Origin of the sequence: Bacillus sp. EB600, assembly GCF_024494385.1 — a bacterium.
GTDB lineage: Bacteria > Bacillota > Bacilli > Bacillales > Cytobacillaceae > JAEVLT01.
On the sequence record NZ_JAEVLT010000005.1, the window covers coordinates 1 to 115,343 of the forward strand.

General features: G+C 38.9%; 104 protein-coding genes and 2 pseudogenes. 88 read left to right on the forward strand and 18 right to left on the reverse strand.

All coding sequences use genetic code 11. The features are described from left to right. Positions 1-219: 219 nt before the first annotated feature. Together JN080_RS07245 and JN080_RS07250 are read left to right on the forward strand one after the other, a co-directional pair. Positions 220-438, forward strand: coding sequence for a helix-turn-helix domain-containing protein (locus tag JN080_RS07245; protein ID WP_256235270.1), 219 nt, complete (start codon positions 220-222; stop codon positions 436-438). Positions 439-582: 144 nt separating this feature from the next. Beyond that, positions 583-1,077, forward strand: coding sequence for a CarD family transcriptional regulator (locus tag JN080_RS07250; protein ID WP_256235271.1), 495 nt, complete (start codon positions 583-585; stop codon positions 1,075-1,077). Between the two features lie 218 nt (positions 1,078-1,295). Here the strand turns inward: JN080_RS07250 and JN080_RS07255 are convergent, their stop codons facing one another. After that, positions 1,296-1,496: a cold-shock protein gene (locus JN080_RS07255; protein WP_256235272.1), complete on the reverse strand. Its 201-nt coding sequence runs from the start codon at positions 1,494-1,496 to the stop codon at positions 1,296-1,298. Between the two features lie 343 nt (positions 1,497-1,839). Here JN080_RS07255 and ltaS point away from each other — a divergent pair, with 343 nt between their 5' ends. From ltaS to JN080_RS07475, 44 genes and pseudogenes are all read left to right on the forward strand, one after another. Beyond that, on the forward strand, positions 1,840-3,792 hold the full coding sequence (ltaS, locus tag JN080_RS07260; protein WP_256235273.1) for a lipoteichoic acid synthase: 1,953 nt from the start codon (positions 1,840-1,842) through the stop codon (positions 3,790-3,792). Between the two features lie 230 nt (positions 3,793-4,022). Continuing rightward, positions 4,023-5,231 (forward strand): MFS transporter, encoded by a 1,209-nt coding sequence (locus JN080_RS07265; RefSeq protein ID WP_256235274.1) that lies wholly within the window; start codon positions 4,023-4,025, stop codon positions 5,229-5,231. Between the two features lie 16 nt (positions 5,232-5,247). Beyond that, a pseudogene (locus JN080_RS07270) lies at positions 5,248-5,709 on the forward strand (isocitrate/isopropylmalate family dehydrogenase); the annotation flags it as partial. Positions 5,710-5,861: 152 nt separating this feature from the next. Then, positions 5,862-7,283 carry a hypothetical protein gene (locus tag JN080_RS07275; protein ID WP_256235275.1) on the forward strand — a complete coding sequence of 474 codons (1,422 nt, stop codon included), beginning with the start codon at positions 5,862-5,864 and terminating at the stop codon, positions 7,281-7,283. Positions 7,284-7,557: 274 nt separating this feature from the next. Beyond that, positions 7,558-8,334 (forward strand): IclR family transcriptional regulator, encoded by a 777-nt coding sequence (locus JN080_RS07280; protein ID WP_256235276.1) that lies wholly within the window; start codon positions 7,558-7,560, stop codon positions 8,332-8,334. Between the two features lie 75 nt (positions 8,335-8,409). Further along, positions 8,410-9,294, forward strand: coding sequence for an acetaldehyde dehydrogenase (acetylating) (locus JN080_RS07285; protein ID WP_256235277.1), 885 nt, complete (start codon positions 8,410-8,412; stop codon positions 9,292-9,294). 25 nt (positions 9,295-9,319) lie between these two features. After that, positions 9,320-10,348 (forward strand): 4-hydroxy-2-oxovalerate aldolase, encoded by a 1,029-nt coding sequence (gene dmpG / locus JN080_RS07290; RefSeq protein WP_256235278.1) that lies wholly within the window; start codon positions 9,320-9,322, stop codon positions 10,346-10,348. 262 nt (positions 10,349-10,610) lie between these two features. Beyond that, positions 10,611-12,494: a XylR N-terminal domain-containing protein gene (locus JN080_RS07295; protein ID WP_256235279.1), complete on the forward strand. Its 1,884-nt coding sequence runs from the start codon at positions 10,611-10,613 to the stop codon at positions 12,492-12,494. A gap of 400 nt (positions 12,495-12,894) precedes the next feature. After that, positions 12,895-14,097 (forward strand): acyl-CoA dehydrogenase family protein, encoded by a 1,203-nt coding sequence (locus tag JN080_RS07300; protein ID WP_256235280.1) that lies wholly within the window; start codon positions 12,895-12,897, stop codon positions 14,095-14,097. 111 nt (positions 14,098-14,208) lie between these two features. Then, positions 14,209-14,688: a flavin reductase family protein gene (locus JN080_RS07305; RefSeq protein WP_256235281.1), complete on the forward strand. Its 480-nt coding sequence runs from the start codon at positions 14,209-14,211 to the stop codon at positions 14,686-14,688. Positions 14,689-14,707: 19 nt separating this feature from the next. Then, a complete protein-coding gene (locus tag JN080_RS07310) occupies positions 14,708-15,547 on the forward strand; it encodes an FAD synthetase family protein (protein ID WP_256235282.1) in 840 nt (279 codons plus the stop codon). 57 nt (positions 15,548-15,604) lie between these two features. After that, a complete protein-coding gene (locus JN080_RS07315; RefSeq protein ID WP_256235283.1) occupies positions 15,605-16,588 on the forward strand; it encodes a DODA-type extradiol aromatic ring-opening family dioxygenase in 984 nt (327 codons plus the stop codon). Positions 16,589-16,669: 81 nt separating this feature from the next. Beyond that, a complete protein-coding gene (locus JN080_RS07320) occupies positions 16,670-17,539 on the forward strand; it encodes an alpha/beta fold hydrolase (protein ID WP_256235284.1) in 870 nt (289 codons plus the stop codon). 208 nt (positions 17,540-17,747) lie between these two features. Next, the gene (locus tag JN080_RS07325) at positions 17,748-19,061 is read left to right on the forward strand and encodes an MFS transporter (protein WP_256235285.1); all 1,314 of its coding nucleotides are present in this window, start codon (positions 17,748-17,750) and stop codon (positions 19,059-19,061) included. Between the two features lie 134 nt (positions 19,062-19,195). Then, entirely contained in the window at positions 19,196-20,089 is an 894-nt protein-coding gene (locus JN080_RS07330; protein ID WP_256235286.1) for an AEC family transporter, read from the forward strand. Between the two features lie 391 nt (positions 20,090-20,480). Then, a complete protein-coding gene (locus JN080_RS07335) occupies positions 20,481-21,680 on the forward strand; it encodes an MFS transporter (protein ID WP_256235287.1) in 1,200 nt (399 codons plus the stop codon). A 107-nt stretch (positions 21,681-21,787) separates the two neighbouring features. Then, entirely contained in the window at positions 21,788-24,091 is a 2,304-nt protein-coding gene (locus JN080_RS07340; RefSeq protein WP_256235288.1) for an arylsulfatase, read from the forward strand. A 94-nt stretch (positions 24,092-24,185) separates the two neighbouring features. After that, positions 24,186-25,442, forward strand: a complete 1,257-nt coding sequence (locus JN080_RS07345) for an anaerobic sulfatase maturase (protein WP_256235289.1) — start codon at positions 24,186-24,188, stop codon at positions 25,440-25,442. Between the two features lie 425 nt (positions 25,443-25,867). Next, positions 25,868-26,800 carry an alpha/beta fold hydrolase gene (locus tag JN080_RS07350; RefSeq protein WP_256235290.1) on the forward strand — a complete coding sequence of 311 codons (933 nt, stop codon included), beginning with the start codon at positions 25,868-25,870 and terminating at the stop codon, positions 26,798-26,800. A 147-nt stretch (positions 26,801-26,947) separates the two neighbouring features. Next, positions 26,948-27,601, forward strand: coding sequence for a GntR family transcriptional regulator (locus JN080_RS07355; protein ID WP_256235291.1), 654 nt, complete (start codon positions 26,948-26,950; stop codon positions 27,599-27,601). A 59-nt stretch (positions 27,602-27,660) separates the two neighbouring features. Further along, positions 27,661-28,854, forward strand: a complete 1,194-nt coding sequence (locus JN080_RS07360; RefSeq protein WP_256235292.1) for an acyl-CoA dehydrogenase family protein — start codon at positions 27,661-27,663, stop codon at positions 28,852-28,854. Positions 28,855-28,962: 108 nt separating this feature from the next. Beyond that, entirely contained in the window at positions 28,963-29,916 is a 954-nt protein-coding gene (locus tag JN080_RS07365; protein WP_256235293.1) for a VOC family protein, read from the forward strand. Between the two features lie 61 nt (positions 29,917-29,977). Continuing rightward, positions 29,978-30,457 carry a flavin reductase family protein gene (locus tag JN080_RS07370; protein WP_256235294.1) on the forward strand — a complete coding sequence of 160 codons (480 nt, stop codon included), beginning with the start codon at positions 29,978-29,980 and terminating at the stop codon, positions 30,455-30,457. A gap of 80 nt (positions 30,458-30,537) precedes the next feature. Next, complete coding sequence (locus tag JN080_RS07375; protein ID WP_256235295.1) at positions 30,538-32,394, forward strand: V4R domain-containing protein; 1,857 nt, start codon at positions 30,538-30,540, stop codon at positions 32,392-32,394. Positions 32,395-32,737: 343 nt separating this feature from the next. Then, complete coding sequence (locus JN080_RS07380; protein WP_256235296.1) at positions 32,738-33,508, forward strand: electron transfer flavoprotein subunit beta/FixA family protein; 771 nt, start codon at positions 32,738-32,740, stop codon at positions 33,506-33,508. Between the two features lie 15 nt (positions 33,509-33,523). Further along, on the forward strand, positions 33,524-34,501 hold the full coding sequence (locus JN080_RS07385) for an electron transfer flavoprotein subunit alpha/FixB family protein (protein WP_256235297.1): 978 nt from the start codon (positions 33,524-33,526) through the stop codon (positions 34,499-34,501). A gap of 85 nt (positions 34,502-34,586) precedes the next feature. Further along, on the forward strand, positions 34,587-36,665 hold the full coding sequence (locus JN080_RS07390; RefSeq protein ID WP_256235490.1) for a (Fe-S)-binding protein: 2,079 nt from the start codon (positions 34,587-34,589) through the stop codon (positions 36,663-36,665). A 351-nt stretch (positions 36,666-37,016) separates the two neighbouring features. Then, complete coding sequence (locus tag JN080_RS07395; RefSeq protein WP_256235298.1) at positions 37,017-38,339, forward strand: MFS transporter; 1,323 nt, start codon at positions 37,017-37,019, stop codon at positions 38,337-38,339. 180 nt (positions 38,340-38,519) lie between these two features. Then, positions 38,520-39,359: an alpha/beta fold hydrolase gene (locus JN080_RS07400; RefSeq protein WP_256235299.1), complete on the forward strand. Its 840-nt coding sequence runs from the start codon at positions 38,520-38,522 to the stop codon at positions 39,357-39,359. A 109-nt stretch (positions 39,360-39,468) separates the two neighbouring features. Beyond that, the gene (locus tag JN080_RS07405) at positions 39,469-40,452 is read left to right on the forward strand and encodes a DODA-type extradiol aromatic ring-opening family dioxygenase (RefSeq protein ID WP_256235300.1); all 984 of its coding nucleotides are present in this window, start codon (positions 39,469-39,471) and stop codon (positions 40,450-40,452) included. A 93-nt stretch (positions 40,453-40,545) separates the two neighbouring features. Next, a complete protein-coding gene (gene tcuA, locus JN080_RS07410; protein ID WP_305473828.1) occupies positions 40,546-42,036 on the forward strand; it encodes an FAD-dependent tricarballylate dehydrogenase TcuA in 1,491 nt (496 codons plus the stop codon). Between the two features lie 267 nt (positions 42,037-42,303). Continuing rightward, entirely contained in the window at positions 42,304-43,497 is a 1,194-nt protein-coding gene (locus tag JN080_RS07415; RefSeq protein WP_256235301.1) for an acyl-CoA dehydrogenase family protein, read from the forward strand. 359 nt (positions 43,498-43,856) lie between these two features. Further along, entirely contained in the window at positions 43,857-45,056 is a 1,200-nt protein-coding gene (locus JN080_RS07420) for an acyl-CoA dehydrogenase family protein (RefSeq protein ID WP_256235302.1), read from the forward strand. Positions 45,057-45,093: 37 nt separating this feature from the next. Continuing rightward, a complete protein-coding gene (locus tag JN080_RS07425; RefSeq protein ID WP_256235303.1) occupies positions 45,094-45,939 on the forward strand; it encodes an FAD synthetase family protein in 846 nt (281 codons plus the stop codon). A gap of 63 nt (positions 45,940-46,002) precedes the next feature. Then, positions 46,003-46,872: an isocitrate lyase/PEP mutase family protein gene (locus JN080_RS07430; RefSeq protein WP_256235304.1), complete on the forward strand. Its 870-nt coding sequence runs from the start codon at positions 46,003-46,005 to the stop codon at positions 46,870-46,872. A 44-nt stretch (positions 46,873-46,916) separates the two neighbouring features. Further along, on the forward strand, positions 46,917-48,344 hold the full coding sequence (locus JN080_RS07435; protein ID WP_256235305.1) for an FAD-dependent oxidoreductase: 1,428 nt from the start codon (positions 46,917-46,919) through the stop codon (positions 48,342-48,344). 231 nt (positions 48,345-48,575) lie between these two features. Continuing rightward, positions 48,576-49,307 carry an SDR family NAD(P)-dependent oxidoreductase gene (locus JN080_RS07440; protein ID WP_256235306.1) on the forward strand — a complete coding sequence of 244 codons (732 nt, stop codon included), beginning with the start codon at positions 48,576-48,578 and terminating at the stop codon, positions 49,305-49,307. A gap of 30 nt (positions 49,308-49,337) precedes the next feature. Next, positions 49,338-49,787: a GlcG/HbpS family heme-binding protein gene (locus tag JN080_RS07445; protein ID WP_256235307.1), complete on the forward strand. Its 450-nt coding sequence runs from the start codon at positions 49,338-49,340 to the stop codon at positions 49,785-49,787. A gap of 60 nt (positions 49,788-49,847) precedes the next feature. Next, entirely contained in the window at positions 49,848-51,224 is a 1,377-nt protein-coding gene (locus JN080_RS07450; RefSeq protein WP_256235308.1) for an FAD-dependent oxidoreductase, read from the forward strand. Between the two features lie 298 nt (positions 51,225-51,522). Further along, positions 51,523-52,380, forward strand: a complete 858-nt coding sequence (locus JN080_RS07455) for an aspartate/glutamate racemase family protein (RefSeq protein WP_256235309.1) — start codon at positions 51,523-51,525, stop codon at positions 52,378-52,380. A 45-nt stretch (positions 52,381-52,425) separates the two neighbouring features. Beyond that, positions 52,426-53,250, forward strand: a complete 825-nt coding sequence (locus JN080_RS07460) for an electron transfer flavoprotein subunit beta/FixA family protein (protein ID WP_256235310.1) — start codon at positions 52,426-52,428, stop codon at positions 53,248-53,250. 15 nt (positions 53,251-53,265) lie between these two features. After that, complete coding sequence (locus JN080_RS07465; protein WP_256235311.1) at positions 53,266-54,246, forward strand: electron transfer flavoprotein subunit alpha/FixB family protein; 981 nt, start codon at positions 53,266-53,268, stop codon at positions 54,244-54,246. A 122-nt stretch (positions 54,247-54,368) separates the two neighbouring features. After that, a complete protein-coding gene (locus JN080_RS07470) occupies positions 54,369-54,530 on the forward strand; it encodes a hypothetical protein (RefSeq protein WP_256235312.1) in 162 nt (53 codons plus the stop codon). 211 nt (positions 54,531-54,741) lie between these two features. Continuing rightward, positions 54,742-55,683, forward strand: coding sequence for an MBL fold metallo-hydrolase (locus JN080_RS07475; protein WP_256235313.1), 942 nt, complete (start codon positions 54,742-54,744; stop codon positions 55,681-55,683). A gap of 234 nt (positions 55,684-55,917) precedes the next feature. On the opposite strand, the gene JN080_RS07480 is transcribed toward JN080_RS07475, so the two are convergent. Continuing rightward, positions 55,918-56,805 carry a LysR family transcriptional regulator gene (locus JN080_RS07480; protein WP_256235314.1) on the reverse strand — a complete coding sequence of 296 codons (888 nt, stop codon included), beginning with the start codon at positions 56,803-56,805 and terminating at the stop codon, positions 55,918-55,920. 292 nt (positions 56,806-57,097) lie between these two features. On the opposite strand from JN080_RS07480, the gene JN080_RS07485 reads away from it, so the two are divergent. The 8 genes from JN080_RS07485 to JN080_RS07520 all read left to right on the forward strand — a co-directional run bounded on the left by JN080_RS07485 (position 57,098) and on the right by JN080_RS07520 (position 65,815). Then, positions 57,098-58,918 (forward strand): assimilatory sulfite reductase (NADPH) flavoprotein subunit, encoded by a 1,821-nt coding sequence (locus JN080_RS07485; protein WP_256235315.1) that lies wholly within the window; start codon positions 57,098-57,100, stop codon positions 58,916-58,918. A 25-nt stretch (positions 58,919-58,943) separates the two neighbouring features. Further along, on the forward strand, positions 58,944-60,665 hold the full coding sequence (cysI, locus tag JN080_RS07490; RefSeq protein WP_256235316.1) for an assimilatory sulfite reductase (NADPH) hemoprotein subunit: 1,722 nt from the start codon (positions 58,944-58,946) through the stop codon (positions 60,663-60,665). Positions 60,666-61,037: 372 nt separating this feature from the next. Continuing rightward, positions 61,038-61,508 carry an RrF2 family transcriptional regulator gene (locus JN080_RS07495; RefSeq protein ID WP_256235317.1) on the forward strand — a complete coding sequence of 157 codons (471 nt, stop codon included), beginning with the start codon at positions 61,038-61,040 and terminating at the stop codon, positions 61,506-61,508. Beyond that, positions 61,471-61,665, forward strand: a complete 195-nt coding sequence (locus JN080_RS07500) for a YezD family protein (RefSeq protein ID WP_256235318.1) — start codon at positions 61,471-61,473, stop codon at positions 61,663-61,665. Before JN080_RS07495 ends, JN080_RS07500 begins: the two co-directional genes overlap by 38 nt. 190 nt (positions 61,666-61,855) lie before the next feature. After that, a complete protein-coding gene (locus JN080_RS07505; RefSeq protein WP_256235319.1) occupies positions 61,856-62,917 on the forward strand; it encodes a sulfate ABC transporter substrate-binding protein in 1,062 nt (353 codons plus the stop codon). Positions 62,918-62,995: 78 nt separating this feature from the next. Beyond that, on the forward strand, positions 62,996-63,832 hold the full coding sequence (cysT, locus tag JN080_RS07510) for a sulfate ABC transporter permease subunit CysT (RefSeq protein ID WP_256235320.1): 837 nt from the start codon (positions 62,996-62,998) through the stop codon (positions 63,830-63,832). A gap of 16 nt (positions 63,833-63,848) precedes the next feature. Continuing rightward, positions 63,849-64,712: a sulfate ABC transporter permease subunit CysW gene (cysW, locus tag JN080_RS07515; protein ID WP_256235321.1), complete on the forward strand. Its 864-nt coding sequence runs from the start codon at positions 63,849-63,851 to the stop codon at positions 64,710-64,712. Positions 64,713-64,735: 23 nt separating this feature from the next. Then, positions 64,736-65,815 (forward strand): sulfate/molybdate ABC transporter ATP-binding protein, encoded by a 1,080-nt coding sequence (locus tag JN080_RS07520; protein WP_256235322.1) that lies wholly within the window; start codon positions 64,736-64,738, stop codon positions 65,813-65,815. A 49-nt stretch (positions 65,816-65,864) separates the two neighbouring features. Here the strand turns inward: JN080_RS07520 and JN080_RS07525 are convergent, their stop codons facing one another. Then, positions 65,865-66,632, reverse strand: coding sequence for a sulfite exporter TauE/SafE family protein (locus JN080_RS07525; protein WP_256235323.1), 768 nt, complete (start codon positions 66,630-66,632; stop codon positions 65,865-65,867). Between the two features lie 310 nt (positions 66,633-66,942). Here JN080_RS07525 and JN080_RS07530 point away from each other — a divergent pair, with 310 nt between their 5' ends. From JN080_RS07530 to JN080_RS07540, 3 genes are all read left to right on the forward strand, one after another. Continuing rightward, on the forward strand, positions 66,943-67,626 hold the full coding sequence (locus JN080_RS07530) for an NAD(P)H-binding protein (RefSeq protein WP_256235324.1): 684 nt from the start codon (positions 66,943-66,945) through the stop codon (positions 67,624-67,626). A gap of 19 nt (positions 67,627-67,645) precedes the next feature. Beyond that, on the forward strand, positions 67,646-69,466 hold the full coding sequence (gene ftsH / locus JN080_RS07535) for an ATP-dependent zinc metalloprotease FtsH (protein ID WP_256235325.1): 1,821 nt from the start codon (positions 67,646-67,648) through the stop codon (positions 69,464-69,466). A gap of 184 nt (positions 69,467-69,650) precedes the next feature. Further along, entirely contained in the window at positions 69,651-70,451 is an 801-nt protein-coding gene (locus JN080_RS07540) for an enoyl-CoA hydratase/isomerase family protein (protein WP_256235326.1), read from the forward strand. A gap of 16 nt (positions 70,452-70,467) precedes the next feature. Here JN080_RS07540 and JN080_RS07545 read toward each other — a convergent pair whose 3' ends face one another. Beyond that, positions 70,468-71,292 carry a hypothetical protein gene (locus tag JN080_RS07545; protein ID WP_256235327.1) on the reverse strand — a complete coding sequence of 275 codons (825 nt, stop codon included), beginning with the start codon at positions 71,290-71,292 and terminating at the stop codon, positions 70,468-70,470. Positions 71,293-71,473: 181 nt separating this feature from the next. Between JN080_RS07545 and JN080_RS07550 the strand changes: the two genes are divergently transcribed. From JN080_RS07550 to JN080_RS29625, 6 genes are all read left to right on the forward strand, one after another. Next, on the forward strand, positions 71,474-71,623 hold the full coding sequence (locus tag JN080_RS07550) for a hypothetical protein (RefSeq protein ID WP_256235329.1): 150 nt from the start codon (positions 71,474-71,476) through the stop codon (positions 71,621-71,623). A gap of 112 nt (positions 71,624-71,735) precedes the next feature. Next, positions 71,736-72,740 carry an asparaginase gene (locus JN080_RS07555; RefSeq protein WP_256235330.1) on the forward strand — a complete coding sequence of 335 codons (1,005 nt, stop codon included), beginning with the start codon at positions 71,736-71,738 and terminating at the stop codon, positions 72,738-72,740. Between the two features lie 197 nt (positions 72,741-72,937). Next, complete coding sequence (locus JN080_RS07560) at positions 72,938-74,878, forward strand: PhoX family protein (protein WP_256235331.1); 1,941 nt, start codon at positions 72,938-72,940, stop codon at positions 74,876-74,878. Positions 74,879-75,089: 211 nt separating this feature from the next. Next, the gene (locus JN080_RS07565; protein WP_256235332.1) at positions 75,090-77,843 is read left to right on the forward strand and encodes a bifunctional YncE family protein/alkaline phosphatase family protein; all 2,754 of its coding nucleotides are present in this window, start codon (positions 75,090-75,092) and stop codon (positions 77,841-77,843) included. A gap of 236 nt (positions 77,844-78,079) precedes the next feature. After that, positions 78,080-81,190: an efflux RND transporter permease subunit gene (locus tag JN080_RS07570; RefSeq protein WP_256235333.1), complete on the forward strand. Its 3,111-nt coding sequence runs from the start codon at positions 78,080-78,082 to the stop codon at positions 81,188-81,190. Between the two features lie 168 nt (positions 81,191-81,358). Next, positions 81,359-81,721, forward strand: coding sequence for a glycoside hydrolase domain-containing protein (locus JN080_RS29625; RefSeq protein WP_309144665.1), 363 nt, complete (start codon positions 81,359-81,361; stop codon positions 81,719-81,721). Between the two features lie 363 nt (positions 81,722-82,084). On the opposite strand, the gene JN080_RS07580 is transcribed toward JN080_RS29625, so the two are convergent. Genes JN080_RS07580 through JN080_RS07590 form a run of 3 tightly spaced genes read right to left on the reverse strand, consistent with a single transcriptional unit; the run spans position 82,085 to position 85,066 of the window. Beyond that, entirely contained in the window at positions 82,085-82,975 is an 891-nt protein-coding gene (locus JN080_RS07580) for a glycine betaine ABC transporter substrate-binding protein (RefSeq protein WP_256235334.1), read from the reverse strand. Beyond that, on the reverse strand, positions 82,975-83,820 hold the full coding sequence (locus tag JN080_RS07585) for an ABC transporter permease (RefSeq protein WP_256235335.1): 846 nt from the start codon (positions 83,818-83,820) through the stop codon (positions 82,975-82,977). The genes JN080_RS07580 and JN080_RS07585 overlap by 1 nt, the downstream gene beginning before the upstream one ends. A 1-nt stretch (position 83,821) precedes the next feature. Then, complete coding sequence (locus tag JN080_RS07590) at positions 83,822-85,066, reverse strand: quaternary amine ABC transporter ATP-binding protein (protein WP_256235337.1); 1,245 nt, start codon at positions 85,064-85,066, stop codon at positions 83,822-83,824. A gap of 270 nt (positions 85,067-85,336) precedes the next feature. Here JN080_RS07590 and JN080_RS07595 point away from each other — a divergent pair, with 270 nt between their 5' ends. From JN080_RS07595 to JN080_RS07620, 6 genes and pseudogenes are all read left to right on the forward strand, one after another. Next, entirely contained in the window at positions 85,337-85,867 is a 531-nt protein-coding gene (locus JN080_RS07595; RefSeq protein WP_256235492.1) for a GbsR/MarR family transcriptional regulator, read from the forward strand. 177 nt (positions 85,868-86,044) lie between these two features. Then, positions 86,045-87,835 (forward strand): oligoendopeptidase F, encoded by a 1,791-nt coding sequence (gene pepF / locus JN080_RS07600; RefSeq protein WP_256235338.1) that lies wholly within the window; start codon positions 86,045-86,047, stop codon positions 87,833-87,835. A 331-nt stretch (positions 87,836-88,166) separates the two neighbouring features. Then, positions 88,167-88,382, forward strand: a pseudogene (locus tag JN080_RS07605) (ABC transporter ATP-binding protein); the annotation flags it as partial. Between the two features lie 181 nt (positions 88,383-88,563). Then, positions 88,564-88,758: a 4Fe-4S dicluster-binding protein gene (locus JN080_RS07610; RefSeq protein WP_309144668.1), complete on the forward strand. Its 195-nt coding sequence runs from the start codon at positions 88,564-88,566 to the stop codon at positions 88,756-88,758. A gap of 187 nt (positions 88,759-88,945) precedes the next feature. After that, positions 88,946-90,823: a molecular chaperone HtpG gene (htpG, locus tag JN080_RS07615; RefSeq protein WP_256235340.1), complete on the forward strand. Its 1,878-nt coding sequence runs from the start codon at positions 88,946-88,948 to the stop codon at positions 90,821-90,823. A 201-nt stretch (positions 90,824-91,024) separates the two neighbouring features. Next, positions 91,025-91,615: an NADPH-dependent FMN reductase gene (locus tag JN080_RS07620; RefSeq protein ID WP_256235341.1), complete on the forward strand. Its 591-nt coding sequence runs from the start codon at positions 91,025-91,027 to the stop codon at positions 91,613-91,615. A 207-nt stretch (positions 91,616-91,822) separates the two neighbouring features. Here the strand turns inward: JN080_RS07620 and JN080_RS07625 are convergent, their stop codons facing one another. Further along, the gene (locus tag JN080_RS07625; protein ID WP_256235342.1) at positions 91,823-91,963 is read right to left on the reverse strand and encodes a hypothetical protein; all 141 of its coding nucleotides are present in this window, start codon (positions 91,961-91,963) and stop codon (positions 91,823-91,825) included. 183 nt (positions 91,964-92,146) lie between these two features. Between JN080_RS07625 and JN080_RS07630 the strand changes: the two genes are divergently transcribed. The 3 genes from JN080_RS07630 (at position 92,147) to JN080_RS07640 (ending at position 94,133) form a co-directional block, all read left to right on the forward strand. Continuing rightward, positions 92,147-92,578 (forward strand): MarR family winged helix-turn-helix transcriptional regulator, encoded by a 432-nt coding sequence (locus JN080_RS07630; RefSeq protein WP_256235343.1) that lies wholly within the window; start codon positions 92,147-92,149, stop codon positions 92,576-92,578. Beyond that, positions 92,571-93,797, forward strand: a complete 1,227-nt coding sequence (locus tag JN080_RS07635) for an MFS transporter (protein WP_256235344.1) — start codon at positions 92,571-92,573, stop codon at positions 93,795-93,797. Before JN080_RS07630 ends, JN080_RS07635 begins: the two co-directional genes overlap by 8 nt. 159 nt (positions 93,798-93,956) lie before the next feature. Further along, positions 93,957-94,133 (forward strand): hypothetical protein, encoded by a 177-nt coding sequence (locus JN080_RS07640; RefSeq protein ID WP_256235345.1) that lies wholly within the window; start codon positions 93,957-93,959, stop codon positions 94,131-94,133. Positions 94,134-94,300: 167 nt separating this feature from the next. Here the strand turns inward: JN080_RS07640 and JN080_RS07645 are convergent, their stop codons facing one another. Beyond that, entirely contained in the window at positions 94,301-94,624 is a 324-nt protein-coding gene (locus tag JN080_RS07645) for a hypothetical protein (protein ID WP_256235346.1), read from the reverse strand. A gap of 247 nt (positions 94,625-94,871) precedes the next feature. Between JN080_RS07645 and megL the strand changes: the two genes are divergently transcribed. The 5 genes from megL to JN080_RS07670 all read left to right on the forward strand — a co-directional run bounded on the left by megL (position 94,872) and on the right by JN080_RS07670 (position 100,203). Then, positions 94,872-96,056: a methionine gamma-lyase gene (gene megL / locus JN080_RS07650; RefSeq protein WP_256235347.1), complete on the forward strand. Its 1,185-nt coding sequence runs from the start codon at positions 94,872-94,874 to the stop codon at positions 96,054-96,056. Positions 96,057-96,178: 122 nt separating this feature from the next. After that, positions 96,179-97,735 carry a spore germination protein gene (locus tag JN080_RS07655; protein ID WP_256235348.1) on the forward strand — a complete coding sequence of 519 codons (1,557 nt, stop codon included), beginning with the start codon at positions 96,179-96,181 and terminating at the stop codon, positions 97,733-97,735. Beyond that, entirely contained in the window at positions 97,732-98,886 is a 1,155-nt protein-coding gene (locus tag JN080_RS07660; protein ID WP_256235349.1) for a Ger(x)C family spore germination protein, read from the forward strand. Before JN080_RS07655 ends, JN080_RS07660 begins: the two co-directional genes overlap by 4 nt. A 4-nt stretch (positions 98,887-98,890) precedes the next feature. Continuing rightward, positions 98,891-99,115, forward strand: coding sequence for a hypothetical protein (locus JN080_RS07665; RefSeq protein ID WP_256235350.1), 225 nt, complete (start codon positions 98,891-98,893; stop codon positions 99,113-99,115). Further along, positions 99,112-100,203: a GerAB/ArcD/ProY family transporter gene (locus JN080_RS07670; RefSeq protein ID WP_256235351.1), complete on the forward strand. Its 1,092-nt coding sequence runs from the start codon at positions 99,112-99,114 to the stop codon at positions 100,201-100,203. The genes JN080_RS07665 and JN080_RS07670 overlap by 4 nt, the downstream gene beginning before the upstream one ends. A gap of 54 nt (positions 100,204-100,257) precedes the next feature. Here JN080_RS07670 and JN080_RS07675 read toward each other — a convergent pair whose 3' ends face one another. The 4 genes from JN080_RS07675 to JN080_RS07690 form a co-directional block, all read right to left on the reverse strand. Then, positions 100,258-100,533 (reverse strand): DUF2619 domain-containing protein, encoded by a 276-nt coding sequence (locus JN080_RS07675; RefSeq protein WP_256235352.1) that lies wholly within the window; start codon positions 100,531-100,533, stop codon positions 100,258-100,260. 117 nt (positions 100,534-100,650) lie between these two features. Next, positions 100,651-101,415 carry a sulfite exporter TauE/SafE family protein gene (locus JN080_RS07680; RefSeq protein ID WP_256235353.1) on the reverse strand — a complete coding sequence of 255 codons (765 nt, stop codon included), beginning with the start codon at positions 101,413-101,415 and terminating at the stop codon, positions 100,651-100,653. A gap of 137 nt (positions 101,416-101,552) precedes the next feature. Beyond that, positions 101,553-101,840 (reverse strand): hypothetical protein, encoded by a 288-nt coding sequence (locus JN080_RS07685; RefSeq protein ID WP_375141601.1) that lies wholly within the window; start codon positions 101,838-101,840, stop codon positions 101,553-101,555. A gap of 36 nt (positions 101,841-101,876) precedes the next feature. Next, positions 101,877-103,097, reverse strand: a complete 1,221-nt coding sequence (locus JN080_RS07690; protein WP_256235493.1) for an MFS transporter — start codon at positions 103,095-103,097, stop codon at positions 101,877-101,879. A 189-nt stretch (positions 103,098-103,286) separates the two neighbouring features. On the opposite strand from JN080_RS07690, the gene JN080_RS07695 reads away from it, so the two are divergent. Genes JN080_RS07695 through cysC form a run of 5 tightly spaced genes read left to right on the forward strand, consistent with a single transcriptional unit; the run spans position 103,287 to position 107,125 of the window. After that, positions 103,287-104,072 (forward strand): phosphosulfolactate synthase, encoded by a 786-nt coding sequence (locus JN080_RS07695; protein ID WP_256235355.1) that lies wholly within the window; start codon positions 103,287-103,289, stop codon positions 104,070-104,072. Continuing rightward, complete coding sequence (locus JN080_RS07700) at positions 104,038-104,607, forward strand: histidine phosphatase family protein (RefSeq protein WP_256235356.1); 570 nt, start codon at positions 104,038-104,040, stop codon at positions 104,605-104,607. Before JN080_RS07695 ends, JN080_RS07700 begins: the two co-directional genes overlap by 35 nt. 2 nt (positions 104,608-104,609) lie before the next feature. Beyond that, a complete protein-coding gene (locus tag JN080_RS07705) occupies positions 104,610-105,320 on the forward strand; it encodes a phosphoadenylyl-sulfate reductase (protein ID WP_256235357.1) in 711 nt (236 codons plus the stop codon). A 43-nt stretch (positions 105,321-105,363) separates the two neighbouring features. After that, complete coding sequence (gene sat / locus JN080_RS07710) at positions 105,364-106,512, forward strand: sulfate adenylyltransferase (RefSeq protein ID WP_256235358.1); 1,149 nt, start codon at positions 105,364-105,366, stop codon at positions 106,510-106,512. 13 nt (positions 106,513-106,525) lie between these two features. Beyond that, positions 106,526-107,125: an adenylyl-sulfate kinase gene (cysC, locus tag JN080_RS07715; RefSeq protein ID WP_256235359.1), complete on the forward strand. Its 600-nt coding sequence runs from the start codon at positions 106,526-106,528 to the stop codon at positions 107,123-107,125. A gap of 11 nt (positions 107,126-107,136) precedes the next feature. Here the strand turns inward: cysC and JN080_RS07720 are convergent, their stop codons facing one another. Beyond that, positions 107,137-107,754 carry a YitT family protein gene (locus JN080_RS07720; protein ID WP_256235361.1) on the reverse strand — a complete coding sequence of 206 codons (618 nt, stop codon included), beginning with the start codon at positions 107,752-107,754 and terminating at the stop codon, positions 107,137-107,139. 189 nt (positions 107,755-107,943) lie between these two features. On the opposite strand from JN080_RS07720, the gene JN080_RS07725 reads away from it, so the two are divergent. Continuing rightward, entirely contained in the window at positions 107,944-108,189 is a 246-nt protein-coding gene (locus JN080_RS07725; RefSeq protein ID WP_256235362.1) for a hypothetical protein, read from the forward strand. A 91-nt stretch (positions 108,190-108,280) separates the two neighbouring features. On the opposite strand, the gene JN080_RS07730 is transcribed toward JN080_RS07725, so the two are convergent. Beyond that, positions 108,281-108,922: a spore coat protein gene (locus tag JN080_RS07730; protein WP_256235494.1), complete on the reverse strand. Its 642-nt coding sequence runs from the start codon at positions 108,920-108,922 to the stop codon at positions 108,281-108,283. A 136-nt stretch (positions 108,923-109,058) separates the two neighbouring features. Then, positions 109,059-109,877 carry a GDSL-type esterase/lipase family protein gene (locus tag JN080_RS07735; RefSeq protein ID WP_256235363.1) on the reverse strand — a complete coding sequence of 273 codons (819 nt, stop codon included), beginning with the start codon at positions 109,875-109,877 and terminating at the stop codon, positions 109,059-109,061. 212 nt (positions 109,878-110,089) lie between these two features. On the opposite strand from JN080_RS07735, the gene JN080_RS07740 reads away from it, so the two are divergent. Further along, complete coding sequence (locus JN080_RS07740; protein ID WP_256235364.1) at positions 110,090-110,515, forward strand: universal stress protein; 426 nt, start codon at positions 110,090-110,092, stop codon at positions 110,513-110,515. A gap of 145 nt (positions 110,516-110,660) precedes the next feature. On the opposite strand, the gene JN080_RS07745 is transcribed toward JN080_RS07740, so the two are convergent. Beyond that, positions 110,661-110,867, reverse strand: coding sequence for a methionine aminopeptidase (locus JN080_RS07745; RefSeq protein ID WP_256235365.1), 207 nt, complete (start codon positions 110,865-110,867; stop codon positions 110,661-110,663). 329 nt (positions 110,868-111,196) lie between these two features. On the opposite strand from JN080_RS07745, the gene JN080_RS07750 reads away from it, so the two are divergent. From JN080_RS07750 to JN080_RS07765, 4 genes are all read left to right on the forward strand, one after another. Continuing rightward, positions 111,197-111,385, forward strand: a complete 189-nt coding sequence (locus tag JN080_RS07750; RefSeq protein ID WP_256235366.1) for a hypothetical protein — start codon at positions 111,197-111,199, stop codon at positions 111,383-111,385. A gap of 136 nt (positions 111,386-111,521) precedes the next feature. Further along, the gene (locus tag JN080_RS07755; RefSeq protein WP_256235367.1) at positions 111,522-111,869 is read left to right on the forward strand and encodes a PadR family transcriptional regulator; all 348 of its coding nucleotides are present in this window, start codon (positions 111,522-111,524) and stop codon (positions 111,867-111,869) included. Then, complete coding sequence (locus JN080_RS07760; protein ID WP_256235368.1) at positions 111,850-112,485, forward strand: HAAS signaling domain-containing protein; 636 nt, start codon at positions 111,850-111,852, stop codon at positions 112,483-112,485. The genes JN080_RS07755 and JN080_RS07760 overlap by 20 nt, the downstream gene beginning before the upstream one ends. 71 nt (positions 112,486-112,556) lie before the next feature. Then, entirely contained in the window at positions 112,557-114,020 is a 1,464-nt protein-coding gene (locus JN080_RS07765; RefSeq protein WP_256235369.1) for a DUF4153 domain-containing protein, read from the forward strand. 314 nt (positions 114,021-114,334) lie between these two features. On the opposite strand, the gene JN080_RS07770 is transcribed toward JN080_RS07765, so the two are convergent. Beyond that, positions 114,335-115,126, reverse strand: coding sequence for a TIGR00266 family protein (locus JN080_RS07770; RefSeq protein WP_256235370.1), 792 nt, complete (start codon positions 115,124-115,126; stop codon positions 114,335-114,337). Between the last annotated feature and the right edge of the window lie 217 nt (positions 115,127-115,343).

The following is a 115,343-nucleotide window of genomic DNA, read 5'->3' on the forward strand; positions in this document are numbered from 1 at the left end:
GTTTAGAAAACTTTTTAAATAAATCCATTTAAACAGAATAGAATTTGTAGAGGTCATAGATAATGTCGGATTTTTCGGAGGGCAGTTAGTTGGTAAGGAGCTTTTTAAGGGAGAATAATTTAAAGCCAAGAAGGTTAATTTGGTCATACGGAGATTTTAGCTAATTTCTTTCTTTTTCCAGTGGTTTATGATAAGGTAATAGAAAAGCGAGGTGTCACTTTGACAATTTATAAAGCAAAAAGAAGTAATCTTGGTACTATTTTATCAAAAAATAAAACAAAGCTCGATACGTTAGCAGTTAACACGGGGATTCCAAAGTCTACATTAGATGACTACTTAAATAAAAAGGTTATGAGTTTGAATAACGCAATGACGATATCTAGGGAATTAAATTGCAAGATTGAAGATCTATATGAATGGAATGTGAAAGAAGGGTGATGAATTACACCCTTTTTTTATTTGAAAAATAGTGCAAAAATTTCAAAAATAAAGTTAAAAAATCTATTGACATACGTTATTGTAAATGGTATTATAATTAATTTGATAAAAGTTTGAATCTATGTTATCATTAAAATACAATATGTGGAGGTGGATTATTTGTTTGAAATAGGCGATAACATTGTATATCCAATGTATGGAGTTGGCGTAATAGAAGGAATTGAAGAAAAAGAAATCCAGGGCAATAGCCAGAGGTATTATGTTATAAACATACCAACTAATAAACTGCAGGTTTTTATTCCAACAAAAAATATCACAAATTCAAACATACGTTCAGTTGCAGATAAGCAGTCAATGGACGTTGTTTTGGACATCTTTCATTATGGAGAAACGGATCGGTCATTAACTTGGAAACAACGATATAAAATAAATACGGACAAAGTAAAAACGGGTAATTTAAAAGATTGTGCTGAAGTTGTCCGTGATTTAATGCGAATCCAAACCGAAAAAACTCTTAATCCCAGTGAAAAAACACTGCTGGATAAAGCGAAACGGATTTTTGTTGGTGAACTGAGGTTAATCGAAGGAATTACTCAAGTGCAGGCTGATGATTTGTTGGAAACTTGCATTAACGCCTAAACGACCCCCTCAAATTAACTAGTTGGACCACGTCACGTTCCTATCTATATTCTACCTCTCCGTTTCACAAACTTACCTTTTCCCCCTCGTTTAGGTAATCTTCGTTAAAAAAGTCCCTCTAATCATGTCATTTACACACATTCATTTAAAACCAAAAGCTTAAAAATCAAAAAAAAGCAGACCCTTTTAAAGGATCTGCTTTCTATTATTAATCTATATTAGGCTTTTTTAACGTTAGCTGCTTGAGGTCCACGTGCACCTTTTTCAACGTCAAAAGTAACTTTTTGACCTTCATCTAATGATTTGAAACCTTCAGATTGGATAGCAGAAAAATGTACGAATACGTCTTCTCCACCTTCACGTTCGATAAATCCAAAACCTTTTTCTGCATTAAACCATTTAACTGTACCTTGTTCCATTATTTGTTGCCTCCTAGTGCGTTAACACACAGTAATGATACTATCCCTGCCCAAAGTGATCATAGATGAAAAGTCAAACACTTATACTATCCTGTACACCGAACAAAAATAATTCTTTATTATCATAACAGAGATAATAAGGGAAAGCAAACTAAATCTCCCTTTGGAAAGTGATAAATTCATTTTTGTTCATAAATACTGAGCAAAAAAGTATGCTTTGTGCTTTTATTCGGTACGTTAAATTGGTAATATAGTTCTAGAGTATTTTTGACTTCAATATATATATAAATGGACAAAGCTATGTCATAATATAATGGCTAGTAGATAGAAAAGAGGTACAAAAATGAACGTGGTATTACAAAAAGGTCGAAATATTTTGGATAAATATATTGGCTTTTTCTTTGTTGCTGTCCTACTCCTATGGATCAAAACATACATAGCCCAATTAACACAATTCAAATTAGGAATTGAAAGTCCCTATCAACAGTTTCTTCTATTAATTAACCCATTAGGAGCTTCTATACTTTTCTTAGGACTTGCTTTCTTTTTTAAGGGTAGAAAAAAGTATATTTGGCTATTAGTCATTTATTTCATCTTATCCTTACTGTTATATAGCAATATTTTATATTATCGATTCTTTAATGACTTTATTACATTACCTACATTATCTCAGACCCAAAATTTTGGTGATGTAAGCAGCAGTGTTGTCTCCTTATTAAAACCATATGACTTTTTATTCTTTATTGATTTCCTAGTACTGAGTTGTTTGCTTGTTTTTCATTTGGTAAAAATAGAAGTGAAAGATGTGGAACGCGGAAAAGTATCTGCTATCTTTTCATTATCTTTGGCCCTTACTTGCGCAAATATTGGATTAGCGGAAATAGATCGTCCTGAATTGTTAACAAGGGGCTTTGATCGAAATTATATTGTGAAATATTTAGGCGTATACGATTACACAATTTATGATGCTTTGCAAAGTACGAAAGCATCTGCAGAGAGGGTCTTGGCGGATAGCAACGATATTACAGCAGTTCTTAATTATACAAAATCTAATTATGCTGAGCCGAACCCTGCGTACTTTGGTGCTGGAAAAGGAATGAATGTTGTCTATTACCATCTTGAATCATTTCAAAATTTCCTTATTAATTACAAATTACATGGGGAAGAGGTTACACCGTTTTTAAATTCATTGACAAAGGATAATAATACGATTTATTTTGATAACTTTTTCCATCAAACAGCACATGGGAAAACATCTGATGCTGAATTTATGTTAGAAAATTCGTTATATGGATTACCACAGGGTTCGGCTTATATGACAAAAAGTTTAAATACATTCCAGGCAGCTCCAGGTATTCTAGGTGAACAGGGTTATACATCTGCCGTCTTCCATGGTAATACAGGCAGCTTTTGGAATCGTAATGAAGTTTACAAATCATTTGGTTATGATCATTTTTTTGATTCCAGTTACTATAAAATGGACCCTGAAGATCTTGCCCAATATGGGTTGATGGACAAACCGTTCATTGAGCAATCGATTCCACTTTTGGAAACATTGCCGCAGCCATTTTATGCTAAGTTTATAACAGTTACAAATCATTTTCCATTTCCGATTGACAAAAAAGATGCAACTATTGAACCGGATAATACCGGTGTTCAAACAGTGGACAGGTATTTCCAAACAGCCCGTTATGCAGACGAAGCATTAAAGCAGTTCTTTGGATACCTGAAAAAATCTGGATTATCTGATCATACCATTGTTATTATTTACGGTGATCATTATGGAATATCAAAGGATAATGATAGTACAATGAGTCAAGTGCTCGGTAAGGAAGTTACACCTTTTGAAAGTACCGGTTTACAGCGTGTCCCATTATTTATTCGTGTACCTGGAATTAAAGGGGGAGTAAATCACGAATATGGTGGCCAAATTGATGTTCTGCCAACCCTTCTTCACTTATTAGGCGTCGATTCAAAAAAGTACGTACAATTTGGTACCGATCTGTTATCTAAACAGCATGATAATCTTATTCCATTCCGAAATGGTGACTTTGTAAGTCCAACAATCACATCGGTAGACGGGAAATTTTATGATTCGACGACGGGAACAGAATTAGGGGAAGACAAATTAGCTGATGCTAAGAAGGATCAGCAGATAGTAGAACAAAAACTATCTACCTCGGACAAAGTTGTAAATGAGGATTTATTACGCTTCTATACACCTAAAGATTTCATTCCAATAGATCGCAGTAAATATAACTATCATCAGATTCAAAATAATCAATCAAACCGATAATTTAAGGGACTGCCTGAGAAACGTTTCTCAGGCAGTCTTCTATTTTTAATGAACGTTCTTGAAATTAGTTTTAACAGGTAACTGTTCAGTTTTTTGAAAACTATTATACAAAGATACTTCGAGTATGAAAATACATTTAAATTATAGTATTATGGCAACAGTGAAATTTTATTATTAAATATACTGAGGAATATTCTTAATTCCGATGATGCAAATGGAGAGCGAACAATATGGAAACATGGAAGCGTAATTTATGGGTACTATGGATTGGTGTTTTTTTTACTGCAGCAAGTTTTTCGATGGTCGTTCCCTTTTTGCCACTTTTTCTACTGCAAATAGGGGTTCACCAACATACAGAAATGTGGTCAGGGTTGATCTTTAGTTCTGCCTTCTTTGCAGGAGCAATTTCATCACCTTTCTGGGGAAGTGTAGCTGATAAATATGGAAGAAAACCAATGATTATTCGGGCAGGTTTTGTTCTGTTTGTAATCTATACCTTAATGGCATTTGTAACAAATCCTTATGAAATATTAGGATTACGAATTTTGCAAGGCTTATTAAGCGGGTTTATACCTGGGGCAATCGCTTTAATCGGCACCAATACGCCAAAAAGTAAAGTAGGCTATGCGCTTTCCCTGATTTCTTCCGCTGCTGCTTCAGGTCAGATTGTTGGGCCCATTCTAGGCGGGGTAATTGCTCAATTAGTAGGGAATCGATTTGCATTTGCAAGTGCAGGCATAATTGTATTTATTTCCACATTCCTAATCATTTTTTGGGTGACTGAGGAAAATTTCATCCCTAGTAAGGAGAAGGGGTCAATAAAAAATGATTTTAATGTGGCATGGAACAATCGTCCCTTACTGTTAGTCCTTAGCTTAACAGTGGTAACATCTCTTTCGGTCATGACAGTTGAACCGATTTTACCTCTGTATATTGTTAAATTAGGCGGATCTTCTGACAAGGCTTCCCTTTTAGCTGGAATCGTATTCTCACTACCGGGAATCGCAAGTGCGTTATTTGCCCCATTCTGGGGAAAATGGGCAGACAAGGTTGGTTTTTATCGAGTGCTGATCATTGGGTTTCTGGGCGGAGGGATTGGAATGTTGGCGCAAATCCTATTCAACCATATTTGGGGATTTTCGATTATGCGCTTTGTGTTTGGTGTATTCTTCTGTGCGGTATTTCCTGCATTAAATGGTCTCGTCGTTAGGTCTACCGCAGACAATTTCCGGGGCAGAGCGTTCGGATTGAGCCAAACGGCTAATCAAATTGGCGGGATGATTGGTCCAATGATCGGAGGATATATTGGCGGGATTTTTCCAGCGCAAAGTGTCTTTCTTATTACAGGAATCTTACTCTTACTAGCAATGGGATTAGCATATCGAAAGGGTAATGATTTAAACCACAAATTGAAGATAAAAGAATTACCAGGAGAGTAAAGAAGCTTGCTACCATGCAAAAAAAAGAAAAGGACACGTGACATCTGCGACAAAGTCAAATGGTATTGTTCACTCTATGCCATTTTGGGACCAAGTATTTAAGGAAGTTAAGGAAGACTACCCAAATATCCAAACTGCATCCTACTATATTGATGCATTAGCTGCCTTTTTCGTGGCAAGACCACAAATCTTTGACGTAATTGTAGCCAGCAACCTGTTCGGTGATATTTTAACAGATATAGGCGGGGCCATCATGGGAAGTATCGGGATTGCTCCCGCCGCAAACATCAATATAAATGGTAAATATCCGTCCATGTTTGAACCTGTTCACGGTTCTGCTCCAGATATCTTTGGAAAAGGAATTGCAAATCCAATCGGACAAATATGGACAGCTAAAATGATGCTTGATCACTTCGGAGAATTCGAATTAGGACAAAAACTTCTCGATGTTGTAGAAGAAGTAACAAGTGAAGGCGTTTAACAGGCGCCTGCGCTTTTGTTCTTATCTCCATACTATTTTGAGTTTTCAATCCCTGAAGGTTTCCCACGGTTTTCTTTATGTTATAATAGAATCAAACAAAATTACTGCTTTCTTAGCACTTCATCTTTGTAATAGGGGGTTCGTGGAATATGAGTAACGAACTATTGTTGTCAACCGAAATATCAATAAAAGACAAAAAGAAAACGTTCATTGGGAAAGTTGTCCGAACAGCAATCATGGCAAATACTAAAGTCATGCAGGTAAGAACTGCAGATGCTGAGGACTATTATCTCGTTTATTATAGAAAGTCGTTTATCTTTGGGGATAATTTGAACAACGTCACCGAAGGTTCGTTTATTGATAAGGCCTTCCAGGAGGGAATCGTTTTTGAATCAGCCCACCCAATGCTATCAATCTTGATCCCCAAACAAGCCATTACGATTCCAAATCGAAGCAAGTTATTCCCACAGTTGCAAACCCATTTTTCTCCTCAAGAAATAGCCTATATTGCCACAACTCTTGACTCATTCTTCGAAAAAGCTGCTCTTTCAAAGCTAATTGAACAAATATATTTTGACCACAAAAGAAACGGAAAGTTTATGAAGGCTTTTCAAATCCTGCAAATTTTATCAGAGTTTATGCCACAGTTAAAATCTGCAAACGAGCGTATGTCTTCGCTTGAATTCAGTTCTTATCATGATTTTTATCATTCCTCAAATTTACCTGCAATTTTAAAAAAGGATCCTCTTTACGTTCAGCTCTACTGTTTCAAAAATCGAAATAATCCAGATGCCTATATATTTTTAGAAAATATCTTAAAATCCAATGAATCCTACATCGAAATGATTGTGCTTTGGCTGGAAAAAGTCAGACGATTCCAAAAGGCTGAAGAAATTGATTCCTATACAAGGATTGCCCGAAAATTTCTCACCATGAAAGAGTGGATCCTCATTTTAGCAGAGGAGAAAGTAAATCCATTTCAAGTACTGCCAGAGGCAAAGGCAATCATTGAGGAAATCATAATGGCAGGAAATTATGAAGAGGCAGCCACTTTTCTATTGAAATTTATGAACGATCTTCCTGTCACATATGACAGCATCCTGAAAAAACTTTGGGAAAATGTAGATGCTGAATTTGTTGGATCGCATTTAGACCATTTCATATCGATTCTTCAAAGACAAGGCAACGAAGAAAACCACAAACAATCAGAAGCACAGGTTTACCAATTGATTGTGAGCATGTTGAAGGGATATGATCTTAAAACGGTTTATGATAAACTTCAACCACTGCAAAAAGTTTTACCGCATTCCTTGATCTTCCGTAAATTGAGTAAAATGGCAAAAATGCTGGAGGATCCTGATCGAATGATGGAATTGGGTGATTATTTTGCGGAGTTTAAACAATATGATCCTGCCATTGATTGCTATTCCTGGGAAATGGAGCTTAAGCCCCAGGACCCTGATCCGGTATGGAAGATTTTTAAAATGTACCAGCAAAAAGGAATGGCGACTGAAGCTGCTGCTTATCAAAAAGTATTTGCTCAATTAAAAGAAATTCAGGAATCGGTTTAATAGAAAGGTGCGGAGACTTTTTTTGGTCCCGCACTTTTATTTATGTCCAGCTTCAGCGCCTAGCGACTAGTGCACTTTTCGCTAAACAGGCGCTTCCGCTTTTGTTTTTGCCGTGGCAACGCAGCCCTGTCCTAGTTTTTCGGCATAGATACGACAAATGAAAATTATCTAAAAAGTTTGTTGACAAAAAAACGCTTTCTCGTTATTATAATAGCAGAGATCAAAAATTTACGAATGGCATTCGCCAATGTCGAACAGAAAGAGGAATTTACAAATGACTGAGCGTTTGATTCAATCAGTTGAAAGGGCAGCCGATGTCCTGGAATTATTTTTGAACTCTACAGCTGAACTAAGTGTAAAAGAAATTAGTCAAGAACTAGTCTTATCAAAAAGTACCGTTCATGGAATCATCAAAACGTTAGAACATCGGGGCTATCTACAGCAAAATCCTGATGATTTGAAGTACAAGCTGGGGATGAAATTATTCGAACTGGGTATTGCCGTGGAAAATCAACTTGATATTGGAAAAGTTGCCCATCCGATTATTGAAAATCTTGTGGCAGAATTGAATGAAACCGTTCACTTGGTCGTACGCCAGCGGGATGAAGTGATCTACATTGAAAAGGTAGAAGGGCCGCATACTTTACGGATTTACTCACAGGTAGGCAAACGGGCTCCATATCATTGCACAGGAGTTGGTAAGGCTATTCTCGCCTTTCAAGATGATGCGGAAATTGATAGGGTTTTATCTAAGGGTCCTTTGGAACCGTACACGGAATACACTTTAACCGATAAAGTGGAAATTAAAAACCAGTTAACATTGATCCGCAACCAAGGGTATTCAATTGATGATGAAGAGATTGAATTAGGACTCAGATGTGTTGCTGCACCAATTTTCAATCATCAAGGGAAAGCAATTGCATCTGTAAGCTGTGCTGCACCAACAATGCGGCTTGATGAGGAAATGCTTGCTAAAGTGATTAAAGGAATTAAACAAGCGGCCGCTGATATCTCACATTGTATAGGGTATAAAATCAATTCTGCTATATAGCTTTAAGCTGCAGATTGTGATTTCACTAATAAATACTAAAAAGAGTAACAAAAGGGAATAAGGAGGAGAATTATCTTGGCAAAATTAAAAGCAGCTATTATTGGCTCAGGTAATATTGGTACAGACCTTATGGTCAAATTAGGAAGATCAGAATACTTAGAATTAACTGCGGTAATCGGGATTGACCCTAAATCAGACGGTTTACGCCGTGCAAGAGAAGCAGGTTATGCAGGTATTGACACAGGAATCGACGGTTTCCTTGCAGACTCTAATTTAGAAGCAGACATTATTTTTGACGCAACAAGTGCAAAAGCACATATTTACAACGACAAAGTATGTCAAGAGCGTGGAATTAAAATGATCGACTTGACACCTGCTGCAATTGGACCATACGTATCTCCAGCAGTAAACATTGACGAACATTTAGATAAAAACAATATTAACATGATCACTTGTGGTGGACAAGCTACTATTCCAATGATTCATGCAATTAACCGTGTAGCTAATGTTGTATATGGTGAGATCGTTGCTACTATCTCCAGTAAAAGTGCAGGCCCTGGTACTCGTGCTAATATCGATGAATTTACTGAAACAACTTCAAAGGCAATCGAAGTAGTTGGCGGAGCTGATAAAGGTAAAGCAATCATTATCTTAAATCCTGCAGAACCTCCAATCATGATGCGTGATACTGTATATGCACTTGTTGAAGAAGGAAAAATGGACGAACAAGCAATTCGTGAATCAATTGCAGAAATGGAAAAAACAGTTCAATCTTACGTTCCTGGTTATCGTTTACGTACTGAACCAATTTTCGAAGGCAATAAAGTAACTGTTCTTATTGAAGTTCAAGGCGCTGGAGACTACTTACCAGAATATTCAGGTAACCTAGATATTATGACTTCTGCTGCTGTTCGTGTTGCTGAAGAGTTTGCGAAAAATACAACAAAGGAAACAGTTTGAGCTGTAGAAAGGGGATAAAAAAATAATGACAACTGAAAGAGATATTTTAATAACTGAAGTAGCTTTACGTGATGGAAGCCACGCTGTTAGACATTCATATACAGTAGACCAAGTAGTTAGTGTAACAAAAGGATTAGCTGATGCAAATGTTCCTTATATCGAAGTAACACATGGTGATGGTTTAGCCGGATCTTCTTTACAATACGGTTTATCAAAAGTAAACGAAATGGAATTAATTGAAGCAGCAGCATCTGTTGCTGGAGATTCAAAAATCTCTGTTCTTTTATTACCAGGAATCGGGACTTTAACTGAATTAAAAGAAGCAGCAAGCTTAGGTGCAAAAATGGTTCGTGTTGCTACACACGTAACAGAAGCAGACGTAGCACCACAACATATCGCTATGGGAAAAGAATTAGGAATGGAAGTTGTTGGATTCCTTATGATGTCACATATGGCTCCTGTTGAGAAATTAATTGAACAAGCTAAATTAATGGAAAGCTATGGAGCAGATATTGTATATATGACTGACTCTGCAGGTTATTTTCTTCCTGAACAAGTAACTGAGCGTATCAGCGCATTAAGACAAGAACTTCAATGTGAAATTGGTTTCCATGGCCACAATAACTTGTCAATGGCAATGGCTAACTCTGTTGCAGCTATTCAAGCTGGGGCAACTCGCATTGACGGTAGTGTTCGCTGCTTCGGTGCAGGTGCTGGTAATACACAAACAGAAGCTCTTATAGCTGTTTGTGAACGTATGGGAATCAAAACAGGTATTGATTTATACAAAATTGAAGATTTAGCTGAAGAAGTTGTAGCACCACTTCTTCCGGTAACACCAACTATTACAAGAGAAGCAATCACACTTGGCTATGCAGGTGTATACTCAACATTCGCATACCATGCAAAACGTGCAGGTAAACAATTTGGAATCGATGCTCGTGATATCTTAATCGAATTAGGAAAACGTCAAGTTGTCGGCGGTCAAGAAGATATGATTATTGACGTAGCTGCAGAACTTGCAAAAGCAAAAGGTGCAGTAGCTGCAAAATAAGTAAATGAATCTCTCAAAATGGTAATATTATTTCCTTTCACTATAATTTAAGGGGTGAGATCGCTTAGAGCATCTCACCCTTCTTCTATTTTTCATCAATCAATCATCCCTCTTAACTTAAAACTATTAATATGTTTGAAATAATAAAATTCTTTATTTAAAATAGTAATATAAAGGAATAACTGCGCTTACAAATTATTTTAGAAAGTTTTAAACATATTACATAATTATTAAATGAAGAATAATAGGCAGGTGAGTAAGCATGGAAATAAAGATCTCTGAAAATAGTTATAAAGATATTGTTGCAGATACAAATGAGCGTAAAATTTTGGCATCGGCATCAGCTTTTGGAATTCTTCGCCAGCAATTGGTTGAGTATATTGGAATAGATCGAATCAAAGGATTTATGTTTCATTTTGGCTGGGGAATGGGCGTGGCTGATGCCAAAGAGGCTATGAAAACTGATTCCTCGTTGGAATATTTAATTAAGCAAGGACCTATTTTTCATATTACGAATGGCCATATCAGTGGGATGAACCATAACTGTGAGGTCAAACTGGATGAACAGAAAAACATTATGTCTATAAACGGAAAGGGAATTTGGGTTGATTCCTATGAAGCAGCCCAACATGTAAAATTACATGGTATTTCAAAAGTACCAGTTTGTCATACGCTTACTGGTTATGCAAGCGGTTATATGTCTACAGTTAGCGGACAGTCCTTGCTTGCGAAAGAACTAACATGTGTGGGCAAGGGAGATGCAGAGTGCAGCTGGGAAGTTAAGCCACAAAAGGATTGGAAAAGCGGCCTGCAGGATGATTTAGATTCATATAATGAAATGCCGATTGTGAAGGAATTGGAATATACGTATGAGCAATTGCTGGAGCAGCAAAATTTTGTCACTAGATTAGCCAGTTTTCAAAAAAAACTGACGGAAGAGGTATCAAACGGAAGTAACTTGCAAGAGATTGCAAATTTGGTATATGACATCGTTACCATTCCGATTATGATTGAAGATATTGACCACCGGACGATTTCGTATTCAGGTTTGCCGGAAGAAAAATATCTGGAACTAAAAGAAGATATGGAAAACTTTTTTCAAGAAAATGCCTCAAAAGACTTTTTTAATAGAAAGGAAAAGCAAAAATTACCATTCCGTAAAAAAACCATAAAAACATCAATCCAGGAACGTTTAATAACCCCAATTCTAGTCCAAAAGGAGCTAATTGGATACTGCGAATTTATTTATGAAAACGTAGAAACGAATCAGCATGATGATGATTATTTGTTTTTAGATCGTTTCGCTAATGCGGCTTCTCTTATTCTTTTAAATGAGAAAACTAGTTTTAAGTCGTTTGAAAGAATGAAGGGAAATTTCCTTGAGCAAATCCTAGATGGCCAGTTACCCGAAACTGAAATCATCAAGCGGGCGAAATATACAGGATTAGACATGACACAGCCTTTTTATATTACCGTTATGGAGTATATGAAGACGGAAGGTACGATCGAGGAGGAATTTCTCTTACAAGAACAAATTTTTGAAACGACCTTCCACTATTTTAATGCAAAAAAACACAATATCCTTGTCGGCCAACGTGATGGAAACATGATTTTATTCATTACCAACGAGACTTTCAAGAATAGCTCAATCACTCTTCTGATAAATGAATTTCATGATTATATGATGAAAAAATATCCTAAGGGTCATTTTAAGTTTGGCATTAGTAATTTAGGTGAAGCTATTACGAAGGCTTCAAAAAACTACGAGGAAGCGACAATTGCCTTACGATTAACAATTGGGAAGAAAATCGTTCCATTCAATTCATTAGGAATTGTCGGTGTATTGATAGACTCAAAAAATGTGAGCGGGATTAAAATGATTGCGGAGCAGGAGCTCGGACCTTTATATAATACAAGTGATCTAAAAACAGTTGAACTGCTTAAAACATTATACATTTTCTTGTTAAATGGCGGGAAACTTGAACAAACAATGATTGATCTTGCTTTATCGATGAGCGGACTGCGGCACAGAATTAAAAAGATTGAGAGTTTGCTGGAAAAAGATCTGCGCGATCCAAACGAGACACATCAATTAATCTTGATTATTAAATCATTAATTGCCATAGGAGAATTAAATATTGACTAGAACTATGTAGTGGAAACCTCCAGATTTGATATCTGGAGTTTTTTTTGTCGTCTAGGAAATTATAAAAAAATTACTTTTTGATAACTTCGAATGAAGTTGATCAGCTTTTGTTCCGAAACACAGCGATATTTATCACACATAAACGAATAAATTTGAAGGTTGGTTCACAAAATGGACAAAAGTTTGTTATGAATAGATAAAACATGAACAATTTTTGTTCTAGTCTGAATACTCAAAACAAATTACACTATTAATAAGCAATAAGTTATATAAACAAGTGATTTAAATTAGTAATGAAAACGGTATCAATCCCTTCCGTTAGACCGGTCGTAATGATGGTAATTTTTGAACAGAAGCAAGCCATAAAAGAATAACGAAATAATCAAAAGAGGGTGTAATAATGGGAAACTACGCAGTAACAGAAGAAAATGTAACAATTGAACAGTTATTAGCCGGTGCAGAAAAAATTGGACAACTTGCAGAACAGGAAGCACAAGAAGCAGATAAAAATGCAACCATTTCAAAAAATGTCGTCAATCTGATTAAAGAAACAAAAATAGCCAGGATCATGATGCCAAAGGAATATGGCGGTCCACAAATTGATTTGAAAGGATTTGCAAAAATTGTTCGTAAGGTGGCTAATTATAACATTTCAGCAGCTTGGCTGACGTATCTTTATCCACTCCATAATATTCTGCCGGCATACCTGCCAAAAAAAGGAAGAGATGAAATTTTTAATCAAGGCGGATTGATATGCGACGTATTTGCAGCAGTTGGGAAAGCAGAAAGGGATGGTGACGGATACCGTATCAGTGGTACATGGAACTTTGCAAGCGGTGTCTTATACTGTGATTGGATTGGTCTTGGTGTTGCAGTCCAATTTCCGGATTCTGATAAACCAGAGGTTTGCTTACCAATGTTAAAGGCATCTGAAGTTCAAATTGTGAAAAACTGGGATACATTTGGGCTAAGAGGCAGCGGAAGCAACCAGGTTATTGTCGATAATGTCTATGTCCCAATGGAACGGATGCTACGGCTAGTTGCAGCAGATACAACTGGACTGCCGCCAGAGGCAGTAATCGATCCAGATGCAGAATACGATAAACAATATCCTTTCTATCACGTACCATTTTATCCTACGTTCTATCTAGGTTTTCCATGCATGGCAATTGGTGGTGCAGAACGAATTCTTGCCGAATTTAAAAAACTTACCGAAAAACGTGTCCGGTTAATGGATGGTGTTCGCGAAAGTGAATCACCAAGAAGTCAAAGAGTGTTAGCAGAAATGACAGCGGATTTCCATGTTGCTGATGCACTTATGGATAAATATATTACTCTCTTAGAAAACTATGAAAAAGATGGCCAGATTACAAACCGTTCGGAATTCTTTGCAATCCGTACGAAGATTATCAAGATTTGTGTAGATATCGCTGTTAGAGCTTTGTTAACACTTGGAGGAGGAGCACTCTATAAAGGTGGTCCAATGGAATTGTTCTTAAGAGATATTATCGGAGTAGCTACACATAAAACATCTTTATATGAGGATTCCGTTGCAGCATATGGACAGGATTTATTTGGTTTTGCAAGCGGTGTGAGAGGATAATAGCCTTTACTTTAAGGATTCTTCAACAGCAAAGGGGTCAGCGGCTTTTTCGATACCGGAACTGCCCCTTCAAAAAATCTTAGATTACTAGCATATCAGGAGGATGAAACAATGGATGATCGTCGATTTCGCAATGCAATGGGAAAATTCGCTACAGGGGTAACAGTAATTGCAACAGAAGTAGAAGGTGACGTGCATGGAATGACGGCAAATGCGTTCATGTCTGTATCACTGGATCCAAAGTTAGTTGTGATTTCAATTGGGGCAAAAGCAAAAATTCTTACCAAAATTAAAGAAAGTAATCTGTTTTCTGTTAATATTTTGGCAGCTGATCAACAGGAGCTTTCGAACATTTTTGCCGGACAACTGAAGGAACACAAGGAAGTTGTCTTTGAACGTTTAGATGGAAAACCAGTTATTCCCGGCTCAGTTGTCCAGATTGCCTGTGAGGTTTCAGCCGAGCATGTCGAAGGTGATCATACGCTGTTTATTGGAAAAGTAACCGATATTCATATTGAGGACGTTGAACCACTTGTTTTTTACAGTGGCCGCTATCGTTCATTAACTGAAGAACAGGCTGTCACATTGTAGATGACAGAAAGGAGACTGTATGGAAACGATTTATTTGAACCGAGAAAACTTAGGGATTTGGCAGGAAAAAGCAAAACCGAATGTGATGGCTCTTGGCTGTTTCGATGGCCTCCATACTGGGCATTGTAAAGTGATCAATACGGCTTTCGAGAAGGCAAAACAAAAAAATGTAAAATTAGCAGTGATGAGTTTCTTTCCCCATCCCAAAACAGTAGTCACAAACGGAAAAAAACAAGTTCATTATCTAATGCCCTTGTCTGAAAAAGAGGAGAAATTACGTAGCTTAGCTGTTGATACATTTTATATTGTTGAATTTGATCAAGAATTTGCTGCGCTTTCACCAGAACAGTTTGCTGCCCAATACCTAGTTCAACTCGGTGCAGTCCATGCAGTCGCAGGGTTTGATTTTTGTTATGGATGCCGGGGTGCAGGCAATATGGATCGGTTAAACAGCGATTCAGGAGGACTTATCGATGTAACAAAAGTGGCAAAAGTGGGGTACAAGGGTGAGAAAATTAGTTCTACCTGTATTCGTGAAAGATTGTTAACGGGTAATGTCGAGGAACTGCCTCATTTTCTCGGTAACTTTTATGAAGTCCAATGTGATTGGGATGGCGAAAAATTAAAGCCTCTTCCGTACTATACATTGCCTGCACCGGGAAGTTATGCTGTTACATTAAAAAATGAAACACAGTCCATTAAAACAGAAGTGACTATAGAAGAAACGCCTATTGGTCCGTCACTAAAATGTACAACAGCGATTCAACCCTTTATAAAAGGGAAATTATCGATTGTCTGGCAGCGGCACCTCGAAGAAGGAAATGCCAAAACCTATAAAGAGAAAACACTAATATCATAGTGTTACACGATTTTGATATTGGATTTAATGACAACATTATTGAAAGGAAGTGGGAAAATGGCAGAAATTATCGCAGGTGTGGCCATGTCACACAGTCCGATGATCATGACGAACCCGGAGAGTGCCGGAGAAAAAGGACAAAGGTTTATTCAAACCACGGCCGAAATGAAGAAATGGCTTGAGGCTGCTGGCGCTGATATTTTGATATTAGTTTCCGATGACCATTTTAATAGCTATTTCTATGATCATATGCCTTCTTTTACGATTGGTATTGGCGAATGTGAAGGATGGGGAGATTGGCGGCTGCCAAAATACAAAATTCCTGTACAGCAAGACTTAGCCAAACACATCCTTCATACTGGATTAGAAAACAATATTGATTTTGCCTTTACGATGTCGATGAAGGTGGATCACGGCCATACACAAGCTATATATTTTTTAAACTCTGAATTGGAAATACCGGTCGTGCCGATCGCTGTAAATACAGCTGCACCTCCACTGCCTACAATGGACCGCTGCTTCCAATTAGGTGAAGTTTTACAAAAGGCAATTGAGTCATGGGATGCGGATAAAAAGGTAGCACTTGTCGCTTCAGGGGGAATTTCCCACTGGGTGCCAATTCCTAAAATTGAGAGTCAAAAACCAGAAGATCAACAGTTAATTCATGTATTAAAAAATGGCCGCCAAGAAATTGATCAGCTTGACGAGTATTTAAAAACGCGTGAAACGAGGGTAACTTCGTTAGTAACCGGTCCTGTAAATGAAGAAGGGGATCGGGAGTTTTTACGGTTAGTTAAGGAAAAAGACTTTGATTCTCTTAGAAAATGGACTTCCGAATATATTGAAGAAAAATTCGGCAACGGGGGACAGGAAATCCATAACTGGCTTGTCCTGCTTGGTGCTCTCCAAAGTTTTACACCAGATGTGGCCTTTTATGAGCCAATCCCTGAGTGGGTAACAGGTATGGCGGTGGTTCAATTTAGTCAGCCAGTTAAGGGAGAAAATGATAAGAAATCAACAGAGTTTGAAGTAAGCATGTAAGGTATGCGGAGTTTTTAATCCTTCTAGTATGTATAAAAAATGATAAATATTACTTCTATAGAAAATGAGGAGAGATGGAATATGACAATATGGTCAGAATTAGCAGATATGGAACTTAAACTTTATTATCTAAACGCAAACGGGGTAAAAACAAGAGTACTTGAAACAGGTAGCGGTGAGCCTCTCATTTTACTGCATGGTACAGGGGGACATATTGAGGCTTATGCAAGAAATCTAAGAGGCTTAAGTGAAAACTTCCGTGTCATCGTTATTGATATGCTGGGACATGGCTATACTGAAAAACCAGACCAACAATATGGGATCGATAGTTATAGTGATCATTTATTAGCGGTTATTCAAGCATTAGATCTATCAGATGTCTATCTTTCAGGTGAGTCATTAGGAGGCTGGGTGGCAGCATGGTTTGCAGCCTATCATCCTCAATATGTAAAAGCTTTAGTTTTAAACACTCCAGGAAATGTAAATAACAAGCCTGAAGTCATGAAAGGACTAAAGGATTCAACTTTAAAGGCCGTTCTTGAAGCCAACTATGAAAATGTAAAAACAAGACTCGAATGGTTAATGTATGACAAAAGCCAGGTAACCGATGAATTAATTGAAACCCGCTATAAAATTTATACCCAGCCTTCTTATCAAGAAGCTGTATACAATATCGTGTGCCTTCAAAATCTTGAAGTAAGGGAAAAATACTCTTGGGATCCATCTTGGTGTAACAAGATTAATGTTCCTACCCTATTAGCATGGACAGACCATGACCCTACGTCAACTGTAGCGGAAGCCAAACCGATTCAGGATATGATTCCTAATAGTGAATTAGTTGTTATTAAGGACGCAGGTCATTGGCCGCAATGGGAAAAACCAGAAGAATTTAACAGCATCGTTACAAACTTCCTATTAAAAAAAGATGCTAAGGTTTTCTCCAATAAATAAGGGATAGTATTATCTTAAGTTAAGGTACTTTTATATCGATTCTCCTGATAAACATAATGCTGAATCTTTTAAAAGTACCTTTCTTTTTTTTAAAAGTATTTTCAGAATATTACAAACATATGTTCTAGCCAGTTCCATTTTACGGAAAACTCTTGCCTTATGCTCGATATATATTTTTTAAATTTTAAAAAAATCATGGAGGTAATTTATGAATCAAACAAAAGCAAAAAGCAGTAAGATTACAAAAACAGCCTGGATTGTTATTGCACTATTATTTTTCTTAACAGTAATTAGTAATGCAGATAAGGCCATCATCGGCTTTGCATCAGTGCCGATTATGAAAGAATTAGGATTGTCTCCGGAGCAATGGGGATTTGTCGGCAGTGTCTTCTTCTTTCTATATTCGATTTCAGCGATCTTTGTTGGAATCCTTGCAGACAAGATTGGGACAAAAAAGGTAATTGCTGGAATGGCAGCGGTTTGGGCCATTGTTCAGCTATCAACTGTTTTTGTATCGAGCTATAGTTGGTTGCTGGTTACAAGACTTATTTTAGGGGCAGGTGAGGGTCCTTCCTATTCATTAGCCATGACGGCAGCTGCGAAAGCGCTTCCTAAGGAAAAACTTGGGCTGGGGATAACATTAGTATCTGTAGGCGGTCCACTTGGAGTAGCTATTTCGGCCCCAATTTTAATGCATATTATTTTGACGTATGGATGGCGCGCCGGTTTTATCGCGACTGGAATTGTGGGTGTTGTCTGGGTTGTGTTATGGTTATGGTTATTAAAAGAAACGAAAGATGCCCAGGCTGAAAATTCAGCAGTAACAGAGCGTTCAAAAGTAACTGCCCTTGAACCAGAATCAAAATTTACATCAGTATTATTTTCTAAAAACTTTATCTTAGTTGCTTTATGTGGTTTTGCCACTTATTGGTCATTTACGATTGGTTTAAACTGGCTGCCTAACTATTTACAGAACGTTCGTAAATTGAGCCCGGAAATATTAAAAATTGTTGTTGCCTTACCATGGATTCTTATTACCCTTTCACAGATCACATTCTCGTCGATCTCTGACCGCCTTTTTGCCAAAACGCAAAGCGTTGTCAAAGGTCGGGTGTTTGTGCTTGGACCAGTAATGCTGGCCGGTGCTGTCTGCTACTTTTTTGGAACGATGTTTACCTCTAACTTCATGGCGATTGCTTTACTATCGCTTGGCCTAACGTTTGGCTGTATTACTTTAGTGCTTGGACCAGCTATCTTAGTTGAACTTATACCTAAAAAACACAATGGTAAAATTCAAGGTTGGTTTATGGCCATTACTTCATTAGGTGGTATCGTTGGACCGTATGCTACCGGTTATCTGATTCAACACTCCGCCAATCCGGGATTGGGTTTTCAGCATTCGTTCCAGGCTACTGCATTAGTATTACTAGTATTTGGAGGACTTGTATGGGCTGTCGTCCGTCCGAAGAAAGCTACAGATACTTCCAATGTATTACTAGCTAAAGATGCACAAGCGGACTAACATAAGGGATTATTCTAGTAAACTTAGAAAATAGGCTGCTTAAAAGACAGAATGGAATAGTGCGAGACATTTTGATATCACTCATTTATAATAGTAAGAAAGTAGACACAATTTGTTGGGAAATGAGTGGAAAAATGGTTTTCGTTGAAGTAATTTTACCAGTTATTTTGATTTTTCTTAGTGGGTATATTGTTCAAAAAATTTTTAAGGTTGACATCAAGCCTATATCGACCATGTCCATCTATATTCTTATGCCTGCACTTGTCTTTGAAACTTTTTATAAGACGCCATTAAATAGCCAATTGCTTTACATTGTCATCACCTCATTATTGATATTTCTTGCTTTAGTTGTTGTAGTCATTTTTATTAATAGATTATGTAAACAAGATATAGAGCAGGAGAGTGCATTAATCCTTTCTTCTGCCTTTGCCAATAGTGGTAACTACGGGGTACCCATTGTCTTATTTGCATTTGGTAAAGATGGAATGAATTATGCGATCCCAATTATGGTATTTCATTCGATTTTGATGAGTATTTTTGGGGTTTATTTTGCAGCACGCGGTCAAGCGGGTATAAGAGTCGCGATAAAGACAGTTTTGAAACAGCCTACCAACTATGCAATCATTCCAGCCATCCTTCTTCAACAGTTTCAGGTGAAGATTCCGGCTAACTTTTACGAGAGTATACAATTAGTTGGAAATTGTGCAGTTCCTATCGTTATGGTGATTTTGGGTATGCAGCTTGCTGATGTAAACTCGAGAAACATAGATTGGAAGAATATTAGTGTAGCAAGTATCATAAAACTAGTTGCATCGCCGATCCTTGCTTACGTTATTTGTCTTTTATTCCCGATAGATCCGTTATTACAGAAAGTCATTATAATTTTAGCCGCGATGCCAACTGCTGCAACAACAGCAATGTACGCAATCCAATTCAATACGAAGCCTCAATTCGTTTCTAGTGGCACCCTTGTTACAACCGTACTTAGCTTTGCAACACTCACAGTTCTATTAAGTATCTTAACCTAATCCTAAATGGATTAGGTTTTTTTCTGTTTATAGGAACCACCAACAAGCTGATAGAAGAACTATGCATAAGCTTTCGGGTTGCTCCGTTTTATTATATTGTAATAACAAAATAAAAATCATAGTGTTTATAAAATAAAAAATTTTCTGAATATATTGACAAGTACAATGACCCATATTAGAATTACAGTAGTTAATGGAAGCGTTTAATTTGGCGTTAATTTGCAATAAATTTGCAAAAAAAGCCATTTCTAAAATTTTACCTAAACTCAGTTATTCTTTAGGGCCCAAAGACAACTGGGGTGGGAGAGGTATCGAAACAACGAAATATTTAGTTTTTAAAAAGTGAAGGATGGATTACTAACGCGGAAAGCAATTACAAGGAGGAAAATTAATGTCAAAAAGTATTAGTAAAAATCTGCTTAAGTTTTGTGTTGTAATACTTGCATTCCAAGATGTAGCAGCAGGGGTAGCAGGGTCAATAATGGCTGACATTATTAAGGCTTATCCACAAGTTAATCCTACCATCGTTATGTTGGTGGCAACCTTCCCAGGGCTTATGTCCATTATTACTGCACTCTTATATGGGAAACTTACTCATTTTATGAAAAAGAGAACGCTTTTGTTTATTGGATTAATTCTATTCATTGCTGGAGGAACACTGCCAACGTTCATGGATAGTCTTCCATTGATTATTGCAATGAGAGGAATTTTAGGACTTGGTGTCGGAATTACAATGCCGCTATCAATCGATGTCATTAATGATTTCTTTGAGGGCAGAGAAAGAGACTTTTTAATTGGATTTGGAGCCTCCACTGTTGCTTGTATTGGTGCGATATTCTTCCAATTAGTTGGCGGAATTTTAGCAGATGCCTATGGCTGGCACTATGGTTTCCTAACTTATCTATTCCCGTTATGGATATTAATCGTTACAGCTTTGTTCTTACCTGAGCCTGAAAAGAAACAAACGATCGCTACAGGGTCTACTACACATAAAAAGGTTAAAATTCCAGGGGCAGTCTATTGGGTTTGTTTTGCACAGGTAATCTTCTCGGCATTGCTATTCGGATATGTAACAAACATATCTGTCGTTATTCAGGCCGACAAATTGGGGACTGCGACCGAGGCAGGCTTGGCGATCTCTGTATTTACGTTGGGAACGCTGATCGCAGGGTTTGTATTTGGAAAAATAAAACATGCACTTCCAAGATTCAACATGCCGCTAGCTTTTCTATTGTCAGGTCTCGGAATGGTTATTTGTTACTTTTCACCAAGCTTATTGATGATTTTTATCGGTAGTGTAATTGGTGGGTTTGGTATGGGTATTGGTCTTCCAGGAGTATTTGCTAAAGTTTCAGACATTGCTCCTGCAGGCGCAATTTCGGCTAGTGTGGGTTTAGTCGTTGTCGGTCAAGGTTTAGGCGGAGCAGGGGGTCCATTTATCTTTCAAATTATTCAAAACATTTTTCACCAAGGAATTGGCCGGTTCCCATTGGCAATTAGTGCAATCGGACTCCTTCTATTAACGGTTATTTGGGGGATTTTGGTTCTAGCTCCGGCGAAACAGGATGTAGAGGCTACGCTCAATCAGTAAGCTAAAAAACTTTATGAGTGAAGCGAAATAGATTTAGAGATGAGTAGATTTCCATAAAATAGGCCGATTTTTAATATCAGTAAATATCGATCATTGGGAGGCAAACAGTGGATAAAAATCTAAAAGTACTTAATAAGTCACCATTACAGAAACTGACCGTTTTCGCTTCAGCTTTAGCCTTATTATCAGGTTGTTCTTATAAAAACCTTACTGACCAGAAAGTAAAGGCCGAGACCTTAAACCCGCAGACAAATGGCCAGATGGAGAATAGTCAGTACAAGGCTGGAGAAAATTCGCCAAAACCAAATATTGTTTATATTGTTTTAGATGATTCGGGCTTTTCTGATTTAGGAAGTTACGGTTCTGAGATCAAAACTCCCAATCTTGATTGGTTGGCGGAAAATGGACTTCGCTATAACAATTCTCATGTAACACCAGTATGTTCACCGACTCGTGCATCCTTGCTGACAGGAAGAAATCCACATGATGTAGGAATGGGGACGGTAGCGAATTTTGATTTAGGTCCTGATTATCCAAATAAACGTGGACGTATCAAACCGGAAGCTGGGACGATTGCTGAAGTGCTCAAGGAAAATGGGTATAACACCTATGCTTTGGGAAAATGGCACTTATCACCGTCCCATCAGGCTACTCCTGACGGACCCTATGAAAATTGGCCACTTGGAAAAGGCTTTGACCGGTTTTACGGCTTTCTTGAAGATTCCACAGATCAGTATAAGCCAGAACTTTTTCAGGATAACAGTCCTGTAGATGTTCCCAAAAAGGAAAATTACCATTTATCGGCTGATTTAGTGGATCGGGCTAATCAGTATGTAACGAATCATGCATCTGTAAGTCCTACTAATCCGTTCTTTCTCTATTTGGCTTTCGGTGCACAACACCAGCCCGTCCAAGTACCGCAGAAATACATTGATATGTATAAAGGAGTCTACGATAAAGGCTGGGATAAAGTCCGGGAAGATAGGTTTAATAAAGAAAAAGAGCTAGGAGTTATTCCAAAAGACACCAAATTACCTGATCTTAACCCAGGAGTAAAGCATTGGGATGCCCTTTCGGAGGATGAGAAAAAAGCATTTATTCGTTTGGAAGAAGCGTATGCAGGCTTACTAACCTATACTGATGAGCAAATAGGCCGCTTTATCGATAATTTACGTTCCACGGGACAATTGGATAATACGATGATTGTCTTTTTATCGGACAATGGAACGAGTTCTATGGGGAAAAATACCGGTTCAATTAATCATACACTACCATACAATAATATCCCTGAAAAACTAGAGGATATTGTGAAAAATATTGATAATATTGGCACCGATAAAGTTGGGGCTGAATTTCCGACAGGCTGGGCTGAGGTAAGTAATACCCCATTTAAATTTTATAAAGCAACGACATATGAAGGTGGAACTCACACACCGCTTATTGTTTATTACCCAAAAGGTATTAAAGATAAGGGAGCCATCCGCAACCAGTATGTTGATGTAAGTGATATTACCCCGACAGTTTATCAAGAATTGGGGATAGATGTACCAAAAGAAATAAAGGGCGTAAAGCAAATGCCCCTTGAAGGAAAGAGTTTTGCTGGTACATTTGTAAATCCTAAGGGTTCAGCTAGAGAAACGCAATACTTTGAAAACCTTGGGCAGCGGGCCATATATCATGACGGGTGGAAAGCGGTAACCCTTCATAAACAAGGGAATCCATACGAAAATGACCAGTGGGAACTTTATCATATAGCTGTGGATGCCTCTGAAACAAATAACCTGGCAGCTACTTATCCAGAAAAATTAACAGAATTAAAGAAGCTATGGGAGAAGGAAGCAAGGAAGTATGGTGTATATCCAATGTCAGACATAGCTGGGGAGGGGTTTTTATCCATTCCTTCTGATTCATCCCGTGCACGGAATACCTTTACTTTCTACCCAGGAATGTCTCATTTATCGGAAGGTGCCTCGCCATTTATTATCAACCGTTCTTACACCATTACGATTCCAATTGAGCGGAAAAGTACAGCTGATGAAGGCGTCCTTGTCGCTCTTGGAGGGTATGAAAGTGGTTATACGTTATATATAAAAAATAATAAGCTTGTTTATGAATACAATTTGGGGACTGTGGTTTACCGAATTGAATCAACTACAGAAGTGCCGGTTGGCAAATCAACAATTAAGTTTGGGTTTGCGAAAACAGATGCCAATAAAGGACTAGGTTCTCTATACATTAACGACCAGACAGTGGGGCAGGGGATGATTGAAAAAACATTCCCATATAAATTAAGTTTTGAAGGTTTAGACATTGGTAGGGATACCTTATATCCTGTTAGTCCGGCTTATCAAAATAAAGGCACGTTTGAGTTTTCAGGGAAAATAGAAAAAGTAGTCTACAATTTGAATTAGAGCAACTAATTTGTGCCGATTTAAAGAATTAAAGTTGGAAGCCAGTGACAATCAAGGTTACTGGCTTTACTTTTATGAAATGAGGGGAAAAAGAATGACAGTATCTCATGCACAGCCAAAAGGATTCCATATGCTAGCAAAACCATCAGGACCTATTTGTAATTTGAATTGTCATTACTGCTTTTACACCGAAAAAGAGGCCCTTTTTCCTGAAAAAAGTCACTTTAGAATGTCTGACGAGACACTCGAGCAGTTTATTAGCCAATATATAAATGATCAAGATGCACAGGAAATCCCATTTGTTTGGCAAGGGGGAGAACCTACTTTAATGGGCCTTGGTTTTTATAAGCGAGTAATTGAATTGCAAAGGAAATACGGAAAAGGAAAAAGAATCACCAATTCCCTGCAAACGAACGGTACATTATTAAATGAAGAATGGTGTCAATTTTTAGCCAAGCATAATTTTCTTGTTGGGCTTAGCATTGATGGGCCGGAATACATACATGATCGGTACAGAGTTGATCGTGGGGGAGAACCTACTTTTCATAAAGTCTATAAAGCAATGCAATTGTTAAAAAAATATAAGGTAGCCTTTAATGTGTTAGCATGTGTGACAAACTTTTCTTCCAAATATCCGCTTGAAATCTATCACTTTTTAAAAGAGGCGGGAGCCGAGTTTATCCAATTTATTCCTATCATTGAGCGGTTGCCGGATACAGAAGCAAACAAACTCGGACTAAGACATGGTACACCATCATCCATTGGTCAAAGCGAGGTTCCAAAAGTCGTTACCCCATGGACAGTGAAGTCAGAAGAATATGGAGATTTTCTGATTACCATTTTCGATGAATGGGTAAAAAAAGATGTTGGAAAAATCACTGTAATGAACTTTGAACACTCTCTCACCTCTTGGCTGGGACTGCCGTCAACAACTTGTATTTTTGCTGAAACTTGTGGAAGAGCAGCAATTGTGGAACATAATGGTGACGTATTTTCATGTGACCACTTTATGTACCCAGAATATAAACTAGGAAATATTGCCGACCAAACGTTCACAGAGATGATGGATTCTAATCAACAGCGTGCATTTGGGGAAAAGAAAAAATCATCACTTCCTAAATACTGTCAAAGCTGCGAAGTACGTTTCGCTTGTAATGGAGAATGCCCAAAACACCGTTTTCTCCTAGCTCCTGATGGGGAACCAGGATTAAACTATTTGTGTGCTGGGTACAAGAAATATTTCCATCATATCCACAAATATATGAAGGTGATGGTTCAATTGATTGAAAACGGTTTACCTGCTTCAGAAGTCATGGAGGTTATTAAACGACCTCTTGTTATCAAAAAATAGGGAAGGAAAGAAAGGTGAAAGCAATTGGAAACTAGTCTAAAGCGATTGAAAAATAGGGTAGCTATTGTAACAGGCAGTACCTCCGGAGACCACAAGTAAAAAATTTTCAGGGGAAGGTACGATCGTAATCATTGCCGACTATGATTTTGATTCGGCACAAAAAGTTGTCGATCAGATTCATACAGCTAGAGGAACGGCGCGTGCCTATAATAAGGTGGATGTAACCGGTCGTCTATCGAATAGGTAATAGAGAAATAGTAGGAAGTAGTAAACGAAAAGGGGAGGTATGAAGGATACATCTTCTTTTATTTTTTTATGAATAATATGAATTAAAATAATTTTTAGAATTGATTGACAATTATACATAACAGGATGTAAAATTATAGTTAATTAAAGAAAGCGTTTTCCAATAGGTTTTTCACTATATGAATGCAATAAAAAGTAAAACTAGAATTTTAGTGACAGGAAGTAAGAATGCTTTTAATTATTTTGCAAAGCGAGGGATTTCAATAATGTCATCTATTTCGACAAGGAAGATTCAAACGGGAAACTATCAAACATTAATTCTTGAAGGTGGAGAGAAGTCTTCTGAGACGATCATTTTTCTACACGGGAGCGGACCGGGGGTAAGTGCGAAGTCCAATTGGAAGGATGTATTACCTCGTTTTCAGGAACAATTCCATGTTGTTGCTCCGGATATGTTTGGATTTGGAAATACTGATCATCCAGAAACTTACCCAAACAATGGGGTTGAGTGGATGAACATTAGGGTAAAGCAAGTGCTCGACTTGATGGATGCTTTACAGATTGAAAAAGCTCATTTAGTAGGGAATTCATTAGGAGGGGTGGTTTCACTTAATTTACTGATGTACGCTCCAGAACGATTCGATCGTGTGGTTTTGATGGGGGCAGGTGGTGGATTGACAGAACCAACTCCAGAGCTGGCTAAATTAGCAAGCTTCCATAAGGATCCAAATCCAGTTGCCTTTAAAAATCTGCTAAGCTGGTTCTTATTTGATGAGAGTATTCTAGAGGATGAGCTTGAAAATATTGTCGCTGAACGGTTGGAGTTGTTTTTGCGGCCAGAGGTTCGTAAGTCGTATGAGGAAAACTTCTCTAAATCGCAGTTATCCGATATGCTGGTACCGCCATCTGCACTTAAAAAGATGGACGCTCCGATTTTACTGATTCATGGACATGAAGATCGATTTGTTCCACTTGAAAGCAGTCTGTACGTAATGAATTATTTGCCAAATGCACAGCTCCATACCTTTAAACGCTGCGGACATTGGGCGCAGGTGGAGCAAAAAAACAGATTTATCAAACTTTCAACAGATTTCTTCAACGGTGAATTATAAGTTTATTCAATTCAACTCACAGATAATACACCGTTTGATTCCCCTATCTAGGAAAGTGATAAAGATATTAATTTTCTAATAGACTTTCACTTTACTATTACCATAATATAGGGGTAACAAAATTAAAATGGAAATAGGTGTATGAATGTGAAAATAGATAAGGCTTACCGCTATATTAAAAGACAAATGATTGAAGGTGTGTGGGAACCGGAAACGGCTATCAATGTGAATGAAATTTCAGCAAAATTGGAAATAAGCCGGACACCCATTCATAAGGCATTATCGAAGCTCGAGCAGGAAGGATTTATTAAGATTATTCCTCAAGTAGGCGTGTTTGTGAAAAGACCCGATCCGGAGGAGATCATTGAACGATTAGTAGTCTGTGCCAACCTTGATGCGTTAATGACAGAATTCGGCGCCTATAATCTGACGGAAGAAGAATTTACCTATATGGAAAATACCTTGAAAAAAATGGATGATTTGGAAATATCAAGTGATGAGTATTCACTCTTAAATATTGAGTTTCATCGGACAATTTATGAAGCCTCCAGATTAGAATATACGATTAGTTTAACTAAACAGCTTTGGGATTACTTAAATTATGTTGGTAACCCGGATAATTTATTTTCGCAGGAGCGCAGAAAGCAATCACAAACGGAGCATTGGATGATTTACTATACACTCAAAGAGAGGGATGGTAAAACGGCGAAAAAACTTATGGAAAGACATATGCGCCGCGTAGCTGAAGCAGTTGGTGTAGAGTATCAAAATGCAGATTTTTTTCGACACGTGTTTAATTAATATAATAGGGAGAAACGCGGGTCAAGTGGAAAACTTATAAATTTTAGGAGTGATTATTAATGGCACAAAGTGTTCTCGAAACGAAGAAAATGCTGGTAGAAAAAGCGCGGACTCTCATTCCTAAACTACGGGATTTGGGTGAAGACATTGAAAAAAATAATCGACTTCCCGAGACGATTATTGATGAAATGAAAAATGACGGCCTATTAAAGGTCTTACGGCCAGAAATGTTTGGTGGCTATCAAACCAATATGCGCACTTATACGGAAGTGGTCACGGAAATTTCCCGCGGAAACGGTTCGGCAGGTTGGTTTGTATCCCTAAGTAATATTAGAGATTATATGGTCTCGTATGCATTTGGGGAAAAAGCACTTCAGGAAATATATGTTCCTGGTAAAGAAGTTATTTTAGCAGGGAACTTTAAACCGATTAAATGTGATATCAAAAAGGTAGAAGGAGGATATTACATCGAGGAAGCACAATGGCCGTTTGTATCCGGTGGTCCACATGCCGACTGGTGTTACTTTGGGTTTCCTGTTGATGATGGCAATGGTGGAATGGAAATGGCCATTATGGTAGTTCCACAGAAAGAACTGGAGATTCTTGATGACTGGTATGTAATGGGGTTAAAGGGATCTGGCAGTAATAGCGCCAGAATTAAAAATGTGTTTGTTCCGGAACACCGCGTGTCGCTTGACCGTTTAGCCAGCAAAGGGTATTACATGATTGAACCGCTTCACGGTGTACCATTATACAGAACACCTTTTGTTCCATCGCTGACACTTTCTATTGTGGCACCTGCATTAGGTCTTGCCCAAGCAGCCATGGATATCCATATGGAACGTGTCAAGCGGGCTGGAATTGGTAATACCTTCTATACAAAGATGAGCGAAGCTGCAATTACTCATTTCCAAATTGCTCAAGCCCAATTGAAGATTGACTCGGCGGAACTTCATCTCTATCGGGCAGTTGATAAACTTGATGACTTCTCTGAAGCAGACCATACGATGACTACTGAAGAAATTGTTCAAATGAAAGCAGACTTTGGGTATGTCAACCAATTGTGTAAGGAAGCAATTGATCTGCTTATAGCCGGCGCGGGATCCGTTTTTACCTACGACAACAATCCATTACAAAGAGTTTACCGTGATTTTATGACGATGCACTTACATGGTTTCATTACACCTTCTAGCTTAATTGAAACCTACGGCCGAGTTTTGTGCGGTATGGAACCGAATACGTATTTTGTTTAATCGCTGGTTTTATTTTAAAAAAAAGAAGATAGGAGCTTCGTAAATATTCTGATTATTAAAATCTATTAAAATATTCAATAAATAATATTTTGAAGGAGGATATATAAAATGAGTTTACCAGAAATCGCTAAGTTAGGTCACGTTGCATTAGTCTCCTCAGATCTTGAGAAATCCCTGTGGTTTTTCAAAGAAGTTATCGGTTTAGAAGAAACGGAAACAGTTGATGGAACTGTCTATTTACGGGCATGGGGAGATTTTGAACATCACACCCTTTCGATCACTGCCGGTGATAAGCCCCATATTGACCATATCGCCTGGAGAACAAAACGCCCGGAAGATGTTGAAGGGTTTGCGCAATTATTAGAGGAAGCTGGAACACAAGTAAAGTGGATAGAAGCAGGAGTAGAAGCTGGACAAGGAAGAGCGATCCGTTTCCAACTTCCTAGTGAACATCGTTTTGAAATTTATTATGACATTGAAAAACCATTAGCTGAACCGTCAAAACGATCCGTTTTAAAGAATCAGTTATACAAACCGTGGAGTCGAGGAGTTTCACCACGCAGAATTGACCATGTTAATCTTTTGACATCCTTAAAGGCCAATGTCATTTCTGATTATTTATCGGAAAAACTCGGATTTAAAATGCGTGAATACGTCAAAGCTCCTGACGAATCTCTTGTTGGTGCCTGGTTGAGTGTGACACCATTGGTTCACGATATTGCCGTCAGCCATGACCCGTTTTCACCGACGACACATCAAATTCACCATCTTTCTTATTGGCTTGATAATGCCCAGGATCTCCTTCGAGCTGCAGACATTTTAAAGGAACATGGAATTTTCTTTAAAGGCCCTGGTAAGCATGGTATTTCTCAGGCCATGTATATTTATGCCATCGATCCTGGCAGTGGTGTACGCATAGAGCTGTTCACAAATGGATATTTAATCTTTGAACCGGATTGGGAGCCAATCGAGTGGACGATAGATGAAATGGATATTGGATTTACCTTCTGGGGAGACCAAATGGATAATAAACCGGAAAATAATCCAACGATCGAAGCATAAGCTATAGTAACTTACTAGAAAACGATTTTTCTCATAACGAAAAACAGGAAGGGGTCTTAAAATGGAAGATCGTCAATTTCGAAACGCGATGGGTAAATTTGCAACAGGTGTAACTGTTATTTTAACGGATGTGGAGGATGGTGTACATGGGATGACAGCGAATGCTTTCATGTCAGTGTCACTAAGTCCTAAGCTTGTTACTATATCGATTGGTGAAAACGCTCGAATTCTTGAAAAAATTAAACAAAGCAAAACCTTTTCAGTAAATATTTTAGCTGCTGACCAGCAGGAGATGTCTATGATTTTTGCGGGACAACAAAAGGATAATGCTGAAGTAGTGTTTGACCGTCTTGATGGGAAACCGGTTTTGCCCGGGGCTATAGCTCAAATTGCCTGTGAGGTTGCAGCCGAGCATGTTGAAGGTGATCATACCCTGTTTATTGGCAAAGTAACGGATGTTCACCTTGAAGACTCAGAACCACTTATTTTTTACAGTGGAAAATACCGATCCTTGGTAGAAGAGAACACGGTTACATCTTAATTATTCTTAAAAATTTTCAAGACTCCTTGTATTTCAAAAATGTAAGGAGTCTTTATTCATATTTAGAGAAGGTGGAAGGTATGAATAATAATTTAGCCAAAAACAGAGAACAAACCGTAGCAGAAGATGGAAATAAAAAAATTTTAACGACAACGGCTGCGTTCGGGGTGCTGCGGAAGGGTTTAATTAAAAATTTGGGAACAAGAAGAGCGACAGGCTTTCTGCTCCGCTACGGTTGGAACCTAGGTGTCAGTGATGCCGAGGAAGCGATGAAAACAAATACTTCCATCGATTTTCTAATCAAACAGGCTTCTATTCTGCATTTAAGTACAGGACATATTGGCGATATGCAGTCGACTGAAAGATTAATTGAAATGACAGATTCAGACGAGATTAAATCGATTCGCGGGAAGGGGAAATGGATTGATTCATTTGAAGCACATGAGCACCTCAAGCATCATGGACAATCCGATACTCCAGTTTGCCACACACTGACAGGTTACGCAAGTGGTTACATGTCAACAATTTGTCAGAAAGAAATTTTTGTCAAAGAAATCAGCTGCATTGCCAAAGGAGATCCTGAATGCTGCTTTGAGATGAGACTGAAAGAAGACTGGGGAAATGAAATTCACGGGGATCTCCAGCTGTATTATGAATTGAATATCATTGAAGAGTTAGAGGGTACCTACGAGCAGCTGCTTGAACAGCGTAATTATATCGAAAAGGTCTCAACCTTTCATAAGAAACTGACAGAAAGTGTTTCCAACGGCAGCAACCTAAAGGATATAGCCGATTCTACCTATAAATTACTGCGCATCCCAATCGCAATTGAGGATTTGGGCTTTCAAAAAATAGCTATTTCAGGAATAGAAGAGGAAGAATACATTCAATTAAATAAAGATTTACGAAAGAGTTTAATGCAAAAAAACAGAAAAAATAACAATCTCCTGCCGTACTTTAAAGAGACAACCAAATTAAAAACAGGAAATCAAGAGCGGCTGATTACACCGATTATGGTTCAGAAAAAAATTATTGGATATTGTACATTCCTTTATTCAAAAAATGGAGTGAACTTCACAGAGAACGATATTATGTTTATCGAGAGAGTGGCAAATGCAGCTTCGCTCTATCTTTTGAATGAAAAAACGAGCTTTGAAGCAATTGAAAAAATGAAGGGATACTTTTTAGAACAAATTCTCAAAGGCCAATATTCTTCCAAAGAAGAAATTATCAAACGCGGCCGCTATATGGGCTTTGATTTTAAAGCTCCCTATCACATTGCTGCCATCGATTTTTCGGAGAAGGGTAGCAATCAAAAAAATATAGAGTACGCTGAACATCTGTTAGAAACAATTGCGAAGTATTTGGATATCCAGGGGTATAAAGCGTTAATTGGCCTGTATGAGGGGCGGATTATTATGTATATTCCTTCATCAGCTCATCTGTTAGCTGATATGGGCAAAATCCTGAAGCACATCGAAAATACAAATCCTTCCTATGATTATAAAATTGGGATAAGTGATGAATCCGATGATATTGAAATAGTGTTAGAGTATATTGATGAGTCATTTATTGCACTAAGAATGTCCGCAGAAAAGAAAATGATCCACTTTAGTGATTTAGGAATCGTCGGTGTGTTAATCAATTCGAAAAACATCAATGGGATTAAAAAAATTGCCAAACAAGAACTGGGACCATTATATAATTTAAGTGACGCGAAAATGTATGAACTGATCAAAACATTATATGTATTTTTAGCAAATGGCGGGAAGCTGCAAAAGACGATGGATGATCTTTCTTTATCGATGAGTGGTCTGATGTATCGGATTAACAAATTGGAGAAACTCCTAAAAAAGGATTTGCGGGACTCATCTCATAGCTACCAGCTTTTATTAATTCTAGACTCACTGCTCGCTTTAGGCGAACTAAAAATATAAAATCGGTTTGACAAAAGAGCGTCCAAACTTTTGGATCGCTCTATTTATCAATTTAAGGCTATTTTTTATGGTTTGTAAGGCTTATTTTTCGGTTAAGATGTTTTTTTTGATTGTTTTTAAAAAACCAATAAACATTAATGAAAAGTGAATAAGAACTTAGAGGGTTTTTACTCTAGATAAAAGTAATTGAATTTTCTAAAATTTATATATAAGCAACATCTTGTTCCACTACCGGAGGGGAATTTATTTTGTTGATTAATTCAAACACAAAAACAGGATTGTTTTCCTTTCATGAATGTCCAAATACCGGAAATGCCGATAAAACGAACAAGGAGAGAGGCAAATGAAAATCTACGTGATTATGAAACGTACCTTTGATACTGAAGAAAGGATCATAATTGAAAACGGTAACATAAAAAATGAAGGCGTTGAATTTATCATTAATCCATACGACGAGTATGCGATTGAAGAGGCGATCCTTCTCCGTGAGAAGCACGGTGGTGAAGTGACTGTTATAACCTTTGGGGAAGAAGAGACAGAAAAAGAGCTGCGTACTGCTCTAGCGATGGGAGCTGACAAAGCTGTATTGATAGATTGTGAAGATATCGAGGAAATTGATCAATTTTCTACAGCAACAGTACTAGCAGCCTACTTAAAAGACCAAGAAGCGGATATTATCCTGGCTGGAAACGTAGCGGTTGATGGCGGGTCGGGACAGGTAGGGCCGCGTGTAGCTGAAATACTTGGAATACCTCAAGTCACAGCGGTAACAAAGCTGACGGTTGATAGAGAGAAAGCAATAATCGTTCATGATGTTGAAGGTGACGAAGAAACACTCGAAGTATCACTTCCGGTTTTGGTTACCGCACAGCAAGGCTTGAATGAACCCCGCTATCCATCCTTGCCAGGGATCATGAAAGCGAAAAAGAAACCATTAACGACACTTGAGTTAGATGATTTGGATTTAGAAGAGGACGATGTGAAAGTCAAAATCGAAAAGGTTGACAGCTACCTGCCGCCAAAAAAACAACAAGGAAAAATCCTTGTAGGTGAATTAAATAATCAAGTTCAACAGTTAGTCACTATATTAAAGACAGAAGCAAAAGTTATTTAATTAAGGAGGTTTATTATGGCAAAAAAAGTATTAGTATTGGGAGAAATTCGTGACGGTGTTTTGCGAAACGTTTCATTTGAGGCAATTGCGGCCGCAAAGCTCATTGCGGATGGAGGAGAAGTTGTTGCGGCATTATTTGGAGAAACAATCGGTGCTGAAACCTTAACAATGCTGCATTATGGAGCAGACCGTGCTGTTAAAGTAGAACATGCGGATTTAAAAATGTATACAACCGATGCCTATCAACAAGCATTACTACAGGTAATAGAAGAAGAAAAACCAGAGGGTCTTGTCATGGGCCATACGGCACAAGGAAAAGATTTATCACCGAGAATTGCAACAAAATTAAATGCCGGGCTAGTTTCTGATGTTGTAAATGTAGACATGGACAATGGAGATGCAACTTTCACAGTTCCGATTTATTCAGGAAAGGCATTTGAAAAATTAAAAATCGCTGATGGTTTCGTTTTCGCAACCGTTCGCCCAAATAATATTGCACCATTAGAAAAAGATGAATTACGTACCGGAGATGTGAGCGATGTCCAAGTTGTCATTAAGGATCTACGGACAATCATCAAGGAAGTCGTCCGAAAAACAGCAGGCGGGATTGACCTATCCGAAGCAAAAGTTATCATTTCAGGAGGTCGTGGTGTAAAAAGCCAGGATGGATTTAAGATTTTAGATGAACTTGCCAATGTATTAGGTGCTGCCGTTGGAGCTTCCCGTGGTGCATGTGACGCCGGGTATTGCGATTATGCTTTACAAATTGGACAAACAGGTAAAGTTGTCACACCAGATCTTTATATTGCAGTAGGTATATCAGGGGCGATCCAGCATTTAGCTGGTATGTCTAATTCAAAAATAATTGTTGCCATTAATAAGGATCCAGAGGCACCAATTTTTGATGTTGCCGACTATGGAATTGTTGGAGATTTATTTGAGGTAGTGCCATTGTTTACCGAAGCAATGAAAAGTGTCGCCGTAGGGAGCTAAGAAAAAAGTTTCGAGTCAGGTGGAGACCCTTCTGCCTGATTACTCTAGTTTTACTCTTAAATTTTTCGGATGGGAAGAGATTACAATCAGTCCTTTACAAATAGCAAATACCGTACTTTTTCTCCTTATAACGTGTTATGCAATCTATTTATTTATCAAACTCGTAAGAACACGGATTGCTTATATAAAGTTAGGGAAAAAAGCTGAATTTAATAAAACCGTAAATGAACGTATTGAAGCAATTATTGTGAATGTGCTCGGGCAAAAAAAGCTATTAAAGGATAAAAAAAGTGGTACGATGCACGTTATGTATTTCTATGGTTTTCTGCTCGTACAATTTGGGGCAATCGATCTTATTTGGAGGGGGATTCGGTTTGACTCTCATCTGCCATTAGGACCTCTTTATCCATATTTTTCTTTCTTCCAGGAAATTATCGTTTTAATGATCCTGGTGGCAACATTTTGGGGTTTTTACCGCCGCTATATTGAAAAACTTGTCCGACTAAAGCGGAGCTTTGTATCCGGTCTTGTTTACATGTTTCTTGGCGGTCTTATGATTGCAACTCTTTTTGCAAATGGAATGGCAATCATTTGGCATGGTGAGGAATTATCATGGTCTGAACCAATCGCTTCTTTGATTGCTTATTCATTTAGCTGGCTGCCTCAAAACGCGGCTGCAGTCCTTTTCTTTGTTTTTTGGTGGTTGCATCTATTATGTTTACTCGCCTTTTTAGTTTACATTCCGCAAGGAAAACACGCACACTTAATTGCTGGTGTTGCCAATGTCTTTTTAGGAAGAACACAAAAGGTAGGCCAATTATCAACCATTAATTTTGAGGACGAATCAGCAGAAGCTTTTGGTGTTAGCAAAATTGAAGACTTTAATCAAAAGCAGCTGCTTGATCTTTATGCATGTGTAGAATGTGGAAGATGTACAAGCATGTGCCCGGCCACCGGAACAGGAAAAGTGCTGTCGCCGATGGATCTAATTGTGAAACTGCGTAACCATTTAACAGAAAAAGGGGCGGCGGTCACATCGAAAAGCCCGTGGATGCCAGCTTTTGCGTTTAGTCATACAAGAGGCAACCAATTAGCCATGCAAAGTGCTTTAAGCGGGGAGGCAGCTGCTGCATTAGAAAGTGATGTTAGTTTAATAGGCGACGTCATTACAGAAGAAGAAATCTGGGCCTGTACAACCTGCCGCAATTGTGAAGATCAGTGTCCGGTAATGAATGAACACGTGGATAAAATTATTGATTTACGCCGTTACCTTGTTTTAACAGAAGGCAAAATGAAGCCCGATGCTCAGCGTGCGATTACAAATATCGAACGCCAAGGCAATCCATGGGGCCTTAATCGGAAAGAACGTGAAAATTGGCGTGATGGCCGTGAGGATATTCATGTGCCAACTGTTAAAGAAAAGGAAAAGTCCGGTGAAGAGTTTGAATATCTTTTCTTTGTTGGTTCAATGGGTTCTTATGATAACCGCAGCCAAAAGATTGCCCAGTCATTTGCCCGTGTAATGAATCTAGCAGGCGTTACATATGCAATCTTAGGTAATAAAGAGAAAAACTCAGGCGATACACCACGAAGGATCGGAAATGAGTTTTTATTCCAGGAATTAGCCAATGGCAATATTGAAACATTTCAAAAGCACAACGTGAAGAAAATTGTAACGATAGATCCGCATGCCTTTAATACGTTCAAAAATGAGTATCCGGAATTTGGTCTTGAAGCGGAAGTCTATCACCACACAGAATTGCTCTATCAATGGATCAAACAAGGTAAAATTAAACCGACAAAAGAAGTAAATGAAGTGATCACCTACCATGACTCTTGTTATCTAGGGCGCTACAATACCGTCTATGACCCGCCGCGTGAAATTTTAAAAGCGATTCCAGGCGTAAAGCTTGTTGAAGCCGGCCGCAACCGCGAAAGTGCCATGTGCTGCGGGGCTGGAGGCGGTATGATGTGGACAGAAGAGGATACTGGGACTCGGATAAATATTGTAAGAACAGAACAACTTCTTGAAGCAAAACCAACCATGATTGGCAGCGGATGTCCGTACTGCTTAACGATGGTCAGCGATGGTGTAAAGGCAAAAGAAGTTGAAGAAACAGTAGCAACCTTTGATATCGTTGAAATTTTGGAAAAAGCATTGTGATTTATGCAGTAACTAACTTCATTAGAAAAGCAGTGATAATTTATTGTTAAAATTAAAAAGCCATTAAAAAGGATTTACGAGATTCATCTGAGAGTTATCAGCTATTATTAGTTTTAGACTCACTGCTTGCTTTGGGTGAGTTGAAAATATAGGTTTTTACTTGTGAATTATATTAGACAAAAGGGTATTCCGAAAATTGGAAACCCTTTTGTTTTACATGAAAAACCAATAAAAAGTACTTGAAAATAGTAAAAAATTCAATAGTATCCACTCTAGAAATACAATTCTGAATTTTCTAAAATTTAACAATGTAAGGGTTTTTGCTTTTTATGATCTTAAGGAGGGATTTATTTGAATCAAGCTGATTCGATTCAGGAAATTGAAAGAAGTACGGTTAAGAAAACGATGAAAAGAATTTTACCCTTTATTATGCTCTTATACGTTATTGCATTCTTAGATAGGGTAAATATGGGGTATGCAGCCTTAAAAATGAATGCCGATTTGGGATTAACGGCTGAGGCGTTTGGTTTGTTGTCAGGTTTATATTTTCTCAGTTTCTTCTTCTTTGAAGTTCCCAGTAATCTAATCCTGCAAAAAGTCGGGGCGCGATTGTGGATTTTCCGGATCATGATAACATGGGGGATTGTTGTTATATTATGCGGCTTTGTCCAAACACCAACGCACTTATATATTCTCCGCTTTTTACTAGGTGCAGCTGAAGCAGGCTTCGTCCCGGGTATCGTTCTTTACTTAACCTATTGGTTCAGAGTCCAGGATCGAGGAAGAGCAACTGCGGCATTTTTCGTTGCCTTACCATTAAGTGCCTTGTTTGGTGCTCCATTGTCGACTTGGATTATCGCGAATATCACTTGGGGCGGTTTAACTGGCTGGAGATGGATGTTTATTTTAGAAGGGATTCCGGCAATTCTTTTAGGTATTGCGGTTTTGGTTTTCTTGAAAAATCGACCAGCAGATGCAAAATGGTTAACGAAAGAAGAAAAAACATGGCTTGAAGGTGAATTAACCAAAGAGCGGGAATTAAGTGCAAAAGTAAATAAAACCTCAGCCCGTGCAATGTTGAAAGATTCGAAGGTTTGGAAGTTAGCTGTATTTAATTTTGGAATGTATGTAGCCGTGAATGCTCTATCATTCTGGATACCAACGATTCTTAAGTCCTTATCATCTTCTTCCACAACGATTACCCAAGTCGGCTGGTTAACGATGATTCCTGCTATTATTGCGGTTCCGTCTATTCTTTTTGTCGGCTGGAATGCAGATCGAACAAAATCACATAAAAAGCACTTGGCAGTGTGTATCATTATTGCCATGATTGGATTTATTGGTTGTGCAAATGCTTCGAGCGTTACGATGATGGTCATAATGCTTACGATTACTTCAGGTGGATTGTATGGGATATCAGGTTCATTTTATGCATTTTTAACGCTCTTCTTTACAGAATCAACCGCACCTGCAGGTATTGCAATTGTTAACACCATTTCCTCATTAGGGGGCTTTTTAGGACCGATGATTATGGGAATGGTCACCTTAACGCAAGGAATGTTCATCATTGCCGGTTTCATGCTCCTCAGTCTGCTCTGTCTTGCTACCTTAAAATTGCTAGCTAATAAGCGAACAGAGATTGTAGAAGACGGGACCGTAGAGATACCGAATTAACCAGCCTTTTTCAGTTCTAAACAAAAAAACCAATAAAAATTACTTAAAAACCGTGGGAAAATCAAATGGTTTTTCCTCTAGAAATAAATGATGGAATTTTCTAAAATTTAGTTATGTAAAGGGTTTCATTAACATGATTTTAAGATCGTTCCAGATCTAGAAGGAGGAGTATATAAACCTATGGCAAACATTACGCAAAAATTAGTAAAAACGGGAAAATATGAAACATATTTAAATCGCACCGGTGAGGGGAATTCAGAAGTGATTTTATTTCTGCACGGTTCTGGACCAGGTGTTTTTGCTTGGGCCAATTGGCGCTACGCATTAGCTGCCTGCGGCGAACAGTATGATTGTTTGGCCCCAGATTTGTTTGGATTCGGTAATAGCAGTCATCCAGAAACACTTCCGAAAAACAGACAGGGCTGGATGGATCATTGGGTAAACCAAATAATTGAACTTCTCAACGAGCTTGGAATTCAAAAGGCTCACGTCGTTGGGAATTCGTTAGGCTGTTCAGTTGCACTAGAGCTTTTACTAGAACATCCTGAACGATTTGAAAAAGTGGTCCTGATGGGACCGGGGGGAACACCAAATACGAAGATAAGCTTAGAGCTTGGCCGGGCTAAAGGATTTTATGATAATCCTTCCGAAAAGAAAATGCGTCAAATTATGAGCTGGTTTGTCTATGATGATGAGAAGCTTGCACCAGAGATTGATGCACTTGCCGACACTCGGTATGAAACGGCTATGCGCTCTGAAATCCAGGCTTCGAATAATTCAATATTTGCAACAGCAGCTGTACCCGTGCCAGTGACTGCGTTAAGACGAATCCAACAGCCAATTTTGCTCGTCCATGGCCGTGATGACATGGTATGCTCTGTAGAGTCCAGCTATTACCTGCTTTCCCATCTGCCCAATGTCCAAATGCATGTGTACGGACAATGTGGGCATTGGACACAAATTGAGAATCGGGAAAGCTTTAACAATTTAATTCTAAATTATTTTGGAAATTCGATTTAATGAATCCCAAGTTGTGATTTGAAATAACGCACATGTGTTGAAATAAAGGCTTCCAAAGATTTCAAATCACAACTTTGTTTTTATAAGAGTAAAAAGGGAGTGGAATAAAATGGCTGAAATCATTGCTGGTGTTGCGATATCGCATAGTCCTTTAATCATGACAAGTGAGGAAAGGGGAGGTGAAAAAGGGCAGAGGTTTATTCAAAAGTCAAAGGAAATGAAGGAATGGCTGGAAGAGGTTGGGGCAGATGTACTTGTATTGATTTCTGATGACCATTTTAATCATTATTTTTATAATCATATGCCAACCTTTGCCATCGGAATTGGTGAATGTGAGGGCTTGGGGGATTGGCTGCTGCCAAAATACAAGGTTCCGGTCCAACAGGATTTAGCGAAACATATCCTTAATACGGGACTGGAAAATAATATTGATTTTTCGTTTACCATGTCGATGAAAGTGGATCATGGTCATACACAAGGAATTTACTTCTTGAACCCTGACCTGAAAATTCCGGTTGTGCCAATTGCCATTAATACTGTTGCCCCGCCGTTACCGACAATGGAACGTTGTTTTCAATTAGGTAACGTTCTACGTAAGGCGATTCAATCTTGGGATTCTGATAAAAAAGTAGCGATTGCGGCTTCCGGCGGATTATCTCATTGGGTACCGGTTCCTAAAGTTGACAGCCAAAAACCGGAAGACCAAGAAATGATCCATTTGATGAAAAATGGACTTAGTGTTATTACCGTGCCGAGAGAGGAATTTTATAAAGGTCGCATTGAGAGAGTAACCAAAATCGAATCAGGACCTGTAAATGAAAAAAGCGATCGTGAATTTTTACAGCTTATTGCGAACGGTGATTATGAAACAATAAAAAATTGGAGTTATGAAGAAATTGAAGAGAATTTCGGCAATGGGGGACAGGAAATCCGCAACTGGATTGCTCTGCTAGGGGCAGTGCAAAACTTGGAAGCTGACGTTGTTTATTATGAGCCGATTCCAGAGTGGGTAACAGGAATGGGAATTGTTCAATTCAAGCAGCCAATCAATCAGGACATGCAGAAAAAAGCGTCTGAAATTGAAATTAGTTAGCCATCTTTCGGTTAAAAGTTTTTCGAAACAAAATTTTGAAAATTAAAACAATTTTATTCATGACACTCATTTAAATGAAAAGGAGAATTTCCTTTGAACAGTATTTTTGAAACAGATGTCGTCGTCATTGGAGCAGGAAATGCAGCGATGTGTGCTGCCATTGCAGCACGGGAAAATGGCGCCAAAGTCATTGTCCTGGAAAAAGCGCCGGAAGAGGAAAAGGGTGGAAACAGTGCCTATACCCATGGCTCAATTCGGTTTGCCTATAACGGTGTAGAGGATTTAAAGCAAATTATGCCTGAACTTACACTGGAAGAAATCGAGACTTCCGATTTCGGAACCTATCCGGATGAAGATTATTTTGAGGATATGTGCAGGCTTACTGAATACCGGACGAATCCTGAGCTGGCCTCACTTTTAACAGGTAAGAGCTTCGAAACGATGAAATGGCTCAGATCCCATAAGGTAAGGTTTGTGCCAATTTACGGGCGCCAGGCTTTTAAAGTAGATGGAAAATTTAAGTTTTGGGGCGGCATGATTGTAGAATCAGTCGGTGGGGGACAGGGTTTAGTCGGGGCTCTTCATCAGGAAGCTGGCCGTTTGGGGGTTCAGGTATTGTTCAATGCAATGGCGACTGAACTGATCCATGATGATGACGGCGTGCATGGAGTGGTCTTTAAGCATAATGGCAAAAGGTCGGAGATTCACGCGAAAGCTGTTATCCTGGCATCAGGCGGTTTTCATGCGAACACCGAAATGCGGACGCGCTATTTAGGACCGAAATGGGATTTAGCAAGACCAAGAGGGAGCCGTTTTAATACTGGTGAAGGGATTCAAATGGCTCTAAATATCGGCGCCATGTCACATGGACACTGGTCAGGTGCCCACGCTGTCGGCGGCGACCGCTATGCCGAATCATTAGGAGAAGGATTCCAAAAGCTTAGCTATCCATTCGGAATTATCGTAAATGCAGAGGGAAAACGCTTCGTTGATGAAGGGGCTGACTTTCGAAATTACACGTATGCAAAATTAGGAAGGCTGATCCTTGAACAGCCGGACCAGTTTGCCTGGCAGATTTTCGACCAAAAAGTAACACATTTGCTCCGTGACGAGTACAAATTAAGGAAAGTGACGAAGGTAAAAGCCAATACCTTGGAGGAATTGGCTGAAATATTGGAGGGTGTCGACCCTGAGCAGTTTTTGCAGACAGTAAAAGCATACAATGAGGCAGTCCGTCAAGATATTCCATTTAACCCAAATATTAAAGACGGTCGCTGTACAGAAGGGTTAGAGGTACGCAAATCAAACTGGGCCAATCTTCTGGATGAAGGTCCATTTGAGGCTTATGCTGTCACTTGTGGCATTACGTTTACATTCGGCGGCTTAAAAATTAATACACTTACTGAGGTACAGGATCTTATGTCACAATCGATTCCTGGTTTCTATGCAGCAGGCGAGCTTGTTGGCGGGTTATTTTATTTCAACTATCCCGGCGGAGCCGGCTTAATGGCAGGCTCGGTGTTCGGAAAATTAGCCGGAGAGAATGCAGCACAATTTATAAAGCGGCCTCTATTAAATAGATAGTTGGCAGATATGTAGAATCCAATGGAAAACATGTAGAATGACACTAAAAATATGTAGAATCCATTGGAAAACATGTAGAATGACACCAAAAATATGTAGAATCGCACTAAAAATATGTAGAATCCATTGGAAAACATGTATCATCCCAATCAAAGCCTAAAGAATCCTTTTGAATACAAGCAGATTTTTTTACGATATCTTTACATTTTATAATTTATATTCGTTTTTCCGTAGTTTACTAGTTTTTAATAAAAAGGAGATGGAAGTATGAACCAAATTGCCCAAGTAGATACCACATTTACAGAAAAAGCCCGTGCGTTGATTCCAAAACTGCGGGAGCGTGCCGCGGAAACGGAAAAGATTCGGAGAATTCCCGAAGCAACTATGAAAGAATTAAAAGAAAGCGGTCTCATGACAATGCTTCGACCTAAAAGGTATGGCGGACATGAAACCAATATGAGAACCTATTCAGATGCGATTGTTGAAATTTCTAAGGGCTGTGCCTCAACTGGCTGGATATTAGCACTATGCAGCATCCGTGAACTTATGGTAGCTGAATCATTTTCTGAAAAAACCCATGAAGAAATTTTCGGGAAAAATGAAGATGTTGTCTTTGCGGGAGTATATGAACCGAGAAAGTGTATTGCCCGCAAAGTAGACGGCGGCTATCTGATCGAAGAAGGCTTTTGGGGGTTTTGTTCAGGTTCTCTACACGCAAATTGGGGATACTTTGGCATGGCGATTGTTAATGAAAATGGTAATCTCGTTGATCAGGCTTTGATGACGCTGCCATTTCATGAGGTTGAGATTATGGATGACTGGAATACGCTGGGCTTAAGAGGAACAGGCAGTAACAGCATAAAAATGCATAATGTTTTTGTTCCTGAACATCGGGTTGTTTCGTTTGATGATGCATTGAATGGAAATTTCCAATCGAAGCACCTGCGTGATATACCGTTATACAATACTGCACTTTTCCCGGGGTTAATTTTATCTTTAGGTTTGCCGGGTTTGGGGCTAGTGAAGGCAGCATTGGAATTTTTCCAAGAGTTCCTTCCAAACAAAAAAGCTGCGCATATTGGTGTTGAATATTTAAAAGATTCACCAAGTCTGCATGTACAGGTAGCTGAGGCTTCTTTAAAAATTGATAGTGCTGAAATGCATTACTACCGTGTAGCCGACGAAATGGATGCATGGGCAGCAAGTGGAAACTATATGGATCGTCCGGCGAGGGTAAAAGCTTTGGCTGATATTGGCTACGCCAATCAGATGTGTAAAGAAGCGCTTGACATTTTAATGCTTGCGAGCGGTTCGGGATTTGTTTATGATGGTCATCCGCTCCAAAGAATCTTCCGGGATTTCTGGACATTATATTCCCACAGATCGCTCTCACCAACGATCACAAAGGAAAATTACGGTCGGGTTCTATCAGGACTCGAATCCAATGCAATGAGGTATTAAAGTTTAATTAATTAATTAATTAAAGGCTAAGACGGTTGACTGCACAAGAGTACTATCGTGCAAGTAATACCGTCTTTTCTTTTGCCAGTTTATACGAATTAAAGACCTTTTTATGGTTTGAAGACGTTAGTAACCTGTTAAAAGCGTTCTCCCTTCGAACATTTACAAAAAAACCAATAAAAATTACTTAAAAAAGAGCGAAAACTCAAATGGTTTTTACTCTAGATAAAGATGATTGAATTTTCTAAAATCAAACTATAAACAAATTACAAAAACATCTTTTTCTACTACCGGGTCTCGTAAACTTTTTTAGGTAATTAATTTAACGTTTGTAAAAAAATGATTGAAGGGAAGATGCAATGATGATAAGCACAATGGTTGAAACAGAAAACGAGCTAGTTGAAAAAGCCCGGTCGTTCGTTCCGAGATTACGTGCACGGGCAAGCGAAACGGAAGAAATTCGTAGAATACCGGAAACAACGATTAAGGAATTAAAGGAATCAGGACTATTCTATATTCATCGTTCAAAAAGGTTTGGCGGTTACCAAACGGATATGAGAACCTACACGGATATCATTACCGAAATATCGCGCGGCTGTGGTTCAACGGGCTGGGTCGTGGCACTCTGTTGTCTTCGGGAATTAATGATTTCTGAATCATTTTCTGAACAAACGCATGAAGAAATTTATGGATCCAGTGACGATATTGTTTTTTCTGGAGTATTCGAGCCTAGAAAAATTAAAGTTCATAAAGTTGAAGGCGGTTACATGATCGAAGAAGGGTTTTGGCCATTTTGTTCCGGATCACTTCATGCAACATGGGGCTACTTCGGAATGCCTCTCGTAGATAAGAACGGCGAAGTAGTAGACCAAGGCTTGATCACATTACCGATGAGTCAGGTCGAGATTGCTGACGATTGGCACGTCGTTGGCTTGCGTGGAACATGCAGCAATAGCATAACCATCAAAGACGTTTTTATTCCTGATCACCGTGTTGTATCGTTTACAGAAGCAATCGACGGAAAATTCCAATCCGAGCATTTTCGTGATATTCCGCTCTATAATACCGCACTTTTTCCAGCGCTGGCGATGTCAATCGGCGTGCCGGGCTTAGGGATGGCTAAAGCCGCCTTAGACTTATTTATGGAAAAATTACCAAACCGAAGAGCAGCCAATTTAGGGGTGGATTATTTAAATGAGGCCACAACCACCCACCACCAGGCAGCCCAAGCATCGCTGAAAATTGAAACGGCTGCTATGCATTTTTACAAAGCGGCTGATCGAATGGATGCTTGTGCCCAAAGCGGCGAGTACATGGATAAAGCTGAGCGGGTAAAGATGCTGGCCAATATCGGATTTGCCGTTCAAGCATGTAAGGAAGCGATAGATATTCTTATCCTGGCAACCGGATCAGCGTACGTAGGAGAAGGTCATCCAATGCAAAGGATCGCCCGTGATTTCTCAGCACTTTATACGCATAGAACGGTATCCCCGATTACTTCAGTAGAAAACTATGGCCGCGTTCTTTGTGGTTTAAACAGCAATACGAAAAATATTTAATACGATCGAGGCGAAATAAAAGAAGGAGAGGAACTGTATGGAAGTGATTTACTTGAACCCTGAAAATTTGGCATATTGGCAGCAGCATGCAAGACCAAACGTTATGGCCTTAGGCTTTTTTGACGGGGTTCACAAAGGACACCGTGAAGTGATTCAAACGGCTTTGGTGAAAGCGAAGGAAAAGAATCTATTACTCTCTGTGATGAGCTTCTTTCCACATCCAAAAACAATTTTATCCAACGGGAAGAAACAAGTAGATTACTTGATGCCGCTTTCGGCTAAAAGGAAATTGCTGTCACAGTTGGGTGTAGACATCTTTTATATTGTTGAATTCGACCGGGAATTCGCTTCGTTTTCTCCAGAGCAGTTTGCAGCGAAATACTTAATCAACCTTGGTGTCGTCCATGCAGTTGCCGGATTTGATTATACGTACGGATTTCGGGGAGCGGGGAATATGGAGCGGCTAAAAACGGATTCCGGCGGGCTTCTTGAAGTTACCAAAGTAGATAAAGTTGAGTGCCGCGGCGAAAAAATTAGTTCAACTTGTATTCGTGAAAAATTAGCAATCGGAAATGTGGCCGACTTACCGGATTTACTTGGAAGGTCATATGAAGTGGAATGCGAATGGGACGGTATTTCCCTAAGGGTAAAACCATTTTATACATTGCCTGCACCAGGCAGGTATGCCGTTACAATCAGAGGGGGGGTCCATTCACTTCAAACAGAAATAATTGTAACCGGCGAAAAAGAACTGATTTCGCTTTCAGTGTTAACCACACCCTCTCATGGAATCCATTCAATTGTTTGGCATCGGCGGATCAGCAAAGCAAAGAATGTGCCCGCATATGAACATGATTGGATGAGAATTGCTAGCAGCAGTTAACTTAACGATAAATACGCTTTATTTTTTCGAAAAATTTGTTTTGTAAAAAGGGGATTACATGCAATGAAAAAAACAAACGACTTCCAAACGCTGCTCCAGGAACCAGGATCTTTTATCCTGCCAGGCGCTTATGATGCAATGTCAGCTAAATTAATAGAAGAAATCGGCTTTAAAGCGGTTTACGCTACCGGGGCCGGCATTTCGAATGCCCAATTGGGCTGGGCTGATGTAGGTTTAACATCGTTAAAAGAAGTGGTGGATATTGTCACCCGGATGGCCGATGTTACTACCGCCCCAATTGTCGTTGATGCAGATACTGGGTTTGGAAATGCCATTAACGTAATGCGGACTGTCAAAGAATTTGAAAGAGCGGGAGTCGCGGCGATTCAAATGGAGGACCAGGTTTCACCAAAGAAATGCGGCCATTTCAGCGGCAAAGATGTTATTTCCAAAGATGAAATGGTAAATAAAATCAAAGCGGCCTTAGATACACGGATCGATGAAAATTTGGCGATTATTGCCCGAACAGATGCATTAGCCGTTAACGGAATCGAAGATGCCCTGGATCGAGCCCATGCTTATGCCGAGGCCGGAGCTGACGTTATTTTTGTTGAAGCCCCGACGACGATTGAGCAATTAAAGCAAATTACTTATTCATTAAAGGGAATTCCGCAAATCGTCAATTTGGTTGAAGGTGGGAAAACACCACTTGTTTCATTAAATGAAGCCGAGGAATTTGGTTTTAAAATTATGCTTTGTGCAAATACGGTTCTTCGTTCGGCAATTAAAGGAATCACTGACTCTTTAAAAATATTGAAGGAAACAGGATCACAAGAAAATCTATTAAATCATATTTGTACATGGGAAGAAAGACAGTCACTTTTTAAACTAAATCAAATTAAAGAATGGGAAAAGGAATATTTATATTCTTAATATATTTATAGAAAAATCTCTATAACAATTGATACGAGGAGGACATGAAAGTGGGAAGAGAACTAGATTATGACATTGTAGTAATTGGTTGTGGAGTAGCAGGAACGGCAGCGGCATTGTCTGCTGCAGAGAATGCAAAGAAAGCGGGCCAGAATCTTAAAATCGCCATCCTCGAACGCGCTGATTACGATCACAGAGGCGGCAACTCACGCTGGACAGCTTCCTATATGCGAATGAAAAACCTTGATGAACCAGCAGATAATTTTGTCGAAGACATGATGGCTTTTTCAGACAATTATTCGGATCGCAAGTATATCGAAACCCTTGCAGCAAACGCCGGAAGCACACTTCGCTGGGTAGAGGAAAAAGGGGTTGACTTCGACTACCTGCCAACGATGTTTTTAACCGCTTCAAGGCCGCGTTTATTGCCAGTGGGAGGCGGACGTGCCATCGTTGATACGTTATCACGCCGCGCTGCTGGTCTTGGGGTTGAGATTATTTATGAGGCAACTGCCTGGAAACTACTGCTTGATGATGATGGTGTTGTTAATGGTGTCAATGTGCGCGTTAAGGGAGGAACTTCTCTGCAGCTGAAGGTCGGAGCAGTTGTGCTTGCAGCAGGGGGCTTCCAGGGAAATCAAGAGATGATGGCCCAATATGTCGGCAGAGATGCCCACAAAATTCCAACCGTTGCCGAAGGCGGGTTATACAACAAAGGTGAAGGGATTCGCATGGCATTAGCAGTCGGCGCAAAAACGGCCGGACAGTTTGATTCCTTCCATGCTGAGCCGGTTGACCCAAGAAGTAAGCGGGAAGAAGCGGCTGTCATGACATATCCGTATGGGATTTTGGTCGATAAGAATGGCAAGCGGTTTGTTGATGAAGGGATCTCCACTGTAGATGAGCAATATGAACAAGTAGCCAGGACAATTTTTCACAACCTTCCAGGTCATATCGCTTATATGATCAGTGATCAAAAAATGTATGATATCCCTAAATACGAGCAAGCAATCGAAACAGACAAACCAGCGATTGAGGCAGAATCTATCGAAGAACTGGCAGGGAAAATTGGAGTTCCGGCAGATCAATTGAAGGCAACAATCGATGCTTTTAATGCAGCCGTTCAGCCGGGTGAATTTTATTGGGACAAAAAGGATGGTAAACAAGCAGTAGGAACTACTCCTCCAAAATCAAATTGGGCGATCACGATTGATAAGGGTCCATTTATCGCCTATCCAATTGTCTGCTCGAATGTTTTTACGAACGGGGGTCTTGCAACAGATATCAACGGTAGAGTTTTGTCACAAGACGATGATGCCATTCCTGGTTTATATGCTGTGGGTGAAACGGCCGGACTTTACTACGGAAAATATCCCGGCGGAACATCAGTCTTAAGAGGTCTGGTATTTGGCCGCCGTGCCGGTGAGCATGCTGTTACATATGTAACGAATTCAAACGGCATTGAGGTTTAAAAAGTAACTGAAAAATACGTTTGGCGAAAAAAACTTAAAATTGGCGAAATCAGTCCTAGTATTGGCGAAATAAATGAAAAAACGGCGAAATCAATTAGAAATTTGGCGGAATTATTGTAAAAATCGGCGAAATAATCTGGTGCTCCAACGGAATCAGCCTGTTTTTGCTGCCCATTGGTGCACAATCAAATAAAAATAGAAAATTTTAACTATTGTTTTTGCATGGAAAGGGTGGTTTTCTTGGAATTAAAAAATAAAGTAGCTTTTGTAACCGGTGGCAGCCGGGGGATCGGCAGAGAGACCTGCATTCTTTTAGCAAAGCAAGGCGCAAAAGTAGCTGTTTTTTCTCGCAGTGATAGTGAGGAAACAGCAAACTATATTAAAAATGAAATTGGCGGCGAAGCAATTGCCCTCCATGGGGATGTTCGTTTCGAGGATGATGTAAATAGAGCGGTTCAACAAACAGAAGAGCAATTAGGCTCGATCGATATTTTAATTAATAATGCCGGTGTGATGAGCTTAAAACCGTTTCAGGAAACAGCAATCGAGGAGTGGGATTTTATCCAGGATGTTAATGTACGTGGACCATTCTTATTTTCAAAAGCGGTTGTTCCCAAAATGATTGAGAAAAAGGAGGGTGTAATTATTAACATCTCCTCTATTTGGGGGACAAAAGGCGGTCCTGACCGGAGTGCCTATATTACTTCAAAATATGCGGTAATCGGATTTTCAAAAGCACTGGGTGAAGAACTGAAACCATACAGAATTAGAGTGAATGCCGTATGTCCGGGTCCTGTTGATACAAAAATGATGGAGGACATTGCCCCGAATTTTAATAAAGATAATTGGATGCAGCCAATTGATTTAGCAAATGTCATTGTTAATTTGTGCTTACCAAAATCAAAGGCAATTACCGCTACAGCGATTGAAGCGTTTGGCTACGGGCGGCCGGTTGGTATTTAACCATTTTTAGAAAAAGAAAGGTGGATGAACATGGAAAATTTAAAATTAACGGTTGAAGCTAATACGATTAGTCTAGACTTGGCAGATAAAATGATGGAGGCAGCACGTGCAAAAGCAAAAGAAATGGGCATCAATTTTAGTATTGCAATTGTGGACCGGGTTGGAAATTTAAAGGAGTTTGCGGTCATGGATGGAGCACCCGTTTTAAGTGCAGAGGTCGCACAAAATAAAGCATTTTCGGCAGCAGCCTATAACCGTGCCACACATGAGTGGTACGACAGAATCAAGGATGACCCGCCATTGCTGCACGGGATTGTTCATACTCCAAGATTAGTAACGTTTGGAGGCGGATATCCAATTAAGCTTGGTGATGAACTGATAGGCGGTATTGGCGTAAGCGGAGGGCATTACTCCCACGATATGGAGGTTTGTCAAGCAGCTTTATCAGTGCTGGAAAATCTGGAAATAAAGAATGCCTAAATTAGATTATGATTCTATATTATTAGCTGATTGTATGAACAAATAAGGATGTGAACACGAATGGAACACTTCGATTTGATTATTTTGGGCGGAGGCCTTGCAGGTATGTGTGCAGCCGTAGAGGCCGGCGAGCAGGGGGCAAATGTGCTGCTGCTTGAGAAGCAGGATGAGCTTGGCGGAAGCACAGTACTTAGCTCGGGATATATGGCTTTTGCCGGGACTGATATGCAGGAGGAGGCAGGCATAGTCGATTCGACTGAATCACTGTTGAATGACCTGGTTGAAGTCGGTGGAGGGGTAAATGAAAAGTCCCTTGTAGAAATCTATGGCCAGCACCAATTAGAAACCTATAAATGGATGATCAATCACGGAGTTGAATTTCGGACGATTGAGGCAGTAAGCGGTCACAGTGTTCCGCGCGGACACATTATCGACCCGCATCAAGCAATCCAGGTGCTTTATCGAAGGACAAAGGAGCTTCCAAACGTGACAATCTGTATCAAAGCACCTGCCTTAAGACTAATAAAAAATAAAGAGGGCAGGATTGACCGGGTTTTATATAAGGAAGACGGAGAAGAACGTACGGCTGCAGCAGATAAAGGAGTCATCATCGCTTCAGGAGGGTTTGCAAAAAGTGAACAACTGCTTAAGCAGTTTGCACCACATTTGGATGGCGCCCTCAGAATCGGCGGCGCCGGCAACCATGGGGATGGCATTCGAATGGCTTGGGAGCATGGAGCATGGGTTCAAGATTTACCCTATTTAAATGGGACATACGGGTTCCATCCAACAGCAAATGGTGCTGTTAAATCTCAGGGATTGGCTTTTTATAAGGGCGGCATTATCGTGAACCAAAATGGAAAGCGATTTGTCAACGAGTCAATCTCTTATAAGCTTTTAGGAAACGCAGCCTTCCAACAGCCTGAAAAGGTAACTTTCCAGATTTGGGATCAAACGGTGATGGATAAGACTGTGGCAGATGATCCTCTCTACGATTTTGAATTGCTTCAGCGCCGCCGGCTTCTATACAAGGTGGATACTCTAGAAGAGCTTGCCGACTGCATTGACGTGCCACTCGAAATATTGGAAGAGACAATTTCCAGATACAACGAAGGAGTTTCATATGGTGAGGATCCTGACTTTGCCCGAAAGACACTGACTCATCATTTTGGGAAACCTACACCAATTGAGAAGGCACCGTTCTATGCGTTTGAAACCACTGTTGCGATGCTTGCTACGTACGCAGGTTTGGCCGTCAACCCGGAAGCGCAAGTATTGAACCCATATGGTGAAACGATCCCTGGCTTGTATGCAGTCGGAGAAGTAACAGGAGGATTCCACGGGGCTGGGTACATGACGGGAAGCTCATTAGGGAAAGCGGCTGTATTTGGACGGATTGCGGTGCAGAAAGCACTGGCAGAAGTTGAAGTAGGTTGATTTTTCTATCTATCAGTGAGCAAGTTAAGTAAGTTTTTTGCAGAAAATGGAAAAATGTGCAAACAATCTAGAAAATGGTGCATAGGTTGCATAAAATGGTGCAAGATCCGATTAAAATGGTGCAAAACTTACCGAAAATGGTGCATATCCCAAATTTTGATCAGAGGGAGTTATATTTTCCTTCTAAAAAGAGGTAATATTGGCCTTATTTTATAGAAAAATATTTCAATTTAACAAAATTTCTTAATAGAGTAGAAGTTTTAGAGAAAAAACAGCTTAAAATACGAGGAGGTCTTTTATGAAAATCTGGCATCAGAGCTTAACTAGCATTAACAAGGTTCCGCAATACCGGAATGCTATTAGTAATCATATCAGCCGGATCGCCCGTCCGGGTGTCGAGGTTGTTTTACATGGCATGCAGGATGAGACCTATCCAACTCATTATCCAGGCCATTTTATTACCCATTCATATCTGCAAAATTTACACCGGGAGCAGTTCGTCAGGGCTGCATTAATGGCGGAAGCAGCAGGCTATGATGCGATGTTTATCGGGACCATTCCTGACGTGGGACTATTAGAAGCTCGTACGCTGGTAGATATCCCGGTTGTCGGCTACGGTCAAGCCTCTTTTCATATGGCTTCAATGCTTGGTGACTGTATTGGCGTGATTAACTTTTTGGCTCCGCTTGCGGATGAACTGAGACAAAACGCTGCCAGGTACGGACTTGGTGGTAAATTGGGTCCGATTATTCAACCGGAGTTTGGTTTTGACGATGTGCTTGCCGGGTTCAATAATCCTGAACCAGTGATTGCGGCTTTCCAAAAAGTAGCAGAATCAGCAATTGAACAGGGGGCAGACGTTATTGTTCCAGGAGAGGGGCCGATGAATGTATTCTTGGCTACAAACGGAATCTCAAGAATTGGCGATGTGCCAATTATTGACTCCTTTGGAGCAGGGATTAAAATGTGTGAGTCGTTAGTTGATTTAAAACAGGTATCAGGTGTTTATATGACCCGCAAAGGCTATTTTAATTCCAAGCCACCTGCCGAAGCAGTGGCAAGACTTCGTGAATTGTACAGACTAGAACCAGTCCCGGACCCCAAAAATGATCACGGAGTTAGCGTAAAGGCCGCCGAAAAGGTCCAAAACACTTAAACGTTAAGAAGAACATTGTTATGAATGAAATGGCAGAACTAATAAATGAATAAAAAAAAAAGAGGTGAACTAGTGATGCATATTGTCGTGTGCTTAAAGAAAGTATTGGATCCGGAGATTACACCGCGCTATTTTAAAATTGACCCAGAGACTAATCGCCCCGTGAATGAGGACTCCGATATGGTCCTTGATTCCTTTGCCGAAAACGCACTTGAGCTCGCGATCCAGCTTCGGGACAAAACACCTGGAGCAACTGTGACTGCACTTTGTTTAGGTGATGAATCCTCAGAGGATGTGCTGCGCCGGGCGCTAGCATTTACAGCAGATTCCGCTGTACGCGTATGGGATGAAGAGTGGGAAGATCTGGATGGCCAGGCTGTAGGGCATATTCTTGCCCAAACAATCAAGACCATCGGTGGAGCTCAGATAGTCCTGACCGGATACCAGGCAAGTGATATTGAGGAAGGCTTAGTCGGGCCTGTTTTGGCTGAAGAACTTAGCATTCCCTGCGTGACGCTTGTTTCTGACCTCGAGGTCGATGGCGACAGCGTGAAGGCTACCCGTGAAGCAGAAGGCGGCTATTCCGTTGTGAGGGTTCCCATTCCTGCGGTATTTACAGTGATCAGCTCTGAGACAAATGTTCCACGGCTCCCAAAGATCAAGGATATCCGCCTTGCCAGAAGCAAGTCAATTAAGAAGTTGGAGACTGAGGAAATGAATCTGGATACTGAGCGCTGCCAGCCAGGGGTAAAACTGGAGCGGGCCTACATACTTAACAAGGATATAAAGTGTGAGATCTTGCCTGGCAAGGATGGAGCTGAACTGGCAGATGGATTGGCTGGTAAGCTCTTGGCCTTGAAGATACTTTAGGAGGTGATCGTTAACATGTCCAAAATTCTTATATATGCAAATCAACAGGGAGAAAGCCTAAGTCAGGGCGCCCGGGAAGCATTGGCATTTGGTTCAAGGCTTGCAACCTCCACCGGTGGGGAAGTAGGAGCTGTTTTATTAGGACCTAAGGCAATTGTTGGTGCCAAGGAAGCAATTGCCTGTGGAGCACGCAAAAGCTACATCATTCCAGATCCATTGTTGGTAGAGTACGATGTAGACTTATATGTTAATAGTCTTAATACTGTATTTCAACAGTGTGACGCCGAGGTTTTGATCTTACCATTTGACAGAATGGGTAAAGATCTTGTAGGTCGTCTAGCCACCCGTATCGGAGCATCTGCGATTACAGAAGTCGTTGATTTTGTATCGGAGGGCACTAAGCAAAAGTGGATTCGTCCAATTTACGGTGATAAGGCTTTTGGGGAGTATACGACCACTCGTCCAAAGGTTGTTGTGGGCATCCGCCAAAAGAGTCAAGAACCGGCTAACCCTGACGCAGCCCGTTCAGGTGAAATCGTTCCGGTTGATTTTTCCGTTTCCGAAGATATGGTTGTAACCAAGCTGGTTGTAAAGATTCAGTCAGCCTTATCTGATATTCGGCTTGAAGATGCTCGGATTATCATCTCAGGCGGCCGCGGTCTCGAAGGTCCCGATGGTTTTAAACATCTAGAAATCCTCGCAGATCTATTGGGCGGGACGGTCGGGGCATCCCGTGCCGCCTGTGACGCCGGGTGGGTTCCGTCTAATCTGCAGGTCGGTCAAACTGGAGCGGTTGTTGGTCCGGATCTTTATATCGCGGTTGGAATTTCGGGGGCCAGTCAGCATCTGGCGGGCATTACCAATGCGAAAACTGTTGTTGCGATCAACACAGATCCTGAGGCAGCTATTTTTAAACGGGCCAATCTTGGAGTGATTGCTGACTACAAAACTGTCATCCCGGCTCTTACAGAAAAGCTGAAAAAGGTGTTAGTTTAGAAGTAATATATGAAGGAAACTTCAGCACAAAACTAAAATTCGTCACTAAATTAGGTGACGAATTTTAGTCAAAATTTAATGTAAACGCATACATTGTTTATAAGACAATGGAGGTGTTGAAAATGCTTTTTTCCTATAGCTCCGATTATATAAAATATCTAAATGACCCGGATTGTAATGGAATGAATTATGATCAATGGAAGGATAAGAAAATGCGTCAAGAATTGAAAAAAAACAGCAATAAGAAAAAACCTTTCCATGGATATTCAAAATATAACTACTAAGCGCCAATTGGCGCTTTTATTTAATTTCACGTTTTGCTCTAAAGGTATCGACTTTAGGGCTTTTTGTATATAAAAGGAATACATTTGCAACTAAAAATTATATACACTCAATTTCAAGTAGTGGGAAATAATGACAACGAATGTTAAAATAACAAAATAGACAAATACTCAACCATTAACCATTTAACTAAATGAGGGGATTGTAGGAATAATGTTAAAAAAAATAACAGATGACATTTATCAACTTGTTGTCCGTTTTCCTTTTGGTATGCGTGAAGTAAACAGTTATTTATTTAAAGGAGAAAAGGGCTTCACAGTTATCGATACAGGCAGCTATGCCAAAGAGTCAATTGATATCTGGGAACGAACACTTGCATCCGGTGTTAAGGTAGAAAAAGTAGTATTGACTCATGCACATCCAGACCATATTGGTCTTGCCGGCTGGTTTCAGGAGCGTTTTAATGTTCCTGTTTTTATCTCTTCATTGGGTTATAAAGAAATGCAGAGATTAAGACTGCAAAAATACGATAAAAACAAGCTTCATCTCTTATTCCAACAGCATGATGGTCCGGAAATACCTGAAAATATTATGCAGATGGAAGAATCTGCTTATGATTTTGAGCCTGATGGATTATTTGAAAAAAATCAGACCATTCAACTTGGCAGTAGCTTTTATGAAACGATTTGGACTCCAGGACATGCTCCGGACCATATCTGCTTTTATCATCATGATCAGCAAATTATGGTTGTGGGGGATCATGTTTTAAATAACATATCACCAATTATTCTCATTCCATCAGAGGATGATGGGAATCCACTTAAGGACTATTTTTCCTCATTAGAGTCAATTAAAAGATATCCCATTGTATTTGCTCTCCCTGGACATGGTGATTTAATTTACCATTTTAAAAATAGAGTTGAAGAAATTACTGCCAGGCATCATCATCGTTTACAGCAAACATTGGATTTAGTAAAAAGCGTAGAAAAAACAGCTGGGCAGGTTTGCCAAGAGGTTTATGGAAAGCTTAGTATCAGTAAGTTGATCAGCCCATTTATTGCGACAATTACGCGTTTCTTATATCTTGAATCTATAGGAAAAGTTGAAAAAGAGATGAAGAATGGGAAGATCTATTACCGGGCAAGCAGTAAATAACGAAACCATTATTTCTTTCAATCAATCTATTTTTTTCGTCTAGTAAGGTTATTCGTGCCCCTCGACATGAAAAAAGGGGAGGGAAAGCATGAAAAATGCTGGATTACCTAATTATTACCTGTCTTCGTGAATAATGACCACTACTAAAACTAACCAACTAGTTATAAAACTGATTGGCCTTAATGCTAACCAGTTTTTTTGCATTTACATATGATGTAGGTAAATATCCTTTTATTAATTTGGCCATTTGGCATTTAGCGCATCTAGAAACGTTATCACGTTCTTCTTGTCTTGCATAATTGGGGAGTAAATATAGGATAGCGTTCGCGTAAAGGAATGGTTTTTTAACTTTATAATCGAAAGATTGCCATGCTGGACATCTCGCTCAATTACGCTGCGGGATAGGAGCGATAGACCTAACCCGTTCATAAGTGTTTCCTTAATTCCTTGATTACTGCTGATTGTAAGCAGGGATTTTACCTTCAAGCCATTTGAACGAATAACATGGTTTAGGTATTGACCCGTTCCAGAACCAATTTCTCTGGTTACCCATGCTTGATTCTGAAGATCAGCCATTGTAACTTTAGATTTTCTGGCGAGGACATGATCGTTCGATGAGACAATAAATAATTCGTCTTGCATAAAAGCGTGGACAGATACTTCCTTTTCGTTTGTATGTCCCTCAATTAAGCCGACGTCTACTTGGAATAATTTGACGGAATGAACGATTTCTTCGGTATTGCCGATGACCACATGAAGTTCAAGTTCTGGATAGTTTTTTTGAAGATCATAAAGTAAGGAAGGCAGTATGTATTCACCAATCGTAAAGCTGGCACCAATTTTTAATTTCCCTTTTATGGAGTTATGATGTTCTAAAATGTCTTGTTTCGTTTGTTCGTATATCGTGATCATTTGCCGTGCCCGTTTGTATAAAATCTCGCCAGTTGGTGTGATTTTCAAGTATTTTGGTGAACGTTGAAATAACTTCGTCTGGAATTCTTTTTCTAAATTTTTTATGTGTAAACTGACACTTGGTTGCGACATTAGAAGGATTTCGGCCGTTTTGGTAAAGTTTTTTACTTCCGCAAGGGTAACAAGTGTTTTTAACTCTTCATAGTACAAAAGGATCCCGCCCTCTTATTAGTAATTTTAATAGTAATGATAATTTATATGTATTTTACTAATGTTTTGTCTTCGGGTAAAGTACAAGTAGAAAACTTTTTAAGAATCTAAACGGGAATAAATAAAAATTATTTCATTTTTTAATTAATTAAAACCAACTTGACTTATAGGAATAGTAAAACTATTATAATAGTAATAACCTTTTACTGAAAAATGAAAAGATTTGTCGAATCCCGTAAGTTCTAATAAAATAAATAATGGAAAGTTATATTCCTTTGTGAGGTGGAAATCTTTGCAACTTCAAGTATTAAATAGTCCCTTTAATCAGGAACAGGCAGAGCTCCTAAACCGGCTTCTGCCAACATTAACCGAATCGCAAAAAATCTGGCTCAGCGGTTATCTGACTGCTTTCCAGCCAGCATCTGTTCTTGGAAAAACTGAGGCAGTAACAGGAGTGCTTCCTACGGAGAACGCCGGGAAGGTAATTTCAAAAGAAGTAACAATTCTGTTCGGATCACAAACAGGAAATGCAGCTGGACTTGCAAAGAAAGCTGCGAAAACTCTTGAGGGGAACGGTTTTCAAGTAACTGTATCTGCCATGAGTGATTTTAAACCTAATAATTTAAAGAAAGTACAGAACCTGCTCGTAATTGCAAGTACACAAGGAGAAGGCGAGCCGCCTGATAATGCCATTTCATTTCATGAGTTCCTTCATGGTAAACGGGCTCCAAAACTTGATGGACTGAACTTTTCTATTCTGGCGCTTGGCGACAGTTCGTATGAGTTCTTCTGTCAAGTGGGAAAAGACTTTGATAAGCGATTGGAAGAGCTTGGCGGAACCAGGCTTTATCCGCGCTTTGACTGCGACGTTGATTACGATGAACCGGCTGCAGAATGGCTTGAAGGTGTACTTGGCAGCTTGAAGGATGCTCAAGGCGAAAGTGTAGAACCTATAGCAGCAACTGCACCTCAAGCAGTGGAAACTGAGTACTCAAGAACGAATCCGTTTAGAGCTGAAGTGTTAGAAAATATAAATTTAAATGGGCGTGGGTCAAGTAAAGAAACGCATCATCTTGAAATTTCTCTTGAAGGATCCGGTCTTACCTACCAACCGGGGGATGCCCTTGGTATCTATCCTGAAAACGATCCGATACTAGTTGATTTGCTATTAAAGGAATTGAACTTAGATCCACAGGAAACGGTAACCATTAATAAACAGGGAGATGTTCGTGCGCTTAAAGAAGCACTTACTTCTTACTATGAAGTAACAGTCCTAACCAAACCACTTTTAGAAAAGATTGCACAGCTTTCTGCAAATGAGAAATTAAAAGAGCTTCTCTCAGCAGGTAATGAAGATGAAGTGAAAGCTTATATCCATGGACGTGATTTAGTTGATTTAGTTCGTGACTTTGGTCCGTGGGGCAGCTCAGCACAAGAGTTTGTTTCTGTGCTTCGCAAAATTCCAGCCCGTCTTTATTCGATTGCCAGCAGCCTCGCTGCAAATCCAGAGGAAGTTCATTTAACGATCGGTGCGCTTCGCTATGAGGCAAATGGCCGTAAGCGTAAAGGTGTATGTTCGACATTATGTGCAGAACGATTAGAGCCAGGGGATACACTGCCGATTTTCATTCAGCATAACGATAATTTTAAACTTCCAGCCAATCCGGATGCGCCGATCATAATGGTTGGACCGGGAACAGGTGTAGCACCATTCCGCGCCTTTATGCAGGAACGTGAAGAAACTGGGGTATCAGGAAAATCCTGGATGTTCTTTGGCGACCAGCATTTTAGAACTGATTTCCTTTACCAGACTGAATGGCAAAAATGGGTCAAAAATGGTGTGCTGACAAAAATGGATGTGGCATTCTCACGAGATAAAGATGAAAAAGTATATGTACAGCACCGTATGCTTGAGCAAAGCAAAGAATTGTTCGAATGGCTGCAACAAGGTGCATATGTTTACATTTGCGGTGATGAAAAACATATGGCACATGATGTTCATAACACTTTACTTAAGATTATTGAAACTGAAGGCGGCATGAGTCCTGAAGCAGCCGCAGACTATCTTGCTAATATGCAACAGCAAAAACGTTATCAACGTGATGTATACTGATTTATGATTGAAGGGAGTAATTTAAATGGTGAACCCAAATTTAAAAGCGCCGGATGGACCGCCAAGTGATGTGGAGCGGATCAAAAGAGAAAGTAATTATTTGCGCGGTACCCTGAAGGAGGTCATGCTTGATCGCCTTAGCGCAGGAATTCCTGATGATGACAACCGCCTGATGAAGCATCATGGCAGCTACTTGCAGGATGACCGGGATCTTCGGAATGAACGTCAAAAGCAAAAGCTTGAGCCTGCCTATCAATTCATGCTCCGCGTCCGCTTGCCTGGGGGGGTAGCTACACCGGAACAATGGCTTGTTTTGGATGAACTTGCTGATCAAAATGGTAACGGAACCTTAAAAATAACGACACGCCAAACATGGCAAATGCATGGAATTTTAAAATGGAATATGAAAGACACGATTCAAAGAATTCATGCTACTCTTTTAGATACGATTGCTGCCTGCGGCGATGTGAACAGGAACGTCTTGTGTACACCGAATCCATATCAATCGGAGATCCATTCCGAAGTATATGAATATGCAAAGTATTTAAGTGATTATTTATTGCCGCGGACAAGAGCGTACCATCAAGTCTGGCTTGATGAAGAATTAGTTGCTGGGACACCAGAAGTGGAAGAAGAAGTTGAGCCGATGTACGGACCGCTTTATTTACCGCGGAAGTTTAAAATTGGTATTGCTGTACCGCCAACAAATGATATTGATGTCTTTGCGAATGACCTGGCATTGATTGCGATTATTGAAGATGGCAAGCTAATTGGCTTTAACGTAGGAATCGGCGGCGGTATGGGTTCAACTCATGGTGACAAAGCAACATATCCACAGATCGCCAAAGTCATCGGTTTCTGTACACCTGATCAGATTGTTGAATTAGCGGAAAAAACAATTACGATCCAACGTGACTATGGAAATCGTTCTGTCCGTAAAAATGCCCGTTTCAAATATACAGTTGACCGTCTTGGCCTGGAAACAGTAAAAGAAGAACTTGAAAGCCGTCTTGGCTGGAAACTGGGTGAAGCAAAACCGTATCATTTTGAAAGCAACGGAGATCGCTATGGCTGGGTTAAAGGAGTTCAAGGAAAATGGCATTTGACCTTGTTTATCCAAAACGGCCGCGTTGCTGATTTTGAAGATTATAAGCTGAAGACCGCATTGCGTGAAATCGCTAAAGTCCATACTGGTGAATTCCGTTTAACAACAAACCAAAACGTAATCATTGCTAATGTATCAAGCCAGAAAAAGAAAAAGATTAATGAGCTGATCGAGCAATATGGTTTGACTGATGGCAGTCAATATTCCGCACTACGCCGTAGCTCAATGGCCTGTGTGGCATTTCCAACATGCGGTTTGGCAATGGCCGAATCAGAACGTTATTTACCTAAGTTAATTGATAAGATTGATGAGATTATCGACGAAAATGGTCTGCGAAACGAAGAAATTACAATTCGTATGACCGGTTGTCCAAACGGTTGTGCCCGCCCGGGTCTTGGCGAAATTGCCTTTATGGGTAAAGCGGTTGGCAAATACAACATGTATCTAGGTGCCGCTTTCGACGGCAGCCGTCTAAATAAAATGTACCGTGAAAATATTGGCGAAGAAGAAATTTTAAGCGAAATGCATATGCTTCTTTCCCGTTATGCGAAAGAGCGTGAGGATGGCGAACACTTTGGTGACTTTGTTATCCGCGCCGGCATTATTAAAGCAACAACAGACGGTACTAATTTTCACGATTAATTATAATTGGAGGCAGGAATTATTTCCTGCCTCTATTTATTTTGATTAAACTCAAACTACATTAATCCTATAAGAAAGGTATTAATAATTTTCAAAAACTTATTGATTTTAGAGAAAGTCTATATTATGATATTTAAAATAGTATTCCCATCTAGTTAATCGGAATTAATTTTTCTAAAATTGTGGCTGATCAGAAAACCTGAAAGACACTGTTCTTTTTAATTAGGTTAGGAACCCTTTAACCATTTAATTGCATATATTTTATTACTGACCTAAAACATGTTTGAAACTTTTGTCCCAGGAGAATCTGGGATACATTCTTATCAGTGAATCTTGACTGAAATACTCAACATTCAATTTAGGAGGATCACAATGAAGGTATCGAGTAAAGGAGAATATGCATTGCGTGCATTACTCTTACTTGGAAACCACCAAGGAAAAGTACTAGGGATTCAGGAAATTTCTGATAAGACGTTAGTTAGTGTTCATTACTTGGAACAATTACTCCTTCAATTAAAAAAGCTGAGCTATGTTACCAGCAAAAGGGGAGCAAAAGGTGGTTACATGCTTCATATGAATGCTGAAGAAATCATAATTGGTGATGTGATTCGAGAGCTGGAGGGTCCTTTATCACCAATGAGCTGTGCTTCCATCACGAAGTATGAACCTTGTCCTTTAGAGGTGGGATGTCAATTAAAGCCGTTGTGGACTTTGATAAGAGATACAATTGCATTTGTTTTGGAGCGAACAACACTTGAAGATTTATTGCAAAATCGAGTGACAAAGCTAGAAGGAGATGATTTGGTTGTCATTAAAAGGAAGTTTGGACCAACAGGTGATTGAAAAAATAGCAAGCTTATTGGAAGGTTTGGAGTTTGGTACAGTGCAAATAACTGTCCATGATTCCCAAATTACTCAAATTGATCGAGTAGAAAAGTATCGTTTTCCACTACAGAAAAAAACAAGTCCACAAATTGCTAACAAAAAAATTGGAAATTAGCATTCGCTTTAAAACGGTGGATAATCCAATAAATGATACTGCCGATCGGACAGCCGAAGGCCCTTTAGTTTAGTACAGTACATGACCATTGTACGTCTATTAAACTATGGGGCTTTTTATTTTGTAAAAAGCCTCCACAAAAATGGGCCATTTAAAAGCCCTCAAACAAACAAAAAGGGGAGTCAAACCAATGTTGAAAAAAATCTTGATTACAATTTTCTCGTTATCCTTACTAGTATGGGTAGCTGGGTGCTCAAACCAAACGTCTAAATCGCAAGATAACACAACAAAGACCGAAGCTAAGAAAACAACAGCAAAACAGCCTGTTGAGTTATTAAATGTTTCATATGATCCTACAAGAGAATTTTATGCTGATTTTAACAAAAGCTTTTCAGCTAATTGGGAAAAACAAACAGGCCAAAAAGTAACAATTAAGCAATCACATGGTGGTTCCGGAGCACAGTCCCGTTCAGTTATCGATGGGCTTGAGGCTGATGTTGTAACATTGGCGCTTGCCTATGATATTGATGCGATTGCTCAAGCAGGGAACCTCCCAGAAAATTGGCAGCAAAGACTTGCTTCTAATAGTTCACCATACACATCTACGATCGTGTTCCTTGTTCGCAAAGGAAATCCAAAAGGCATAAAGGATTGGAATGACTTGACAAAGCATGGTGTATCGGTGATTACTCCAAACCCGAAAACCTCGGGGGGAGCAAGATGGAACTTCCTGGCGGCATGGGGGTATGCATTAAAGCAAAATAACGGTGATGAACAGAAAGCAAAGGAATTTGTGACAAAACTCTATAAAAACGTGCCGGTGTTGGATTCTGGAGCGCGTGGATCTACAACTACTTTCGTTGAAAAAGGTTTAGGAGATGTGTTGATTGCATGGGAAAATGAGGCATACCTTGCCATCAATCAGTTTGGAAAGGATAAATTCGAAATCGTGAATCCTTCCATTAGTATCCTAGCTGAGCCGCCAGTAGCCGTTGTTGATAAAGTTGCAAAAAAACATGGCACTGAAAAAGTGGCAAAGGCCTATCTTGATTATCTGTATACAAAGGAAGGACAGGAAATTGCTGCACAAAATTATTACCGTCCACGCTCAAAAGAAGTTGCTGAAAAGTACGCTAAACAGTTCCCGGCAATTAACCTATTTACGATTGATGAAGTTTTCGGCGGTTGGACCAAGGCTCAAAAAACTTACTTTGATGATGGAGGAGTATTTGATCAAATTTATAAACCATAATAGAAAAGCGGACGCGCCCGTACAGAGAAGGAAAATAGTCTCCGGGCGCAGTTGCTTGACATAAAGGGGAGCTTGCACGTGTCAACAAAATCAAAACGAAATAGGGTTTTACCAGGGTTTGGACTTTCGATGGGTTATACCGTTATCTACCTTAGCTTAATAATCTTAATTCCGATTGCCGTGCTATTTTTAAAAGCATCGACGCTAAGCATGTCTGAATTTTGGAATACGGTAACCGAAGAGAGAGTAGTAGCCTCCTATAAACTTACCCTCTATACGTCCTTTGTGGCTGCGACCGTAAATGCTGTTTTCGGGACGCTGATCTCATGGGTACTGGTTCGATACAAGTTTTTTGGGAAACGAGTCGTTGATGCCTTTGTCGATCTGCCATTTGCATTACCGACCGCTGTTGCAGGTATCGCTCTTACTTCTATTTATGCCCCTAATGGATGGATCGGACACTATTTTGCAACAGTAGGAATTAAGATTGCCTATACACAGATAGGGATTATGATTGCTTTAACATTTATCGGCCTGCCGTTTGTGGTCAGGTCTGTCCAGCCTGTATTGCAGGAGCTTGATCAACAATATGAGGAGGCAGCCTCAACACTTGGAGCTAATTCTGTTCAGATTTTTTTAAAAATAATCCTTCCAGCAATATTCCCAGCCATTTTGACAGGCTTTGCCCTTGCCTTTGCTCGTGGCTTGGGGGAATATGGATCGGTCGTGTTTATATCAGGTAATATGCCAATGAAAACAGAAATTGTTCCACTACTGATTATCACGAAACTAGAGCAATTTAATTATGCGGGAGCAGCCGCAATTGCTTCCGTCATGCTTCTATTTTCATTTATTCTGCTTTTTTTAATTAACTTTTGGCAGTGGAAAATGGCTAAGAAACATGAAATAGCCTAGAGGGAGATTTAAAAAAATGATTGTCAGAGAACCGACTATAAATGATGTCACCGTCAAAAGCCTGAAATCGAGCTTCGGGCTTGCTCCATTAAGAAAATGGCTCCTTATTGGTATAGCGCTCGTTTTTTTAGGAGTATTTATCCTGCTGCCATTGCTGGTTGTTTTCTCTCAGGCTTTAAGCAAGGGAATTGAGTTATACTTTTTAGCTTTTACAGAGCCAGATGCTCTAGCTGCGATTCAGCTAACCTTAATTACCGCTGTGGTTGCTGTAACGATCAATACTGTTTTTGGGGTGATTGCGGCTTGGGGGATAACAAAATTTGATTTTAAGGGCAAAAATGCACTGATTACCCTAATTGATATTCCATTTGCGGTTTCACCTGTAATTGCCGGACTTGTGTTTGTGCTTTTGTTTGGTTCTCACGGCTTAATGGGACCATTTTTTGAAGCCCATAACATTAAAATTGTCTTTGCGGTTCCAGGGATTATCCTCGCAACGATTTTTGTCACCTTTCCATTTGTGGTTCGCGAATTAATATCGGTCATGCAGGAACAGGGATTCGATGAAGAGCAGGCCGCAATAACCCTCGGAGCGAGCGGGTGGCAAACGTTTCTTCGCGTGACTCTTCCTAACATAAAATGGGGCTTACTGTATGGCGTGATCCTTTGTAATGCAAGAGCTATGGGTGAGTTTGGAGCGGTTTCAGTTGTTTCTGGCCACATCAGAGGGGAAACAAATACGATTCCTCTTCACGTTGAAATATTGTATAACGAATACAACTTTACAGCAGCATTCGCTGTGGCATCCATACTGGCGCTACTTGCTCTAGTCACTTTGATAGTAAAAAGTGTAGTCGAGTGGAAATTAAATAAACGCTAAGAGTAAATAGGGGGGCTTTGGAAATGGGAATCACAATTAATAATGTAACAAAAGTGTTTAGTAATTTCCCCGCAGTCAAAAACGTCAATTTGGAAATACCAACTGGGGATTTTGTCGCACTTTTAGGACCTTCAGGTTCAGGAAAAACAACCCTTCTCCGGTTGATTGCAGGGTTAGAAACTTTAGATTTGGGACAGATCTTTTTCAACAACTTGGATTATTCGAATAAAACTGTAAAAGAACGGAAGGTAGGCTTTGTTTTCCAACATTATGCCTTGTTTAAGCACATGAATATTTTTGAAAATATAGCATTTGGGCTTAAGGTAAGACCCCGTAATGAACGTCCATCCAAAAAGGATATTAAAGAAAAGGTATTTGGATTATTAAAGCTTGTTCAACTGGAGCATCTTGCCGAGCGGTATCCAGCCCAGCTTTCCGGGGGACAAAGGCAAAGGATCGCCTTGGCGAGAGCTCTTGCTGTGGAACCAGAGGTTCTTCTCCTTGACGAACCATTTGGAGCATTGGATGCAAAGGTACGTCAGGAACTACGCCATTGGTTAAGAGAAATTCATCAGAAGCTATATATAACAACGATTTTTGTTACCCATGACCAGGAGGAAGCCCTTGAAATGGCAGATACTGTAGTTGTTATGAATAATGGTCAGATTGAACAAATTGGTTCACCTAAGGAAGTTTATCAATACCCAGCAAATGCATTTGTCTACAGTTTTTTTGGCAGGGTGAATGAAATAAAGGGAAATGCTCTACTGAAGGGCACTCATGATTTACAGGCGACAGAGAATACCGTAAGCTACATCAGGCCACATGAAATTGCACTAAGAAAAATATTTCAGGGGAACAGCATTGCCTCAGAGGTACTGCATGTATATTCGGTTGCTTCTACAGTCAGGATTGAATTAAGACGGCTTGACACAGGAGATCTCTTTGAGGCTGAAATGAGTACAGAAAAATCTCATGAACTTGGCCCCATTAAAAAAGGTGATATCCTCTATGCCGAGTTTAAAAATGTAGTAGTGTTTGGAATGAATCGGGATAGTATCAATACCCATTCTCGAGGGGAACAACTAAAAGTTGTTTATTGAATAGAAAAAAATGGGAGGTGCATTGTGGCACCTCCCAAAATTATTCATTTTACACAATGAGTTTAATTCCACTAAAAATGATGATTGCAGCAATGACGGTACGTAACGGCTTTGTTGGAACTTTAGCTGATAGCGTACTTCCGACGAGCACTCCAGGAATAGATCCTATTAATAGGTTTCCTGCAAGCATGTAATCTACACTTCCAGTACTAGCATGGAGGAGTCCTGCAACTGTTACAAGAAAAAATGCATGGGCAATATCAGTACCAACTAATTCGGACCCGGTCATACGGAAAAGAAACATCATTGCTAGAGCGAATAAAGACCCTGATCCGATCGAGGTTAGCCCGACAATGAAACCGAATAAAGCTCCAAGAAAAATCGTTAATCCGCGCTTTTGTTCGAGAGGTTTTAATTGCCAGCGGTTTGGCTTTAATTTATTATCAAAGAATGTTTTGATCAGGGTTGATATAGCAACAAAAATGAGAATGAATCCAAGAGAGTGCTTTATTATTTGATCTTGATTATGAAAGGTGGAGTTAAAAAGCTGCAAGATGAAGATAGCGGCGGCCGCACTTGGAACACTGCCAATTGCCAAGTATTTCACTAACTTGAAATTAATTGTTTTTTGTCTCCAGTGCTGAATAACCCCAAAAAATTTCGTGAATGAGTTATAAAATAAGTCTGTTCCCACTGCGATAGAAGGATTAACTCCAACCATTATTAGAACAGGTGTTAAAAGGGCTGCACCCCCGACACCTGTAAGCCCGACTAAAAAGCCAACCAACAAACCCATCAATGCTATACCAATACTCATCTGTCTCATTCTCCTTTTAAATCCCAGTAAATATATATGAATTATAAAGTTTTATGCTTTACTTGTAAACAACAATTTTCTGAAAATTATATATTGATTTCATTTAAATAGTTGACATGATTCAAGATCACCCTGAAGAATTGTTTGAATTTTAATACCGTTGCATGGGTAACAATGATATTATTAGAAAATGGCATAAAAGTGGAGGAGCTAAGTGGTAGACCATTAATTATCTGGAATTTGCAAAGGTTATCTGCCGTTTAGTTTTCCCGCCTGATGATAAGTGTAACAGAAAGGATTGGGCATTATTATGGAAGGAAAAACAGCACTTATTGCCGGTTCAAGTGGTTTAGTCGGAAATGAATTGCTGAATCTCTTGCTAGAGGGAAAAGAATATGAACAAATTTATGCAATTGTTCGAAAACCGCTTAATCTATATCACCCAAAACTAACCGAAGTTGTTGTAGACTTTGAAAGGCTTGAAGAATATAAAGATTACTTTGCTGTTACTGATGTTTTTTCTTGCCTAGGAACGACGATTAAGAAAGCCAAAACTCAAAAGGCAATGGACAAAGTTGATCTAGAATATACATTGACCATTGCAAAGCTGGCTAATGAAAAAGGTGCTAAACAATTTACAATAATAAGCTCGATGCATGCTGATCCTAATTCCCAAAATAGCTACCTTAATATGAAGGGAAGATTGGAACAGGAACTTATAAAGATCCCATTTGAAACAATATCTATTTTGCAGCCATCTCTTCTATTGGGAGAACGGAAGGAATTTAGGTTTGGGGAAAAGCTTGGAAGATTTTTTATGAGATTAATCTCCGTTATTTTAGTAGGTCCATTAAAAAAATACAAAGCGATAAAAGGGGAAACCGTGGCTTTAGCGATGTATTGGATAGCCCAAACAGAAAAAAAGGGGTTAACCGTTTATAAATCTGAAGAAATTGAATTCATTGGCAACAATATTTATATAGAAGAAATATAGTCGACATGGAGGAAGCAAATTGAAAGAAATAAAGCCACCGAAAAAACCAATTATTTTTTACTACTTAGTCATACTACTTGTCATTATGCTTTTAAATACATTTATTTTTCCGGCAATTGTTAATCGTTCTGTTAAAGCGGTGGATTATGGAACATTCTTAACAATGGTTGAGCAAGGAAAGGTAAAAGAGGTTGAAATAAAAGATAATTCTATTGTCTTTGTACCTGAGAATAAAAGTGAGGCCAAAATTTATAAAACAGGGGCAGTAGATGATCCTAAATTGGTTGACCGGCTCCATAAGGCCAACGTTAAATTTACGAAAGTAATACCAAAAGAAAATTCCCCGCTGCTAAATTTCTTTTTAACGTGGATTTTTCCATTGCTGATTTTTATTGCGATTGGTCAATGGCTAATGAGAAAGTTACAAAATAAGCTGCCAGGCGGGGGAGGGGCATTATCCTTTGGGAAAAGCAATGCAAAGGTTTATGTAGAGGCCCAAACAGGTATAACATTTGCAGATGTTGCTGGTCAGGATGAAGCAAAAGAAGCGCTCCAAGAAATTGTTGACTTTCTGCATAATCCGAAAAAATATAAGGAAATTGGCGCGAAAATTCCTAAGGGAGCTTTGTTAGTAGGCCCTCCTGGAACAGGTAAAACCCTTCTTGCGAAAGCTGTAGCTGGGGAATCAAAGGTTCCGTTCTTTTCGATCTCAGGATCTGAATTTGTAGAGATGTTTGTTGGTATGGGGGCTGCGAGAGTACGAGACCTATTTAAACAGGCTCAGGAAAAAGCTCCATGTATTGTTTTTATCGATGAAATAGACGCAATTGGGAAAAGCCGTAATTCAGGAATGGCTGGCGGCAATGATGAAAGAGAACAAACATTAAATCAGCTTTTAACGGAAATGGATGGATTTGATGCTGATAAAGGCGTCGTCATCTTGGCAGCAACTAACCGACCTGAAACCCTGGATAAAGCATTGCTCAGACCAGGTAGATTTGACCGTAGGGTACCAGTTGAATTGCCTGACCTTGCAGGCCGTGAGTCCATTTTGAAGGTTCATGCCGTAAAAGTGAAGTTAGCTGATAATATTGATTTTAATGTTATTGCCAGGGCTACATCAGGAGCTTCCGGAGCTGACTTAGCGAATATTATCAATGAAGGCGCCTTAAGAGCGGTAAGACTGGGGCGTAATCAAGTGACCCAAGCAGACTTGGAAGAGTCGGTAGAGGTGGTAATTGCGGGGTATCAAAGGAAGAACGCGGTGATTTCAATGAAAGATAAATTAACAATCGCCTATCACGAAATAGGACATGCTTTGGTTGCTGCAAAACAGAATGATTCAGCACCTGTCCATAAAATAACCATTATACCACGGACCTCTGGCGCTTTAGGCTACACAATGCAGGTGGATGAGCAGGAACAGGTGCTGATGAGCAAAGAGCAGGCATTAGATAAAATATCCACTTTTATGGGAGGCCGCGCTGCCGAAGAGCTTATTTTTAATCGAGTGACCTCTGGCGCCTCCAATGATATTGAACAGGCCACGAAGATTGCCCGATCAATGGTGACTAGATTTGGGATGAGCGAAGAATTCGATATGATGGCATTAGAAACTGTCAATAATCCTTATTTAGGTGGAGATACATCCTTATTGGTGTCCGTGGAAACGGCATCCAAAATAGATGATGAGGTTCTTAGAATCATTAAAACCTGTCACCAAAAAGCAAGAACTATTTTAGAAGAAAATAAAGACAAACTTCATGAACTTACCAAATATCTACTAGAAAAGGAAACAATCTCTGGAGACGAATTCATGGGCATATTGTCAGGAAAATAGTAAAGGCGCAAAAAAAGTGAAGGAATCTGGCACCTTTCACTTTTTTTTGCATATTATTGATGCCCACCCATTTTCACATCAATGCTATAATCATTTTATAAGCATGAAGATTCTGTAATTTCAGTATTTTTTGAACCAATTGTTACCTAATTTGTGATTTATTTATCAGAGGGAGTGGGTAGGAATGAGAGTTGACATTAGTCGAATGGAGGAGGAACAAGCAAAAATTATCCTTCAAGAAACAGGTGGTTTAGCAATTATTACCATTCATCGACCACATAAAAGGAATGCGTTAACAGCTAATATGTGGAATCAGTTAGCTGAAATCGGCGAGAAGGTTTTGGATAATCCCAAAAATAAAGTACTACTATTGAGAGGTCACGGGGAACAGTTTACCGCAGGTTCAGATATTGGGGAATTTCACGAAATGTCACTTGACGAAGCGGAAAATTCGTTTATTTTAATGGAAAAGGCAATATCTACAATTGAAAAATTACCCTTGCCTACGATTGGCGTGATCAATGGCCCTGCAATGGGGGCCGGTCTTGAGCTCGCGCTTGCTTGTGATTTGCGGATTGGGTCGGAAAAAGCAAGACTAGGGATACCTGTTGGGAAATTAGGTATTACCATAAATAATAAATTTGCCAAACGAGTGGTAGATTTAGTGGGGCCAAGTGTAACGAAAGAGTTAGTGTATTTAGGTCGGATTCTAAAAGCAGAGGAAGCTTACTCCTTGGGGATGTTGAATTATTTGGCAAATGAAACGGAACTAGACCGTTATGCCCTGCGAATGGGAAAATTGGTTGCTTCTATGTCTCCTGCATCGCTCCTTGCCGTCAAACAATCTGTTAACGAATGCATAAATAGTACTCCTGCTCTATGGACAGGGTCTACTCCTTTCGTCGACCAACAGGATTTTTCCGAAGGTGTCGCTGCTTTTGTCGAAAAGAGAGCACCAAAATTCAAGCGTAGAACGAATTCCTAAATAAAAAACGGAAAGCTTATTTAACTGGTAAGCTTTCCGTTTTTTTAGACATTTGAATATAAAGATTGATGGAAGAAAATTCAATATTTAAGTGGTTTAAAAAATAGATACGAATATCGCTTTGCAGTCTCTCAGACATCTCAAACAGATTGAAACGGATTGGCTGTTTGATCGTGATACTAACATTAAGAATCGGCAGACCTTGCAACTGAAATTGAGCGGATTTGCAGTCTTCAATTTCTTGATAGCCCTTACAGATAATCTTTACCAAATCTATGTACACCTTTTTATGGATGATAATGCTGCCGCGGTGAAAATCTGGATGAACAATCGTTGTTTCTCCAATTCTTTCCCGCTTTGGAGAGAAAATTTCCCTGCCCTTAAGAATAATTTTTTTAAAGAAATTCGGATCCACTTGTTTATAGGGAATCGGGATAATATGTTTTCCTTCCGTTTTTCGCACAAATTGAGCAATCTTAATTTCACTAGAAGAACGAATATCTTCTACATGAAAATAGTGTTTAATTTCACCTAAATTCAGTCGTAAAGCGATTGTCTTCGTCATCCGTTCTGAAGTTCCAATAATTAAAATTCTTTCGATATAATAGTTGTTGATGGCCATTTGAATTTCTTTGACGTGATCTTCAAAAAAGAATGTTGCCCGTTTCACTGCTGTTAAAGAGTTTTTTTCAAATTTTGCAGAAGTACCAGCTATTTTCTGACCATTAAAAATAAGCAGACCATCATCTATGATCGCTGGTATCTTGTGTTTGTGTGCAAAAGTTAATGCACTTGTACTTTTCCCTGTTCCGCTTGGACCACTTAATGAAAATACTTCCATATCATCACGCCGCCTAACATCCGAATTTTTGCCTAATCAATCGTTATTGACCATTGACATATGTATATTATTGCAAATTTTCAATCTATTATACCACAAAATAATTGGGGATAAGAGGTGTTTATGTCTGAATAGTTAGCAATAGTGGTGAGATACTATAATAAAAAAAGGAGTGCTGATCATGCCGAAAAATACTGACTATGTTGCAGCCGATCTCTCGAATAATTTAGTAAGTGAGCTCAAATTGTTCGAAGAAAAATTAAGTGAGGAATCTCAAAAGAAGTTAATAGTGATTGCTTACGAAAAGGATGATGACAAAATGCAAGGTTAAAAAAAGAAATAGGGAGCTCCCTATTTCTTTTTTTCGTAATATGAATAAAATAATAAGGTATACTAATTTGCGTTTATTTGTAAAGTTACAAAGAATCTAAGGGAGATTGGCAATGAAGAAATTATTGTTACTTGCTACAGGTGGCACCATCGCTTCAGTTGAGGGAAAAGAAGGACTCGTTCCTGGAATGTCAGCTGAGGAACTTCTGAAATATTTTGAGAACCCATCACAGTCTATTGATGTGACTTGTCAAATTCTTATGAACAGGGATAGTACTAATATGCAGCCAGAGCATTGGGTTAAAATGGCGGAAATGATTGCATTGCATTACGATCAATATGATAGCTTTGTCATTACCCATGGGACAGACACATTAGCATATACTTCAGCAGCCTTGTCCTATATGCTGCAGGGATTACAGAAGCCAATTGTTATCACGGGTTCACAGGTTCCCATAAGTTTTAAAAAAACGGATGCGAAAAAAAATCTCTCTGATGCGATACGCTTTGCTTGCGAGGATATAGGGGGTGTATTTGTTGTATTTGACGGCCGCGTGATCATTGGCACAAGGGCAGTAAAAATAAGAACGAAGAGCTATGATGCATTTGAGAGTATCAATCATCCATATGTTGCCAATATAAAGGATAATAAGGTTGACTATTTTTGGAAGCCGGCAGCTGGAGAAGAGAAGCTAAATGTTGACACGAGTCTTTGTCCAGACGTGTTTCTGTTAAAATTATACCCTGGGATTAAACCGGAGATTTTTAATTATATAAAAGCTTCCTATAAAGGTGTAATTATTGAAAGCTTTGGAAATGGCGGAGTACCATTTGAAGAACGAAATCTATTACCAAAAATTAAAGCGTTAACCGAAGAAGGAATCCCCGTTCTCATTACCACGCAATGTCTGGAAGAGGGGCAGGATTTGTATCTGTACGAGGTAGGGAGAAAAGTCGTTCAATACGATGTGATTATCTCAGGGGATATGAACACAGAAGCAATTGTTGCAAAGCTTATGTGGGTGCTTGGAAAAACAACGAAACTAAAAGAAGTTAAACATATCATTGAAACCCCCATAGCTTGGGATTTATCAACAAATTGGGAGAACGTTGAGTAACACTTGATTTGGAATGAAGTAAGACTTAACCAAGCCCGCAATTATTTTAAACGGCACAAGTAGATTGAAACTTGTGCCGTTTTTTTATTTTTACAAAAACTTAAAGAAAATTTGCTCCTCTTTAACAAAAAGATAACGTTACGACAATACTTTTCTTGTTTAATAAAGTGGTAGATAAAGAATCGAGGAGGAGAATCATGAATAAAAGGCGTTTTGGTAAAAAAGGGGCAACAATTGCATTAGCACTAGCACTAACAATTCCTGCTGTAACACCCGCAGCGGCCATGGCAAATAAAGGTCATGTAACAATAGATTCCGTAAAATTTAATGGGATGGATGCACCAAAAACGATTGAACAAATGGTTCAAACCTATTCGAACGCATCACTGGATGTAAAGTATAGTAACGGGGAAGTAAAGAAATTTCCACTTTCATATAAAAGACTTTTCAAATCTGAAGATAAAATAGCGAGTAACAAAGGGGAACTCATTCCGGCTGGAACACCGATTGATGTGAACGGAAATCCAATTATCGATAAGAGTGTTGAAGGAAAGCCTACATATTTTGTCTCAGATGCTCCCGATTCTAATAGTCTATTAAATCCTATTGGCGGGAAGCTATATATGGTCACCCACTATGAATATCAGACCTTTGATGCAGCAGGAAAATCTGCGTATGGTGTAGTACCAGCTTCGATGTCATTATCTACTTTGGAGCAGGATAAGAAAACGGGTGAATTAACACCTAAAGATGTTAAGAAAATAGATTTTTCAAGTGTGAACGGACTTTGGATTCCATGTAACGGATCACTTTCACCATGGAATACTCATTTAGGTTCAGAAGAGTACGAGCCGGATGCCCGCAGCTTTGAATTAAATCCTACTTCCTCGGCAAGAACTCAAGTTGAAGGTTTTGCCCAGCTTTATTTTGGAGACAAATCAAAAGCAAATCCTTATTTTTACGGATTTATTCCTGAAATTAAGGTGAATGATAATGGATCAGCTTCCGTTTCAAAACATTATAGTATCGGCCGTTTTTCACATGAACTAATGAAGATGATGCCTGATAACCGCACAGCCTTCTTTGGTGATGACGGTTCTTATACGACGATGTTTATGTATGTAGCTGATAAAGAGAAGGACCTTTCAGCCGGTACCCTTTATGCTGCTAAATTCCAACAAACAGGAACGGAAAATGGCGGTGCTGGAAACTTAGAATGGATCAAATTAGGACATGCTTCTGACAAGGAAATAAAAGCTATTATCGACAGCAACGTTAAGTTCAGTGACATTTTTGAAACATCTGATGCCCCTAAGGAAGGCTTTAAAGCTATTAAGCAGTACACCTATGGCAAAACAGAATACTTAAAAGTAAAGCCGGGAATGGAAAAAGCAGCAGCATTTTTAGAATCTCGCCGTTATGCAGCAATACAAGGTGCTACCTCTGAGTTTAATAAAATGGAAGGTGTCACTTTAAATGAAAAGGATAAGAAAGTTTACATTGCAATTTCTGACCAAAGTGCTGGAATGCTAGCTAATTCTGCAGATCCTGCTGATGATATTAAATTGCCAAAAATTAAATCTGGTGTTACCTATCAATTGGATTTAACCAAAAATCAAAAAGACAACACAGGGCAAAAAATTAACAGTAACTATGTTGCAGGTAAAATGTCTGGCTTAATTACAGGTGAAGATTCGACCGCTGCAGATACCTATGGAAACACTGCCAATGTAAATAAAATAGCCAATCCTGATAACTTAAGCTATTCCGAAGCATTAAGAACATTATTCATTGGCGAGGACAGCGGAATGCATACAAATAACTTTGTCTGGGCCTATAATGTTGATACAAAGGAATTAACGAGGATTTTGTCGAATCCAGCCGGGGCAGAATCAACTGGTTTGTTTGCAGCAGATAACCGGAAGGGACACTCATACATCATGAGTAACTTCCAGCATCCAGGTGATGAATTAGAAGGTAAGTCAATTACAGCAGTCGATAAAAATGAGTTAATCAAGGCGATGGAAAAAGAAATCGGAATTGATCGTACTGGTGGGGTAGGTTATATTTCCGGTCTGCCCTCACTTGAAGATTTGCAAAATAAAAACCGTGATGTAAACAGCATTTTTCATAAATAAGATATTTAGATCCGTTGTTACCCCTGGAACAAGTATCCAGGGGTATTTTGTTATTGTAAAAAATAAATAAGAACTAGTTAACTAGTAATATAGTTGCGGATAAAAGGTCTTGGTTTTCTTTATCGCTATTTTACCAGAGCTCAATAAGAGATTAATAAATTAAGAGTACCCTATTTAGGTAAGAGAAAAATAAATGGTGGGAGTGATCAAGTTGTTAAAGAAAATGAAAAAAAAGAAAAGGATGCTCGCTGGACTAGCCTTAACTAGTGTATTAATGGGGTCTGCAGGGGTATACGCAGCTCAAGATGGTGCTTTTGGAAACAATCTTGTTGGATTACAAGCAGATGGCTCGGTTCAAACGCCTGTAAACCAGTTGATCACACCAGCAGGGAAGCAAATTGAATTTGGCGGCAACCCAATTTCTGTCGCCGTTCATCCAAATGGAAAGACAGCTGTTACTATGGTTGGCCGAAATAATTACGGCGGTAAAGGAATCAACGTCGTCGATCTTGCAACGGGAAAATTGACTGCGTCAGATTTGTCTTTAGGCCTCACAACGATGTGGGGATTAGCTTATTCCAATGATGGAAGTCAGCTTTATGCAACTGGCTCTAAGAGTAGTAAAGGTAAGGTTGTCGTTATGTCTATTGGAGCCGATGGAATTCCTGTCATCCAAAAGACTTATACCCTTCCAAATGCAGCTGTTGGCGGAAATATAAATCCGCTTGATTTAGCGGTAGGACCACAAGGACAGCTGCTCGTTGCTCTTAACCGCGACAACAGCCTTGGTGTAATTGATCCTCAAACAGGGGCAGTAACCGCTAAAATTTCCGTTGAAAATGCTCCTACGGGTGTATTAGTTGATGGTGATACGGCCTACGTGACAAACCAAGGCGGTAGAGTAGCGAAACCAGGAGACACAACGGTTGATTCTTCGGGGACTCAAGTGGTGGTAGATCCTAAAACAGGTGCCACTACAACAGGAACTGTTTCTGTTGTTGACTTGAAAACCAACACGGTTACAAAAAACATTGAAGTTGGCGTACAGCCTGAACGGATGACGCAATCAGGCCAGTACATATTCGTAACCAACACAAACAGTGATTCGGTTTCTGTCATTGACACCAAGACAAATAACGTTGTCCAAACAATTGACATTAAACCCTACCCCAATTCACATAAAGGTTCTGCACCAAACGCGGTGAAAATGGTTAATAATCAATTAATGGTCAGCTTAGGACGTGATAACGCGATTGCGGTCTATGACTGGCAAGGTCCTGATAAGACACCTGAATTACAAGGCCTTTTACCAACAGCATGGTTCCCAGTCGATATCGCAGTTGATTCTGCAAATAAGAATCTCGTCGTTGCAAATGCGGATGGAATTGGCTCACAAGGACCAGCACGTAATTTAACCATTCAAGGAATTACTGTATCGGGCCACTCCTCTTATGCTCAAATGGGGTCCCTTTCATTGATTCCATTCCCTTCAAAAGAAGATCTTGTAAAGGGAACGAAGCAGGTATACGCGGACAATAACTGGTATGGCTTAAAGGATCTAAACGCTAAACCGCGCAACAACAAGAAACCAGTCGCCATGCCTGAAAGAGTTGGCGAGCCATCTACAATTAAACACGTATTCTATATTATTAAAGAAAACCGGACCTATGACCAAGTATTAGGAGACCTAGGAAAAGGAAACGGCGAACCAGCTTTAACGCAGTTCCCTCAAACAGTAACACCAAACTTGCATAAACTTGCAACAACCTTCCCGCTTTTGGACAACGTCTATACTTCAGGTATTCAGTCAGCAAGCGGACACCAATGGGTTATGCAAGGGACAAACGTTGACTATGAAGATAAAGAGACTGATTCAGCGAATGTCCGAAGCTATCCAGGCGGTGCCGGTGACCCAATGGCATATGCTCCTACCGGCCATCTGTGGGATCAAGCCGCAAAACATAATGTATCCGTAGAGAATTTCGGGGAAGATACGATTTCTTTCGCCGGTTCGGCACCATTTGGTACATGGACGGATTGGTATAACGATGCCTTAAAGCTTTCCGGTCAACAGCAGGGTGATCTTCATGTCCCAATTGGAAACTATCAGACAACCTATGACATTCCTTCGCTGGGACCGATCACCTATAAATCCTTCCCGACGTTTGACATGAACATACCGGATCAGTATCGTTTTGAGATTTTTAAACAGCAGTTTGAAAAACACGTTGAAAATAATGATTTACCAGCATTAAATACAATGTGGGTTACGAATGACCACACCTCTGGAAGTGCAACCGGTTCTCCTACACCACAGGCAATGGTTGCAGACAATGATTTGGCCGTTGGTAAAATTGTAGACTTAATTTCACACAGTAAGTATTGGAAAGACTCTGTTATCTTTATTACAGAAGATGATGCACAAAATGGCTTAGACCACGTTGATGGACACCGTGAACCGGCATATGTAATTAGTCCTTGGGTGAAAAAAGGAATTACCAACAGCCACTATTGGACTGTCATTAACATGGTTCGCAGTATAGAACAAATTCTTGGACTTCCTGCTATGAACCAAAACGATGCAGCCGCAGAACCAATGAGTGAGCTTTTTACAAACAATCCAGACTTTACGCCATACAACTTTGAACAAAACCAAATACCGCTTGACACTTTAAACGGACAACCGAATTCCAATACTGCAGCACTTGCCAACACAGTACAAGTGACACCAGAGGCACAGGAGCAATCGAAGCAGTGGACGGAATGGTCTAATAAAAACAAGGACAAGCTTTCTGGTAAACACGCTTCACCGGACGAAGTCAACGCCAACATGCTAAACCATGCAGTTTGGTATGCAACGAAAGGCTTTGATAAACCATATCCAGGTGATAAAAAAGTTCATACACCAGCTGAAGTAGAGCAGCAGCCTGAAAGCTTTGCACCATCACCTGCAGAAAATGACTAATGGTCTAGTTTTAATGTTCTCTTAGCAAAAAAAAAGTTAGCTACCCGACAAGGGTAGCTATTGTTATAAAGACTGTCGCTTAAAGGTAGCTGTTCTGGTATCAAGACATTCAGATGTGAGGTATTGAGTCCAGTTTGTTGCCTTTGCACAATAGGGATTTTCCAAGATCTCATTTCATTTTAATCACTTAGAAGAGGGGGGACGATTCGGGTTCATTCTTGCCCGGATCAAATGAAATGAAACGATTGATAGACGCAACGATGAAACGTGCGATTCTGATCGCAACCTTGATTGTATTGATCCTCGTTTGGGGAGTTATGTCAGCAGGACAAATTCAACGGGATTACCTGCCGGAGATTAATAATCCCACGTTAATGGTCACAGTCCGTGCAGAAAATTACCAAGCAGAACAAATAAAAGCAAAGATCTCTGAACCAATCCAGCAGGCCTTAAGGGTAGTAGACGGTCTTCAGGATGTCGAGACGAACTCATTTAATGGGGGTTCAATGGTCAGCCTCAACTTTCCAATGAATTATGATATGAAGCAAGCGGAGGAACAAGTTACGAAGGCATTGGAAGGGACTTCATTGCCGACTGATGCAGGAAAACCTCTAGTAACACGTCTAAGTACCCATTCCCTGCCGGTAATGAGAATTAGTTTAATGAGTTCCTCTAGTAATATTACAGAAAATACACTCCGTACTGGGATTCAAGAAGATGTGGTCAATCGTTTGAAAACAGTCCCAGGGGTAAAAGATGTCCAAGTATCAGGTGGAGGTAGTGCTGGATATGCCGTAACGCTTCGAACTGAAGATCTGAAAAAGGCTAGGGTAACAGTAAGTGATGTAAAACGGTCACTCGAAGACAAAGTTACAACAGGAATCGAAGGAAACGTCTCGAATAATCAGATTTCTATTCCTGTCACAGTATCGGGGTGGGTTTTAAACCAGCAAGATCTATCGCAGTTGCCGATTCATACAAAAGATGGGAAAACAATTGCTCTTTCTGATGTGGCTGATATTTCAAACTCAATTGTAAATCTGCAGACGATTTCAAGAACAAATGGAAACCCGAGCGTTCTTTTAGATATACTGAAAACTCCATCATCCAATATTACGGATGTGTCTGACCGGATTCAGACCAAAATAAAGGATATCCCTGCACTGAAAAATAAGGATATCCAGCTATCCATTCTATTTGATCAAGGGGTGCAGGTCAATGCAGCGTTAAAAGGTCTTATTAAGGAAGGCTTGTTAGGCTGCTTGTTTTCGATCGTTTGCGTGTTTCTCTTTTTCCGCAAGGTCCGTTCTACCCTATTAATTGCCATCTCACTGCCTATATGTCTATTAGCGACAACAGGTATCTTAAAAACGATGGGAATCAGTCTCAATATTCTTACCGTTTCCGGATTGATCGTCGCTATGGGAAGGGTAGTCGATGACTCAATTGTCATCCTAGATAATATGAACCGTAAAGTAGATAAGGAAAAAGGCATCACAAGTGTTCGGTTATTAACACAAGCTGTTTCAGAAATGGTTCCAGCAATCGTATCATCCACCGCCACTACCGTTGCCGTCTATGTGCCAATTGCACTTGTTGGTGGAATCGTAGGTTCAGCCTTTTCAGGTTTTGCCTGGTCTGTTGTGATTGCCCTCATCGTTTCATTAGTTGTTTCCATTTTAGTTGTGCCGACACTGTACAATCTATATTGGAAAGGCAAACCGAGTGCCGTTAGTGATGCTTTTGAACCGGCAGCCTATAAAATACTTACCTGGGTGTTTAAACGCAAAGGAAAAGTCGCGGCTATCTGTCTTGGCTTGTTTTTGATTAGTGTGGTTGGAGCAGCATTTTTACCAGTTAATTTTTTACCAATGACCAATAAAACAGGGCAAATCGGCGTTCAAGTTGAGATGCCACAGAATACTTCCTTAACAGAAGTTGATCAGGAAGTGCAAAGATTAGAAGCTTTATTTAAATCAAATCCTAAAGTAGTCTCCTTTTCGTCTGGTCTCGGTTCCTCTTTTACGCCGCAATCAGATGATGTATTTGATGCTGGAGGCGGTTGGTTACAGAAACCGAACATTGCCAACCTGTCGGTAACCGTTAAAAAAGGGACAGATATAAATGCTTTTATTCCAGAACTTCAGAAGCAATTAAATGCTTTGTCAGGCAAAGCTGTCTATACGGTTTCGAATTCAAGTATAGCAGGAGACGATACCCAATTAAAAATTAATCTTACGGGGGCAGATAATCAGACATTGGAATCAATGGCTCTAGCGATCCGAAACCAGTTGAAACTTGTCCCTGGATTAGCTGTGCAAGGGACAGCGGAAACTGATGATCATTTCACACAATATAATATAACGCTTAATCGAAAGGCGATCGAAAAGTATGGTATTAAGCTTGAGGATGTTTTAAATCGGATTCAGCAATATACTGCAGAAGGAACGAAAGGAGTCATCTCCATTGACCAAAATACCTTCCCTATTGTCATCCACTCGGATGTGCAAAAAGACGCCTCTAAAGATATCTTTTCTTTAATGGGTGGAGAGGTCTTCCTAGATAAAGATGGGCAAAAAGTGACATTTGATCAGCTTGCATTACTTACACCATCTGGTTCATCAGTAATCCAAGAGAAGGATGGACATCCTTATGCTGTCATTACTGCTAATATTATTTCAAATGATATTGGAAAAGTGACAAAACAGGTCAAAGCTTCTTTGGACAAAACACCAATACCGGAGGGCGTACATTATTCCTTTGCTGGAGCGCCGCAACAGGTATATGAAATGATTTTTGAAATGGCAATTGCATTATTCTTCTCAATCTTGCTGGTTCTGTTGATCGTAAGTTCCGTTTTTCGCGGGTGGAGGGCTCCGCTTTCGGTTTTAATATGTATTCCGTTAGCAGCTATCGGATCCTGCATTAGCATGGTAATCTTTAGGCTGGAATGGAATCTTGCTGCGTTGGTTGGATTATTAATGTTAACAGGAATTGTGGTGACTAACGGCATTGTTCTCGTGGATAAGATAGAAAGGAATCGGGCTGAAGGAATGGAAATAAAGCAATCCATTTTACTTGGAACAACAACAAGGGTAAGACCTGTGCTCTTAACAGCCGGGACCACCATCCTAACATTGCTTCCTTTAGCTGTCTCAAGTTCTGACAGTTCAATTATCTCCCAAACACTGGGGCTTGTAGTTGTAGGTGGGTTGATCAGTTCAACGCTAACTTGTCTTATTGTCATTCCGATTATGTATGAATGGCTGAGTGGAAAAGCAAGAAAAACAAAAAACAACCAGCACTATCAAGATCTAGAAAGGTTTACCGAACATAATTTTGGATAATCCGAATTTATGAATTGAAAATCTGAAACTTCTTACTAACAAAAAATAGCTTGGGAGACTAAGCTATTTTTTCATTTCGATTAGCTTTACCGCATATACATTCATAGGTGATATGGAGGTGGAATATGGCAAATTTTTTTTGGGGAGTAGATTCAGCAGTTGCCGTTGATGAAGAAATATTACGGTGTCCAGAATAATTTTGGTGCCCCTGATTTTTGGGGAAGATATTTAAGCACGGTTCCGAATGCTAGTGATGGGCTAACTAAAGTGGAACTGCAATATTTAAGGTCAAAAGGAATTATAGTGGTGCCAATCTTTAATAATTTTAAAAGCTCTGTTGGCGATCAAGCAGGAAATGTTGCGGCCCGTAATGCCATATATAATGCCAATCGGCTTGGAATTCGAAAAGGGACAGTATTATTTGCCAACGTCGAGCGTTTTTTTGAAGTGGATGCAAATTGGTTAATTGGTTGGGTTGAAACGTTTTATACCAGTCCTATCGGCCGGGATTTTATCATGATCCGATTGTAGGTGATTTTAATCAAGCCTATTGTCAAGCTATCGCAAAAGATGAAAGGGTAAAGAATCAGGCTGTATTATGGAGTACAAAACCTGAAAAGGGTGTCACTTCGAAACGAAGCCAGCCAAAATTTAGTCCAAGAAAGCCGAATTGTCCTGCAACAGTTTGGGGATGGCAATATGGAAGGGATGCAAGAGTGCGCCCTGTTGATACGACTTTAGCAGATAGTAAGCTGTTTGATTTGATGCACTAAGCAATCGTTACTATTTTCTGTAAATAGTAAAAAAAGGATGGTAACCATCCTTTTTTTAACTATTTTTGTTTTTTATTATTGTAATGAGGACTGTTTCTAATACGTTAAGGTCTTGTTTTTCTTATTTTAGATCTTCAATTGAATTAATTTGCATATATTTTGGAACTACTAGTCCAATTTTAACACCTGTCATACTTGTACCAATATCATCAAATTTCCCATTGTATTTTTCAGCGTACGTTTTGTGTGTGACAGGAAGCCACCCTGCAAGGAAGGCATCTGCACTTCCATCAGCTATTGCAGTCCACATAGGACCTGCTTCGACTTGAGAAAGAGTTACATCATATCCAAGATCTCCAAGAACTTTTCCCATTACATTTGTACTTGCAATGGTACTATCCCATGCAACATAGACAAGTTTAATTTTTTCTCCGTTTACTTTGTTAGCGCCAACTGTCCATTTAGATACTTTATCTGAATTTTCCTTCACCCAATTTGCTGCAGCTTCTTCTGGTTTGATGCCTTTTTGTATATCTAACATGACCGCACCCATGTCTTCTTCAGTCCATTTAAACTGACTAAGTACTTTATAGGCAACCGGATGATCTTTATCTAACCCTTTTCGAGCAATCGTATGGATTTCTTCCGCCGACCCATATACACCTTTTGGATCTTTTAGGTATTTTAAATCATATTTAGAAAACATCCAGTGGGGATTCCATCCAGTGATGATGATCGGTTCTTTTTTATCGTACGCTTTTTTTAGTGCAGCTGTCATGGCAGCACTTGAACCGGATACAAGCTTCCAATCACTAAGATCGTAGTCCTTGATCGCTTTTTCAGTTGCTTGCATAATTCCAGCTCCAGGATCGATCCCTACGATTTTATAATCTACTTGTTCTCCAATTGTTTTTGCTGCTTTAGCATCCGAGCTAGTTTTTGTAGTCCCACAGGCAGTGAGACTAATTGCTAAAACGGCTACTGCACCAATTCCTACTATCTTTTTCCACATTATAAAGTCCTCCTTTGTTTTTTCATTCCAACATTTTGGGTGATTCGATCTAAAACAATTGCCACAATAACGATTGCAAGTCCTGCTTCGACACCCACCCCTGTTTTTAATTGGGTGACCGCACGGTAAACCTCTTCACCTAACCCAGGTGCTCCGACCATAGAAGCGATAACAACCATTGAAAGAGCTAGCATGATGCTCTGATTAATTCCAGCCATAATGGTTGGAGATGCGAGCGGGATCTGTACTTTAAACAGTCGTTGGCTTGTTGTTGAACCAAAGCTTTCGGTAGCTTCGATAATATCTTCAGGAACCTGCTGAATTCCCAATATTGTCAGCCGGATCGTCGGCGGCATTGCAAATATGACAGATGCAACAACTCCTGGAACGACACCAATATTAAAAAAGAAAATGGCAGGGAGTAGGTACACAAACGCAGGCATCGTTTGCATAAAATCAAGGATAGGTGTAACAATTTTACGAACTGAATCCTTTTGCGAAGCCCAAATTCCGATCGGAATACCGATAATTATAGAAATAATAACCGACGTTAGGACGAGAGCTAAAGTATTAAGCATAGCTTCCCAGTAACCTAAATAATCAATAAATAGGAAACCTATTAATGAAAATAAGGCGATTCTTTTCGTTGTAAGCCACCACGCGATTAAACTTATGATGACGGTAAGCAGGATAGAAGGAATGAATCCGAGACCAGATACAATTCCATTAACGACATTCTCTACACCATTTGCAACTCCGTCAAAAACTCCTCCAAAATGGGATGTTAACCAATCGACAAACTGATCAATCCAATCTGCAAATGGTACTCTGGGTAATTTATTCATTTTATTTCACCTCCCTTAAAGAGGAATCGGAGGTCTCAGGAGAATGAATAAATTGGTTATTTCCTGCAAGTGCACCAATCAGCGCCCCTTTTATGACGATACCTTTCATCCGCTGGTGTTCATCTACCACAGCAATCGGTATTGTTGCCGTTGAAACAAGCTCAAACATATCCATTAATAATGTCTCTTTTGGTACAGTAGTAACGTTTCGATGGATTGCATCGTATAGAGACAAGCTATTTTCAATTGCGTCCCCGGCCATTAGTGCTGTTACTGCGCCAACAAGGCGATTATGTTTATCGGTAACGTAAATAGAGGAGATTCCAAGATTTTTCATCAGTGCTAATGCGACTCTAGGCCCCTTGTCTATTTGGACGGTTTCTGCACGTTTCATAATATGGCCTGCTGTTAATACTTTGGAGAAATCTACATCTTCAACGAAACGTTCTACATATTCATTAGATGGGTTCATTAAAATTTCTTCTGGTGTACCAATTTGGACAATATTTCCATCCTTCATTAATGCAATACGATCACCAATTCTTAGGGCTTCATCCAAATCATGAGTTATAAAAACGATAGTTTTTCCAACTGTACTATGTAGTTCAAGCAATTCATCTTGCATATTCTTCCTGATCAGCGGATCCAAAGCACTAAACGCTTCATCCATTAACAAAATATCTGGATCATTCGCTAATGCTCTTGCAAGACCAACACGTTGCTGCATTCCGCCGCTTAGCTGGTCGGGATATTGATCTTCATAGCCCTCCAAACCTACAAGTTTAAGAGACTCAAGTGCAATATGTGTTCTTTTTAATTTTTCAACACCCTGGATTTCTAAACCATATTCGGTATTTTGTAAGATTGTCCGATGGGGAAGGAGTGCGAAATTCTGAAAGACCATACTGATTTTTTTACGACGCAAATTGCGAAGCTGTTCTTTATTCAACTTTATTACATTATGGTTATCGATTAGGATCTTACCTGCAGTGGGTTCAATCAGTCTATTTAACATTCGCACCAATGTCGATTTACCACTTCCAGATAGACCCATAATGACAAATATTTCATTTTCAAAAACCTGAAAGCTTGCTTGATTGACACCAACAGTGGTCCCGGTTAATTTTAATATTTCTTGTTTTGATTTTCCTTCTGATAAAAAATGTGAAGCTTTTTTTATTTGTTTTCCAAAGATCTTTGTGACATTCATCACATCTATTTTGACTTTTTTATTATCATTATCCATTATGTCCCTCCCGATTTTTTTCTCTTTTAATTGTAACGAACATTAAATAGTTAAAACAAACAGGAAATTCACTTATATTCAGCTTATACGGTTCGTAAAGTATTGACTGAACGAACTTAATAGACTGTTTTCTTAAAATTCCTGCGAGTTCCTCCAATTTTCTCTTGTTTTAAACACTTTACTTTATTGCTTCAAAAGGATAGATTAATTATTGACCTCGTGTTTAACAATGAATACCACTAAATGGGGTGTAAATATAAATTGGATAGTATGGAACAACTGCATAGAGCAAGAGAAAGGGTTATAGATGCGATTGCACAGAACATGAACTTATATGGTGTGATTCCATCAATTGGGAGATTATATGGGATGATGTTTTTTCATAATGAGCCCCTAACACTCGATGAGATGAAAGAAGAACTCGGCATGAGTAAAACAAGCATGAGTACATCTGTGAGAACCCTCCTTGATTTAAAAATGGTCGATAAAGTATGGAAGAAGGGCTATAGAAAGGATTTATATGCAATTGAAGGGGATTGGTACCAAAATTTCACTGATTTATTTTCAATAAAATGGAGGAATGCGATCTCAATTAATATAAATGCGATTGAAAAATCCTTAAAAGAACTTAATGAAATCAAAACTAATGAAGAATTTGATCATGAAGTGGGAGTGATAGCCTCGAGTGATATTGAGAAATTACAGAGCACATTAGAATATTATGATTGGTTGAATCGATTAGTTGATAAATTTGAGAGTGGAGAAATTTATGATTTTGTTCCGAAAAAAATAAACGAGTAGTTAATTAAAGCACTTGAAATACATCTTCAAGCGCTTTTCTAATTTTATAGATCTCTATAAATTCTTCAGTTCACTTGGGGGCTAATTTTTAGATTTCACTCATAATGTATAGTACTGTAAGAAGTGTAATCAATAGTAAAAGTCTTATTTTAAAAAAGTGTTCAGAGGAGTGTTTCCATGATAACCTATCAAACTCGGACGGATGTCCCCGAAAATGAAAAATGGAATTTGAAAGATATTTATTCAGATATGACCAAGTGGGAAGAGGATTTTCAGCAGATTGAAAATATGGCGGTAAAACTGAAGGGATACGATGGCTCTATACATGATGGTAAGAGCTTATTTCAATATCTAAAACAAAGCGAAGAGCTATCCTATAAGTTCAACCATCTTTATGCTTACAGCATGTTGAAGGTGGATGAAGATACGAGGGAATCAAGTTCACAATCTTTTCTGGACAGAGCAAAAGGTCTAAGTGTAAAGGTCAGCGCATCAACCTCATTTTTCATGCCTTTTTTATTAAGTCTGGATGAGGAAACGTTAAAAGGATACATAGCTGAAGAGCAAGGTCTAAAATATTTCGAGGAGGATTTGTTTGATTCATTCCGATATAAGACGCATGTTCTGAGCAAGGAACAAGAGTCTGTCCTTTCTCAGCTCGGTGAAGCTCTCTCTGTTCCTTCTACTACCTTTGGCATGATCAATAATGCAGATATAAGGTTTGGAGAAGTAACAGGTGAAAAAGGTGAGAAAATTGAACTTACGAGAGGTCTCTATTCAAAATTAATTGAGGATGAAGATCGGGAAAAACGCCGGGAAGCCTATAAAGCCTACTATAAACCATATGTGGAAGCAAAGAATACCATTGCATCCACTCTTTCAGCAGCGATAAAAAATAATGTCATACTCGCAAAAATCCGTAACTATCCTTCCGCTTTAGAAAAAGGCTTATTTGGGGACATGGTTCCGAAAGAAGTATATGAAAATCTCATCATTTCTACTAAAAACAATATTGCACCGTTGCATCACTATTCCCGTTTACGGAAGGAAAAATTGCAGTTGGATGAGCTTCGCCAATATGATATGAGTGTCCCGCTCGTAAAGGGTCTGAGACAAGTCATTCCCTATGAAGAAGCATTTGAAACAATGCTTAAGGCCCTTGCACCGCTTGGGGAGGATTACCTCACTATTTTAAAAGAATTTAAAGATGCGCGCTATATTGATGTCCGCGAAACTCCTGGCAAGCGGTCGGGTGCCTACAATTTGGGGATTTATGGTGTTCATCCATTTATCCTTTTAAACCACCAGGATGATTTGGATAGTTTGTTTACACTTGTACATGAGTGCGGACATGGAGTTCACAGCCGCTTAAGCTCCGCCAATCAACCGCAAATCACTGCCCGTTATAGCATCTTTGTGGCAGAAGTGGCCTCTACTGTAAACGAGGTATTGCTAATCAACTATTTAATAAACAACGAAAAAGATGATGAGGTTCGGAAGCATCTGCTTAATCATTTTATTGATCAATTTAAAGGCACATTCTTTACTCAAGTAATGTTTGCAGAATTTGAAAAGATAACCCATGAAATGGCTGAGAAAGGGCTGCCGTTAAATGTCGAAGTGTTCAATCGCACCTATGAATCATTATTTCGGGAATACAATGGGGATGAAATTGTCTTTGATGATGAAGTGAAATTTGGCTGGTCCAGAATTCCTCATTTTTATCGCCATTTTTATGTCTATAAATACGCAACCGGCTTTGCGTCAGCAATCCATTTGGCAACGAAAATAGTTGAAGGCGATAAAGAAACACTGCATTCCTATTTAGAATTTCTAAAGAGCGGCAGTTCGGATTATCCACTCGAATTGTTAAGAAAGACTGGAGTAGATTTGACAACACCAACTCCAATCGAGAACGCCTTAAAGAAGTTCAAAGAGCTGGTAGAAGAGTTTTCTAAATTAGATTAATGAATTTTTAAAGTAATATAAAATTATGCAGAGGCTAAAACTTAAGCTGACTTAAGTTTTAGCCTCTTTTTTAATGGAATGAATTATGCGAATAAATAAGACTAAAATAACTGATTATTCAAAAAATAGTTAGAAAACCTTTCATCTTTTAAGACATCTAATCTACCATTTATTATACTGAGAAAAAAAGAGATCTCTTCTACACTTTTCCACTATTGAGGAAGTGATGCTTCGTTACATAGAGATCGAAATATATTTTAATTAAAGGCTCTGTTATAACGGAATGTTGATTTCATTGTGTTTGAAAAATAAACGGTAAAATTCCGTTTAAATTGGGATTAGCCCAATTATAGTTGAACAAATTTTTGAAATTATCCAAGAGCTGAATAAAGAAGGTGTGACGATTTTACTTGTTGAGCAAAATGCCTTTCAGGCTCTGCAGATTGCTGACCGTGGCTATGTGATTCATACCGGTGAAATTGTTCTGAAAGGAAATGGCAAAGACCTAATGAGAAACGAACAAATACAAGAGGCGTATTTAGCCTGAGTCACAAAAACATATGTTTACTTCAAATAAAATATTCATTTAGGCCATTAATGATGATAAAAAAGGATGGTGATTCCATGGCAAAAGTACAAATCAACCTGGGCGGCATTGTATCGCCTAAGACAAATGCATTACTTGTAATAAATGCTATGTTTCCTGTGACGATGCAGCAAACCAAAGCATTTTGAAAATAAAAAAACAGGGGTTCAAAAAAGACCAGCTGATTGTAAACGAAGATACCTGCACAGGCTGTAACTTATGCGCACTTGTTTGTCCTGTCGAAGGGGCAATGGACATGGTAGAAGTACCTGCAAAGGAAAAACCGGTAACCTGGAATGAAATAAAAGCATTTAGTTATTTTAAGTGTGGAAATTAAGTTGAAAAGAACTTCCAGTTTTTTTGCTGTAGGAATTTCGACAGTATTCAATTTAATCAATCTGATTTAGCTTGAAGATTGACACACAAAAAAACTATTATTAAAATAATTATTAGCACTCCTCTTTATAGAGTGCTAATAATACTTAAAAGATTAAAATTCATGAATTTGGAAAGGAGATATCACCGTGGAAGTTAAACAATTTCAAGCCGAATCAAAAAGACTCCTGGATATGATGATTCACTCGATTTACTCACAACGGGAGATCTTTTTAAGAGAATTAATTTCAAATGCAAGCGATGCGATTGACAAAATCTATTATAAAGCATTAACGGATGAGTCATTGGCGTTTGACAAAGATAGCTACTACATAAAAGTGGAAACTGATAAGGATAGCAGGATATTAAAAATTAGTGATACCGGAATCGGAATGACAAAGGAAGAACTTGAAAACAATCTTGGAATCATTGCCAAAAGCGGTTCATTAGCCTTTAAAAGTGAAACAGAAGTAAAAGACGGACACGAAATCATTGGTCAGTTTGGGGTTGGATTTTATTCTGCATTTATGGTTGCAGATGTTGTCACGGTCATAAGTAAAGCGCTAGGCAGTGATACTGCATATAAATGGGAATCAAAGGGTGCAGATGGGTACACCATAGAGCCATCTGAGAAAGATTCTGTAGGTACTATTATTATTTTAAAGATTAAAGAAAACAACGAAGATGAAAACTATGATGAGTTTTTAGAGGAATATCGCTTAAAGTCGATTATCAAGAAATACTCCGATTTCATCCGCTACCCAATCAAAATGGATGTTTCGGACAGAAAACTTAAAGAAGGCAGCGAAACTGAATACGAAGATATTCAGGAAGAACAAATCATCAATAGCATGGTTCCTATTTGGCGAAAGAACAAACAGGAATTGACCAAAGAAGACTATGACAATTTTTACGCTGAAAAACGTTACGGCTTTGACAAGCCAATTAAACATATCCATATCAGTGTTGATGGGGCTGTAAGATACAATGCGATTTTATTTGTACCTGAAAAAATACCTTTTGACTATTATTCACAAGAGTATGAAAAGGGCTTAGAGCTCTACTCCAATGGTGTTTTGATAATGAACAAATGTGCAGATCTGCTGCCTGACTACTTCAGTTTTGTTAAAGGAATGGTCGATTCAGAAGATTTGTCACTGAACATTTCGAGAGAAATGCTCCAACAGGATCGCCAATTAAAGTTAATTGCCAAAAACATTAGCAAAAAAGTTAAAAGCGAACTGCAAAGCTTGTTAAAAGAGGATCGTGACAAGTATGAGGAGTTTTATCATTCCTTTGGCCGCCAATTAAAGTTTGGGGTCTATAGTGATTTTGGCAGCAATAAAGAACTCTTGCAGGATTTACTGCTGTTCTATTCATCAAAAGAGAAAAAACTAGTCTCCTTGGATGAATATGTGTCAAGAATGCCTGAGGGTCAAAAGTACATTTATTATGCAACAGGTGAATCAAATGAAAGAATTGATAAGCTGCCGCAGACAGAGGTAGTGTCCGACAAAGGCTATGAGATTTTATACTTCACCGATGATATCGATGAGTTTGCCATTAAAATGATAATGACCTACAAAGAGAAGGAATTCAAGTCTGTCTCAAGTGGCGATTTAGGGATTGAAGACGAAAATAAAAATGCCGAAACCTCAGTTGACATCGAAAATAAAGACCTCTTTGACTTTATGAAAAATATTTTGTCTGATAAGGTAAAGGAAGTTCGCGTATCAAAAAGATTAAGGTCACATCCTGTTTGTTTAACAACTGATGGCGAAATCACATTAGAAATGGAAAAAGTATTAAAAGCAATGCCTAATAGTCAAAATATAAAGGCTGAAAAAGTATTAGAGATAAATGTAAATCACGACATATATCAATCATTAAAAGCTGCTTTTGAACATGATAAAGAGAAATTAACTCTATATACCAATCTTCTGTACAATCAAGCACTTTTAATTGAAGGATTACCAATCAATGATCCAGTAGAGTTCACAAATGATATTTGTAAAATTATGATTTGATGTAATAGAGGATTAGGGCTGTCTTTGGGACGGCTCTTTTTTTATACAAAAGTTTCTTTAAATTTTGCATAACGACAATGGAAATTGTGAAAGAAAGAAAAGGTTTCGTATAAAAGCAGAAAAGTTGCTTAATCTATAGGCAATGCTAGAAAAAAGTATAAAATCGTAAATTAAACAAAGAATTATATAGGTGGTGGGAAAATGGGTTTTTGGAGCAAGTTATTTGGAAATTCCGAAAAGAAGGAGGAAGAAATAATGGAAAAATTAAAAATTGGTATCATTTTAGGAAGCACCCGTCAGGGACGTGTAAGCCCACAAGTGGGTGACTGGGTAAAGGGAATAGCTGACAAACGCGGCGATGCAGATTATGAAATTGTTGACATTGCAACCTTCAACTTACCATTCGTCGGCACAGGTACTGGTGAAGAGCCAAAACCTTGGGCAGAAAAAATTGCAAGCCTGGATGGGTATATTTTTATTACCCAGGAATATAACCACAGCGTTACAGGAGCACTAAAAAATGCACTTGATTCAGCATACGCTGAATGGAATAATAAGGCAGCAGGTATTGTTAGCTATGGTTCCACAGGAGGTGCTCGTGCAGCAGAACATTTACGTGGAATTTTAGCTGAATTGCAAGTTGCAAGTGTTCGTGCACATCCAACATTGAACTTATTTACAGATTTTGAAAACTATACTACTTTCAAACCAGCTGATATGCACGTTGATAATGTCAACACAATGCTTGACCAAGTAAAAGCATGGAGCGGAGCATTAAAGACTTTGCGATAAAGTTATTTTAAATTTATATAGTAGCGTAAGGGGTAATGGAAGGAGGGATGGAAATGATCCCTCTTTTTGTAATAATAAGTGATAAAATTTTAGCTTGGTACAGTCCTTATATGTATAGAACTAGGAGATATTTGCTAGCAAGAAAAAGAACCGGGCTGTTTTGCCCGGTTTTTCAAAGTATATAAACAAAAGGAATGTCAAAATTGATTATTCAGGTTGTTTTAGAGGGTCAATTCTTTTGGAATCTTCCGGATTGAGTGGACCAGCTCTTAAAAAATAAAAAAATACCCTGCCAATGAGCCCAAGTGAAATAACATACCCTAATGTTACCGTCCATAAATAAGCCACGAAAATCCCCTCCCTTAATTGATGTATATGCCAAGTTAATCAAAAATATCAATCACGTCTCGGAAACCACGTTAGAAAAAATACGCTCAATTTGTGTCAAATTATTGACACAGTATTTAAAAAGAGTATAGTAATAGAAGTTATTAATAGTTACTCAAGGTAACTACATTATTGGAGGGAACTATGCAGGGATTTTTTCAACGTTATCTTTTATTGTATCGGCCGCTTATAAGTCAATTAAATGAGCTGCTAGGCAAGTATGACTTATCCTACTCCTTATGGCAGGTAATGCTTTATGTCAAAAATAATGGACCATCAACGCTGGTTGAAATTTCTATCTACTATGATGTAGAGAAGCCTACCATCACAAGGACAGTTCACCGCCTAGAGGAGAAACTCGTTGTTAAGGTAATACCTGGAAAAGATCGGCGTGAAAAAATTATACAGTTGACCGAATTTGGTGAAGAGCTTTATCTAATCTGCCGCCAAAAGATAACGGAGATGGAGCACAAGGTCATGCGCAATATTCCAGAAAATGAACAAACTGCTGCGTTTCAAATTCTTCCAAAAATACGAGAAAACATCATTAATCGAGAGGGAGGCCGTCATGAATAAACCAAAATTATGGACCAAGGATTTTTTTATTGTTTCGTTAGCCAACTTTTTTCTTTACTTTACGTTCTACCTATTGATGGTTTCCATTACCGTCTTTGCAACTGAAAAATTTCATGCTACACCAAGCCAGGCAGGGCTTGCTTCAGGTATTTTCGTCGTGGGGACGTTAATCGCACGTCTTTTTTCCGGAAAATCAATTGACAGGGTTGGCTGGAAAAAAATGCTTTATATTGGGTTTATTTTCTTTTTACTAACAACATGCTTCTATTTTTTCATCAATAGTTTACCGCTCCTATTAGTAAATCGTTTTTTAAATGGTGCTGCATTAGGGGTTGCTTCAACGGCAACGGGAACAATTGTTGCAAAAATTATCCCACATGAACGCAGGGGAGAAGGTACAGGCTACTATGCTTTAAGTGTTACTCTTGCAGCAGCAATTGGGCCTTTTTTAGGAATGTTTCTTGGCCAGCATGCAGGCTATAACATGAATTTCACTTTGTGTATTATTCTTTTAGCCTTGAGTTTCGTCGCTGTATTTTTTGTGAAGGTTCCAAAACTAGAATTCACAAAAGACCAATTAGCTAATATGAAAGGTTTTTCATTTCATAATTTCTTTGAACCAAAAGCTTTTCCCATTGCCGTTATTGGCTTCTTCATTGCTTTTGGCTATTCAAGCATTCTTACTTTCCTTACTTCCTATGCAAAGGAAATCAATTTAGTGGATGTCGGAAGTTTCTTCTTTATTGTCTATGCAGTGTTCATTCTCGTTTCGAGGCCTTTTACTGGCCGCTGGTTTGACCAAAAGGGAGAAAACTTTGTTGTATACCCATCTCTCTTATTGTTCTCAATTGCCCTATTGGTCTTAAGTCAAGCACATCATGGGTTCACCCTTTTAGTAGCAGGTGCATTGGTGGGCCTTGGATACGGAACGTTCTCGTCAAGTGCTCAAGCCATTTCTATTAAAGTTTCACCGAAGGATCGAATTGGTTTGGCAACTTCTACCTGGTTTATCTTTTTAGATGGTGGGATTGGAATGGGGCCCTTTATTATAGGCTTTTTAATTCCATTCATTGGTTTTAGGGGACTGTACCTGTGTATGGCAGTTGTTGTCTTTGCTTGTATGTTTTTATATTTTTTCATGCACGGCAGAAAAACAGGGAAGCGGAAACCGGTTATGCAAGCAAATCAGGTTACAGGTGCCAAAGTTTCAACAAAATAGATTTGGTAAAAAGCGGTTGATTTCTTAAGAATTAACCGTTTTTTTTGGAATACAGAATTTCAATTGCTGAAAAAGAATCGATGTGGCTTCTAGAAGTGTAATTTTTCTCACTGCAACCAAAACGCAATCTTACTTATATTTAATTGTGGAGGTGGGATTATGAAAGTAAATTATCTAATTAGCGACAATGCTGAAATCAAAGTAATCAAGGAAGAACTTAAGCCATTCGGTGGGCGTTGTGCAAAGATTGTTGAGGGGAATTTAGAGTATCAAATTAAAGATGAAAATAAAGACGCAGCCTATAAGCATTTGAAAGATAAAGGGATTATTGCATAATAAATTGTAAAAACATGAAAAAATAGAACACTTAATGGAGGAAAACTTTATCTAAAAGTTTTGGATTCAGAAACGGGCAAGTATTTACGCTGGAATCTGTTTTTTCACCAGATTCCACCTTAACTAAAAATAAAATAAAAAATTCCTAGAATGCAAATGGACTTTTTCTAGGAATTTTTTATTTCATTAAGAGACCTGAAAATTTGGGTATTCATACTCCCTTCAGCGATATGCTGGAGGAAGAAGTCACCAATCAGCTTTAAGTAATTCTCATCGTCAAACATCTTCTTGTCTTGAAGTTCCATCTCTGCTAATCCTTCGTATTTAGTTAAAAGTGCATAGGTATGATCAGCACCAGTAATAGGCGATAAGATCTCTACTGTGTGATCGTATTGCTCATTTCTAAATTTTTGAATCGCCTTTAAATTTTCGATTGCTTCTTTAAATTTATCCTGTTTAATAACAAAAATCTGATAGACATAAATAGACATTGGAGCACCCCCAAGCATAATAAAAATGTAAACTTATTCTTTGTCATTTTCCTACTTTTATTCAAAAAATGTAGTAGACTACGTTCATTTCTCTACGGATATTGACTGTCATGTCTGTCCGTTCTCAGCAGTTTTAAAAGGGTAACAGCCCACTATTCTTTTCATAGTCATGCCAAAAAAAGCAATCCCTTCATATTATATAGAAAGGGCACAAATTGAAAGTGCTACATTAAGAGGGGGCTTTCAAATGGAAGGCAATAAATTGCGTTTCGAAACAGAGGTCATTCACGGTAGGTATTCTCCAGAACAACATCAAGGAAGCTTAGTTCCTCCAATATACCAGACATCAACCTTTACTTTCGATACGGCGGAACAGGGGGAAAGAAGATTTGCCGGAAGTGAAACTGGATTTGTTTATTCCCGCCTGGGAAATCCAACTGTAAAAATGCTTGAAGATCGAATGGCAGCATTGGAGAATGGAGAAGCAGCCTTAGCTTTTTCCTCAGGAATGGCAGCTGTTTCTGCTGTATTAGTGGCTCTTACCAAAACGGGAGATCATATTCTTTGTTCGAAGGGTGTAAATGGATGTACCTTTGATTTATTGAAGCTATTTAAAGAAAAGTATGGGATTGAACACAGCTTTTCACCCATGAACACCGTGGAGGAAATGAAACGTGACATCAACTCCAATACCTCATGCATTTATATTGAGACCCCAATCAATCCAACAATGATGCTTGTTGACTTAGAAATGGCTGCCAAAGTGGCAAACGAGATAGGCATTCCCGTTGTGGTGGATAATACCTTCTGCTCCCCTTATTTACAAACCCCTCTTTCCTTTGGATGTGAGATCGTTATTCACAGTGCAACAAAATATATTTGCGGTCACGGCGATGTGATTGCCGGAATAGCAATTGGAAATATGGATTTTATGAAGAAAATAGCTCAAACAGTTCAAAAGGATATTGGCGGTATCCTTTCCCCGTTGGACGCATGGCTGTTAGTAAGGGGGTTGAAAACACTTCCGATCCGAATGGACAGACACTGTGAAAATGCAAACAGGCTATTTCTATTTTTAAAAAACCATCCAAAAATACAAACCATCTATTATCCGGGAGACGTGCATCACCCAGATTATTCGATTATGAAAAAACAAATGAAGAAACCAGGTGGACTGATCTCTTTTTCAATAAAAGGAACAAAGGAGACTGCTCAAATATTTATGAATCAGTTAAAGCTTATAAAATTGGCGGTGAGTCTCGGTGATCCTGAGTCATTGATTCAGCACCCCGCCACCATGACCCACGCTGTTGTTCCAAAGGAGGAGCGGGTGAAAATGGGGATCGAGGATACGTTATTGCGGCTTTCCGTTGGACTTGAAGCATGGGAAGATATCCAAGCGGACCTTGAACAGGCACTTGATAAAATCTAAAGGGATATTTTTCTATGATAGGGAGATATTAAAAAATATTGGTTTTTATGGTTGTAACCTTGACGATGTTAATTTAGCCATAAACTCTTTATTCATTAAATTTGTACTTGCGGAGTTTTCCAATGAAAAAATATCGAAAGTTTATGGAAACCAAACAGCCTGCTCTTTCTAGTGATCAAACGAATAAACATATCCAAGCTGATATTGAAAAGAACATTGAGATTTTAAAGGGGTTGTTTAAGGATTGTTCTGATGTTGTTTTTCGTCCATTTAAAGCTGGAAAATTAAAGGCATATGTTTTGTTTGTTGATGGTTTTATTGATTCCGCGGCGATTGAGGTTAGTGGAATCAAGCAAATTTTAAATGAAGTCAGTGACGAAGAAATAACAGCCGATGCTCTAATGGATCAAATCATTTCTTTAAGTGCTGTAGAAGAAACCTGCAAACTTGATGCTGTTGTCTCAAATGTTCTAAAAGGAAATACACTCCTTTTGGTTGACAAAGCCACAAAGGCCCTCATTTTTGATGAAAAAGGGGGGCAAAGAAGAGGGGTAGCAGAACCGACAACCGAAACTTCAGTGAGGGGACCACGAGAGGGATTTACCGAAACCTTAAGAGTAAATACCGCTTTAATCAGACACAAAATCCGTTCGAACCGATTAAAGATTCTCTCAAGAGATATTGGAGAGGAGACAAACACAGAATTAGCAATTCTGTATATCGAAGGATTGGCTTCGCCTGATCTTGTAAAAGAAGTGCTAAGCCGGATAGACCGGATTGAGATTGATGGTGTTTTGGATAGCGGCTATATTGAAGAGTTTATTGAAGACAGTCCCTCGAGCTTGTTTCCGCAAATCCAAAATACCGAGCGCCCTGATACGGTAGCAGCCAACCTGCTGGAAGGCAGAATCGCGATCATTGTGGACGGGACACCATTTGTGCTCATTGTTCCAGCTACGTTTTGGCAATTTCTTCAAGCAAGTTCAGATTATTACAACCGTTTTCATATTTCCATTTTTCTCAGAATTCTTCGTATAATATTGTTGTTTTTTGCACTCGAGTTACCGAGTATCTATGTAGCTATTACCACTTATCACCAGGAGATGATTCCAACAACCCTGCTGTTTAGTATTGCAGCAAGCCGTGAAGCGATACCATTCCCCGGGTTTATCGAAGCTCTAATTATGGAAATATCATTTGAAGCATTGCGGGAAGCGGGAGTAAGGCTTCCGCAAGTTGTCGGGCAGGCTGTCAGTATACTCGGTGCTCTAGTGATTGGGCAGGCGGCAGTTGAGGCTGGAATTGTATCTGCTCCAATGGTTATTGTTGTATCAATAACAGGGATTTCCTCCTTTACAATGCCAAGATACAATATGGCTATTTCTATACGACTGCTTCGATTTCCATTAATGCTTTTGGCAGGGATGTTTGGTTTATTTGGAATTGTCCTTGGAACGGTGATTATTCTGACACACCTTTGCAAAATGCGCTCGTTCGGTGTCCCATATTTCTGGCCGCTCGCTCCAATGAACCCACAATCGCTAAAAGATGTATTTATTCGTGTGCCATGGTGGGCGATGGATCAGAGACCCGATCAAACGGTAAAGGGCGATGTGACGAGACAAAATGATCATTTACAACCAAGTCCTAGCCAAGGAGAAGAAGGGAATCCATCATGAAAAAACAGGCATTTCTATTCATTTTGATCAGCTTGCCTATCTTTTTGACAGGATGTTGGGACCGTACCGAAATAAACGATTTGGCGATAGTAGTAGCTACTGCTCAAGATAAGCTAGAAAAAGAAGGATATAGAATTACGGTTCAAGCCCCCTTGCCAAGTTCATTGGGCGGCCCGGGGTCAAATGGCGGGGGAGGAGGTACAAGTGGAGAGGGACCATTCCTAGTCGCGCAAGGGAAGGGTAAAAATATCATGCAAGGTATACAGGATATTCAAAATAGACTATCAAGAAAGCTTTACTTTCCCCACCGCAGAGTCTTGATTATTGGTGAAGAATTGGCAAAACGGGGCATTTCGAAGTCCTTAAACGCTATTTTAGTCGAGCCGCAGTCAAGATTAACAACGTTTCTGTTAATTTCAAAAGGAGATTCAATGAAAATGTTAACAGCACAGCCGCGAATGGAGCAATTTTCTGCAGAGGCAATTCGCGAAATGGCCAAAGCAAGGATCGATGTGACTGTTAGAGACGCGATGCTTGATTTGGAGCGACCAGGGAAGGAGGCTGTAGTACCCTTGATTGAAACGACTTCTTTGCTGATGAATGAAAAAAGTAAAAAAGAAATTCGAATGAAAAAATTTGCCGTTTTAAAGGGTGATAAACTTTCATTTATTACAAATGAAATGGAAACCCGAGGTATTATATGGCTAAGAAAAAGGATGGCAGAGAAAACCTTTTCCTTCCCTGTTACAAATAATAATGAAGTCACTGTTCAAATTATTGATAATCATCTAAAACAAAGTTTTCATACTGTAAATGGAAAACCAGCATTTACTCTTAAAGTCAGAGCAACTGGAACCTTAATCGGTAATGAGGGGAACTACCGGTTAGAGGATCCGAAGACGTACCATATGGTGATTGGAAAAATGAAAAAGGAAATCAAAAACGAGATTTATGCTATATTGGATCATGCCCACCCGCAAGGGGTGGATATATTCGGATTTGGCTGGTACCTATATCGGGTCCATCATCAAAAATGGGTAAGCGATTGGGAAAATGGTTGGGAGAATACACTCCAAGGTTTAAAGGTAAGTGTTGATGTCGAAGCTGATATTCAAAGGACAACGACTTCCGGGAATGTAGAGAAGGAATGACAAAATGGATATAGGAATTATTGTGGTATGGCTTAGTCTGATTGGTTATATAATTATTGTTCTTAAAGCCAAGATTGTGGAGAAAAAAGAGCGGAAATGGGTGTATTTTTTAGTTATTGCTACAGTAGGGCTTTCTTTTTTGATAATGCTCAATATTTCATTAAACATTGTTATCTCATTTTTAAACAATACCTTTGGAGGAATATCAAGAATGGTTGTGAACATATGAGCCAAAAAATATCTAATTTTCAATTAGTATTTTTAGTGGCTAATTTTATCTTTTCCGCAAGTGTCATTAGTCTGCCTCAGATAATTGTCGCCATTTCAGGGCAGAATGGCTGGCTTGTCCCGATCATTCAAGTTCCTATTTTATTGCTGCTTGGTTTCATGATCTTTGGGAATAACCAGAAGGCTGCAACGTTAAAAAGCCTATTTTTAATCGGGGATAAAAGCATTTTTTTGGAGAAAGCTTTTCTTTTTTTCTTTCTCCTTTTTGCTGTATTAACCTTTCTGCGCGATTTACGTGGGTTAATCGATTTTGTCGCATCTGTTCTCTTACCATCCACTCCGATTGATGTTTTAATGGTTCTATCGATTTTAGTCATTTCGTATATTGCTGTGTCAGGCATCGAGGTCATTTCGAGAATTAATATGATTTACGTTGTAATTATGACAATCGTTGTTCTAATGCTTCCTTTCCTTTTGTTAAACGAATGGGAGCTGCAAAATTTACAGCCGCTTCCCAGTTTCCAAACGATTTTGTCGCTCATTCAAGCTGTTTACTTTTCCTTTTCCTGGTTGGGTGAAATGTTCATTTTTTTAATTATTATTGCTAATTTGAATCCCGTTCGGCAGGCTAGAAAAGCAGTTTTAACAGGAACGGGCCTTGGACTCCTCCTGTTTTTTATTGTTCTGTTTCTCCAACTTTCAGTGTTGGGAACAAAAATTGTAAAAGATACTACATATCCAACTTACATTCTAATCCAACAAATTAATTTAACTGATTTTCTTGATAGAATTGACTTAGTCATTGTAGTTGTCTGGATTCCGACGATTATTGCAAAGCTGTCCTATCTTCTATTTGCAATAAACCATTGTTTAAGTTATTTTCACAAATCAAGTACCACCAAATTTCTATTCCCCATTTCCATCATCTTAGGGCTGCTATCTGTCCTCTTATTTGAGAATACGATGAATTTTTTACATTATTCCTTTTATACATGGGCATCCTTGGGGTTAATTTTGGAGGGAATTATCCTTAGCTTGTTCCTCCTCGTAAAAAAGAGCTCCGCGAAGAGGGTGGAAGAGATTAACTGACCACCCTAAAAACCAATCGAGTGATTGGCTTTTTTAATACTTCCGCTTTTCTTATTACTTAGAAAGAACCGCATAAAGGATTAAGCCAATCCCGCAAAACACCAACAGGATTTTAACATAGGATATTTCACCAGCAATCCCACTCAAGCCAATCGATGTTGTTAAGATAAGGATAATCGGACCTACAAGCACAAGTGAACTATTCAAAAGCAATGCTTTTTCAATACTGTTCAATTTTAACATTAGAAACGCCACACTGATTTCAATACTCCCAGATAATATCCTTAATAACCCCATAGCTAAGACAACTTTTTCAATTGTAGAAAACATAGCCCACCCCAAACAGAATAAATTCTTTCTACATTTATATGCAGGTAAAGGACGAGAAAGGACAAGTTTTACGGGAATATAAAAAAGGCTGCTTGAAAAATCAGCCGCCTGAAAGAATTAAAGTAATTTTATCCCACTAATTAAAAGCATTACTGCTAAAATGGCCCTTAATGGTTTTGTTGGGAGCTTGGAGGATAAAGTACTTCCAATAACAACACCAGGAATAGAGCCCAGCAACAGGTTCAACACTAGCATGTAATCGACATTACCAATTCCTGCATGGATAATTCCAGCTGAAGTTACCAATAAAAATGCATGTGCAATATCTGTGCCCACTAGCTCGGAAGGTGTCATTTTATAAAAATAAAGCATTGCCAGTGCAAATAAAGAACCCGACCCGATTGAGGTTAACCCAACAATAAAGCCTACAATGGCGCCAATCGCTATCGTTAACCCCCGTTTTTCATGCAAAGGCTTCATTTGAATCCGATTCCATTCAAATTTATTCTTAAGGAACGTTTTAGCCAGTGTCGTGAATGCAACTAAGATCAATACATATCCTAGTGCATGTTTAAGGATCAGCTCTTGATTATGAAAAAAAGAATCGAAAAGGTGAAGTAGACCTACTGCGATAATAGCGCTTGGAATACTTCCAATGGCGAGGTACTTTACTAGCTTAAAATTGATTGTTTTTTGTCGCCAATGCTGTACAGAACCGAAAAATTTTGTGATGGAATTATATGCAAGATCTGTTCCAACTGCGATTGATGGATGAATTCCCATTAATATTAAAACAGGTGTTAACAGGGCTGCACCTCCAACACCTGTCAGTCCGACTAACGAACCAACTAGAAACCCCATTACAATGATACCTAAACTCATTAGGTGCACACTCCCGACTAACCTTTATCTATCTAGATGAACCTATATGTCAATTTATGAAATAGTTATTCGCCTTGTTACTGGTAATTTTAAATAAAAAAAAGATCCGGCAAATGAGCCGGACATTCAAGGGAAGTTTATTTTTGTTCCCTATCATTTAGTTCAATTTTTTTACAGCCAACGTACAAACAGGAAAAAATATCCAGTCCAGGCTTAGCTTTTGCTAATCCTTTTAAGTACGGGGTGACCAAATCTCTAAAATCCGCACCAACATCTTCTTCTTCCAAAATTCCATATACATATAGCTTTTTTTCGGCAAATAAAAATGCGATATTTCCAACCCCTTTATTTGTCGAATCAACAACATTTAAAACTTGGTATTCGGGTGTTATAACCTCTGGTGAGAAATAAATTTGCAACGTCATCGACTCCTTTAAAATTCTGGCTCCAACAGCTTAAACTTACGAAAATTGTAATTTTTCAAATAGGGTATCGTTATTTTTAGATGGTTCCTTTTTCGGAACATGTATAAGGATCATGCAAAGTAATCCAGCAAACAAGGTTAAACCGGCTGTTGATAAGAACATTCCTGTTCGAGACCATGCCATTAAAGCACTGTAAACCGGAGGTCCAATTGCAACCCCTAAAAATCGTACAGATCCATATAACGAGGTGACAAATCCACGGCGGTCGGCAGGAACGGACCCAGTAATAAAACTGTTGATACAGGGGAGTACAAGTCCTGTACCGATACTGCTGAAAACAAGAACAGCGAAAAACGGCACTAGCTTTGTAAAAAAAACTAAGCATGAAAAGGAAGCCGTCATTAGCAGACAACCCATTACAATTAACGTTTTCATTAACGACATTTTTTTGCCGATTTTGCTTCCGGTTATATAAGAAGTGGTTGTCATAAATAAAAGTGGAATTGCCAGGATACTGCCTTTTAAGATTCCATCAATATGATGAGTTTTTTCAAGAATATCAGAAATATAAAATAATATTCCAAATAAAGTAAATAAACAAGTGGCACCTGTTATATATGCAGCAAAAAGCCAGCGCCCTTCCGTTTTAAAAACAGAAACAAGGCCTTTTACATATTTACCCAGAGGTGGAGGTTCCTTCTCTGCTTTCTTTTCCTTTACAAAAATAATTGTCAAAATAATGGAAACGAGACAAAAAATCGGAAAGGCGAAAAAGGCTGCGTACCAGAATAGGATGGCAAGCAATGAACCCAAAATTGGACTTATTACCTTACCAAACCCATTTGAGGCCTCGACTAAACCTAAAACCTTGCTTTGCTCTGCCCCCTTAAATAAATCTCCTGTTAATGCCATGGCAATTGGTGCAGTTCCGGCTGCTCCGATTCCCTGTAAAACCCTTCCGGCAAGAATCCACATATATTCATTTGCAAACCATTCTGCTGCAGCTCCTGCTAACAGTCCGCCGAGTCCATATAAAATGAGTGATGGAATTATCACGGCTTTTCGTGAAAAGCGGTCTGATAAATAACCCAGAACTGGAATGCATGCCGCAGCTGCAATCGAAAAGACGGTAATAATTAAGCTAATTTTAAACTGAGAAACACTCAGCTCTGTTTTCATTTTTGGAAGGACCGGAATCAACATGGAGTTCCCCAAAACAAGGATCATTGGGATTGAACTGATGGCAAAAATAGTCATACCTTTATGCTTTTGCTTTGGCAACGATGTACACCCCTATCTATGTGAAATAACTTTTCCTATTGTTTGAAGGAAAGTGCTTGTTTATTCAAGGCTAATGCCTAATTTGGATAGAAAAAAACGATTGTTTACACATTCACCCAATTTTTGAATACTCTATCCTAGAAAAAAAGAGGAGGCGTTTTCCCTATGGATTTTTTAAAAATACCAGATAGGACTTTAAGACCTAGATCCTATGGCTTAACCTCGGTAATTGATTTCGGAACCCCAATTGGTGAATTGAAACATATTTTAACCGACTACAGCCATATTATAGACATTGCAAAAATTGGTATTGGTTCTGCCTATGTAACGCCTAACTTAGAGAATAAAATTAGCCTCTACAAGGAAAGTGGTATTAAACCTTATTGTGGAGGAACCTTTTTTGAAAAATGTTATTATCAAAAAAAAATCCCTGAATATCTAAAGTTTTTACGGCAATTAGGGATAAATTGGATAGAAATATCTAATGGAACATTAGATATTCCGCTTCAAGAACGCCTCAATTTTATAACACAATTAAAAAATGACTTTCATATCATTGCTGAGGTGGGCTCAAAGGATGCAGATAAGGATATGCAGGTTTCTGAATGGAGAAAGGAAATTATTCTCCTATTAGAAGCAGGCTGTGATTACGTGATCACAGAAGGCAGGGAATCAGGTACTTCCGGGATATATGAAAAAAACGGTGCGATAAAACCTGGATTAATTCGTGAATTAACAAATACTGTTGATGACAAGAAGATTATTTTTGAAGCCCCTACTTCTAAGCAGCAAATGTATTTTATTAGGGAAGTTGGCCCAAATGTAAATTTAGGGAATGTAAAACTGAACGATGTCTTAGTCTTAGAAGCTCAACGTTGTGGACTAAGAAGTGAAACGTTTTATATGGAGGACCAGTATGCAAATTACCTTAATCCGACATCTTCCAACTGAATGGAATAAAAAAACATGGCTGCAAGGAAAAAGGGATATTGGCATTTCGTCCCCGACAGAAGAGCTCAAAGAAATGATAGAAGCTAATCAACGTGATTTAGAAAAGCTTTCTCCCTTCGATTTGGTATTAGCCAGTACATTAAAACGAACCCACCAAACAGCCAAACTGTATGGGTACGAAGCAGAAACTGATGCACTATTAGATGAATTGGATTTTGGCCAGTTTGAAGGGATTCCAAAAGAAATATTAATGGATAAATTTGGAGATAAATGGCTGAAAAATCCGAAGGCATTAGTTTTAGGAGAAAGCATTCAACATCTTGAAGAACGAATTAGTACGTTTTTAGGGAAATACAGGGGATATCAAAACCTTTTGGTGTTCGGACATGGTTCGTGGATCCGAGCCTTATTATCATATCAGAAATATGGCGATATCAATGCAATGAATAAAATAATTGTTCTTAACAATGAACGTATTACCATATCAATAAATCCGACATCGCCTTGGAACGGAAATGGGGATGGGGGGCTCTAAAATTGTCAGAGATGTTAACATATGAAAATTGGGATGAAAAAAAAGTAAAGACCATTTTTAAAGGTCAGCCTGACTTTTTAGATATCTTAAAATGGGTGTATCGGGAATATGGAGAAGAGATTATTTATTCGTGCAGCTTTGGCGCTGAAGGCATCGTCTTAATTGACCTAATTTATAAAGTGAATAAAACAGCAAAAATAATTTTTCTAGAAACAGGGCTTCATTTTCCAGAAACCTATGAAGTAATTGAACAGGTTAAGGAACGTTACCCTTTATTACACATTAAGTTAGTAAAACCAAAAATTTCGTTGAAAGAGCAAACGAAGTGGTATGGAGAAGAGCTTTGGAGGTTTAATCCTAATCTTTGCTGCCACATGAGAAAGGTTGTCCCCATGAAGGAAGCATTAAGTGATGCAAAAGCATGGATCTCTGGTTTAAGACGAGAACAATCTCCCTCAAGGTCGAAAACACAATATATAAATAAAGATGATAAATTTCAGAAAATAAAGATTTGTCCACTCATTCATTGGTCTTGGGACGACATCATGACCTATATCCAGTTAAACAAATTGCCATATAACCCGTTGCACGACAAAGGTTATCCAAGTATCGGATGCGCCCCTTGTACATTTCCTGTTATGGAAACGGATGACTTTCGTGCAGGTCGCTGGACAGGTCACAACAAAACGGAGTGCGGACTTCACCAACAATAGTGGTCTTTTGTTCAAGGGATCACATTACTAGGAGAGATGAACTGTGAAGGAAAGTGTGCCACATGGCGGTATATTGGTAAATCGAGTCGATCTTGATTTTTCGAGCGATCTTTTGCTAAATGAGGTGGAACTAGATAATTTGGAAATTAGCGATTTGGAATTAATAGCAAATGGGGCATATAGTCCATTAGAAGGATTTATGGGAGAAGCAGACTATAATTCGGTTGTACTGCAAATGAGACTTTCAAATGGACTCCCGTGGTCCCTGCCGATTACATTAGCAGTAAACCAAAAAAAAGCAGATGAGCTTTCTATCGGGGAAACCATCAATCTTATCCATAAAGGCACGATTTATGGTGTTATGCAAGTAGTGGAAAAATTTTCTCCTAATAAAAGATTAGAAGCAACTTTGGTGTATCGAACTGCTGACGATGCCCATCCAGGAGTAAGGAAACTATTCGAACGGTCTGATGTCTATATTGGCGGACCTATCACCATGATAAAAAAACCCGAAAAAGGGATGTTTTCAACTCATTACCTTGACCCTCTTCAAACAAGGGCTAAGTTTAAAGAATTAGGCTGGAAAACAGTTGTTGGCTTTCAAACAAGGAATCCAGTTCATCGTGCTCATGAGTATATTCAAAAAACAGCATTGGAAACCATTGATGGCCTTTTCTTAAACCCACTTGTGGGTGAGACAAAAGCGGATGATATCCCAAGCGATATCCGGATGAAAAGCTATCAGGTTTTACTTGAAAATTATTATCCGAAGGGCAGGGTGTTTTTATCTGTATTTCCTGCAGCCATGCGCTATGCGGGGCCTAGAGAGGCTATTTTTCACTCGATCGTCAGGAAAAATTTTGGCTGTACCCATTTTATTGTTGGTAGAGACCATGCTGGTGTAGGGAACTACTATGGAACCTATGATTCCCAAAAAATATTTAGCCAGTTTAGTGAAGGAGAACTTGGCATAACACCGCTCTTTTTCGAAAATAGTTTTTACTGCAAAAAGTGTGAAAACATGGCATCTGAAAAAACATGCCCGCATGAAACAAAATACCATGTGGTATTATCAGGTACAAAAGTAAGAGGGATGTTGAAAAACGGTGTGCAGCCACCAAAAGAATTTAGTCGTCCTGAAGTAGTGGAAATACTTATCCAGGGAATGAAGGAAGTATATTCGATTAAATAAAAGGGTGTAGAAAATGGAGAAAATAAACAATATAACCTGGCATCAATCTACTGTTACCAAAAAAGACCGCCAGCTTTTAAATGGCCATAAAAGCTGTGTGCTTTGGTTTACGGGATTATCGGGGTCAGGGAAATCCACCCTGGCTAATGCTGTAGATTATCAATTATATAAACAAGGTTTCAGGAGTTACGTTCTTGACGGTGATAATATCCGCCATGGGTTAAATAAGGATTTACGTTTTGGAAATTACGATCGAAAAGAAAACATTCGACGAATAGGGGAAGTAGCTAAACTGTTCGTCGACAGTGGTCAAATTGTTTCTTCGGCCTTTATTTCTCCGTTTCGAAAGGATCGTGATGTTGTCCGAAGCATGTTTGATGATCAAGAATTCATCGAAATCTTTTTAAATTGCCCCATCCAAGTATGTGAAGACAGGGACCCAAAAGGTTTATATAAAAAGGCTAGGCAAGGTGAGATTCCAGATTTTACAGGAATCACCTCCCCTTATGAGATTCCTGATCACCCGGAAATCATCATTGAAACCAATGCAACAACAATTGAGGAATCGATCCACCAAATATTCGCCTATTTAAAAGGAAAGAAGATCCTGTAATAGAGGGTCTTCTATTTTTTTCGCCAAGTTGGAGAAAGGCTATTCAATTTTGGAAGCTTAAATGTATAAATAAAATCAATAATATTGGTTGAAAGAAACTGACAAACAATCGCATAAATCACAATTTTATAATCAATGATAAGTCCAGTTAACAAAAAAATGAACAGATTAATGCCCATCATCACTTTTCCAGGGCTCCATTTCTTGTAGGAAGCGATCATGAGTGCTGGTATGACCATCCCGCCGCTAGAAGCTCCAGCGCGAATGAGAATGCCCACCCCAATTCCAAAAAAAATACTGCCTCCTAAAATATCGAATACAATGTTGACGTGTTCCAACGTAATCTGAGCACTTAAAAGCGTAATGGTCATTGAGGTTGTTGCGACAGAAATAATCGTTCGCAACGTCCATGTATATCCAAAATAGTTCAAGGCAAAAAAAAGAAAAACAACATTTGCTAACCATAAGGAAAAGCCTAAGGAGAGATGAAACCAATGATTCAACAGGAGAGCTAAACCTGCTGCCCCTCCTGAAGGGATTGAGTGTGGAAACAAGAACAAGGACATGGACGTTCCTTGTAAGAAGGCTCCAAAAAATAAACAAAAATAGACGAGGAGCTTTTTTTTCATCGTTAGTAAAAATAATCCGTAAAATAAAGTATAGACTCCACATTCATTCCTCCCCTTCCTTGTCCATTTTATGAATGAGGATGATTGAATATGTTGATTTTTTATGCTCTTTGCTAATCCGGACAGAGATTGTGTTTTTAATGGCAATAATCCCAGGAGGAAGCATAAAATTTATGGGGAGGCGATAAGATGAGATTCGACCAAGTGCGTAGGGAATTTAAAAAGACGCTCTGGGGAGAAGAACTAGATAATGAAAGGTACAGTAGCCCAGCTGCTTCTTCCATTGAATTAGATTTTATGCATCAATATGATGGAAGGAAATACCAGTGTGTTCGGTGCATAAAAGAGCATGAGGAGAATAAGACAGTTATTACCAATCAGGGGACTTATTGTACGGAATGCTATCAGGGATTATTTTGCAAGAATCAACAATAGGCTTAGAAAAGTATTATCCTAATTCGGCCTTAAATCAAAAAAATCGCGGAATAGGAGCTATTCCGCGATAATTAAAAGTCCGCTTGTTTACTTAATGTGTCATGTTATTATTTGTTTGCATTTGCGGCTGCAATTGAGCAGGCGCAAACATATTGAGCATTTGCTGAACATCCTGCTGAGCGAACTGTGGAACTTGATAATAGTGATGCTTATTTTGGTAACTAGAAAGTTCGTAAGCCATTTCAATACAATTTGGAATCGAATCAGCAAGAACGCGCCGTACGACAGGGTTTGTCGTTTCAAGTGCTGCCATTGTTTTCATGGTTGCAGTAGACTTTACAGCCCCCAGCATGCTGCATGAAATATTTGCATCGGTGATTTCAGAAAGAGATTGCACCGGTTTTCTTGGCTGAGTAGGTTTCAGACCGTAGATAAAATCATTACTTTGTTTCATTTTATAGCTTTGGGTTGGTTTTGATGGATCTTGCCCTGATTTGAAGCAATCTAAGGTGATGTTATATTCGTCGGCTATAAACTGATATTGACGATCAAGAATATCGATTAATTCTTGGTCTTTTATTTGTGGGCGTAACATCATATATAAATTCAATGTATCAAGAGCACCAGACAACACTTCTTGGACATCCATTATCTCATGACCGCCGTGATTCAATTGTTGTGGGACAGCCCCTGTGTTCAAATTTTCGTGCATTTGACCTTGTTGGTTTTGCATCAATTTACATTCCTCCTTTTTTAACAATGAGATGGTACGAAGTTAGTATGTTTTACGACTTAAGAATTATTCGTTAATGTTATGTGTCTCTGTTGCTGAATATAAAAAAGCGAAGGAATTTGGTCTCCTTCGCTTTTTAAACGGATACTTTTCGATATTGATGCTTAAATTGGTAAATCATTTGCTCTGAGATTGCTGCGTAACCAGAAGAATTAGGATGAACGCCATCGGATGATAGGTTTTTCAACTTTTCACCGTTAATTACCTTCGTTGTCTCAACAACAATCGACGATGAATAGCGATTTGCGACCTCATAAATTTTAAAATTCCACTTTGGCAGCAATTTATCAGCAATGGGGTAAAACTGATCAGATGGAACCAATGGATTATACAGCTCTAAAAATACTATAGTAGTGTTTGGATTTAACTGATTAATTCTTGCTGCTATCTGGGCCAGGTTATTTGAAAAAGTGGTTTGCAATTGATCAAATTTTTGGATGGCGTTAGCGAAATTGCTTTCATTTACCATTTTAAGAATATCATTTCCGCCTACATTAATTGTTACAATATCCGACTTCTTTATTTCCTCATCAAACCTGCCTGCTTGAACCAGGTCCTTTAGCTCACCGCTCGTAATTCCATTTATGCCTTCATTTTGAAATTGGATTTTTTTATGAGTTTGGTTCCCTAATTTGTTCGAAAATTGGAAGACAAGATCTTGATTTTGTTGCGATCCCACTCCGTGAATAACAGAATCGCCAATAGCAAGATGATTAATAAACGGTGCTTTAGATTTTCGGAAAAAGTTTAGATAGGTAACTTTTGCACTGTCTGTATTTACTTCAATCGTCTCGTTTTTCATTTTATGAATTTGATATTGAGGATAGTAAATCCAAGCAGATATCCCAAGGCATATGATCAAGGCAAATACAAAGAGGTATTTTAAAATTTTCATGTTTTCACTCCCTGATGTCTCTATTATAACAATTATCCTAACAAAAAATAATCGGGGCATTTTTTTCCAACATAATTAAATATGTCAGTTGGGTAGGAGAGCTTTACAAAAAAGTAAAAGGCAGGGAGAATGTAAATTTTTCAACAGCTACATTAAAAAAAAGTGATACAATGAAATCGTATCCAAAATTTTACCGTATGGGGGAATACATAATGTTCAACAAAATTCTGGTAGCAATCGATGGTTCTGATATGAGTAATAAGGCATTTGAAACAGCATTAAACCTGGCAAAAGAAAACCAATCAAAGCTTAGTCTAATTAATGTGGGAAAAAGTTTGTCTATCCCACAAGGTATGGTAATCGATTCAATAGACGAGGTTTATGATTCCATGCGTAAGGAAGGCGAGGAACTGTTAAACAGAGGAAAATGGATGGCTGAATCACAAGGGATTCAAGCGGATATTCATTATGTTGAAGGTGATCCGGCCACACAAATTATTAAGCTGGCAAAGGATGGTCTTTTTCAGTTAATTGTCATCGGGAGCCGCGGCTTGGGACCATTTAAGGAAATGATGCTAGGCAGCGTCAGTCATAGAGTTTCTCAGCTCTCCCATTGTCCAGTATTAATCATAAAATAGGTTTAGATTCTTCAATAGCTCTGTGCACTAATTAGTAAAACGGCTCAGTAGTCCTTTTGTAAATAAAAATCCGCTATTCCTCAATGGAAAGCGGATTTATTTTAGCTAACCTCATTTTCCCATAACCTTTCTGGCAAGCAATAATTCATCTTGTTTGTTCCCAGTCCTGGTACAATCCGCTCCCCTGACACCCTGGGCATTCATACGAATTAAAGTAGGCAAATTCATTATAGGGGTAAACCGTATATCCTCGACCTTGGCAATCAGGGCACTTGCCTTGTTCCTTCATTCCAGTGACAAAGTTCTGATATTTATTTTCTTTCCATTGATTATAAGCGTTGAGTAATCCCATTTTCATCACCTCGTTTTTAAAGTATGGGGAAAAAATGGAATATTTATGCAATTATATTTAAATATAAAAAGGGAGGCTGTCTTCTTTTTCAATCCATTTTTCCACAGCAATAGTTTCTTGGAAAAATATTGTAAGTTTATTCCTATTATTATCATATGTTTTTTGTATTTAATATGTGATTTTATCTAGTTTTATTTATGAAATTAACAAATATGAATATAATAAATTTCGGGAACAGAGGCTTATTTCCCAAAAATTTGATACACGAATTGATGTATAGATTTCTCCCTTTTTTGGATACTAACAGTAAAGGTGGAGGGATAAGTGAAATGGAAAAATTGAATGAAGAGGCAGCACCGAATAATAATTTATCTCCAATAACGATCAAAACATCAAAAAGCCTAGTTGGAAATAAGAATGGACATGAATTTTCTGAGGAGCTTTCAGATGGCGGCGAAAGAGATCAGATTATCCAGAGGCAAACACGGAAAAAACCACTTTCAGAGTATAAATGGTAATAACGCAAAAGTAATAAACTATTTAATTCCGCAGGTAAAAAAACTCCTGCGGAATTTTTTTCAATTTAATTATTTACAAACCTTTCCTTCTATTGTAGAATTTCTATATACCTAATATATCTAGGTAGGTGAAAAAATGTTTAATCGCGAATTGGTAAAAGGAAGTACATCATTGATTTTGCTTCAGCTCTTAAATGAAAGGGATATGTACGGCTACGAGCTTGTTAAGGAGTTAGAGCGGCGCAGCGACAATGATTTAAGCGTAAAAGAAGGGACGTTGTATCCTGCACTGCACAAACTAGAAAAGCAAGAGTACATTGAATATTATTGGCATGAGCAGGAAAAAGGCCCGGCACGTAAGTACTATCGAATCACCAAACCCGGTAAAGAGCTTTTACTCGAAAAAACCCGCGAGTGGCAGGATTTTGTTCAAGTCATGAACAAGGTAATGGGGAGATCAAAGCATGGAACGGCTGAAGAGTAGGTTTTTAGATGAACTGGCAAAGGGACTTGAAGATCATCAAGATAAAGAGAATATTTTAAGTGAATATGAGATACATATTGATGAAATCTTCATCGAAATTTTAGGCGAGAAAAAGGAAGCAACAATGGAATTGCTTATTTCCAGACTCGGAGAACCTAATGAGATTGCCGAAATGTGGAGAGAAGAACTGTCCTTTACGCCAAGCAGGATGAAATGGCTTTTTATTCTTTTTAACATTTTCCTGTTTGCTGGCGGCAGTCTTCTAACATTAGTACATAATCTTTATGAATGGAAATGGTTATCCATCATTTGGAACCACTTGACCTCAATTCCGACGATGATTGCTTTTGTCTATCTCTTTTTTTGGGCCTTGTTGGGTTATGAAATTGGGAGGGGGTTTGGACATGGGGGGAGAATCCTTTTGCGAAAGACGTTTTTGTTTTCCCTTATCCCCAACCTGATGTTAATGGTTTTGACTGTTTTTAAGATCATTCCGCATTCGTGGTTTGCGCCGTTATTAACAAAATCATTTATTATTGCTTGTATCCTCTTTACCATTATTCTTTATCCTGTTTGCATTCTCGGTTATCGATGGGGAAAGAAGGCGTCGATATAAGCAAATTTTTTTACCTATATACATAGAATTTCTATGTATATAGAATTAAAATGTATCAGGGGGAGTTCCTTATGGAAAAAGAAATCAGTAAATCAGATTGGCTCTTTTTGTTAGCCTGTTTATTTCTTGGGATAATTTCGGAAGAGTCATTTTTTCGCGGTATTGAAATTGGTATCTCTTATATGGTGTTTATTGTTGCTTTTTATGGTGTGTTCTATTGGAGGTATCACCACTTTTCATTTTCTCACCAACGTTTGGGCTGGTTTGTATTAATTTGCATTTGGCTGTTGGCAGCAACCTATTTCGTGCATAACACCCCATTTTTTTACTTCCTAAATATATTGGTTATTCCAGGGTTGGTTTTGTTTCACATTGTTTTAGTCACAAGTCCGCATCAAATGCAATGGAATCGGCTGCCATTTGTAGCATATTTATTTTCAAGATTAATTGAGGCCATCAAATACAATGGTGCGTTTGCTTCCTCCTATCGAAAAAATGCTAAAAAAGGGATGGATCAAAGCCATTTGCAAATATTGAAAAAAGTCATAATTGGTTTAATTATCTCAATTCCTATCCTGGCTGTTGTATTGACGCTGTTAATGTCGGCGGATTCTAAATTTAAACAACTGGTAGGGGGATTTCCGGAATGGTTCAATATAGTAAACGCTGAAACAATTACAAGAATCATGATTATTTTGCTAACAACTGCTCTATTTTTTGGCATCCTCCAGGTTCTCCTTAAAAAGCAGATAAAAATAATTGAGACCAAACCGGAAAAACAATTTTTTCAACTTGATGGGATTATCGTTTTTACCATCTTAGTCGTAATGAATCTTGTTTATCTTTTATTTACTTTTGTGCAATTCAAATATTTTTTTGGGGGAACCTTACAAGGGAACTTTACGTTTGCGCAATATGCACGGAAAGGGTTTTTCGAGCTTTTGTTTGTTTCGATCATTAATTTGTCAGTGATAGTAGCAGTTTTGACGTTTGTAACCCGGGGCTCAAAGGTATTCAATCGACTTACACAAATAATGCTGACAATTCTTGTTCTATCAAGCGCAGTAATGCTTTGTTCCGCCTTTTTGCGCCTAGGTATGTACGAGGATGCTTATGGGTTTACTTTTACAAGAATTCTCGCTCACTCGTTTATGATTTTTCTAGCCATTATTTTTGCCTATACATTGGTCAAGGTCTGGATCGAAAATTTGTCATTAGCCCATTTTGTCTTTATCATTTCACTCGTTTATTATGTAGCAATTAATGCGGTCGATTTAAATCAATTGGTTGTAGCGAAAAATATCAATCGATTTGAAGCGAGTGGCAAGGTTGATGTTCAATACTTGAATTCTTTGTCATATACCGGTGTACTTGGTTTAATTTCCTTATATGAAAAAGATAAAACTATTCCAACTTTAGAAACCATCCTGCAACAACGACAGGAACAATTTAATCGAGAGGAGGATTCCTGGCAATCGTATAACCTGAAAAAACAGCAGGTGAAGAAGGAACTTCTTAAAATGAAACTGAATTAGTGGAAGAACGAATTAACGAAGGCATACCTCTTCACTGTACTGTTAAAGTTGCTACTTGAAAATTAAGTTGAAGGCCAGATAAATTGTAACATGTAATTGAAAAAATTAAGGTTTAGTAAAAAAGTGGACCGTCCTCAAGTACTTATAGTACCGAGGAATGGTCCTTTTAACATACACAATAAACAAGCGCTTTGTCTTTCTAATTTTCTAGCTGCAGCGCCAAGTGGACTTGCACAGGATGTGCTGACGTCGACGTTCGCAAAAGGACGTGGCGTTTTTAGTAGACATTCCGTAGTTCGTGGGCTTCCACTTTTCTAGTCCCCATCGAACATTTCGAACAAACCGCGGGCGATACTGCCTTCATCTTTGGCACCCCCACGTTGTGGAGCAGCTGCAAAAACGCGGCTTGCCAGCCGGCTGAACGGCAACGATTGAATCCATACTGAGCCAGGACCTCTTAAAGTAGCAAAAAATAAACCTTCACCACCGAAAAGAGCCGTTTTAATCCCTTTTACAAATTCAATATCATAGTGGACGCTACTTGTCATTGCAACTAAGCAGCCAGTATCAACTCGTAATGTTTGTCCTGGGAGAAGATCTTTTTTTAGGATGGTGCCTCCGGCATGCACAAATGTTAACCCATCACCTTCCAGTTTTTGCATGATAAATCCTTCGCCGCCAAAGAAGCCGGCCCCAATTTTTCGCTGGAATTCGATGCCAATTGACACACCCTTTGCTGCAGCTAAAAATGCATCCTTTTGGCAGATAATTTTCCCGCCTAATTCACTTAAATCCATCGGAATTATTTTTCCAGGGTATGGTGCAGCGAAGGAGACGCGTTTTTTTCCAAGCCCTTGATTGGTGAAAGCAGTCATAAATAAGCTTTCGCCTGTAAGCATTCGCTTACCGGCACTGAATAGTTTCCCCATTAAGCCACTGCCGCCGCTACTGGAGCCATCACCAAAAATTGTTTCCATCTGGATATCATCTTCCATCATCATGAAACCGCCAGCTTCGGCGACAACTGTTTCATGCGGGTCTAACTCGACTTCAACAAACTGCATATCATCGCCGTAAATTTTGTAATCAATATCGTGAGTGTTCATGGGTTACCTCCTTCAATTGATATTTGTACTCAAGCTAATTTTAAAAGAATAAGGAAAAATATGCTATCTTTTCATACATTAAAAAAGGCACCTGATTAACAGGTGCCTTTGTCGATATTGAGGCGAAAAACCACACTCCACATAGTGTGCTCCATAAAGGAATGTTCTTCGACTTACACAACTCAGCTCATCGCCTATCTAATATACCATGGCATCG

Coding starts and splice junctions, on each gene's coding strand:
- JN080_RS07445 (WP_256235307.1), top strand. CDS start 49,338: ATGGAAAATTTAAAATTAACGGTTGAAGCTAATACGATTAGTCTAGAC.
- JN080_RS07545 (WP_256235327.1), bottom strand. CDS start 71,292: ATGGAAGTATTTTCATTAAGTGGTCCAAGCGGAACAGGGAAAAGTACA.
- JN080_RS07760 (WP_256235368.1), top strand. CDS start 111,850: ATGGAACGGCTGAAGAGTAGGTTTTTAGATGAACTGGCAAAGGGACTT.
- JN080_RS07630 (WP_256235343.1), top strand. CDS start 92,147: ATGCAGGGATTTTTTCAACGTTATCTTTTATTGTATCGGCCGCTTATA.
- ltaS (WP_256235273.1), top strand. CDS start 1,840: ATGAACGTGGTATTACAAAAAGGTCGAAATATTTTGGATAAATATATT.
- cysI (WP_256235316.1), top strand. CDS start 58,944: ATGGTGAACCCAAATTTAAAAGCGCCGGATGGACCGCCAAGTGATGTG.
- JN080_RS07665 (WP_256235350.1), top strand. CDS start 98,891: ATGGATATAGGAATTATTGTGGTATGGCTTAGTCTGATTGGTTATATA.
- JN080_RS07320 (WP_256235284.1), top strand. CDS start 16,670: ATGACAATATGGTCAGAATTAGCAGATATGGAACTTAAACTTTATTAT.
- JN080_RS07420 (WP_256235302.1), top strand. CDS start 43,857: ATGATGATAAGCACAATGGTTGAAACAGAAAACGAGCTAGTTGAAAAA.
- JN080_RS07720 (WP_256235361.1), bottom strand. CDS start 107,754: ATGAAAAAAAAGCTCCTCGTCTATTTTTGTTTATTTTTTGGAGCCTTC.
- JN080_RS07750 (WP_256235366.1), top strand. CDS start 111,197: ATGGAAAAATTGAATGAAGAGGCAGCACCGAATAATAATTTATCTCCA.
- JN080_RS07505 (WP_256235319.1), top strand. CDS start 61,856: ATGTTGAAAAAAATCTTGATTACAATTTTCTCGTTATCCTTACTAGTA.
- JN080_RS07585 (WP_256235335.1), bottom strand. CDS start 83,820: ATGAATAAATTACCCAGAGTACCATTTGCAGATTGGATTGATCAGTTT.
- JN080_RS07275 (WP_256235275.1), top strand. CDS start 5,862: ATGAGTAACGAACTATTGTTGTCAACCGAAATATCAATAAAAGACAAA.
- JN080_RS07365 (WP_256235293.1), top strand. CDS start 28,963: ATGAGTTTACCAGAAATCGCTAAGTTAGGTCACGTTGCATTAGTCTCC.
- JN080_RS07415 (WP_256235301.1), top strand. CDS start 42,304: ATGAACCAAATTGCCCAAGTAGATACCACATTTACAGAAAAAGCCCGT.
- JN080_RS07470 (WP_256235312.1), top strand. CDS start 54,369: ATGCTTTTTTCCTATAGCTCCGATTATATAAAATATCTAAATGACCCG.
- JN080_RS07580 (WP_256235334.1), bottom strand. CDS start 82,975: ATGTGGAAAAAGATAGTAGGAATTGGTGCAGTAGCCGTTTTAGCAATT.
- JN080_RS07330 (WP_256235286.1), top strand. CDS start 19,196: ATGGTTTTCGTTGAAGTAATTTTACCAGTTATTTTGATTTTTCTTAGT.
- JN080_RS07550 (WP_256235329.1), top strand. CDS start 71,474: ATGCCGAAAAATACTGACTATGTTGCAGCCGATCTCTCGAATAATTTA.
- JN080_RS07310 (WP_256235282.1), top strand. CDS start 14,708: ATGGAAACGATTTATTTGAACCGAGAAAACTTAGGGATTTGGCAGGAA.
- JN080_RS07670 (WP_256235351.1), top strand. CDS start 99,112: ATGAGCCAAAAAATATCTAATTTTCAATTAGTATTTTTAGTGGCTAAT.
- JN080_RS07745 (WP_256235365.1), bottom strand. CDS start 110,867: ATGGGATTACTCAACGCTTATAATCAATGGAAAGAAAATAAATATCAG.
- JN080_RS07755 (WP_256235367.1), top strand. CDS start 111,522: ATGTTTAATCGCGAATTGGTAAAAGGAAGTACATCATTGATTTTGCTT.
- JN080_RS07325 (WP_256235285.1), top strand. CDS start 17,748: ATGAATCAAACAAAAGCAAAAAGCAGTAAGATTACAAAAACAGCCTGG.
- JN080_RS07655 (WP_256235348.1), top strand. CDS start 96,179: ATGAAAAAATATCGAAAGTTTATGGAAACCAAACAGCCTGCTCTTTCT.
- JN080_RS07645 (WP_256235346.1), bottom strand. CDS start 94,624: ATGTCTATTTATGTCTATCAGATTTTTGTTATTAAACAGGATAAATTT.
- JN080_RS07300 (WP_256235280.1), top strand. CDS start 12,895: ATGGGAAACTACGCAGTAACAGAAGAAAATGTAACAATTGAACAGTTA.
- JN080_RS07280 (WP_256235276.1), top strand. CDS start 7,558: ATGACTGAGCGTTTGATTCAATCAGTTGAAAGGGCAGCCGATGTCCTG.
- JN080_RS07680 (WP_256235353.1), bottom strand. CDS start 101,415: ATGAGTTTAGGTATCATTGTAATGGGGTTTCTAGTTGGTTCGTTAGTC.
- cysC (WP_256235359.1), top strand. CDS start 106,526: ATGGAGAAAATAAACAATATAACCTGGCATCAATCTACTGTTACCAAA.
- JN080_RS07375 (WP_256235295.1), top strand. CDS start 30,538: ATGAATAATAATTTAGCCAAAAACAGAGAACAAACCGTAGCAGAAGAT.
- JN080_RS07405 (WP_256235300.1), top strand. CDS start 39,469: ATGGCTGAAATCATTGCTGGTGTTGCGATATCGCATAGTCCTTTAATC.
- JN080_RS07315 (WP_256235283.1), top strand. CDS start 15,605: ATGGCAGAAATTATCGCAGGTGTGGCCATGTCACACAGTCCGATGATC.
- JN080_RS07730 (WP_256235494.1), bottom strand. CDS start 108,922: ATGCAAAACCAACAAGGTCAAATGCACGAAAATTTGAACACAGGGGCT.
- JN080_RS07335 (WP_256235287.1), top strand. CDS start 20,481: ATGTCAAAAAGTATTAGTAAAAATCTGCTTAAGTTTTGTGTTGTAATA.
- JN080_RS07735 (WP_256235363.1), bottom strand. CDS start 109,877: ATGAAAATTTTAAAATACCTCTTTGTATTTGCCTTGATCATATGCCTT.
- JN080_RS07350 (WP_256235290.1), top strand. CDS start 25,868: ATGAATGCAATAAAAAGTAAAACTAGAATTTTAGTGACAGGAAGTAAG.
- JN080_RS29625 (WP_309144665.1), top strand. CDS start 81,359: ATGAAGAAATATTACGGTGTCCAGAATAATTTTGGTGCCCCTGATTTT.
- JN080_RS07525 (WP_256235323.1), bottom strand. CDS start 66,632: ATGAGTATTGGTATAGCATTGATGGGTTTGTTGGTTGGCTTTTTAGTC.
- JN080_RS07635 (WP_256235344.1), top strand. CDS start 92,571: ATGAATAAACCAAAATTATGGACCAAGGATTTTTTTATTGTTTCGTTA.
- JN080_RS07465 (WP_256235311.1), top strand. CDS start 53,266: ATGTCCAAAATTCTTATATATGCAAATCAACAGGGAGAAAGCCTAAGT.
- JN080_RS07725 (WP_256235362.1), top strand. CDS start 107,944: ATGAGATTCGACCAAGTGCGTAGGGAATTTAAAAAGACGCTCTGGGGA.
- JN080_RS07345 (WP_256235289.1), top strand. CDS start 24,186: ATGACAGTATCTCATGCACAGCCAAAAGGATTCCATATGCTAGCAAAA.
- JN080_RS07695 (WP_256235355.1), top strand. CDS start 103,287: ATGGATTTTTTAAAAATACCAGATAGGACTTTAAGACCTAGATCCTAT.
- JN080_RS07430 (WP_256235304.1), top strand. CDS start 46,003: ATGAAAAAAACAAACGACTTCCAAACGCTGCTCCAGGAACCAGGATCT.
- JN080_RS07305 (WP_256235281.1), top strand. CDS start 14,209: ATGGATGATCGTCGATTTCGCAATGCAATGGGAAAATTCGCTACAGGG.
- JN080_RS07555 (WP_256235330.1), top strand. CDS start 71,736: ATGAAGAAATTATTGTTACTTGCTACAGGTGGCACCATCGCTTCAGTT.
- JN080_RS07385 (WP_256235297.1), top strand. CDS start 33,524: ATGGCAAAAAAAGTATTAGTATTGGGAGAAATTCGTGACGGTGTTTTG.
- JN080_RS07295 (WP_256235279.1), top strand. CDS start 10,611: ATGGAAATAAAGATCTCTGAAAATAGTTATAAAGATATTGTTGCAGAT.
- JN080_RS07530 (WP_256235324.1), top strand. CDS start 66,943: ATGGAAGGAAAAACAGCACTTATTGCCGGTTCAAGTGGTTTAGTCGGA.
- JN080_RS07495 (WP_256235317.1), top strand. CDS start 61,038: ATGAAGGTATCGAGTAAAGGAGAATATGCATTGCGTGCATTACTCTTA.
- JN080_RS07700 (WP_256235356.1), top strand. CDS start 104,038: ATGCAAATTACCTTAATCCGACATCTTCCAACTGAATGGAATAAAAAA.
- JN080_RS07590 (WP_256235337.1), bottom strand. CDS start 85,066: ATGGATAATGATAATAAAAAAGTCAAAATAGATGTGATGAATGTCACA.
- JN080_RS07435 (WP_256235305.1), top strand. CDS start 46,917: ATGAAAGTGGGAAGAGAACTAGATTATGACATTGTAGTAATTGGTTGT.
- JN080_RS07475 (WP_256235313.1), top strand. CDS start 54,742: ATGTTAAAAAAAATAACAGATGACATTTATCAACTTGTTGTCCGTTTT.
- JN080_RS07460 (WP_256235310.1), top strand. CDS start 52,426: ATGAATAAAAAAAAAAGAGGTGAACTAGTGATGCATATTGTCGTGTGC.
- JN080_RS07640 (WP_256235345.1), top strand. CDS start 93,957: ATGAAAGTAAATTATCTAATTAGCGACAATGCTGAAATCAAAGTAATC.
- JN080_RS07620 (WP_256235341.1), top strand. CDS start 91,025: ATGGGTTTTTGGAGCAAGTTATTTGGAAATTCCGAAAAGAAGGAGGAA.
- pepF (WP_256235338.1), top strand. CDS start 86,045: ATGATAACCTATCAAACTCGGACGGATGTCCCCGAAAATGAAAAATGG.
- JN080_RS07400 (WP_256235299.1), top strand. CDS start 38,520: ATGGCAAACATTACGCAAAAATTAGTAAAAACGGGAAAATATGAAACA.
- JN080_RS07570 (WP_256235333.1), top strand. CDS start 78,080: ATGAAACGATTGATAGACGCAACGATGAAACGTGCGATTCTGATCGCA.
- JN080_RS07560 (WP_256235331.1), top strand. CDS start 72,938: ATGAATAAAAGGCGTTTTGGTAAAAAAGGGGCAACAATTGCATTAGCA.
- megL (WP_256235347.1), top strand. CDS start 94,872: ATGGAAGGCAATAAATTGCGTTTCGAAACAGAGGTCATTCACGGTAGG.
- JN080_RS07265 (WP_256235274.1), top strand. CDS start 4,023: ATGGAAACATGGAAGCGTAATTTATGGGTACTATGGATTGGTGTTTTT.
- dmpG (WP_256235278.1), top strand. CDS start 9,320: ATGACAACTGAAAGAGATATTTTAATAACTGAAGTAGCTTTACGTGAT.
- JN080_RS07520 (WP_256235322.1), top strand. CDS start 64,736: ATGGGAATCACAATTAATAATGTAACAAAAGTGTTTAGTAATTTCCCC.
- JN080_RS07455 (WP_256235309.1), top strand. CDS start 51,523: ATGAAAATCTGGCATCAGAGCTTAACTAGCATTAACAAGGTTCCGCAA.
- JN080_RS07690 (WP_256235493.1), bottom strand. CDS start 103,097: ATGACTATTTTTGCCATCAGTTCAATCCCAATGATCCTTGTTTTGGGG.
- JN080_RS07770 (WP_256235370.1), bottom strand. CDS start 115,126: ATGAACACTCACGATATTGATTACAAAATTTACGGCGATGATATGCAG.
- JN080_RS07740 (WP_256235364.1), top strand. CDS start 110,090: ATGTTCAACAAAATTCTGGTAGCAATCGATGGTTCTGATATGAGTAAT.
- JN080_RS07370 (WP_256235294.1), top strand. CDS start 29,978: ATGGAAGATCGTCAATTTCGAAACGCGATGGGTAAATTTGCAACAGGT.
- JN080_RS07685 (WP_375141601.1), bottom strand. CDS start 101,840: ATGACGTTGCAAATTTATTTCTCACCAGAGGTTATAACACCCGAATAC.
- JN080_RS07450 (WP_256235308.1), top strand. CDS start 49,848: ATGGAACACTTCGATTTGATTATTTTGGGCGGAGGCCTTGCAGGTATG.
- JN080_RS07380 (WP_256235296.1), top strand. CDS start 32,738: ATGAAAATCTACGTGATTATGAAACGTACCTTTGATACTGAAGAAAGG.
- JN080_RS07425 (WP_256235303.1), top strand. CDS start 45,094: ATGGAAGTGATTTACTTGAACCCTGAAAATTTGGCATATTGGCAGCAG.
- JN080_RS07540 (WP_256235326.1), top strand. CDS start 69,651: ATGAGAGTTGACATTAGTCGAATGGAGGAGGAACAAGCAAAAATTATC.
- cysW (WP_256235321.1), top strand. CDS start 63,849: ATGATTGTCAGAGAACCGACTATAAATGATGTCACCGTCAAAAGCCTG.
- JN080_RS07660 (WP_256235349.1), top strand. CDS start 97,732: ATGAAAAAACAGGCATTTCTATTCATTTTGATCAGCTTGCCTATCTTT.
- JN080_RS07675 (WP_256235352.1), bottom strand. CDS start 100,533: ATGTTTTCTACAATTGAAAAAGTTGTCTTAGCTATGGGGTTATTAAGG.
- JN080_RS07360 (WP_256235292.1), top strand. CDS start 27,661: ATGGCACAAAGTGTTCTCGAAACGAAGAAAATGCTGGTAGAAAAAGCG.
- JN080_RS07765 (WP_256235369.1), top strand. CDS start 112,557: ATGGAAAAAGAAATCAGTAAATCAGATTGGCTCTTTTTGTTAGCCTGT.
- JN080_RS07595 (WP_256235492.1), top strand. CDS start 85,337: ATGGAACAACTGCATAGAGCAAGAGAAAGGGTTATAGATGCGATTGCA.
- JN080_RS07255 (WP_256235272.1), bottom strand. CDS start 1,496: ATGGAACAAGGTACAGTTAAATGGTTTAATGCAGAAAAAGGTTTTGGA.